Origin of the sequence: Marinobacter sp. LV10R520-4, from assembly GCF_002563815.1 — a bacterium.
GTDB lineage: Bacteria > Pseudomonadota > Gammaproteobacteria > Pseudomonadales > Oleiphilaceae > Marinobacter.
The window spans coordinates 115344-230686 of the sequence record NZ_PDJM01000001.1; the positions used below are offsets into that span (position 1 = coordinate 115344).

At 53.3% G+C, this 115343-nt stretch carries 96 protein-coding genes, 1 tRNA gene and 3 pseudogenes (2 of these 100 cut by a window edge); 22 read left to right on the forward strand and 78 right to left on the reverse strand.

Annotation, left to right across the window (positions count from 1 at the left end; all coding sequences use genetic code 11):
• From ATG98_RS00560 to ATG98_RS00795, 46 genes and pseudogenes are all read right to left on the reverse strand, one after another.
• Positions 1 to 596, reverse strand: partial view of a sugar transferase gene (locus ATG98_RS00560; RefSeq protein WP_098421892.1) — the 5' portion only. Its footprint begins 13 nt before the window's first position; the window shows 596 of its 609 coding nt (coding positions 1-596); it begins with the start codon at positions 594 to 596; the stop codon falls past the left edge of the window.
• A gap of 151 nt (positions 597 to 747) precedes the next feature.
• Complete coding sequence (locus tag ATG98_RS00565) at positions 748 to 978, reverse strand: hypothetical protein (RefSeq protein WP_098421893.1); 231 nt, start codon at positions 976 to 978, stop codon at positions 748 to 750.
• Positions 979 to 1189: 211 nt separating this feature from the next.
• Positions 1190 to 2326: a glycosyltransferase gene (locus tag ATG98_RS00570; protein WP_228705980.1), complete on the reverse strand. Its 1137-nt coding sequence runs from the start codon at positions 2324 to 2326 to the stop codon at positions 1190 to 1192.
• A 44-nt stretch (positions 2327 to 2370) separates the two neighbouring features.
• Positions 2371 to 3507: a non-hydrolyzing UDP-N-acetylglucosamine 2-epimerase gene (gene wecB, locus ATG98_RS00575; RefSeq protein WP_098421895.1), complete on the reverse strand. Its 1137-nt coding sequence runs from the start codon at positions 3505 to 3507 to the stop codon at positions 2371 to 2373.
• A 54-nt stretch (positions 3508 to 3561) separates the two neighbouring features.
• Positions 3562 to 4689, reverse strand: coding sequence for a UDP-2-acetamido-2,6-beta-L-arabino-hexul-4-ose reductase (wbjC, locus tag ATG98_RS00580; protein ID WP_098421896.1), 1128 nt, complete (start codon positions 4687 to 4689; stop codon positions 3562 to 3564).
• 5 nt (positions 4690 to 4694) lie between these two features.
• Positions 4695 to 5726: a polysaccharide biosynthesis protein gene (locus ATG98_RS00585; protein WP_098421897.1), complete on the reverse strand. Its 1032-nt coding sequence runs from the start codon at positions 5724 to 5726 to the stop codon at positions 4695 to 4697.
• A gap of 8 nt (positions 5727 to 5734) precedes the next feature.
• Positions 5735 to 6892 carry a glycosyltransferase family 4 protein gene (locus ATG98_RS00590; protein ID WP_218925822.1) on the reverse strand — a complete coding sequence of 386 codons (1158 nt, stop codon included), beginning with the start codon at positions 6890 to 6892 and terminating at the stop codon, positions 5735 to 5737.
• A gap of 416 nt (positions 6893 to 7308) precedes the next feature.
• The gene (locus ATG98_RS00595; RefSeq protein ID WP_098424340.1) at positions 7309 to 8301 is read right to left on the reverse strand and encodes an IS30 family transposase; all 993 of its coding nucleotides are present in this window, start codon (positions 8299 to 8301) and stop codon (positions 7309 to 7311) included.
• A gap of 322 nt (positions 8302 to 8623) precedes the next feature.
• Positions 8624 to 9643: a glycosyltransferase family 4 protein gene (locus ATG98_RS00600; protein ID WP_098421899.1), complete on the reverse strand. Its 1020-nt coding sequence runs from the start codon at positions 9641 to 9643 to the stop codon at positions 8624 to 8626.
• 13 nt (positions 9644 to 9656) lie between these two features.
• Complete coding sequence (locus ATG98_RS00605; RefSeq protein WP_098421900.1) at positions 9657 to 11156, reverse strand: O-antigen polymerase; 1500 nt, start codon at positions 11154 to 11156, stop codon at positions 9657 to 9659.
• A gap of 1 nt (position 11157) precedes the next feature.
• Positions 11158 to 12150 carry a glycosyltransferase family A protein gene (locus ATG98_RS00610; protein WP_098421901.1) on the reverse strand — a complete coding sequence of 331 codons (993 nt, stop codon included), beginning with the start codon at positions 12148 to 12150 and terminating at the stop codon, positions 11158 to 11160.
• Positions 12151 to 12244: 94 nt separating this feature from the next.
• Complete coding sequence (locus tag ATG98_RS00615) at positions 12245 to 13084, reverse strand: FkbM family methyltransferase (RefSeq protein ID WP_143751420.1); 840 nt, start codon at positions 13082 to 13084, stop codon at positions 12245 to 12247.
• Between the two features lie 603 nt (positions 13085 to 13687).
• Complete coding sequence (locus ATG98_RS00625) at positions 13688 to 15010, reverse strand: oligosaccharide flippase family protein (RefSeq protein WP_179887999.1); 1323 nt, start codon at positions 15008 to 15010, stop codon at positions 13688 to 13690.
• A complete protein-coding gene (locus ATG98_RS00630) occupies positions 15007 to 15966 on the reverse strand; it encodes a glycosyltransferase family 2 protein (protein ID WP_098421904.1) in 960 nt (319 codons plus the stop codon). The genes ATG98_RS00625 and ATG98_RS00630 overlap by 4 nt, the downstream gene beginning before the upstream one ends.
• Positions 15948 to 16967, reverse strand: a complete 1020-nt coding sequence (locus tag ATG98_RS00635) for a GDP-mannose 4,6-dehydratase (protein ID WP_098421905.1) — start codon at positions 16965 to 16967, stop codon at positions 15948 to 15950. Before ATG98_RS00635 ends, ATG98_RS00630 begins: the two co-directional genes overlap by 19 nt.
• Positions 16964 to 17839: an NAD-dependent epimerase/dehydratase family protein gene (locus tag ATG98_RS00640; RefSeq protein WP_098421906.1), complete on the reverse strand. Its 876-nt coding sequence runs from the start codon at positions 17837 to 17839 to the stop codon at positions 16964 to 16966. The genes ATG98_RS00635 and ATG98_RS00640 overlap by 4 nt, the downstream gene beginning before the upstream one ends.
• Positions 17839 to 19152 carry a lipopolysaccharide biosynthesis protein RfbH gene (gene rfbH, locus ATG98_RS00645; RefSeq protein ID WP_098421907.1) on the reverse strand — a complete coding sequence of 438 codons (1314 nt, stop codon included), beginning with the start codon at positions 19150 to 19152 and terminating at the stop codon, positions 17839 to 17841. The genes ATG98_RS00640 and rfbH overlap by 1 nt, the downstream gene beginning before the upstream one ends.
• Positions 19153 to 19191: 39 nt before the next feature.
• Complete coding sequence (gene rfbG / locus ATG98_RS00650) at positions 19192 to 20259, reverse strand: CDP-glucose 4,6-dehydratase (RefSeq protein WP_098421908.1); 1068 nt, start codon at positions 20257 to 20259, stop codon at positions 19192 to 19194.
• A 4-nt stretch (positions 20260 to 20263) separates the two neighbouring features.
• Positions 20264 to 21037 (reverse strand): glucose-1-phosphate cytidylyltransferase, encoded by a 774-nt coding sequence (gene rfbF / locus ATG98_RS00655; RefSeq protein ID WP_098421909.1) that lies wholly within the window; start codon positions 21035 to 21037, stop codon positions 20264 to 20266.
• 18 nt (positions 21038 to 21055) lie between these two features.
• Positions 21056 to 22045, reverse strand: coding sequence for an FAD-binding oxidoreductase (locus ATG98_RS00660; protein WP_098421910.1), 990 nt, complete (start codon positions 22043 to 22045; stop codon positions 21056 to 21058).
• Positions 22046 to 22642: 597 nt separating this feature from the next.
• Positions 22643 to 24070 carry an ImmA/IrrE family metallo-endopeptidase gene (locus ATG98_RS00665; RefSeq protein ID WP_098421911.1) on the reverse strand — a complete coding sequence of 476 codons (1428 nt, stop codon included), beginning with the start codon at positions 24068 to 24070 and terminating at the stop codon, positions 22643 to 22645.
• A gap of 385 nt (positions 24071 to 24455) precedes the next feature.
• On the reverse strand, positions 24456 to 25448 hold the full coding sequence (locus tag ATG98_RS00675; protein WP_228705981.1) for a Wzz/FepE/Etk N-terminal domain-containing protein: 993 nt from the start codon (positions 25446 to 25448) through the stop codon (positions 24456 to 24458).
• The gene (locus tag ATG98_RS00680) at positions 25448 to 27976 is read right to left on the reverse strand and encodes an SLBB domain-containing protein (RefSeq protein WP_098421913.1); all 2529 of its coding nucleotides are present in this window, start codon (positions 27974 to 27976) and stop codon (positions 25448 to 25450) included. The genes ATG98_RS00675 and ATG98_RS00680 overlap by 1 nt, the downstream gene beginning before the upstream one ends.
• 21 nt (positions 27977 to 27997) lie before the next feature.
• Positions 27998 to 29491, reverse strand: coding sequence for a capsule assembly Wzi family protein (locus tag ATG98_RS00685; RefSeq protein WP_098421914.1), 1494 nt, complete (start codon positions 29489 to 29491; stop codon positions 27998 to 28000).
• 327 nt (positions 29492 to 29818) lie between these two features.
• A pseudogene (locus ATG98_RS00690) lies at positions 29819 to 29896 on the reverse strand (MerR family transcriptional regulator); the annotation flags it as partial.
• Positions 29897 to 30161: 265 nt separating this feature from the next.
• Complete coding sequence (locus ATG98_RS22095) at positions 30162 to 30395, reverse strand: hypothetical protein (RefSeq protein ID WP_228705983.1); 234 nt, start codon at positions 30393 to 30395, stop codon at positions 30162 to 30164.
• A 302-nt stretch (positions 30396 to 30697) separates the two neighbouring features.
• A complete protein-coding gene (locus ATG98_RS00700; RefSeq protein WP_098421915.1) occupies positions 30698 to 31195 on the reverse strand; it encodes a hypothetical protein in 498 nt (165 codons plus the stop codon).
• On the reverse strand, positions 31195 to 32301 hold the full coding sequence (locus tag ATG98_RS00705) for an AAA family ATPase (RefSeq protein ID WP_179888001.1): 1107 nt from the start codon (positions 32299 to 32301) through the stop codon (positions 31195 to 31197). The genes ATG98_RS00700 and ATG98_RS00705 overlap by 1 nt, the downstream gene beginning before the upstream one ends.
• Positions 32302 to 32558: 257 nt before the next feature.
• Positions 32559 to 32909: a MerR family transcriptional regulator gene (locus ATG98_RS00710; protein WP_098419049.1), complete on the reverse strand. Its 351-nt coding sequence runs from the start codon at positions 32907 to 32909 to the stop codon at positions 32559 to 32561.
• A gap of 144 nt (positions 32910 to 33053) precedes the next feature.
• Entirely contained in the window at positions 33054 to 33356 is a 303-nt protein-coding gene (ihfA, locus tag ATG98_RS00715; protein ID WP_098419050.1) for an integration host factor subunit alpha, read from the reverse strand.
• A gap of 3 nt (positions 33357 to 33359) precedes the next feature.
• Positions 33360 to 35744 carry a phenylalanine--tRNA ligase subunit beta gene (gene pheT, locus ATG98_RS00720; RefSeq protein ID WP_098419051.1) on the reverse strand — a complete coding sequence of 795 codons (2385 nt, stop codon included), beginning with the start codon at positions 35742 to 35744 and terminating at the stop codon, positions 33360 to 33362.
• Positions 35745 to 35845: 101 nt separating this feature from the next.
• Positions 35846 to 36844, reverse strand: coding sequence for a phenylalanine--tRNA ligase subunit alpha (pheS, locus tag ATG98_RS00725; RefSeq protein WP_098421916.1), 999 nt, complete (start codon positions 36842 to 36844; stop codon positions 35846 to 35848).
• A gap of 198 nt (positions 36845 to 37042) precedes the next feature.
• Complete coding sequence (gene rplT, locus ATG98_RS00730; RefSeq protein ID WP_007351562.1) at positions 37043 to 37396, reverse strand: 50S ribosomal protein L20; 354 nt, start codon at positions 37394 to 37396, stop codon at positions 37043 to 37045.
• Between the two features lie 46 nt (positions 37397 to 37442).
• Positions 37443 to 37634, reverse strand: coding sequence for a 50S ribosomal protein L35 (gene rpmI / locus ATG98_RS00735; protein ID WP_098421917.1), 192 nt, complete (start codon positions 37632 to 37634; stop codon positions 37443 to 37445).
• Positions 37635 to 37731: 97 nt separating this feature from the next.
• On the reverse strand, positions 37732 to 38271 hold the full coding sequence (infC, locus tag ATG98_RS00740; protein ID WP_081622897.1) for a translation initiation factor IF-3: 540 nt from the start codon (positions 38269 to 38271) through the stop codon (positions 37732 to 37734).
• A 2-nt stretch (positions 38272 to 38273) separates the two neighbouring features.
• Positions 38274 to 40199: a threonine--tRNA ligase gene (gene thrS, locus ATG98_RS00745; RefSeq protein WP_098419054.1), complete on the reverse strand. Its 1926-nt coding sequence runs from the start codon at positions 40197 to 40199 to the stop codon at positions 38274 to 38276.
• 399 nt (positions 40200 to 40598) lie between these two features.
• On the reverse strand, positions 40599 to 41582 hold the full coding sequence (locus ATG98_RS00750) for a TAXI family TRAP transporter solute-binding subunit (RefSeq protein ID WP_098419055.1): 984 nt from the start codon (positions 41580 to 41582) through the stop codon (positions 40599 to 40601).
• A 124-nt stretch (positions 41583 to 41706) separates the two neighbouring features.
• Complete coding sequence (locus ATG98_RS00755; protein ID WP_228705984.1) at positions 41707 to 43032, reverse strand: RNA-guided endonuclease InsQ/TnpB family protein; 1326 nt, start codon at positions 43030 to 43032, stop codon at positions 41707 to 41709.
• A 307-nt stretch (positions 43033 to 43339) separates the two neighbouring features.
• A complete protein-coding gene (locus ATG98_RS00760; RefSeq protein WP_098419056.1) occupies positions 43340 to 45739 on the reverse strand; it encodes an efflux RND transporter permease subunit in 2400 nt (799 codons plus the stop codon).
• Entirely contained in the window at positions 45736 to 46944 is a 1209-nt protein-coding gene (locus ATG98_RS00765) for a WD40/YVTN/BNR-like repeat-containing protein (RefSeq protein ID WP_098421918.1), read from the reverse strand. The genes ATG98_RS00760 and ATG98_RS00765 overlap by 4 nt, the downstream gene beginning before the upstream one ends.
• 375 nt (positions 46945 to 47319) lie before the next feature.
• Positions 47320 to 49971, reverse strand: a complete 2652-nt coding sequence (gene pepN / locus ATG98_RS00770) for an aminopeptidase N (RefSeq protein ID WP_098419058.1) — start codon at positions 49969 to 49971, stop codon at positions 47320 to 47322.
• Positions 49964 to 50845: a DUF2797 domain-containing protein gene (locus ATG98_RS00775; protein WP_098421919.1), complete on the reverse strand. Its 882-nt coding sequence runs from the start codon at positions 50843 to 50845 to the stop codon at positions 49964 to 49966. Before ATG98_RS00775 ends, pepN begins: the two co-directional genes overlap by 8 nt.
• The gene (locus ATG98_RS00780; protein ID WP_098419060.1) at positions 50842 to 51177 is read right to left on the reverse strand and encodes a YeaC family protein; all 336 of its coding nucleotides are present in this window, start codon (positions 51175 to 51177) and stop codon (positions 50842 to 50844) included. Before ATG98_RS00780 ends, ATG98_RS00775 begins: the two co-directional genes overlap by 4 nt.
• 212 nt (positions 51178 to 51389) lie before the next feature.
• A complete protein-coding gene (locus ATG98_RS00785; protein ID WP_098419061.1) occupies positions 51390 to 52067 on the reverse strand; it encodes a rhomboid family intramembrane serine protease in 678 nt (225 codons plus the stop codon).
• The gene (locus ATG98_RS00790; RefSeq protein WP_098419062.1) at positions 52067 to 53089 is read right to left on the reverse strand and encodes a metallophosphoesterase; all 1023 of its coding nucleotides are present in this window, start codon (positions 53087 to 53089) and stop codon (positions 52067 to 52069) included. Before ATG98_RS00790 ends, ATG98_RS00785 begins: the two co-directional genes overlap by 1 nt.
• Positions 53090 to 53091: 2 nt before the next feature.
• A complete protein-coding gene (locus tag ATG98_RS00795) occupies positions 53092 to 53976 on the reverse strand; it encodes an NAD(+) kinase (protein WP_098419063.1) in 885 nt (294 codons plus the stop codon).
• A gap of 314 nt (positions 53977 to 54290) precedes the next feature.
• On the opposite strand from ATG98_RS00795, the gene ATG98_RS00800 reads away from it, so the two are divergent.
• Genes ATG98_RS00800 through ATG98_RS00810 form a run of 3 tightly spaced genes read left to right on the forward strand, consistent with a single transcriptional unit; the run spans position 54291 to position 55506 of the window.
• Entirely contained in the window at positions 54291 to 54842 is a 552-nt protein-coding gene (locus tag ATG98_RS00800) for a hypothetical protein (RefSeq protein WP_098419064.1), read from the forward strand.
• A gap of 2 nt (positions 54843 to 54844) precedes the next feature.
• Positions 54845 to 55105: a hypothetical protein gene (locus ATG98_RS00805; protein ID WP_098419065.1), complete on the forward strand. Its 261-nt coding sequence runs from the start codon at positions 54845 to 54847 to the stop codon at positions 55103 to 55105.
• 5 nt (positions 55106 to 55110) lie between these two features.
• On the forward strand, positions 55111 to 55506 hold the full coding sequence (locus ATG98_RS00810) for a protein-export chaperone SecB (protein ID WP_098419066.1): 396 nt from the start codon (positions 55111 to 55113) through the stop codon (positions 55504 to 55506).
• A gap of 134 nt (positions 55507 to 55640) precedes the next feature.
• Here ATG98_RS00810 and ATG98_RS00815 read toward each other — a convergent pair whose 3' ends face one another.
• Positions 55641 to 57725 carry an NADPH-dependent 2,4-dienoyl-CoA reductase gene (locus ATG98_RS00815; protein ID WP_098421920.1) on the reverse strand — a complete coding sequence of 695 codons (2085 nt, stop codon included), beginning with the start codon at positions 57723 to 57725 and terminating at the stop codon, positions 55641 to 55643.
• A 161-nt stretch (positions 57726 to 57886) separates the two neighbouring features.
• Between ATG98_RS00815 and ATG98_RS00820 the strand changes: the two genes are divergently transcribed.
• Positions 57887 to 58972 (forward strand): AraC family transcriptional regulator, encoded by a 1086-nt coding sequence (locus ATG98_RS00820; protein WP_098421921.1) that lies wholly within the window; start codon positions 57887 to 57889, stop codon positions 58970 to 58972.
• A gap of 86 nt (positions 58973 to 59058) precedes the next feature.
• On the opposite strand, the gene ATG98_RS00825 is transcribed toward ATG98_RS00820, so the two are convergent.
• The 4 genes from ATG98_RS00825 to ATG98_RS00840 all read right to left on the reverse strand — a co-directional run bounded on the left by ATG98_RS00825 (position 59059) and on the right by ATG98_RS00840 (position 62201).
• Positions 59059 to 59718: a transposase gene (locus ATG98_RS00825; protein WP_098421922.1), complete on the reverse strand. Its 660-nt coding sequence runs from the start codon at positions 59716 to 59718 to the stop codon at positions 59059 to 59061.
• A 284-nt stretch (positions 59719 to 60002) separates the two neighbouring features.
• A complete protein-coding gene (locus ATG98_RS00830; protein ID WP_098421923.1) occupies positions 60003 to 60749 on the reverse strand; it encodes an amino acid ABC transporter ATP-binding protein in 747 nt (248 codons plus the stop codon).
• The gene (locus tag ATG98_RS00835; protein ID WP_098419071.1) at positions 60746 to 61420 is read right to left on the reverse strand and encodes an amino acid ABC transporter permease; all 675 of its coding nucleotides are present in this window, start codon (positions 61418 to 61420) and stop codon (positions 60746 to 60748) included. The genes ATG98_RS00830 and ATG98_RS00835 overlap by 4 nt, the downstream gene beginning before the upstream one ends.
• Before the next feature lie 25 nt (positions 61421 to 61445).
• Positions 61446 to 62201, reverse strand: a complete 756-nt coding sequence (locus tag ATG98_RS00840; RefSeq protein WP_098421924.1) for an amino acid ABC transporter substrate-binding protein — start codon at positions 62199 to 62201, stop codon at positions 61446 to 61448.
• A 186-nt stretch (positions 62202 to 62387) separates the two neighbouring features.
• On the opposite strand from ATG98_RS00840, the gene ATG98_RS00845 reads away from it, so the two are divergent.
• A complete protein-coding gene (locus tag ATG98_RS00845) occupies positions 62388 to 63416 on the forward strand; it encodes a M23 family metallopeptidase (RefSeq protein ID WP_098419073.1) in 1029 nt (342 codons plus the stop codon).
• A 258-nt stretch (positions 63417 to 63674) separates the two neighbouring features.
• Here ATG98_RS00845 and ATG98_RS00850 read toward each other — a convergent pair whose 3' ends face one another.
• From ATG98_RS00850 to ATG98_RS00925, 16 genes and pseudogenes are all read right to left on the reverse strand, one after another.
• Positions 63675 to 64241 carry a PIN domain-containing protein gene (locus ATG98_RS00850; RefSeq protein WP_098419074.1) on the reverse strand — a complete coding sequence of 189 codons (567 nt, stop codon included), beginning with the start codon at positions 64239 to 64241 and terminating at the stop codon, positions 63675 to 63677.
• A gap of 6 nt (positions 64242 to 64247) precedes the next feature.
• Positions 64248 to 64700 carry a helix-turn-helix domain-containing protein gene (locus tag ATG98_RS00855; protein WP_098419075.1) on the reverse strand — a complete coding sequence of 151 codons (453 nt, stop codon included), beginning with the start codon at positions 64698 to 64700 and terminating at the stop codon, positions 64248 to 64250.
• 140 nt (positions 64701 to 64840) lie between these two features.
• Positions 64841 to 65143, reverse strand: coding sequence for a helix-turn-helix domain-containing protein (locus ATG98_RS00860; protein ID WP_098419076.1), 303 nt, complete (start codon positions 65141 to 65143; stop codon positions 64841 to 64843).
• A 1-nt stretch (position 65144) separates the two neighbouring features.
• Positions 65145 to 65497 (reverse strand): annotated as a pseudogene (locus ATG98_RS00865) (type II toxin-antitoxin system RelE/ParE family toxin).
• A gap of 197 nt (positions 65498 to 65694) precedes the next feature.
• Positions 65695 to 66717 carry a hypothetical protein gene (locus ATG98_RS00870; RefSeq protein ID WP_098421925.1) on the reverse strand — a complete coding sequence of 341 codons (1023 nt, stop codon included), beginning with the start codon at positions 66715 to 66717 and terminating at the stop codon, positions 65695 to 65697.
• Positions 66714 to 68198 (reverse strand): hypothetical protein, encoded by a 1485-nt coding sequence (locus tag ATG98_RS21770; RefSeq protein ID WP_098421926.1) that lies wholly within the window; start codon positions 68196 to 68198, stop codon positions 66714 to 66716. The genes ATG98_RS00870 and ATG98_RS21770 overlap by 4 nt, the downstream gene beginning before the upstream one ends.
• Entirely contained in the window at positions 68116 to 70191 is a 2076-nt protein-coding gene (locus ATG98_RS00880; RefSeq protein WP_098421927.1) for a hypothetical protein, read from the reverse strand. Before ATG98_RS00880 ends, ATG98_RS21770 begins: the two co-directional genes overlap by 83 nt.
• A gap of 38 nt (positions 70192 to 70229) precedes the next feature.
• A complete protein-coding gene (locus ATG98_RS00885) occupies positions 70230 to 70757 on the reverse strand; it encodes a DUF4123 domain-containing protein (RefSeq protein WP_098424343.1) in 528 nt (175 codons plus the stop codon).
• A gap of 18 nt (positions 70758 to 70775) precedes the next feature.
• A pseudogene (locus ATG98_RS00890) lies at positions 70776 to 73020 on the reverse strand (type VI secretion system Vgr family protein).
• 194 nt (positions 73021 to 73214) lie between these two features.
• Positions 73215 to 73291, reverse strand: a tRNA-Asp gene (locus ATG98_RS00895).
• Positions 73292 to 73439: 148 nt separating this feature from the next.
• On the reverse strand, positions 73440 to 74999 hold the full coding sequence (locus ATG98_RS00900; RefSeq protein WP_098421928.1) for a response regulator: 1560 nt from the start codon (positions 74997 to 74999) through the stop codon (positions 73440 to 73442).
• Between the two features lie 45 nt (positions 75000 to 75044).
• Positions 75045 to 75671, reverse strand: a complete 627-nt coding sequence (fixJ, locus tag ATG98_RS00905; RefSeq protein ID WP_098419082.1) for a response regulator FixJ — start codon at positions 75669 to 75671, stop codon at positions 75045 to 75047.
• A 36-nt stretch (positions 75672 to 75707) separates the two neighbouring features.
• Complete coding sequence (locus ATG98_RS00910; RefSeq protein WP_098419083.1) at positions 75708 to 78116, reverse strand: Lon protease family protein; 2409 nt, start codon at positions 78114 to 78116, stop codon at positions 75708 to 75710.
• A gap of 116 nt (positions 78117 to 78232) precedes the next feature.
• Positions 78233 to 78763 carry a flavodoxin family protein gene (locus ATG98_RS00915; protein WP_098419084.1) on the reverse strand — a complete coding sequence of 177 codons (531 nt, stop codon included), beginning with the start codon at positions 78761 to 78763 and terminating at the stop codon, positions 78233 to 78235.
• A gap of 66 nt (positions 78764 to 78829) precedes the next feature.
• A complete protein-coding gene (recA, locus tag ATG98_RS00920) occupies positions 78830 to 79957 on the reverse strand; it encodes a recombinase RecA (protein ID WP_098421929.1) in 1128 nt (375 codons plus the stop codon).
• A gap of 200 nt (positions 79958 to 80157) precedes the next feature.
• On the reverse strand, positions 80158 to 80661 hold the full coding sequence (locus ATG98_RS00925) for a CinA family protein (RefSeq protein ID WP_098421930.1): 504 nt from the start codon (positions 80659 to 80661) through the stop codon (positions 80158 to 80160).
• A 91-nt stretch (positions 80662 to 80752) separates the two neighbouring features.
• Between ATG98_RS00925 and mutS the strand changes: the two genes are divergently transcribed.
• A complete protein-coding gene (gene mutS, locus ATG98_RS00930; RefSeq protein ID WP_098419087.1) occupies positions 80753 to 83380 on the forward strand; it encodes a DNA mismatch repair protein MutS in 2628 nt (875 codons plus the stop codon).
• A gap of 162 nt (positions 83381 to 83542) precedes the next feature.
• Positions 83543 to 83866, forward strand: coding sequence for a ferredoxin FdxA (gene fdxA, locus ATG98_RS00935; RefSeq protein WP_098419088.1), 324 nt, complete (start codon positions 83543 to 83545; stop codon positions 83864 to 83866).
• Positions 83867 to 84062: 196 nt separating this feature from the next.
• On the opposite strand, the gene ATG98_RS00940 is transcribed toward fdxA, so the two are convergent.
• Entirely contained in the window at positions 84063 to 85490 is a 1428-nt protein-coding gene (locus ATG98_RS00940; protein WP_228705985.1) for a solute carrier family 23 protein, read from the reverse strand.
• 113 nt (positions 85491 to 85603) lie between these two features.
• On the reverse strand, positions 85604 to 87232 hold the full coding sequence (locus tag ATG98_RS00945) for an acyl-CoA synthetase (protein ID WP_098419089.1): 1629 nt from the start codon (positions 87230 to 87232) through the stop codon (positions 85604 to 85606).
• Positions 87233 to 87413: 181 nt separating this feature from the next.
• On the opposite strand from ATG98_RS00945, the gene ATG98_RS00950 reads away from it, so the two are divergent.
• Both ATG98_RS00950 and ATG98_RS00955 read left to right on the forward strand, forming a co-directional pair.
• On the forward strand, positions 87414 to 88943 hold the full coding sequence (locus tag ATG98_RS00950) for a sensor histidine kinase (RefSeq protein WP_098421931.1): 1530 nt from the start codon (positions 87414 to 87416) through the stop codon (positions 88941 to 88943).
• Positions 88940 to 89593 carry a response regulator transcription factor gene (locus tag ATG98_RS00955; protein WP_098421932.1) on the forward strand — a complete coding sequence of 218 codons (654 nt, stop codon included), beginning with the start codon at positions 88940 to 88942 and terminating at the stop codon, positions 89591 to 89593. Before ATG98_RS00950 ends, ATG98_RS00955 begins: the two co-directional genes overlap by 4 nt.
• Positions 89594 to 89608: 15 nt before the next feature.
• Here the strand turns inward: ATG98_RS00955 and ATG98_RS00960 are convergent, their stop codons facing one another.
• Positions 89609 to 90229 carry an aminotransferase class I/II-fold pyridoxal phosphate-dependent enzyme gene (locus ATG98_RS00960; protein ID WP_228705986.1) on the reverse strand — a complete coding sequence of 207 codons (621 nt, stop codon included), beginning with the start codon at positions 90227 to 90229 and terminating at the stop codon, positions 89609 to 89611.
• The gene (locus ATG98_RS22100) at positions 90226 to 90444 is read right to left on the reverse strand and encodes a GntR family transcriptional regulator (protein WP_228705987.1); all 219 of its coding nucleotides are present in this window, start codon (positions 90442 to 90444) and stop codon (positions 90226 to 90228) included. The genes ATG98_RS00960 and ATG98_RS22100 overlap by 4 nt, the downstream gene beginning before the upstream one ends.
• 227 nt (positions 90445 to 90671) lie before the next feature.
• Between ATG98_RS22100 and ATG98_RS00965 the strand changes: the two genes are divergently transcribed.
• The 3 genes from ATG98_RS00965 to ATG98_RS00975 are packed head-to-tail and all read left to right on the forward strand — an operon-like array spanning position 90672 to position 93034.
• On the forward strand, positions 90672 to 90950 hold the full coding sequence (locus ATG98_RS00965; protein ID WP_098419093.1) for a hypothetical protein: 279 nt from the start codon (positions 90672 to 90674) through the stop codon (positions 90948 to 90950).
• On the forward strand, positions 90947 to 91756 hold the full coding sequence (locus ATG98_RS00970) for a PhzF family phenazine biosynthesis protein (protein WP_098421933.1): 810 nt from the start codon (positions 90947 to 90949) through the stop codon (positions 91754 to 91756). The genes ATG98_RS00965 and ATG98_RS00970 overlap by 4 nt, the downstream gene beginning before the upstream one ends.
• A 42-nt stretch (positions 91757 to 91798) precedes the next feature.
• The gene (locus tag ATG98_RS00975) at positions 91799 to 93034 is read left to right on the forward strand and encodes an NAD(P)/FAD-dependent oxidoreductase (RefSeq protein ID WP_098421934.1); all 1236 of its coding nucleotides are present in this window, start codon (positions 91799 to 91801) and stop codon (positions 93032 to 93034) included.
• A gap of 55 nt (positions 93035 to 93089) precedes the next feature.
• Here the strand turns inward: ATG98_RS00975 and ATG98_RS00980 are convergent, their stop codons facing one another.
• Together ATG98_RS00980 and ATG98_RS00985 are read right to left on the reverse strand one after the other, a co-directional pair.
• Positions 93090 to 94019 carry a universal stress protein gene (locus ATG98_RS00980; protein ID WP_098421935.1) on the reverse strand — a complete coding sequence of 310 codons (930 nt, stop codon included), beginning with the start codon at positions 94017 to 94019 and terminating at the stop codon, positions 93090 to 93092.
• A 1-nt stretch (position 94020) separates the two neighbouring features.
• The gene (locus tag ATG98_RS00985) at positions 94021 to 95508 is read right to left on the reverse strand and encodes a SulP family inorganic anion transporter (protein WP_098419097.1); all 1488 of its coding nucleotides are present in this window, start codon (positions 95506 to 95508) and stop codon (positions 94021 to 94023) included.
• A 201-nt stretch (positions 95509 to 95709) separates the two neighbouring features.
• Here ATG98_RS00985 and ATG98_RS00990 point away from each other — a divergent pair, with 201 nt between their 5' ends.
• Positions 95710 to 96996, forward strand: coding sequence for an MgtC/SapB family protein (locus ATG98_RS00990; RefSeq protein ID WP_098419098.1), 1287 nt, complete (start codon positions 95710 to 95712; stop codon positions 96994 to 96996).
• Positions 96997 to 97115: 119 nt separating this feature from the next.
• A complete protein-coding gene (gene djlA, locus ATG98_RS00995; RefSeq protein ID WP_098419099.1) occupies positions 97116 to 97895 on the forward strand; it encodes a co-chaperone DjlA in 780 nt (259 codons plus the stop codon).
• Positions 97896 to 97916: 21 nt separating this feature from the next.
• Here the strand turns inward: djlA and ATG98_RS01000 are convergent, their stop codons facing one another.
• Together ATG98_RS01000 and ATG98_RS01005 are read right to left on the reverse strand one after the other, a co-directional pair.
• Positions 97917 to 101021: an efflux RND transporter permease subunit gene (locus tag ATG98_RS01000; protein WP_098421936.1), complete on the reverse strand. Its 3105-nt coding sequence runs from the start codon at positions 101019 to 101021 to the stop codon at positions 97917 to 97919.
• 3 nt (positions 101022 to 101024) lie between these two features.
• Positions 101025 to 102107, reverse strand: a complete 1083-nt coding sequence (locus tag ATG98_RS01005) for an efflux RND transporter periplasmic adaptor subunit (RefSeq protein WP_098419101.1) — start codon at positions 102105 to 102107, stop codon at positions 101025 to 101027.
• Positions 102108 to 102442: 335 nt separating this feature from the next.
• Between ATG98_RS01005 and ilvG the strand changes: the two genes are divergently transcribed.
• Entirely contained in the window at positions 102443 to 104188 is a 1746-nt protein-coding gene (gene ilvG, locus ATG98_RS01010; RefSeq protein ID WP_098421937.1) for an acetolactate synthase 2 catalytic subunit, read from the forward strand.
• Entirely contained in the window at positions 104185 to 104496 is a 312-nt protein-coding gene (locus ATG98_RS01015) for an ACT domain-containing protein (protein ID WP_218925823.1), read from the forward strand. Before ilvG ends, ATG98_RS01015 begins: the two co-directional genes overlap by 4 nt.
• Before the next feature lie 435 nt (positions 104497 to 104931).
• Here ATG98_RS01015 and ATG98_RS01020 read toward each other — a convergent pair whose 3' ends face one another.
• The 3 genes from ATG98_RS01020 to ATG98_RS01030 are packed head-to-tail and all read right to left on the reverse strand — an operon-like array spanning position 104932 to position 108132.
• Entirely contained in the window at positions 104932 to 106128 is a 1197-nt protein-coding gene (locus ATG98_RS01020; RefSeq protein WP_098424344.1) for a thiolase family protein, read from the reverse strand.
• 53 nt (positions 106129 to 106181) lie between these two features.
• Positions 106182 to 107333 (reverse strand): acyl-CoA dehydrogenase family protein, encoded by a 1152-nt coding sequence (locus ATG98_RS01025; RefSeq protein ID WP_098419104.1) that lies wholly within the window; start codon positions 107331 to 107333, stop codon positions 106182 to 106184.
• Between the two features lie 37 nt (positions 107334 to 107370).
• Complete coding sequence (locus ATG98_RS01030) at positions 107371 to 108132, reverse strand: SDR family NAD(P)-dependent oxidoreductase (RefSeq protein ID WP_098419105.1); 762 nt, start codon at positions 108130 to 108132, stop codon at positions 107371 to 107373.
• 91 nt (positions 108133 to 108223) lie between these two features.
• Between ATG98_RS01030 and ATG98_RS01035 the strand changes: the two genes are divergently transcribed.
• From ATG98_RS01035 to ATG98_RS01060, 6 genes are all read left to right on the forward strand, one after another.
• A complete protein-coding gene (locus tag ATG98_RS01035) occupies positions 108224 to 108637 on the forward strand; it encodes a MerR family transcriptional regulator (protein WP_098419106.1) in 414 nt (137 codons plus the stop codon).
• A gap of 24 nt (positions 108638 to 108661) precedes the next feature.
• On the forward strand, positions 108662 to 109828 hold the full coding sequence (locus ATG98_RS01040; protein ID WP_098421939.1) for an isovaleryl-CoA dehydrogenase: 1167 nt from the start codon (positions 108662 to 108664) through the stop codon (positions 109826 to 109828).
• Positions 109829 to 110032: 204 nt separating this feature from the next.
• Positions 110033 to 111640: a carboxyl transferase domain-containing protein gene (locus ATG98_RS01045; protein ID WP_098421940.1), complete on the forward strand. Its 1608-nt coding sequence runs from the start codon at positions 110033 to 110035 to the stop codon at positions 111638 to 111640.
• A gap of 13 nt (positions 111641 to 111653) precedes the next feature.
• On the forward strand, positions 111654 to 112511 hold the full coding sequence (locus ATG98_RS01050) for an enoyl-CoA hydratase-related protein (protein ID WP_218925824.1): 858 nt from the start codon (positions 111654 to 111656) through the stop codon (positions 112509 to 112511).
• Positions 112511 to 114517, forward strand: a complete 2007-nt coding sequence (locus ATG98_RS01055; RefSeq protein ID WP_098421941.1) for an acetyl/propionyl/methylcrotonyl-CoA carboxylase subunit alpha — start codon at positions 112511 to 112513, stop codon at positions 114515 to 114517. Before ATG98_RS01050 ends, ATG98_RS01055 begins: the two co-directional genes overlap by 1 nt.
• Positions 114517 to 115343, forward strand: partial view of a hydroxymethylglutaryl-CoA lyase gene (locus tag ATG98_RS01060; protein ID WP_098421942.1) — the 5' portion only. The gene runs 85 nt beyond the window's last position; only the first 827 of its 912 coding nucleotides appear in the window; its start codon is at positions 114517 to 114519; the stop codon falls past the right edge of the window. Before ATG98_RS01055 ends, ATG98_RS01060 begins: the two co-directional genes overlap by 1 nt.

Here is a 115343-nt window from a genome sequence, read left to right on the forward strand (position 1 = left end):
TGTTCTTTACTTCCAGTAAACTTCGACATAGTCGCCTCACCTTCCCCACTGATTCCATCCCGAATCAACACCTTTTTTACTGTCAGGAACAGAATCTTCACATCCAGCCATAGCGAACGGTTATCCACATACCATACATCGAGCTCGAACTTGTTCTCCCAAGAAATCGCATTGCGCCCATTTACCTGAGCCCAACCAGTTATCCCTGGACGAACATCATGACGCCGATACTGTTCTTTCGAATACAGCGGTAGGTATTCCATCAACAGCGGGCGAGGACCAACCAAACTCATCTCGCCTTTCAGCACGTTCCAAAGCCCAGGCAACTCGTCCAGGCTGGTTGAACGCAGGAGATGGCCAAACTCTGTCATCCTCTCTGAATCCGGCAGTGAATTACCCTGGGCATCCACCGCATCCAGCATGGTGCGAAATTTCACCATCTGAAAGGGCTTCCCGTCTTTACCGGGGCGAGTTTGGCAGAAGAATAGGGGTGAACCAAGTTTGCGTTTTACCCGCCAAGCTACGATCAGGATGACCGGGGCGAGAATTGCCAAGCCGAAAGCGGCAGCGAAAGTATCAAACAGTCTTTTTAACATCAATTTCCAACATCGGTAACAGTCAAAGAGGGAAACGAGGGGTTTGGAAAACTTACATCGTTAAACCGTTTCAATCAGATTTAGCCTTGACATCCTCATCTTGCTGAGAACGTAAATGAAGATAAGACTTAATACATAAAGCAAAAAAACGTTAGATAACGAACCCAACGTCGTATTGCGAGCGCCGCTGAGCGTCTGTGTAACATAGGAGCGAGACTTCCCCCAAGCGCCTGGCGAACTCCAGCTTGGTGACAGACAACTGCTCCATCTGGACTCGCAAATCCTCAGTTACGTTATAAATAAGATCTTCCCCTGCATAGGTGCGGGCTTCAGCCCGGCTGAATTCCTGCCCGGCGCCGTAAAAAAGGTCTTTAGCGCTCATCTACATTCACCTCAATTCGGTTTTTACTTTTTCCTCAAGCGGTGCCGTCTTCCGTTTTGCCTTGACGCTTCGACAGGAAGAGCTGGCTGATAGCCGGAGTATAAATTTTCGATAACGGTTAGCACATTCAAGTTTTTATAGGTCTGCGCGCCATAACGCTAAATAGTGGTGACTTCATAGCTTTAGGGGATAGCCCGTTCAGCGTGAGCCCTCAAACCTGGGTTTGACTGTCATTTAGAACAAAATCCATCAACTTTGACGCAAAGTATGGAATCTGCAATTGCTCTCTAACGGTGTCGTTGACGGCAAAGTTCTTGTCTTCTCTCTCTTCGAGAGAACAGAAACACGCAACCAAGGCTTCAAGCTCTGGTGGACAAACGGCACCAACGTTGAGCCTGTTTACCCAGGTTGCAACACTAGTCTCGGTACCACACACCGCCAGCACGCCAGCACCAGATAACACGTAGCCTGAAGACTTACTCGGAAACGCGTACCTGGTAACCTCATCCTCAATCGGAAGCAACGCCCACCGATGATCACTCACTAATTCTGCGGCTGCCGTAGCAGAGATCACACCTCGGTAATCCACCTGCCGATAAGCGTCAGCCAGTGCCTTCACATCCGCCTGAAAAACGCCGCCACCAGCGAAGGTAAATTGCAACTTACCACCTCTGTGGATATATTCGCTTATTGCCGATATCACTAACGGGATTCTCTGCATCCGGCCCGCGTTACCGCAAAATACGATATCTTTTGAGCGCTGCTCCAGAGGTTTCGAAGCGACTGCAAACGAGGGATTATCCAGCAAATAAATCGGGCTTTTAGTCTCGCTTCGCTCTTGAGCAAATATTTTCATATCTTCCGAAAGAGTGACGACAGCTTTTGCATGTCGCAGGGTGTAATTATCAATCGATTTCAATAATCCAAAGACCCAACGATTCAACGGCATCGATATATTTGCCGCCTCAGGATGAATATCCTGCAGATGATAGACATAGTTGGCATTGAATAGTCGGCAATATAAGGCAACGACAAAAGGAACCACAACAGGGGGGTTAGTGGACACGTAGACGTTGGCTGGCTTTGCACGTACCAAGCTGTAAAAAGTCCACAACATGAACCATAGCGCTTCCAGCATACGCTTCGGGATACCGCTGGCAGACGTAGTGTAGGTTTTACAGGCGCGAATCATAACGCCTTCGCCTCTTCCCTGCTCGGTAAGCAATTCTGCCAAGCCGTCTTGCACCTGTGTAATGACACAAACGGTATTGCTCTTTGCCGCTTTTTCAGCAAACTGAAGTAGCCCTTCACCTATTACTTGGCCCTCAGGCCAAAAACTGCGATTCACTATCGCAAGATCCGTTTTTTTTGACCGCCCCGACTGGTGCATCCTCAATAGCTCTTCCAAACCGTCTGTACTACGTAATCACGGTAGCTATGAATAATCCGTACTACTTTGTCCGCCACATTCGGCATGCTGTAATCCGCAACCAGCCTCAGGGTTCGTTCATTCCCTCGCCCTTGGGTTTCCAGAATCGCTAATCCCTGCAGCACCCGCTCTCGGCTCAGGCCCACCATCATCGCGGCGGCTTCCTCCATACCTTCGGGGCGCTCGTGGGCCTCACGAATGTTTAGCGCGGGAAAGTTCAGAATGGATGCTTCTTCATTAATAGTTCCGCTATCCGACAACACGGCCTTCGCACAAAGCTGCAACTTGTTGTAATCCTTAAAGCCAAGCGGTTTGAGCAGGCGTACATTATCGTGAAACTGCACCTTCATCGCATCTATGCGTTTTTGGGTTCTGGGATGAGTAGAAACAATCACCGGAAAACCATACTGCTCCGCTATGGCATTTAACGTATCAACCAGGGCTAGAAAGTTCCTGTCTGAATCCACGTTCTCCTCACGATGCGCGCTCACAACAAAAAATTGCTCTTCCGTAAGGCCCAGGCGTTCTAAAACATCCGATGCTTCAATGCCGTCTCGGTAATGATTGAGCACCTCAAACATCGGGCTGCCGGTTTTGATCACCCGATCCGGTGGAATTCCCTCACGCAGCAAATAATCCCGTGCAATGGTGCTGTACGTCATATTGATGTCCGACGTGTGGTCAACAATGCGGCGATTGGTTTCCTCTGGTACCCGTTGATCAAAGCATCGATTACCCGCTTCCATGTGAAAAATCGGCACTTTCCGACGCTTGGCCGGTATGACAGACAGACAGCTGTTGGTGTCACCCAGCACCAGCAAGGCTTCCGGTTTGACAACTTCCAAAACCTCATCCACCGACGAAATCAGATTACCGATCGTATTCGCCGCGCTTTTGCTGCCATCGGCGCTGTTCAGAAAATAGTCCGGCTTACGGATATTAAGGTCATCAAAAAAGACCTGGTTCAGTTCATAATCGTAGTTCTGGCCGGTGTGTACCAGAATGTGCTCACAGAACTCATCCAGCCGGGCCAACACACGCGAAAGACGGATGATCTCGGGACGAGTGCCCACAACCGTCATTACCTTCAGTTTTTTCATGGCAAATCGCACTCAATTATTTGTTAATCAGAACGAATGGGAAGCAGTGAACTATTAAAGAGGACAGGCAAAGGTATCAGGCTTTTCCCGATCAAAGATTTCGTTCGCCCAAAGCATAACCACCATTTCCGTGTCACCAATATTGGTAATATCGTGGGTCCAGCCTGGTACAGTCTCTACAATTTCGGCCTTTTCACCATCGGTCACCAGCTCGTATTCCTCGCCTGTCTGAATCTGACGAAATTTAAAGCGAGCCTGGCCGCTGATCACCAGAAATTTTTCCGTTTTGGAATGGTGGTAATGGCCGCCACGGGTAATGCCAGGATGGGCGGTAAAATACGAAAACTGGCCGCAGTCTGGCGTTTTGAGCATTTCAACAAACACACCACGGTGGTCGCCGTGCCGAGGAACCGTGTACGAAAACTCCGACGGTGGTAAAAAACTAACGTAGGTGGAATGCAAAGCCCTGACCAGACCCTGCCCCACTCGACCGATAACCAACGATTCCCGACTTGCCTTGAATCCGCGAATCGTTTCAGCCAAGTCACCCACCGTAGTGGTGTATTGGGGCTGAACCTGCTCAAAGCCATTTAAGTCCGGGTTAGGCTGCGCACCATCTAACAACTGCAGGATTCGCTCTACCACGTCATCTACATAAACCAGCGTTATCTCAGCGTCTGCGTTATTAACCTGAATAGGCTTGTCGCGCGCAACGTTGTGACAAAATGTTGCCACCGCAGAGTTATAATTCGGGCGGGACCACTTTCCAAACACGTTAGGCAGACGAAAAATAAAGAGTGGAAAACCGGATTCACTGGCAGCTTTCTGGGCTGCGACTTCACCGTTGCGCTTGCTGGCGCCATAATCGTTATCAAAAGCGGCTTGAGTGGATGAAGTAATAAACAGCGGTCTCCTTTTGCCTTCGTCACGAGCCATTACAGCCAAAATGTCACAAATTTCGGCGGTTAAATCGACATTACCCTCCTGAAACTCCTCCACATTCTGAGGCCGATTCACGCCCGCCAAGTGAACGACATGTGTTGCGTTCGCCAAAGACTCTCGCAGTTCGTCTTTGGCGGATTCACGAGTTATCAACAAAACATCAACATCATTGCGCTCGGCCAGATGTTGTCGTAAATTTTTACCGATAAAACCGTCTGCGCCTGTAATAACTACTTGCATTGCTATTAATCCTGTGGCTGTGAGTCTTTGCCTTCTACGCTTGACTGAATGAAGTCCAACTTCATCAGCAACTTTTGCATGCCTGCTTTATCCAACCGTTCTGTATTGTGTGAGTTGTAATCAACGGCATCAGAAATCTTCTGCTCACCCTGCTCAACGTACTTGCCGTAGTTTAAGTCGCGAAGATCCGGCGGAACCCGGTAGTAACCCTCAAGATTTTCAGCCGCGACCATTTCCTCCCGACTCAGCAAAGCTTCGAAGAGCTTTTCACCGTGACGGGTGCCAATAATACGAACCTCGTGCTCTGGCACCCCCATCAATTCCGTCAGCGCATGAGCTAGCGTTTCGATGGTTGCAGCAGGTGCCTTCTGAACGAAAATATCACCAGGGGATGCGTACTCAAACGCATAAAGAACTAGGTCCACCGCGTCGTCCAGTGTCATCATGAAACGGGTCATGTCCGGATCGGTAATGGTTATTGGCTGCCCAGCTTTGATTTGATCAACAAAAAGAGGAATCACCGATCCACGTGACGCCATTACGTTGCCGTAACGAGTGGCACAAATAACCGTTTCGTTACTCGAGCGAGACTTGGCAACGACGACCTTCTCCATCATTGCCTTAGAGATACCCATAGCGTTGATGGGATAAACGGCTTTGTCTGTACTTAGACACACCACGCGCTTCACACCGCACGATATGGCGGCTTCAAGAACATTCTCTGTACCCAGCACGTTCGTCTTTACTGCTTCCATCGGATGAAATTCGCAGGATGGCACCTGCTTGAGCGCTGCCGCATGATAAATAAAATCAACACCACGCACCGCGCTCAGTACAGACTGATAGTCACGTACATCGCCGATATAGAATTTGAGTTTGGGGTTGTTGTAGCGCTTACGCATGTCATCTTGTTTCTTCTCATCACGGCTGAAGATGCGAATCTCTTCGATGTCCGTGTCCAAGAAGCGTTTGAGGACGGCGTTACCGAAAGAACCGGTGCCACCAGTGATTAGTAGAATTTTCTGCTTAAAAGGCATGAATTTCCTTAGTGCTTTTTCTCGTAGGCGTAACGGAACATGGCGATATTCGCCTCTATGGCATTCTGCTGCGAAAATTTGTGCTTCGCCCAGGCTAATACGTTTTCACGCATCTTCAGGTGTTCTTCAGGTGGCATAGTGGCCAGCTCATCAAGAGCTGACGCAAAGGCTTTTCGATTAGCTAGTGGCAAATCCCACCCAAGCCCCTTCTCTTGGAGGTCACGCCAGGGGGTAGTGTCTGCGATCAGAAGCGGTAACCCGGCACAAAGAGCTTCTGCAATTACGTGACCGTAGTTTTCGCCTTTGGTGGGCATGTAAAACACATCATACCGGGTGATGGTGTTTATCACTTCTTGTGGTAGCAGGGCTCCTTTGTAATTCACTTGAATGTGAGAAGGGAGTGCTCCAATTTTCTCCTGGCAAGCCGCCCAGTATTGTTTATCTTCTCTGGGCCCATAGATATCATAGACAACTGGCTCCAGAACCTTGGCTAGCATTTCGATAGCGCCAAGAAGATTTTTCTTTGGTGAAATTCTGGAAACAAATACTGCTTTTAGGATGTGTTCGTCTTTTGGCGAAATAACGCAGGCAAAATCTTGAGAACCAATATTTTCTGCAATCCAAATATCCACACCATCACCCAAGGTGCGACGAATATCATCGGCTTCGAACTCTGATGATGCTTGAAACAGGATTCTCTTGTGTAAACGCAGCAGTTTATAAAGCCGTATAAAAGTGTTCTTTTTGCCTGCCTTTAGGCTCAACGCGCCCTCGGAGAATTCGCCCCTTGGGCCCAGAACAACCTTCTGGTCCAAAAACCTTGCAAGAAGCAAAGGGAAGAATGAGAAGCGGACGGAAAAAAAACTGTTGAGGTAAACTACGTCGTAGTTTCTGTCAGCCAGTATCTTCAGAATCTGGAACAAGCCTTTTATACCGGTTTGAGAGTAGAATACCGACGTGCCTCCAACTTGATTCCACTGGCCCGGTTGAACGCTGGTGTACGGTTCAGTGTCTCCGAGGTCACGGTCCTTAGTGATCAGCGAGTACTTCACTTTTTTGCCTGTGTTGGCAAGCAGGTTCGCAATTGTTTTTATTGGGCCGCCGCCTTTGTAGCCTGGCAAATAATGGCCTGTGAATGCCAACACGCCAACACTCTTATTACTCAAGTTAATGAACCTCATTTGATTTTAGTTTTACGGCCAAAAATTTGTGACTTGGGTTTTGGCACAGCATTGGCTTATCAATACACACCATGAAATCTATGTTAACTCATAGAGAAAGTGTATGGATTGAGACCAACAAAAATGCTCAGCGAACATCCGCAAAGCAGCGATTAAAAGTACCCCCTCTGTCAGCCTAGTTGTCCAGTTGGCGATTTCGCCTAAATTCATATCAAATTGAGTGGTATGGGAGCAGTCATACTGATTCCTTATAAAGTTGGCAAGGAATCAGTGTGTGCAATCGGTGAGCTGGAATGTAGGTGCTGGTTTATTGGCGCTTACGGTAGTAATAGATTCCTTTGGCCGGCCCCCCTCTGTCAGGATAAATGTCGCCCTCGCTGATACGCTCTATCCTCCTGGATTCAAGTATTAAGTGCAGCACCGCTCGTATCCAAGCCTCCTGAGTGTTCGCCCCAGAATACTTCTGCCGGTGTGCGATAACCCAGCCGTTTTCGTGGTCGGTTATTCAGTTTGTTCACCGCTTGCCTGGTTGCCTTTCTGGACACCTTGGCGAAGTCGGTGCCTTTCGGAAAGTATTGCCTTAATAGGCCATTCGTATTCTCGTTGGAGCCACGCTGACTGGACCGGTAAGGGTCACAGAAATACGACGTCAGCGACAACGCTTTGCTAAATGTTTGGTGGTCCGAAAATTCAGAACCGTTGTCCAGTGTCATCGTCTGTACGGCCCCTCTGATCGGCCTTAGCTCACGGATGATGACGTCTGTCACTAAGTCGGCTTTCAGCTTCGGCACACAGCCTGCGAGCAGGTAACCGGACCGTCTTTCAACCAGAGTGACCGCGCCTGAATTCTTATGCCCGTGAAGGATTGTATCTCCTTCCCAGTGGCCTATATGCAGGCGATCATCAACGGCTTTAGGGCGGCACTCAATGCCTACGCGATTCGGGATCTTGCCTAACCCCGCTCGCTTGGCAAGATGGCGCTGATAGCGTCTCTGGTAAGGCAAGCGACAATACCTCCAGAGGTCGCCACCGGCTATTTTGTCCCGGTAAATCAGATTGTAAATCCACTGATGGCTGACTTGGATACTGCCAACTCGCCTCATAAAACCGGCTATCTGATCAGGACTCCATTCACTCTGAATTTGCTTGGCCACCCACTCTATCAATGAGGGCGCTCGTTTATGAGATTTGCGAGCTCCTTTGCGCCGATGTATGGACAAACGACTGGCTTCCATCGGCTCGTATTCAGTCAGGCTTCGATTACGACGTAGCTCCCGACTGATGGTCGAGCTGTGGCAGTGGATCTCCCGGGCTATTTTCCGCTGGCTCCAGCCTACTCTCAAGAAGGCCGAAATCTGGTATCGTTGTGCCTGGGTCAGTTGTCGGTATCCCATGATTCTCTTCACTTTGGTCGGTAAAGCGAATGAGGGTACCGGCAACGGCCCTCCTACCTCTACCTGTTAATCCAAAGTGCTGCACTTATTCTATGAAACCAGGCTGACAGAGGGGGGCCAGTGCGCCCGAATTCCACTAAAGTGGCGGGAAACGGGCAAAAAACGAACAAATTAAGGGGGTAATTACGCCTGAATCTAGGTTGAATAGCTTTTTTTCGAGCTGAAAAGCGATTCAGTGGAGAACCGGGCGTTAATCAGACATTCCCTAAAATGGCACACATGTTTTAAATATATCTCTAAATCGATTATTCTTCATAATTAATTAAGAAACAGGTGTCGAACCTTTTTTTATTTCCCCATCTACTACTTTTTTATATAGATTCGCATAGTCTTCGGCAATTCCACGTCCTCTGAAACGCTCTACGTTTTTGTACCCCTGATGGATTAATTTATAACGATATTCGGTATCAGTAATAACCTTAACTATACCTTTCCGTATATCATTAACAGAATAAGGGTCAACTATACATGCGGCTTGACCGGCTATCTCGGGCATCGAATAAATATTGCTTGTCACAACAGGCCGGCCTGTAGCGTTGGCTTCAATTATTGGTAAGCCAAACCCCTCATAAGTTGAAACGAAAATCACGAGATCACAATGTATAAATTCATCCACTACTTCACGGTCATTAATGGAGACAACATTTGAGTACTCAACCTCATTTAACTCCAAAGAATCTATCTGGTCGTTACTTAGTTCGCCGATGATCCTCAAATGACAACAAATACCTTTTAGTGCATTTGCGACGTTGATAACATTTTTATTACACCCCGTGCCAACCTGCAAGATAATGGGTTTAACCGAATTAAAATCTCTCAGAACAGGTAAGAAGTCTTCAGATACGCAATCATAGACTACGAAAACTTTATTTGCATCAACTTGCAAGTATTTCAAGAGCTCCTTTTTCGTAGATTCAGAAATAACCGTAATCGCGGCAACCCTCTTCTCAGGGATCACGAACCAAACAAAAAAGAAAACCGCTTTACGAATACCTTTCAAACGGGCCAAAGATGCACAATCATGTATAGTAAGAATAGTCTTTTTCTTTCGGAGAAATAAAGAAATGTAATGTATATCTCCTGTTATGTGATTAACATCTCCTTGAAAAAATATAGCCTCCAAAACATTATAAGTGCGTCTTAAGAATCCACGACTTATAAACTTTGACTCGTGCTTTAGACAAAATATTTCACTTGGCATCGATTCCCGGACTTGGCCGAAAAGTCGCTCCAAACTAAAGTTGGAACCTTGAGGCTTACGGTGAAAATGGGTTACCTTCATTTTAAGATCCAATCTAATTAGTTTGTTTTATCTGCTTACTCGATGACGAAACTTGGCTAAGAAAAATAGACACTAAACTACAAAACAAAAGCATTACAAGAACCTTAAGTGGAAAAACCAATGCACCGCTCAAGGACATAATAAAACCAAATGAAAGAAATGGGTAAAACGAAAAATACCAAAGCATATAAATGGAGGAACGAAAAGACAGCTTAAAAATCATAAAAGAAAGAATGCCATAAAAGAAAGAATAAAAAACAACACCCAGATAGCCAGAGGCAGTATAACTTTCGGCAAGTTGAGGCAAGGTAAGATAAGGATCAGCTCCAGATGTATGCAAACTAGCTTTAAACAGAGGGTACTGAAGTTCGGACGCGGTGATAATATCCAAACCAAGTTCTTTGCTAAAGGGGAGTAAATTTGCCGTATAAACTAAGATGGGTGGAACAGGGTAAGTGTAACCTTGCTCATATATTCTATGAGCTGAATCAATTAAATAAAGTTGATTGAAAGTAGCAAAAAAATTATCTACTATCCACGCAAAAAATTCAGAATTAAAAAAAATAGTAGCATTGCCGAAAACATTCCTTACTACTGATACATAATTTAAATTTCCATGGCCAGAAGTAGCGTTTATGAAGTTATTAAGAGCCGTGCCAAAAGAGAATACGACTACCGAAAAAACGATGACACTTAGAAAAAAAAATTTATTATTTGAAATCTTAAAATTATAAGAATAAGCGATTGTGATTACGATAATAAAATAATACAACAAGTAACGCCTATCGCCTGCAATTAGCGAAGAAGAAACCTCTAAAAACAAAATAGCTAACAATAGCACTCGATACTTCCCGTCTCTAAAAACACGGATTGAAAAGTAGGCAATAAAAACCGGACCTAAATATACTAATGGTCGGAAAATAGATAATACTAAGTTACCACCAAAGCCTTCTTTTCCGCTAAACCCTACCACTGAACCTATCATTCCGACACTTAGCATATATAGCTTTAAAATAGCTAAGAAAGCACCAACCGAAAAAAATAAGTACGGGGAAAACGATAAAGCATTCCTTTGCTTAACAGAATAATCTCTAGCGGCAAGGCTTTTTTTATTAAGAAAAGAAAGACAGGAATAACCAATATAGAAAGCAAGATAACCGATTATACAAATGACTACTGGAATTTCAGTAGACTCAGGCAGATAGTCAAAAATTCTATTCGAACCATCTTCATGACGAACCATCATATATAGCGTGCTATAATAATAGTTTAGCAAAAAGAAAGCACTATAAATAAGCAAAGGATCTCTAGTCACTCCAGACCAAATTCTCCTAAGATAAAATAAAACGAGAAATACAATTAGGAAAAATAGTAGCCCAAATAAGAAGTGCGATTGGAAGCTTGCATTTTTGGAAACGAGTATTGCAGTCTGGATTAAAAGCGTCGAGGCAACTCCGACTAAAACAAATAATTTCGACTTTCTTAACTTAAAAAATGACGAAGATTCAGGCATATCAGCCTCGAATTAACCTAACTGGTTTAAATATTAATTTTAACATAGGATCTGGAAGCTTGAGTATAATCCTCCAGAATGCCACCTCCAATTTTACATTTCCTCTCTTTTCTTGATGCATGCAAGCGCTATAAAGGACACTTCTAGAAAACGTTCCGTCGCCGCACGCAGCCGAGACTCTTACACATGAAATAAGACGATCCAACAAGCTTTCAAGCGCTTCTTTTTTCGTTTCCGACTCTGGCTCACGAATAATTAGGCTGTACATTGTAGTCGAGGCAATAGCGTTCGATCTCACAGCATTTAAGGTGCCCCACTTCTGTTTACTTATCCGATTGTCAGCACTTTGTCGATAAAATGCATGGTATTTATCTATTTTTATAGCTTTATTTGCAATACTGGCAACTCTCCCTATATACTCCCAATCCTGCAGGCAAGTTAATTCTTCATTCCAATCGCCCACCAAATATAATAGATTTCTTCTAAAAATCGGCATTGCGGTCCACACATAATTCAATGCAACCTGTGAAGCGTTTGGCCCGGTTTCTAGAGGCGCATAAACATCTTTGCAAGGAACGGCTTTTTGGCGGTCCATGTCGAAATCCGCCCGCAATGAATAAACAAAATCAGCGGACTCATCTTTTTTTAGCTCGTAAATTCCATCTTTTAATTTGTCCTTTGATATAGCGTCATCCGAATCCAGAAATTGAATATATTCGCCGCTCGACATATTCATGCCATAATTTCTTGCTGCTGGCGCGCCTCTATTCAGCTGTTTAAATAAGAAACACATAAAGTCGCTCTCAGCATGCAAGTCAATCCAGCTTTTTACCGTAAAATAGGTATTATCAGAAGACCCATCATCAACAACTATTACCTCAATGGGCCTATACGTTTGTTGAAGCACACTATCAAGAGAATAAATGACGAGATCTTCTCGATTGTGAACAGGTATAATCACGCTTACTAGGTTTTTTTGGTATCGACTTATCATAATGTTTTCGATTTTTGGTCAGTTATTAGGTGGCCTGAAACTAATAATTTTAAAAATATTTCTTTGCTGTTTACAGCAATAGGCTAAGCAGTGCTTAAAAGATACTGGGCATTTTATGGGAATTTGGAAGAGCAACAATCATGGAATAGAATTTTTTCTTGAAGCTTGTTTTCGATACTAATCTTAATTTGAAACCAAACGCACTACGAAGGATAAAACTGAGTATCTTTAAATAAAATTGCTCACCGAAATAAAAGTTTTTTTCAATTGTAGCAAAGTTGTAATCAAGAGACTTTAAGTATGAAATCGTTGGTGATGACCCGTTATCAATCTCGCTTTCACTTTGTTCAAAAATAATAATAGGCTTGTTTTTCAAAATTAAATTCTCCGCACCTTTCAATGCGTAAATCTCATGCTTTTCGACATCAACTTTTATTAGCGAAATCTTTTCTTCTAACAACTCAGGAATAGAGTCGGCGCTCTTAACCTTTACATCACTTATCCCGCTCTTCCCCCGCTCATCGTCTTCACTTATTATGCGAGAGCTGCCTATATTGGAGGCATTAACCAAGAATGCTAGCAAGCCATCTTTATCACTTAAACCATAGTTAAGTGGAACATTGTTCTTTTCTTCCGAAGCAAATTTACTGTTAAATTTTAGAATTTCAAAAGTGATTGGATTTGGCTCAAACGCGAAAACCTTTTTAAAAGAACGAGAAAACAGCAAACTATGGTTGCCGATTTTTGCTCCGATATCAAGCGATAGTTCTCTTCGTGATTCTGGAAGCATTCGTTCAGTCAATTGCTCGATAAGTTGAAGTGGTTCATTTTCATATCGGCCCTCTAGATTCACAGTCAGGCCAATGTGGTCAAATGAAAATATAGCAATCTGAGGAAAATCTTTAATATGTCTTCGCGATAATGAGTGGTTCAATCTGTTAAGAACTATAAAAAAAACTTTAACGGATAAATCTTTTTGTTTCCTTCAAGTAGAACCTTCGTCATTTCTTTCTCCACGCTCTCGATAAATAAGTGAAAAACCCTCTGATCTAGCAGTGTCTTACCATAAAAGGAGCCTACCACCACCTCAGTTATATGGAGCAGGCAACGTTCAACTGATGCAAGAACCAGGCGAAAACCCACGAAGATTGCCAAGAAGCTTCGGCGAGCGCGCCCAGCACACTTTGCCATGAGTTGCGACGATATACGGTTGAAACTCATTTATATGACGTCAGCGAGGCCGCCGATTCGTAAAGTTCGAACCGGCGCTTAGCCCGACTATACTTATTTGAAGGTTCCAAGCTGTAAAGCGTCACCGATCGGAACCCGTCGATATAGTTGGTGCGTCACGCCTGAATCCCCAAAAACCAACGCCGCAATCCACTCATTGATCCCACAGCCACTGGCAGTTAGTCATCGAGGAAACTACCGAAGTGTGCTCGCGGGAATACATGCCTGAAGGAACGACATGGCCGTGCGCAGCCAGCGCGATTTGATGCAATTACCTTCCAGCTTAATAACCGCACTTAGAAACCAGCTATCCCCTTACCCAAAACGACCATCCAACCATTCCAGCGACCACACTTGCAGCCGGGAGCATTTTTAAAAAATGCCAGCGTAACGGAGATTGGAACACTTTGCGGTACAAATAGTAGTACGCTTGCAGAAAATTGATGTGAAACGCTGCAACCAGACACCAGCAAAGCAGTTCAATATCACGTTGCACAACGCCCACCACGATCGCGGTTACCATAATCACTGCTGACAGGGAACCACTTAAGAACAGTAAGTCTGCTCTGTTCATGGCCTGAAAGAAACTACCGCTTGTAGACAGAACAACCTGTACAGGTACTGCAATCGCAAGGATTCTTATAATAGGGATAACTTCTTCCCATTGGCTACCAAGTGCTAGAAGTACTATCCAATCAGCCGCTATATACAATAATAACCCGACGGCTGCACCTATGAGTGACAGCTTGAAAGTAAAATCACGATGAATCGCTTCAACTTTTATCGGGTCACCGGCATGTTTACGAATGACCGGCTGAATCGCAGGAGTCATGGCAAACGTTAGTAACATCAGAGGGTAACGCATAAGCTGGTAGGCTTTATCATACATACCCAGCATACCTGCCCCCATGTATTTACCAACCAAGATGTTATCCAAATTACGTGAAAAGTAATTAATGAAATTGAATCCAAACTGGTAGCCGGAAAAACCTAGTAGTGGCTTTATTGCTGAGAATTTACGTCCAAGCTGGGGACGGCCGAACTCGGTTCGGCCGGAAAAAAACCAAGTCATCAAAAACAGAGTTGCCGCACTGGCAGCGCCTTTCGCAGCCAGTGCATGCAGAGGGTCGATTACTTGTGCCAATGCAACTGTCGTGCCTGTACTGACCAGCTCTGCTGCCAAACCAGCGTTCGCAAAAAGAAAAAATGCTTGTTCACGCAATAATAATGCAGTGGGAACGACGCTGGCTGCGAAAAATAACAGACTGACAGCAATATAAGGCACGACTTCATCGACACGAGGTATGCTGTAGAAGATCAGAAATGCAGGTGCCAATGCTGCGAACAGCGCCCCTAAAACAAGCCCTATGGTTAGAGTTAATCCGAATAGACCATTACGATCCTCAGAAGCTAATCTGTTCAGGTTAATAATAGCCGGCCCAAGACCCGCTTCTGCCATCAGCTGGAAGAAGGTGAAAAATACCATGATGGCCGCTACTGTGCCAAAGGCTTCAGGTGTAAATAGGCGCGCTAATATCATCATTGACAGCAGATTAACCGCATACACTGAATAGCGACCAAGCATGCTTTTCAAAATAGCTTTGTACAGCGAACCAGCTAGCAAGCTCAATTACTAAAACCACACTTTCTCGTTATAAATTTCTTCAGCAATGCAAAATACTGACTTGGGTATAGCCAAAAAAGTGAGATTTTTACTCTTGAGTCAACTTCTTTAGATGCTAATAAGTGTATAAACGCTTTAAAAGCATTGAAAGGATTTTTTCCAATTCTGAGCCTCCAAGATTGGATCTTTACGAAAGACAAACTAGCTCTAACTTTTTTGTCCCTGTCTTGAGGGAAAGCAATTTTATAATTTCTAAATATATCAATTAGAAGACCCGATGCGTCATAATTCCAGTCTTTACTATTTCCTTGGCTCACCAATACTTGATATTTGGGCGCATAAAATGAAACGCCGGTCGTTATGCAGTGTGTTACAAAGAATATAAAAGGATATATATTTCTATATTTTTCGTTTTTCAAATATTCTTTATATAAAGATTCGCTTCTTAATACTAAGCCACTTAACTGATGCCCAAAGTTTGATAATTCACAAACTGTCTCAAACCCAGGATTATACTTTTTAACTTCAAATTCTGCGTACCTTGAACGTACTATTGTACCATCAGGATAAAGCCCAGAAAATCCAGGTATTACACAAAATGCGTTCTCGGTACTTATGACTTCCACTACAAAGGCGAGGTACCCGTCTGGTATATAGTCATCATCACCCAGATACATGACATAATCTGACTCAGACTTTCCGAGCAAATAAATTGCATTAGGCTCAAGTCCGACATTTATTTCCTGCCTATAAAGCTGAATATCAACGTCAATTTTATTTTTTAGCTCATTCAATACAATCCAAGTATCATCATCTGAACAGTTATCTGAAACGAGTATTTTGAATCTACCAATAAGATTATTTTGTACTATTTGATTATTAAGAAGCAGTATATTTTTTTTCAGAAATCCAGATCTATTGTAAGTAGGAATTAGTATATCAATCACTGTCCACGCACCCATTTTATCATTTCTTTAATGCCTTTACTCTTGGCAACATTAGGCTCCCAGTCAAGGCTTTTTCTTGCTTTACCAATATCTGCCACAAAAACCCGCTGATCGGACTCCCTTGGAGGCAACTGTTGATATTTCATTTCTATATCCAGCTCACGCTCCAGAAAGGAGAATAACTCTAATAAAGACGAAGAATTCTCTATTCCACCACCAATATTAAAAGCCTGCCCTTTGATACTCTCAATACTTTCAGAAGCCTTAACATATAATGCTACACAATCGCTGGCATAAAGAAGGTCACGGACCTGTTTTCCGTTACCCGATATTGTAAATGGTTCTTTAGCAACACCCTCTCTTATTTCGATCGCTTTTTGCGTAAACCAACCAAGCCACCCTTGATCGAAGGTAGCAAACTGGCGGCCACCGAACATAGATGAATGACGGAACACGACTGTTTTAAGGCCATATATTCGTGCAAAGTCCAGCATATACTGGTCAGCACTGCCTTTGGAAGTTCCATAGGGCGAATGAAAGTCGAGATTAACGTTTTCATCAAAGCCATCTGGCTTGTCAATACATTCATAGCGTGTTTCAGTTTCCCGATACCTGAACTGCTCCAAGTCTCCGTAGACCTTATTTGTTGATGAGTAAACGATGGTACTTTCTGGCGAATAGAGCCTTACTGCATTCAGCAGGTTAAAACTACCACCCACATTAACCTCAAAGTCCAGTCTTGGCTCGGCTATTGAGGTTGTCATTGCAACCTGCCCAGCCAGATGATAAATCACATCAGGTTTGTGAATGCGAATGGTACGTTCGACATCGTTCGTGTTACGAATATCACCATGAATAAATTCAAAGTCACCTTGGCTTTTTAGCCACTCAAGGTTCTGGTAGCTACCAAAACGATAAAGACTGTCAAATATAACTAGCCCATGACCTTTTTTCAGCAACTCACTAGCAATGTTAGAACCTAAAAAACCGCATCCGCCCGTAATCAAGTACTTCATGAAATCACCTTGAATAACTTTGCCAAACCTTCACTTTGAAGTGTTTCTGAATCCCAGCCTAATTTTTTTAGCGCCGAATTATCGACCTCGACAGCCATCATCTCACCTTCCCGCATGGGTATATCACCAAACCCAAGTTGCGTTACGGTGTGCGGATTTAGCTTTTTATAAGTCTCATATAAAGTGCCTACAAACTCACGAACACTGGTGAGCCTACCCGTACCAACGTCAAATTCACTATATTCTGGTAACTGTTTGGCTTTCTGTACTGCCAATAAATATGCAGAAACTACATCATCAATGTAGATAAAATCCCTCAACTGACTTCCTTTAGTCAACGGGATTCGCTCGGCGCCTTCTTTTAGTTGATGCACCAACCACGGCACGAACTTTGTTTTATCATCTTTAGGACCGTACATATGTTCCAGCTTAAGATTCACTATCTTAATTTCGTTACTGCGGTTCCTAAGCCATTCGACAAATTGTTTCTTTGAAAGTGAATATGTATTGAGATACTTGGGTAGTAAGGTGTCAGTGTTAAAGAAGGTGTCAGTGTTGTAGGCGGTGGCTAAGTCCAGTACTTGCAAGCCGAACAACAAATTTGTTTCAACGACTTTATGTGGTGCCTGGCCTTGACGTCCATAACTGCAAGCGGTGTGAATGACTGCATCGAATTTCTTAAACTTGAACGCTTCCTCCACCGCCACCTGATCAACATCAAATGCATTAACTTTAGCCAGCAAGTGATCTATTCGCCAAGTATCAGAAGTTGAGCGTTTTAGAATGGTCACTTTGTAGCCCTGCTTCAGCAGGGCCTCTAACAAGTGACTACCCAGAAAGCCGGTTGCACCTGTCAGCAGTATGTGTTGCATTAAAAGTTCAGCCCAAAAAACTCTTCCAGTTTTTCACCCACGAAATCGAAGTGCTCTTGGCCCAATGCAGGCTGAACGCCTAGCCAGAAAGTCTGATTCATTGTGCGGTCAGTATTAGTCAAGTCGCCAACAACTCGATATTCTACATTCTGGAAATAAGGCTGGCGCGTAAGGTTGCCTGCAAACAACAGACGAGTGCCGATCTTGTGCTGATCCAGAAATTTAAGCAGGTCGACCCGTTTAATGCCACTGCTTTCCTTTAGGGTGACCGGAAAGCCGAACCAGGACGGCTCACTGTTCGGCGTAGGTTCTGCGACTTCAAGAAAATCGTTGAGGCTGGCCAGCCGTTCTTTGAGTAATACGAAGTTGCGCTTTCGGGTGGCAATAAATTCCGGTGCACGTTCCAGCTGAGCCAGTCCACAAGCTGCCTGCATATCCGTTATTTTTAGGTTATAACCCAAATGGGCATACACATATTTGTGGTCGTAGCCGTGCGGCAGAGAGCCAAACTGTTGACCGAAACGATTGCCACAGGTGTTGTCACAGCCGGGCGCGCAATAGCAATCGCGGCCCCAATCACGAAAAGACTCCGCTATCACCTTGAGCTGGGGGTTGTTGGTAAACACGGCCCCGCCTTCGCCCATGGTGATGTGGTGAGCGGGGTAAAAGCTCAAAGTGGCGATATCGCCCCAGGTACCAACCATCTGGCCATTAAAGGTAGCGCCTAACGCATCGCAACAGTCTTCCACTAGCCACAAGTTATGTTTCTCGCAAATAGCTTTGACTTTAGCCAGGTTGAAGGGGTTGCCCATTGTATGGGCCAGCATGATGGCTTTTGTTTTCGGGGTAATAGCCGCTTCGATCAAGTCGGCATCAATGTTGTGGGTTTTCATATTCACATCAACAAAGACTGGTACGGCACCAAACTGGACAATTGGGTTCACCGTAGTGGGGAAGCCGGCAGCCACCCCAATAACTTCATCGCCCTTTCTGATGGCGCGCTCACCTAACTTTGGCGACGTCAAGGTGCTGAACGCCACCAGGTTAGCAGAAGAACCCGAGTTCACCGTGAGCAAGTGATTTACACCAATAAATTCAGCCAATTTCTTCTCAAACTCTGCATTGAACCGGCCTGTGGTCAACCACCCGTCGAGTGAGGCTTCAACCATCATTTGCAGTTCACGTGCGCCGATTACTTTCCCGGAAGGCGGAATAACGCTTTCTCCAGGAACAAAATCCTTCGGTGCTAATTCGGTGCTGGCATATAGCTCAACGAGTTTGCTGATTTCCTGACGAATTTCTTGGGGATTCATAAGGTTGCCTGTCCTGGTATCTGTTTGTAGATCTTTAAGTTAGTAAGGCTGATATTTTGCTATCTGATCAAGAGTCATCTGGTGGATATCATCACTGCGGAGCAAGCATAGGTGCCATTCGACGATGCTATCAAGCGTCTCAGCCAGTGACCAACGCGGATGCCATTTTAGCCTGGCGGCTGCCTTGCTGATGTCCAGCTTCAACAGCTGGGCCTCATGTGGCTGAGGGTTGGTATCTAGCTGCCAGCTGGCACCTTTTCCCCAGCGGTCTACTAAACGGTTGAGTATCCACTCCACCGGTTTCACATCTTCATCACGGGGGCCAAAGTTCCAACCTTCGGCGTAGGCGTCACCCTCGCTAAAGAGCTTTTCAGCTAACACGAGATAGCCACTGATTGGCTCCAATACATGCTGCCAGGGGCGGGTTGCCAGTGGATTGCGAATAATGACGGGCTGCTGCTTTTCGAACGCCCGAAGGATATCAGGAATCAGTCTATCATCGGCCCAATCACCACCCCCGATTACATTACCAGCCCGAGCCGAGGCCAGCGCAGCGGTATCAGGCGTATTAAAAAATGAAGTGCGATAGCCAGCCGTTACTAGTTCAGAACAGCCTTTGCTATTGCTGTAGGGATCATACCCGCCCATGGGTTCGCTTTCACGATACCCCCATACCCACTCTCGGTTTTCATAACACTTGTCTGTGGTCACGTTAACGATGGCTTTCAGGTGACTACATTGGCGAGCCGCCTCCAATACGTGAACGGTACCCATTACATTGGTGGCATAAGTTTCGACCGGTTCGCGGTAGGATAAACGGACCAATGGTTGCGCTGCCATGTGGATCAGAATATCTGGGTTGAATGCCGTCATGCTGGCGGTTACGGCCATTAGATCACGGATATCCCCAATTTCGGACTCCATACCCTTCGCAACCCGAATCTGTTCAAAGAGCGCAGGGATAGTAGGCGGTTCAAGAGCGAAGCCCTTGACCACGGCCCCCATGCTTTGAAGCCAGAGTGAAAGCCAACTGCCTTTAAAACCAGTGTGACCGGTCAGGAAAACTTTCTTACCACGCCAGAAGGCGGGATTAACGGCTGCGGTCATCAGATTATTCCCAGTTTTTCCAAGGAGCCTTGCCGCTTTCCCAGAGTTCTTCCAGCAGGTTTTTGTCGCGCAAGGTGTCCATTGGCTGCCAAAAACCCTCATGTTGATAGGCCATCAGGTCACCGTCTTCCGCCAGGCTCATCAGCGGCGCTTGCTCCCAGACACTGCTGTCGTCCTTCAGGTAATCCAGCACTTTGGGGGTTAGTACAAAAAAGCCGCCGTTGATCATGGCGCCATCACCCTTCGGCTTTTCCTTAAAGTTCATGACTTGCTTATTCTGGATGTCGAGCGCACCGAAGCGCCCTGGCGGGTAGGTTGCTGTCAGCGTTGCTGATTTACCATGCGACCTATGGAAGCGAATGGTTTCGGCAATATCTATGTCGCCAACGCCATCACCGTAGGTAAAGCAGAAGGCCTCTTCATCCTTTACGTGCTCCGCCACGCGAAGCAAGCGGCCACCCGTCATGGAATTCTCGCCGGTGTCCACCAGGGTTACGTTCCAAGGTTCCGCACGCTTATTATGTACCTCCATGCCATTGTCGCGCATGTTGAAGGTAACGTCCGACATGTGGAGAAAGTAATTGGCGAAGTATTCTTTAATCACATAGCCTTTGTAGCCACAGCAAATAACGAAGTCATTGATGCCGTGGGAGGAATACATCTTCATTATGTGCCACAAAATAGGCATGCCGCCGATCTCGACCATCGGCTTGGGGCGGCTCGATGTTTCTTCACTTAGGCGTGTGCCCAGACCGCCTGCCAATATAACTGCCTTCATCCTTCCTCCAGAATTGAATTAGTTTGAGCTTACGAATGCATCAGAGTGGAATTGATTCTCAGCAAGCCCGGCTGCCGTGAATTGTGCATGGGCATCATGGATCATCGTTTCTGAGCCGCAAGCGTAAACCACCGCGTTCTCCAGATTTAAACCATCGGCTAACACCACTTGTTGAACGTAACCGCTTTTTCCATCCCAGTCCGAAGAGCGAGACAGAACCGGTGTGTAATTGAGTTCCAGCTCAGGAAAATCTGGCAGCCAATAGAGATCCTGTCTTGTACGACCGCCCCAATACACGTGTATCTGACTGTAGGTATTAAGCTCGGGCTTTGCAGATAACTGCTCAAGAATGGCTTTTACTGGCGCAATTCCTGTCCCTGTTGCCAAAAGGATGAGTATTGATGCCTTGGTTTTGCGTAAACAGAAGGTACCCAGAGGGCCTTCCATGCGTAATAAATCGTTGTTCTTAGCTTCGTTAAACCAATAATGGCTCATTTGACCATTTTTAACTTTGCGAATCTGCAGCGTTATTTGGCCATCCTCCCGGGGGGCGTTGGCAATCGAGTAACTGCGGCGCAATCCATCGTTACCAATCATGTCGACGTACTGGCCAGACAAATATGCCAGGTTACTCTTGGGTGGTGTACGCAGAACCACCTCAACGACATCATCCGCAAGCTGCTGAATATTGTTTATTCTGCAGGGCAACGTTTTTACCTGGATTTGGCCCAGCTCGCCTAGGTCTTGAATGTCGAGCTGTAAATCGGTTGATGTGCTTCGGCAACACGTAAGAATAAAGCCCTTTGATTTCTCTTCCTCGGTGAGAGATTCCTCGGGCTTCATCGCCTCTGTCGTGCCTTGCGTAACTTTGGCCTTACAAACCCCACAGCGACCAGTACGGCAGCTGTGCTCCAGGGCAATGTTCTGACTGCGGGCAGCTTCCAGTATTGTTTGGCTCGACTCTGCTTCGAAACTGGTTTTGTTTGCGAGTGTTACCGTCTTAGACATCGTTTATCCTGATATTTTTGCCTTTTTAATTTGCTGTTCAATCCACGAGGGTAAATCTGATTGAGACATAGGGGTTCTGGTGCTTAGTTCATACGGATATTTTTGCTATACAAATCACGTGAAAGCACCGAAATTCACTCACGGGTGGCACAGGCTTGGTGGCGACAGAACTTACAAAGTCGACTGCATCGCTTACTAATCGTATCGTTTCGATGCCTGACGAAATTGGATCACAGTGAAGCGCGTTCGCTCGCTACTTACTTGATCTCTGAGTTTGGAAAATGACTTTCCAACGCTGGAAACGGCTTTTGGGTCGCAATCGGTGAGGATCCCTGGAAAGTATGTTTCCGACGTTGGAAAGTGACCAGATTCTGTTTCCAGAGCTGGAAACACGTCTTACCCGATAGTACCTGCGATTGCTTGGAAATAGCCTTTCCAACGATGGAAATCTAAAATTTTAACCATCTGATTATTAACGACTTTCCAAAACCGATAAGGGCACCTTATAACCTATCTATCTTTTATCCGAAAAGACACCGGAAAAAATAGATAAGCCTGCGGTTACTCAGGGATTCTGTCGACAATAAAGCCTTGACGCTACGCGTCGGCAAACACTTTTCGTTGTGCCCTGCCCTGCAGCCAGTTACGTTCATCGTCCGTTAAAGTGGCGTAGGCATCGGAGTTGATTATCTGCCAGCACACCAACTCGGTACTGACTTCGTACGCTGAAGACAGCGTTGTAACGGCAACGTTCACGGAGGCTGCCATTCGCACTTCTTTTGCGGCCACGTTTCTGGGTAGCAGAAGTTCCGCTGCAAAAGCGCGAGCACGCTTTTCCAAGCGCTCGGGGCTATTGCCGTTTAGTACCTCTGCAACCGGCAGAGCACCATCGCGATCCAGTAGCAGATGACAAATTTCATGGGCGAGGGTTGTATTTTCACCATGCACGTGAGCTGACGTGCTTTGTTGCGCCTTATTTACGAATATCGCGGGGCCATGGCGCGGCCCCCAACACGCAAACGCATCAAGTATGGAATCCGGCATATCAAAGTCATCAACCGGGATCTTCCATTGTTCAAGAAAGACTGACGGCTTTACACCTTCCGAATCAGACTTCCCTAATTTGCGGCGTAACCAAATGGCGACCCGGTAACCCTGATCATAGGGCTTGCCGATGTCCTTAAAGTCTTCAAGAAGACTACGAGAAAGTGAATCTAGCTCTGGTGTTGCTATTTTCGCTGCATCGCGAATCAACTCAAAGACCTGTAATTGCTGATCGGCTAGAAGTACGCCACTGGTCATGCGTGCTGCGGCCATCAGCTCGCCGTCCGCCAGCGGAGACTCTGGATCGTACTCCCAATACTCAGGGTCGTTCTCAGGGTTTAGCTGCGCCAAACTTGCCGTGTTTAACCCGGTTAACAGCGGCACCGCTTGCGCGATTAAGCATGTCTCTCGATCGCACCACTGCTCAGCAGCCAACTTGCCCCTACTCACATCTTTTGTGTTTGCAACTTCCGCCAAATAGTTTCCAATGTCTTCAAGGTCACTTACTGCCCGCTGTAGGTTTAAGCGCACATGGCTACTGTGTTCGGCGCTAAAAACTTCCATCAAGGCGCCTTGGCGCATTAAATACGTAGCAGGGAAAAAAATTCCTTTAAACGCACAGGCCAGATCGTGCCGATCTAGAAAGCGAAAAGCCTGCTCTTCTTCATCTTCCATTCGTTCCTCGGCCATGTTTTCCCAGCGTTTCTCCAAATCTCTCATCAACGTGGAAATACCCATCGCCGACACCTGAAATGGGAAGTTTTGCTCCAGCAACAGATAGGCCCAATTTTTCGCAAGCCATTCCAGCAGATCGACCCATGTCCAGCTAATAGGACAGCCGTCTTTTTCTGCCATAACCAACAGGCCGCCAACAAGAAATCTGCCTTCACCCCAAACGAGGCCAGCTTTTTCCTGCCGATCAATGAGCGTCAGCTCTAGCAAGAAGCCTTCGCTAGAGCCTAACCGTACTGTTTTAGCCATTGCTCGAACTCTTTAGAGTGTCCGGATTTTTCTGCCATTTTTTTGAGTTTCCTTACTATCCTGCTCGATAGTGGTCTACGCCCTCTCAAATTACCCCGCCAAGGGTAGCCATGCCATGAGACACCCGGCATTGTGGGCACAGCCTCATAAATCACACCCTGATGTACAGAGTAGATTTTTGACGGTAACTGGTCTTCTAACCCACTGTAGTATGGCACACCTTGGTTGAGAATTTCAGTAGCCAACGTCTCTGTGATACTACTCGGGCACTTGCCTACTGATCCATTATCACTGGGTTCGAAACCTGCGTAATCATTATTCCAACGATGCTTGTATCGCCCTTCACCACGTTCATATAGCCAATCTGTGTTTTGCTTAACATCCGTCATTGTTCTTTCACTGACGATCCATGCGTTGCCGGTTCTGTCTGAACGGCTCCATTTCGCACAAAAGCCATTATGAACACGACAAATACTCCGAGCATGCCGCCCAGCATGGTGGCTATCACCGCAATCAATGCCCTTTTAGGCCCACTTTTTTCCTGAGGCACCACCGCAGGGTCTACGGTTTTAAATATGTATTCCGATTGGGCATTAGCCAACATTACCGTGCGGGTTTCGCTTTCTATCAGCTGGTAGAAAACCTGCTGCATGCCGGCGATGTTGGTTTCCCTGAGTTTTTGTTCCAGGAAAGCAATGCGGGCTTCAGCTTCTTGCACGTCTTGCGCGCGCATGTGTTCGTTAATGTCGTGTACCAGTTTTTCAGCCCACGCTTTGGCCACTGGAGGGGCCTGGCTTTTAATATTCAGGGTGACCATACCAATATCTTCATTGGTGGACAGGCTCAGGTGGCTTTCTTTGAACTGTTTCACCATGTCCCAGTCTGTTGGCTCCAGGCTTTCGCCTTTGTCATCGGTGAGCCATTCACCGGCCTCGGGGTTGTAGACTTCCCGATTAATCACCCACTGTTCATTTTCCATATCCCAGCCTTTAGTGGCCATAAGGGGGATGATGAGGTTGTGACGGTGAATGAAGTCGGTCAGAAACGCGCGGGATTGCAGAACTGCCTTGGCTATAACCGTCTGGTTCGAGCCGCCACCGCCGAGACTGATGCCGGCCAAGCTAGCCATGCCACCGAGCTGGCCGCTGATGCCAGCACCGCCTTCGTCCTGAGCCGGCGCCAAGAGCACGCTGGACTGGTAGATATTGGGTTGACTAAGTGCGTAAAACACGCCAGCGGCAGCGAAAACGAAGGTAACGAAGATAATGATCCACTTGCCGCGCCAGAGTGTGGCGAAGAGTTCGCGGAGGTCTATTTCATCGTCTGGGTAATAGGGTTGCTCCATTACCTGCTGTTTGGGCGCTTCCTGGTTAATCATTACAGATTCCCCACTGCCGCAGCACCCAGTGCCATCTGGTATACAATCTGACTTACGTTGGTCCAAAGTTCCAGCTGGTTCAGGCGGTCCACATCAATCGGCATGATGACGGTGTCACCGGGCTGTAATTGCTGGCTGCGGTTACCAAACCAGGCACTTTTTTCTGGCAGCATGACCGAGCCGTCGGCTTTGACAACGTAGACGCGGTTTTCATCAGCTTGGCGGGTGGGGCCGCCGGAGCGATCCAGGTAATCATCCACCGTCAGCCCTGCTGTGTGCAGGTGGCTGGTTGGGAATTGCACTTCGCCGAATACGCTGACGGCCTGGGGAATGATGGGTACGGTCAGGGTGTCGCCGTCTTGTAGGCGAATAGACTGGTAGTCGCTGTTGTTCAATACGGCTTGTAGGTCGATAACCATGCGGCCAACAGGGCGGCTGCTTTGTACATCGTCAAGAAGGCCTTTTACTTGGTCTACGCGCTGGGCGTTCTGGCCACCGAAGTTGTCGCCTTCCAGTTGCACCCCCAGCAAGTCTCCTTGCAGGCGTTTCTCCGCTTCAAGCAGCCGCTGCGCTTCCAGTACTCGCAGTTTTTCACGAGTGAACACGACTCCGCGGGGAAAAGCGTTGCTGGTAAGACCGCCGGCGCGCTGGAGCACATCAACCAAGGTTTCGCCGTCGCTGAAGGTGTATTCGCCCGGATACACCACTTCGCCTTGCACGGTGATTGTGCGGGTGGCGCCAAATAGCGGGATGGATTTGACCATCAAACGGTCACGGCTTTGAAGAGTCACATCAACTTGGTCATTAAGCGCATTGGCTAGATCGATGTTTTGCAGGCGGGTTTGCTCTACGCCATTGCCATCGAGGTTACGGCGTGCCAGCTCCGCTTCCAACATTAGCGCAGAGTCGTTTAAACCACCTGCCATTACGATGGCGTCCTTCACTTTGCCCGTGGCAGGTAACGGGTATTCACCGGGGTAGCGCACCGGGCCACTGATGGTCATGGTTTGCTGGGGGGCCTGCGGGGTCGCCTGGGTTTTCAGGCGCTTTACGACGGGTTCGAACAGTGCATTACGGCTGAAGCTCTGAGCATTCGCTGAGCTGTTTTGCCCGACATCGGCTTTGCCATTATCGGCAAACACAAGCACCTGATCCTTTTCCTGCAGAACTAAGTCAGCATCGCTGCCAGGGCGGTTTACCGCATCTTTCAGTTCCAGGCTGAGCACCGAAATCTGCCGGGTCTCTGGGTTTGTTCTTACAATCGCGGCGAAGTTGGTATCCGCCATTGGCAGCAAATCCACATCTAGCTTACGGATTACCGAACTCACACGCATACCCGGTACCCAGGCAAACTTGCCGGCGCGTGTGGCGGCGCCGGTGATTTCAACGTACTGGCCGGTTACGTCAGCAATGGATGCAATGGTCACCCGGTCACCGGCTTTTACGCGGGCTTGTTTGCCTGCGGCATTGGTCAGGTCGGCTTCGGCGATTATCCGTAAGAATTCCTGGTTGGTGCGTTCTATACGGGTTATTTGTGGGTAGGCCTGGGCGGTCATGCCGCCGGCGAGGTTCACCAGTTCTTGCAAGCTGGTGGCGCCGTCAATTTCATACAGCGCCGGGCGGTAGACTTCGCCGTCTATACCCACGCGCGGGCCCACGGCCGGGATGAAAATGGCGTCGCCGGCTTGCAGGCGGGCATCGCCGCTGGTGTCGCCTTTCAGCAGCAGGTCATACAGGTCCAGGGTGTGGACCACTTTGCCATTGCGTTTTAGCTGAATGTTGCGCAGGGAGCCGGTGTGGCGAATGCCGCCGGACACGTACAGGGCGTTGGTAATGGTCGACAGCGAGCTGACGCTGTAGGAACCCGGCGTGCGGGTTTCACCCAGCACAAACACGCGCATGCTGCGCAGCTCGCCCAGCGATACGGCGGCTTTTACGCCGATGTACTGTTCAGACACAAGCTTGGTAATTTCGTCACGAGCCTGCTGAAAGCTCAGCCCGGCCACGTTAACGGGGCCGCGTTTGGGCATATCGATGGTGCCATCGCGGGAAACGGTGAGCGAAAACTGCTGGTTTTCGTTACCCCACAGTTGAATTCTGATTTGGTCACCAGGCCCTAATGTGTAATTCATGGGTACGGGTACTTCGGTAACCGGGGCAAAGGTGCTGGGCTTGCCTTCAAACAGTTCATAACCAAACGGTTGCAGGCCGTTGTTCTTTTTGGCGAACGCCTGCTCTTCTTCGGTTAGTTTGTTGTCGTTTTCGCTTTGGTTTTCAGCACTGCCATTTTCTAGCGGCTCAACCACGGATGTCGGTTGGCGAGCGGCTGAGCCATTCGAGCTCGAGCTCGAGCTGCCCTGAAGCTGATCAAGATTCACCCCATACTGCCGCGCCAGCGCTTCTTGCTGGGCTTGTGGCAAGGATTTGAATTGCTGGATTTGCGCGGGCGATATGGATTGCGCAGAAACACACAGTGGCATCATTAACGATGCTAAAGATAAAGAGAGCAGGAGGCGTTTTAAGTTCACAACGGGTATCCGGTAAAGGTTTTAGAAACGGTAGCGCCAGCTTGCGCCGATAGACCACTGGCCGCTTTCGTTATCGGCGGGGTTAACCAATTCGAGCTTTTTGTCGGCAAACTGGGCACTTAGGTCCAGCCAGCCATTGAGCAATTCGGTGCCATAGCCGACTTTTGCGATGACTTGCTTGGCGTTTTCAGCGGGGACCATTAGTTTGATGTCTTTCTCAACGTCGAGCGGGTCTCGGCTTTCTCCATCTTTGTTGAATTCAACAAAGCTCAGGCTGGCTGACAGGTTGCGGCCGTCGTCGAAGAAGTGAAAACCGCCGAGGGTAACGGCTTCGGCGTCGCCACTGAAGCTGGCGCCCATGGTGCGGCCGTAGTAACGGTAGCCGCTTTTATAGCGAGAGTGGTCGTAGGTGATGTTGGGCATGGCGTCGCCCAGGAAGTCGTCGGCCAGGGTGTTGGCGTATTCCACAAACCATTGCTGGTCGCCGTTGAATAGTTGGCTGGTCCAATCACTGCCTAACAGCCAGGATTTGCGCGCGGGAAAGGCGCCGGCTTCGTCTTCGCCCATCATCTGGGCGTACAGGCCCATGGACTGGTTGCCAATGGCAAAGCCGTAGCGGGCGTCTATGCCGGCAAGCTGGTTGCCGGGGTCGTCTTCTTCAAGCTGGCCGTTGTCTCTGCCGATCAGCGCGTTCCAGATGGTAGAAGCGCCTTCCGGGCGCCCTTCCCCGCCCAACATGATGGCACGAGAAAAACCAATGTCCAGGCCGTCTAACGGGCGCAGGTTCAGGCGCATGCCGATCAGCTTGGCTTCGGGTATCTCGCGTTCTTTTTCATACTGGCCGGCTAACAGGGTGAGCTGCCAGGGGCCAATCCAGCTGAGCCAGGAGGTTTCAGGCGCGGAGGGGTCTCTACGGTTCAGCCACAATGACGGCATGGGGCGTGCGTTGTTGGAGAAGATCAGGCTGGATTGCCAGCCCGGGCCCCACCAACGGTCAATAGCGCCTGCACCGAATACCCAGTTGCTGGCGGTGGCGGCCAGGTAGGAGCCGTCAAAGCGGAGGTTTTCGTCGTCATCCGGGTTTAGGGCGTAAGTAGGGCTCAGGCCCAGCGCGAATCGCTCCCCTTGCCATTGCACGTTCAAGTTGGCCGAGCCTTGCGCCAGGGGGCCCCGTTCAAAGCCTTGCACCATGGCGACTTCATTGGTGGCAGAAAGCTGAAATTGGGACCGAATTCCGGTAGAGGCCTGCTGTTCCTGTTCAAATTCGAGGTAAGCGCGGGCCATGCCGGTTGCCTGGGAGCCTTTACTGGCAGAGTCTGCCAGGGCGCTGTCTACTGACGCCCACATGATGGGCCAGCTGGTTACCGGGCGATTGAATTGCCCTTGGTCGGCCAGTTTTTGTATTGCGAAACGGGCTCGGGCGTCGCCGGGCTCTATCCAGGGCGCCGCCGCTGCAGAAATCGTGTTCAGGCACGCTACCGCCCCACATACCAAAGCTAAGTGTTTTAGGGTCATGGACATCTTGTTTTTTAAGTGCAGGGGTAAAGCAAGGAGAAAGAAGCCCGGCTATTCCTGTCAGATTTTGGCGCAGTGCGCCGATTTGATGAGCATGATACGCGTCAGAAATTTTTAGACAACCGACAAAAGGTATTAGTAAGCTAGGAATTGAAAGGAATTTTGTAACCTGTTGTAACAGGTTACATTTGCATCTGTGTGTTAATCGCAGGCATGTAGGTAACTAAATCATATTCTCATAAAAAAACCGACTCTGGCGGTCGGCTTTTTTGTGTATCAATCGCACTTATATTTAGGCTTTGTTCATTGCCGCCAGTACGTCTTCCAGTTCCCCACTTCGCCGATTGTGAAATAGCGTTTGCCGGGGATGACGGGCAGCTCGTTGTTGTTGCTGGGTTCTAGCATATTTATTGCTCAGCTCCAATCTAGCTATAAGCAGGGACAGACTTGAAGTCTGTCCCTAATCTCCAAGCGGAGACGCAAGCGGGGACAGACTTGAAGCCTGTCCCCTATCTCCAAGCTCCAGGCGAGGACGGACTTGAAGTCTGTCCCCGTTCTAGTAAGCGCCAATAAATCAGCACCGGACAGGATAGTTGACGCCGAACAACAAGGGCGGCCACCAGGGCTGCCCTTTTTTGTACGTAAAGCAGGGAGATTATAAAAGCGGAGATCAGTGCTTATCTTCAATACGCAATTGGGTAATCTCGTCTAACGCCAAGCCCGTCGCTGCAGCTATTTGCTCGTCATTGAGCACACCGAACGACATCAGGTGACGAACCGTTTCGCGCTTTTCTTTCAGAGCACGCAGCTCGGCTTCCTGACGCCCTTTTTCGATACCCAATTGCTCGCCTTCCTGGCGCCCTTTTTCAATACCCAAACGCTCAATCGTGTTGACATAAGGCATGTGTTTTTCCTCCTGTATGACGTAAACCGCCTGTGCAAATTCGGGGGCCAGATTTTTTGGTAACTGGATCATCCAATCAATAATGTTAAACAGTCGTAAAATCTGTTCTCGACTATAGCCCCGTTCATACAGCAGTCGTATCAGGGCCACGACAAACCAGATGAAAGCGCGGCACTAGCGTGTTGGCTAGGCGGTGACATAACGCCGAATTATGCGCAGTAGGAGGGAACATAGAAGAAAAGAAAAAGAAGGGAGTGCCTGTCCATGTGACGTCAGATTTCCCACGCTCAGTTAATAAGCGTTCACGCAAACAGCCAAACAAACATTCCAGCGGCTTGCATTCTTTTTATTTCATTCGAATTACAGTGCAAATGCGGGTTTCTCCATGCGTCCGTCTGTTCATCAGGGCAATGTCGCAATAGATCTTTCCCAACAGCTTCATTATTACTTTGATTCATCGACGCCTTAAGGTCTTCACTTTCTTTGTCATCTACGCCGAGCAGAAACACCCGATCTTTGCAATCTTGCTCTTTCAACAGTTCATCAAATTTACTTCTACGTTTTGCGAACACATTGTCAAAATCCATAAGTAATAGGGCATGCATTTCAGGCCTCGCATTGAGCAACCTCAGGTTGCTCTCCAGCTCAGCAAACACCTTGCCCCATCCTCCGCACGGCGGCCTGGAGTCGATCACAGTATCATTAACGTTGGGTAATGTTTTAATTCCGTTGACGATGCCTCGATAAGGCTGATCTTCTAGGTAGATAACCAAATGATTCTTATAGAGATTGACTGCCATTAGTCGAGTTCTCCGTTCTCGTAGGCATCTATAAAAGTGGCGCTCAGGTATTGTTTTCCCGCTACAGGCTCCAGCCTGGAAGGGGCCAGATGAGACTGCCTGGTTACAAGATAAGTATTGTGCTCGGAGTATTCGTTGATGGTTCTGGGGTTATGGCTAGACATAACCATCTGCGATTCTACCAGGCTATTTTCAAACGCTTTTCGGCAAGCGACAATGAAGTGGCTTAACTCTGGTAAAGAGACATAATTATCTGGTTCATCCCACAGGCAAAGTACAGATTCTTCATTGGTAATGGCGGCCAAAACCGTTGCAGTTAGAAAGTATATTTTTTCGCCATCAGAAAGCTGATCAAAATTTAGCTCTAAACTGTTTGCGACTTCATCGCGGAATTTAAAAACCAGCTCTTTTTCGTTTTTGCCGGTACTCTCAAATTTGAAGCTTGCAAAGTCCGGCATACGCAATGCCATGAAATCTACAATTTTCATGTACAGTGCAGGATAAACCGCAAGTTGATGGCGCACCCAGTCGAGAGTATTGGCAGCTCTGCGCTCCAGGTAGGGAGTTTCTTGTTTGCTGGCTTTGTTAAAGCAACTAGGCACTGGCGCTAATACGACAATTTTCGCGAGCCACTCTCGAAAGCGAGCAATGGGTGCGTCATCATTGCGTGTTGAAATTAATGGTAGGCCAACGTGGTGCCAATCCAAGGTGAACTCGGCGTTTTTGCCCAGCTGTACTTTACCACCTTCCCGAAAAACATTTGTTTTACCGTTTACTTTCAGCGATTCCTTTTTTATCCGCGGTTGGCTAAAGTTTTCAGGGAGCTCTATCTCTAAAACGTACTCATAAATTTGTTTTGCAATAGTCGCGTTTATTTCCAAATGAATGGCTTTATGAGTTTCACCAAAGGCGAAATCGCTTTCAGTGATTAGATCTTTCAGCTGTGTAACGCCCCGCCCAATTTTTTGAAATACTTCTACGGCATCAAAAAAACTGGATTTGCCGGCACCGTTTCTACCCAAGATTAAGGCAGAGTGCTGATCTTTGAGATTGAATTCAAAGTTCTGAAGGCATCGATATTGATGAATATAGAGTTTGTTCAGCATGAGCTGCCTTCCATAACCGATGTGAATTGTTTGGGCAAGTAACCAAACGCTGTTGCTATTGAGGGGGACACCTGCGGTGTCCGCGCTATTCATCCCCGGCCTAAAGGCCGAGGTTTTCCGCGCATTCCGATAAAATGAGAGCAACAATTTTACGCTGATAGCGCAATGTTACAAGCCATAGCGCTTGGCGGAGGGTCTGATTGACGGGGAATATTGCAGAAATTTGTAATCTATTGTGAAGTAGCTGACTTCATCAACTACATAACAGCCAACACCTCTTCCAGCTCTCGAATCATTTGCCGTATTAACTGTTTGTACTGGGAGATATCGTCTTTCGCTTCTACACTGGACAGCTGCTGTTTAGCGCCGCCGATGGTGTAGCCCTGGTCGTACAATAGGCTGCGAATCTGGCGGATGGTGATGACGTCGGCGCGCTGGTAGTAGCGGCGGTTACCGCGACGCTTGACCGGGGACAGGTGGGGGAATTCCTGTTCCCAGTAGCGCAGTACGTGGGCTTTTACGGCGCACAGTTCTGCTACTTCGCCGATGGTGAAATAGCGTTTGCCTGGGATGACGGGCAGTTCGTTGTTGTTGCTGGGTTCTAGCATGGTTGTTGCTCGGTTTTGACCTGGCTGTACCAGGGACAGACCTTAGGTCTGTCCCTAATCTCTCCCCAAAGCGGGGACGGACTTGAAGTCCGTCCCCAATTTCTTGCCCAAGCAGGGACAGACCTTAGGTCTGTCCCTTAATCTCTATTGCTGGGTTTCGACGTAGGCTTCTACTTTTGCTTTGAGTTTCTGGCCGGGGCGGAAGGTGACGACGCGGCGGGCGCAGATGGGGATTTCTTCGCCGGTTTTCGGGTTGCGGCCGGGGCGCTCTTTTTTGTCGCGCAGGTCGAAGTTGCCGAATCCTGACAATTTCACTTGCTCGTTGTGGCTGAGTGCGCCGCGAACTTCGTCGAAAAAGGCCTCTACCATTTCCTTGGCTTCACGTTTGTTCAGGCCAAGTTCGTCGTATAAGCGCTCGGCCATTTCCGCTTTTGTCAAAGCCGTCATCCGTTAACTCCTTAGTGTTGCCCCCAGTTCAGCTTTCAGGGCTTCTATTACGCCGTTGAACAGCCCGTGCACTTCGTCTTCGGTCAGTGTGCGCTGCGGGTGCTGCCAGAACAAGCTGAGTGCCAAGCTACGATTACCTTCGCTTTCACCTTTACCGAGGCTTTCGCCCTGGTATACATCGAACGCACGCAGTGCGTTTAGGTGCTCGCCGGCGTGGTGTGTTGCCACACGCTCGACGTCCGCAAATTTCACTTCGCTTCCGATAATAATAGCCAAATCTCGACGAACTTCTGGAAATTTTGAAACATCTTTGAAATTAGGCACATAACCGGTAACGATTGGGTTCAAGAATAGCTCAAAGACTATAACTGTGCCATTAAGTTCCAGATTTTTCTGTACCTGTGGATGCAGAGTGCCTAACCAGCCTACTGGCTGTCCGTCGCGCAGTAATTCGGCGGTCTGGCCCGGGTGCAGCGCGGGGTGCTTTCCGGTGCGGAACTCTACGGTAACGCCCAACAGGCGAAACAGACTTTCCAACTCCCCTTTTACATCAAAGAAGTCGGCGTTTCTGCGACCGTTTACCCAGTTTTCAGGATTGTGATTGCCGGTAACGACGCCTGCCAGCATGGGCTGCTGCAGAATGCGTTCGCCATCTTTCACAAACCGCAGGCCACTTTCAAACAGGCGAATGCGTGGTTGTTGTCGGTTCTGGTTGTGGGCCACGGTTTTCAGCAGACCGCTCCAGAGGGTGGTGCGCATGACTGACAGTTCTGCGGAGATCGGATTGGCCAGAGCAATACCTTCGTTCTGCGGATCTAACTGTTCCTGCACTTTCGGGTCGACGAAGCTATAGGTGATGGCTTCCTGATAACCGTTGGCAACAAAATAGTTGCGGATGGCGCTCAGCGGGCGGGTGTCTTCGGCTTTGGGGCGCAGGCCCAAGGAACCTGTGGGTTCGGTGACCGGCAGGTTGTTGTAGCCGTAGATGCGCCCTACTTCTTCGATCAGGTCTTCTTCGATGGTGATATCCGGGCGGAAGCTGGGCGCACTGACTTTCCAGCCGCTTCCCGATTTTTCTTCTATCGCCAGGCCCAGGCGGGTGAGAATTTCTTCCACTTTGCCGTTTGCGATGGCCAGGCCCAACACGTCGGCCAGGCGTTTTTCGCGCAATACGATGGAGACTGGCTTGGGCAGATGTTCGCTGCTGGTGACGTCGACAATTTCGCCGGGTTCGCCGCCAACAATGCTGACCAGCAGTTCGGTGGCCCGCTCCATGGCGTCACGGGCCAGGTTGTAGTCTACGCCGCGCTCGAAGCGGTGACTGGCATCTGTGTGCAAGCCGTAGTGGCGGGCTTTTCCGGCTAAGGTGATGGGGTCGAAATAGGCGGATTCCAGCACCAGATCACGAGTTTTTGGACTAACACCGGAGTGTTCGCCGCCCATTACGCCGGCAATGGCGATGGGTTTGCTGTGATCGGCTATTACCAGGGTTTGTTCCGTGAGTGTGACTTCCTGGCCGTCGAGCAGCACCAGCTTTTCTTCGGGCTTGGCCATGCGCACCACTATGCCACCGTCGATTTCGGCGCGGTCAAAGGCGTGCATGGGTTGGCCCAGTTCCAGCAGGATGTAGTTTGTTACGTCTACCGCAGCGTCTATAGAGCGAACGCCAGAGCGACGCAGCTTTTCTTGCATCCATAGCGGGCTTTTCGCAGAAAGATCGACGTTGCGCAGTATGCGACCCAGGTAGCGCGGGCAGCCGGCGGGGGCTTCTACGCGCACATCAGGCACGTCGCTGTGGGTGGCGGCTACCTTGTAAATTGCAGGCGCGTTCAGCGGCAAACTGTTGAGCACGCCCACTTCCCGGGCCAAGCCTTTGATAGAGAGGCAGTCAGCGCGGTTTGGGGTTAAATCTACATCGATCGCAATGTCGTTCAGCTGCAGGTAATCCGCAAAAGACGTGCCCACGGGGGCGTCAGCGGGTAACTCCAGAATCCCATCGTGGTCTTCAGACAGGCCCAGCTCGGCCCCGGAACACAGCATGCCGACAGAGGGTTGGCCACGGAGTTTGGCTTTTTTGATTTTGAAATCGCCGGGCAATACGGCGCCCAGTTCGGCAAAAGGTACTTTGATGCCGGCGCGCACGTTGGGGGCGCCGCAGACCACTTGCACCTGGGTGCTGCCGTTGCTGACCTGGCACACTCGCAGTTTGTCAGCATCCGGATGGGCTTCTACGCTGAGCACTTCGCCGACGACTATGCCGGTAAATTTGCCGGCGACGGGCTCGAAGCCGTCGACTTCCAGGCCGGCCATGGTGATTTGGTCCATCAGCTGCTGGGAGTCCAGAGCCGGGTTAACCCATTCGCGCAGCCACTGTTCACTGAATTTCATGGAGCTTTCCTTAAGTTATAGCGGGCCTTAATTTGTTACAGACCTTAATCTGTTGCGGTGTCGCCTGTTGACTGAAATGCCGTGCCGTTTTAAAGAGGTATTTAACGGAACTGGCGCAGAAAGCGCAGATCGTTCTCGAAGAACATGCGCAGGTCGTTGACGCCGTAGCGCAGCATGGCCAGGCGTTCTACGCCCATGCCAAAGGCAAAACCACGGTATTCTTCGGCGTCTATGCCGCAGTGCTCGAACACTTTGGGGTGTACCATGCCGCAGCCCATGACTTCCAGCCACTTGATAGTGCCATCGGCTTCGCGGCCCCATTCGATGTCTACTTCCGCCGAAGGTTCGGTAAACGGGAAGTAAGACGGGCGGAAACGTACTTTCAGATCGCGCTCGAAGAACACCCGCAAAAACTCTTCCACGGTGCTTTTCAGGTCGGCGAAGCTGACATTTTTCTCAATTAACAGCCCTTCCACCTGGTGAAACATGGGGGTGTGGGTCATGTCAGAATCACAGCGGTAGACGCGGCCAGGACAGATCATGCGAAACGGCGGCTTGCCAGCTTCCATGGTGCGAATCTGGACCGGTGAGGTGTGGGTGCGCAGCAGTGTGCCGGGATCAAAATAGAAAGTGTCGTGCATGGCACGGGCCGGATGGTGGCCGGGAATGTTGAGGGCTTCGAAGTTGTGGTAGTCGTCTTCGATTTCCGGGCCTTGTTCCACGCTGTAGCCGGCACTGGCAAAAAAGTCTTCAATGCGCTGCAGGGTACGGGTAACCGGGTGTAGGCCACCCAGTTCCTGGCCGCGGCCTGGCAGGGTGACGTCAATGGACTCGCTGGCCAGTTTGGCTTCAATGGCAATGCGTTCAAGATCGCTGCGGCGGGCGTTGATGGCCTGCTCTACCTGGCCTTTGGCGTCGTTGATTTTCTGGCCGGCAGCGGGACGTTCATCGCTAGAGAGTTTGCCCAGTGTTTTGGCCTGCTGGGTAATTACGCCTTTTTTGCCCAGGTATTCCACACGAATGTGATCAAGCGCCTGCAGGTTGTCGGCGCTTTCTACCGCCGCTAACCCGTCCTGAACCAGCTGCTTCAGGTTTTCCATTGACCCTGCTCCAAACCAGAAATGAAGATTTCACCTTTTAAAATAATAAACAGGTGAAATCTATAAAATATGAAGTTTATAAACAAACGAAATCCGCAAACAAAAATAGGGGAAGAGCGTGCCCTTCCCCTATTAAACGCTGCCTGGTTGTTATGCCTGGCAGCGGATCGATTCGTGATCGATGATAGAGCTAAGCGATCACAAGGATGCTTTGGCTTTCTCAACAACCGCAGCAAAGGTTTGCTGCTCGTTCATCGCCAGGTCGGCCAGAACTTTACGGTCGATTTCCACGTTGGCCTTTTTCAGGCCAGCGATCAAGCGGCTGTAAGACAAGCCATTGGCACGGGCACCGGCGTTAATACGCGCAATCCACAGTGCGCGGAAGGCGCGCTTGCGGTTACGACGGTCGCGGTACGCATACTGACCTGCTTTAATAACCGCTTGCTTGGCAACGCGGTACACACGACTACGGGCACCGTAGTAACCTTTAGCCTGCTTTAGAATCTTCTTGTGACGACGGCGTGCAACCACACCACGTTTAACACGAGCCATACTATAATCCTTCTACCTTAAAAACCGTTTTGGGGTGCGCTGTGCTCTAAACTCCGAGCATGCGCTTTACGGAAGACACATCAGCCTTGGAGATAAGCTTGGTTCCACGCAGCTGACGCTTACGCTTCGGGCTTTTCTTGGTCAGGATGTGACTGGTGAAGGACGACTTGTGCTTGAAGCCGGTGGCGGTTTTCTTAAACCGCTTGGCCGCTCCACTTTTCGTTTTCATTTTCGACATTTTTTAAAACTCCGCATTCTGTTTTTTTGATGCATCGTATGCAAACCTGAAACACAAATCCCCCGCCTTTGGCAGGGGATGAGCAACAACAGCAGGCCTACTTCTTTTTGCGGGGGGCGATAATCATGGTCATCTGGCGGCCTTCCATTTTCGGACGCATCTCGACAGTTGCCATTTCTTCCATGTCCACTTCTATGCGTTCCATGAGTTTCATACCAATTTCTTGGTGTGCCATCTCACGGCCACGGAAGCGAACAGTGATTTTGCCGCGGTCCCCGGCTTCAAGGAAACGTATCAGGTTGCGTAGTTTTACCTGATAATCCCCTTCTTCAGTTCCTGGACGGAACTTAAGCTCTTTGACTTGCGTCTGTTTCTGTTTTTTCTTGGCAACGGCCTTCGCTTTTTTCTCGTCGAAGATCTTCTTGCCATAGTCCATTATTTTACAGACGATCGGATCGGAATCTGTCACTTGCACCAGATCCAGGGTCGCCTCCTCTGCCATCCTGAGGGCTTCTGCGATTGAAACCACACCCACTTGCTCGCCTTCGGCGTCAATCAGACGGACTTCAGTTGCATCAATGTTCTCATTGATTGGCGCCTTTGGTGTACGCGCACCCCGATTCGCTCTCTGTTTAATAATTAATTCTCCAACTTGGTTCTGCTCTTGCGCTCAACATCTTCTTGCAGAAGCTGTTCGAACGCTTCGAGCGATAATGTTCCCAAATCTTCACCTTTGCGGGTTCGCACCGCAACGGCGTTGTTCTCGACTTCTTTGTCGCCGACAACCACAAGAAAGGGAACCTTGTTAATTGTGTGCTCGCGGATTTTAAAGCCGATCTTCTCGTTTCTCAAGTCAGCATTAACCCTAAAGCCCAAAGAATCCCACTTTTTCGCAAGATTCTCGCAATATTCCCGCTGATTATCGGTGATATTGAGGATGGCGACCTGTGTTGGGGCCAGCCAGCTGGGGAATGCGCCTTCGTATTCTTCAATCAGAATACCGATGAAACGCTCAAACGACCCAAGTACCGCACGGTGCAGCATAACCGGTGTTTTGCGTTCGGAGGTATCCGACACATATTGTGCGCCCAAACGGCCCGGCATGCTGAAGTCTACCTGAATGGTGCCGCATTGCCATACCCGACCGATACAGTCTTTCAGGGAAAACTCGATTTTCGGGCCATAAAACGCGCCTTCGCCCGGCAACAGTTCCCATTTCACGCCTTCGCGGTTCAGGGCCTGTTCCAGTGCGGCTTCGGATTTGTCCCAGACTTCGTCAGAACCTACGCGCTTTTCGGGGCGGGTAGATAACTTGTACAGAATCTCGGTGAAGCCGAAGTCTTTGTAGACTTCGTGCAGCAGGTCGATGAACTTCGACACTTCGTTCTGGATGTCGCTTTCTTCACAGAAGATGTGAGCGTCGTCTTGGGTAAAGCCGCGCACGCGCATCAGTCCGTGCAAGGCACCGGACGCTTCGTTGCGGTGGCAGGAGCCGAACTCCGCTAGGCGCAGGGGCAGATCTTTGTGGCTTTTCAGGCCCTGATTGAATACCTGGATATGGCACGGGCAGTTCATGGGCTTGATGGCAAAGTCGTGTTTTTCCGACTCGGTGGTGAACATGCCTTCTTTGAATTTGTCCCAGTGGCCGGACTTTTCCCACAGCGAGCGGGACACGATCTGAGGCGTTTTGATTTCCTGGTAACCGTGGCGGCGCAGGATATCGCGCATGTACTGTTCCATTTTCTGGTAAATGGTCCAGCCGTCCGGATGCCAGAACACCATGCCCGGGGCTTCTTCTTGCATGTGGAACAGGTTCAGCTTTTTGCCGACTTTGCGGTGGTCGCGCTTTTCGGCTTCTTCGATGCGATGCACGTAGGCTTTCAGGTCTTTCTTGTTGGCCCAGGCGGTGCCGTAGACGCGCTGCAGCTGTTCGTTGTTGGTGTCGCCACGCCAGAAGGCACCGGATACCTTGGTCAGCTTGAATGCTTTCATTTTGCCGGTGCTGGGCACGTGGGGGCCGCGGCACAGGTCGATGAAATCACCCTGGCGGTAAAATGACAGGTCTTCTGCGCCGGGAATGTCTTCAATTATGCGAACTTTGTACTCTTCACCCATGCTGCTGAACAGCGCTACCGCTTCGCTGCGGGACATCACCGAGCGGAAAACCGGCAGGTCTTGCTTGGCCAGTTCGGCCATGCGCTTTTCAATACGGGCCAGGTCTTCGTTGGTGAAGGGGCGATCGTATTTGAAATCGTAGTAAAAACCGTCGTCTATCACCGGGCCGATGGTGACCTGGGCTTCCGGGAACAGCTCTTTGACCGCCATGGCCAGCAGGTGGGCGGTGGAGTGGCGGATAACGTCCAGGCCTTCGTCGTCGCGCTCGGTGATAATGGCGAGTTGGACGTCGTGTTCAATCAGGTGACTGGTGTCGACCAGGGTGCCGTCGACTTTACCGGCCAAGGCGGCTTTGGCCAGGCCGGCGCCTATGTCGGCTGCTACGTCGTGCACGGTGACGGCTTCGGCGAAACTGCGGTGACTGCCATCGGGCAGGGTTACTACGGGCATGGTGTGCTCCTAGGGGTTCTCAGCGGTGATCTATACCAGAGATCACTTGTTTGGCGAGGGCATAAAGCGGGGAAACTTAGGGCGGGGACGGATTTGAAATCCGTCCCCTATGTTCCAAATCCGTTCCCGCTTTATGCCCTCTTTTTTGGCAGCCGCGATACGACCGCGGTGCCGAGAAGTTGGGGAGTTTAACAGAAAGTGTAAAGCGGGGACGGATTTTAAATCCGTCCCCTCGGGGGGTATAGGAGCCGGGACAGATTTGAAATCTGTCCCGAGGGATAAGTGACAAAGCGGGGACAGACTTGAAGTCTGTCCCCTGGTGTAGAGCGGGGACGGATTTTAAATTCGTCCCCTCGGGGGGTATGGATCGGGGACGGATTTTAAATCCGTCCCCTTTTGCTATTTCATCAGGCCGGCTTCTTTGTAGTATTTGACGGCACCCGGGTGCAGGGGGGCGCTTAGGGCGTCTGACACCATTTCTTCTTTGTTCAGGTTGTGAAAGGCCGGGTGCAGGCGTTTGAAGCTGTCGAAATTTTCGAACACGGCGCGTACTACCCGGTACACCACGTCTTCTGGTACGTCGGTGGACGATACGAAGGTGGCTCCGACGCCGAAGGTGGTTATGTCTTCATCGCTACCGCGGTACATGCCGCCGGGGATGATGGCTTTGCGGTAGTAGGGATAGTTGTTGATCAGTTTTTTGCTGGCGTTGTTATCAACGGTGACCAGAACGCTGTTGCAGGAGGTGGTGGCTTCTTTTATAGCGCCTGATGGGTGGCCCACGGTGTAGAAGAAGGCGTCGATGTCGCCACTACACAGGGCCTGGGACTGCTCGGCCGCTTTTAGTTCGGCGGCCAGAGCGAATTTTTCCATTTTCCAGCCCATTTCTTTCATCAGCGTTTCGGCGGTGGCACGCTGCCCAGACTCTGGGTCGCCAACCGCAACTCGCTTGCCTTGCAGATCTTCAAAGGTGGTGATTCCCGAGCTTTTACTGGCCACAACAGTGAACGGCTCCGGATGCATGGAGAAAACGGCGCGCAGTTTTTTGTTGGGGCCGTCGCCTTCAAACTGGCTGCTGCCGTTGTAGGCGTGGAACTGCCAGTCTGATTGAACTACGGCCAGGTCCAGCTCACCTCGGGCCATGGCGTTCAGGTTGTAGACAGAACCGCCGGTGATTTCAACCGCACAGCGAATACCGTGGTCTTTACGGTCCATGTTGACCAGGCGGCAGATAGCTCCACCGGCCGGATAGTACACGCCGGTAACGCCGCCGGTGCCGATGGTAATGAACTGCTGTTCCTGAGCAGACACCATGGCAGAGGCTGCGCCGAGGCTCAGTGCCGCGGTAACTGCCAAGACAGAGGCTTTCAGTTTCACCGTCATCTTAGTTGTCCTTTTTACTGTCATGACCCTTAGAGTCCCGCGAACGGGAAAATCCAGCTTTTAGATGGCTAGTGAACTACCAACACTAAATCGAAGATTTTGAGTTGGCATCTGGGTAAACCTACTACGCGGCCATGGGCTGCGCAGCATTTTCCCTTCTAATAACGACGGAGTTGTGTGGCATAAGATCCATCATTATGGGGTTGGACACGAACCCCTTACAGGCTAGCCCTAAGGCCTCACCCGTTGCTTTTCTAAGGATATTAAGAGCGCCGTTGATGTCGGCGTTTATGATCCCGTGTTTGCTTTGATACAACCCTCGGCGGATTCGCTTTCCGCTGAACAGTGGTACGACGTTTTCAGGATTGTTGCCGTAAACCGGCATGAAATCATTATTCAAGGCGGAGGCTTTGGAGGTGTACGACTCTTCCTGAATAACGGTGGTGATGCCCATCTCATGGCACTTATATTGGATTTGAGACATCAGAGTGGCATGCGGAATACCGACAAACTTCTGGTTGTTCACGCGGCCAACGTTGACCTCTTGCTTCCAGTGTTTGTTATAACCGATGACCAGTGTGCCGATATTGTTTTCCAGGCAATAAGAGGCAACCTTGCTGGACGCTCTGTGCAACAGGTCTTTTATCCGGCGATTGCGTTTGTTGGTCACGGCGCGAATGTGGGCGTATTTGCCTTGAGAGCGAAGTCTGGCCACACGCTTGTTGTACCAGGCATTGATCGATTTCAGCGCTTTACCGTTGATCAGAACAGGGCGAACGCCCGGCTGATCGGTTGCGAGTGCGATAAGGTTGTTGATGCCTAGATCGATCCCGGCCTTGCGGGATGTGTCGAGAAGACGGCAAAAGTTGCCCGCCTCCACAATTTTTGATTCGTTGTAGATGATTTCGATAATGAAGCAGTTGCCCCTGGGTACAATTCTGACTTCAAGCGCAACGGTGTCGCCGACAGACGCGTTCCATCTTTGTGAAAACCGAAACTGCGTTTTGACCGGTGGCAATACGCCGTTGGCAAAGTACAACGTGCCGTCAACAAACTTGAAGCCGTTTCGTCCAATGTGCACGGTGGCCGCTTTGCGGGCGTAACGTGGTTTTTGAGGCCGAGCTTTGAAGGCTGAAGGTGTTTTCTTGAAAGCCGATAAGGCGGCGAAAAACGCCTTCCATTCCTGGCCGACAATCTGCGTGCTCCGCTGGGCGATGGCTGACGGAAGCTTAGTGTACAGTTCCGGGTTGTTTCTCTTCAGCCATTTGTCAGCGTCGCGATGCGACAGCATCTGATCTTTGCCGTCAGGATGGTGCTGCATCACATAGGACGTGGCGTTTTTTATTCTGCGAGTAATCTGAGTGCAAACGCTGGCCCCGCGAAACGCCTCATGATTCTTTCGAATGAGGATTTGCTGGGTGCGAATGTGGGTTGATTTCTCGTTGTCCATGTTAATAATATTACGACCTGACCAAATTGGTGTCAATCATTTATACAGTCGTATTTCCCGATGAAAAGAAGCTACAATTCGCGTGCATATAGAAAGCCAAGACCGTCCCAAATAATCGCTATCCATCCAACACTAAATCAGAGATTTTGAATTGGAATTCCGCTCATTTCGTTAAAACATAGAGCCAAGTAAAACACAGACCCGGCAGCCGGATAAATGAATCTGGCCACTTTAGCCAGAAGGGACAACGGGTGCTTGAGTAAAAAGGAAAACCGCCCCGGGGTTAATGCCGGGGCGGTTTACACGGCTAGCTTTTAGCGTTTGCCAGGCGGGCTTTTTCACGCATTTGTTCCGGCTTCAGCAGGAAGTGCGCCAGCGCCGGCAGCAGCCAGATGGAGCCAATCATGTTCCAGATGAACATGAAGAACAGCAGCAGGCCCATGTCGGCCTGGAATTTGATGGGTGAGAAAATCCAGGTAACCACACCCAAGCCCAGGGTAATACCGGTGAATATAACAGCCTTACCGGTGGAGCGCAGGGTTTCGAAGTAGGCTTCCTGCAAGGATTTACCTTCCAGCAGGAATTTCTCCAGCTTGCTGTAAATGTAGATGCCGTAGTCCACACCTATGCCCACACCCAGCGCTATGACCGGCAAGGTGGCGACTTTGACGCCGATGCCGCTCATGGCCATGATGGCTTCCGCCAGCACAGAGGTCAGCCCCAGCGGGACCACGATGCATAGCACCGCCCGCCAGGAACGGAAGGTGGCAAAACACAGCAGGCTGACAACGCCATAGACGAACACCAGCATCCAGTCTTTGGCTTTGGCGATGACGTCGTTGGTGGCCGCTTCTACCCCGGCGTTACCTGCCGCCAGCAGGAAGGTATGGTCTTCGTTGCTGTTGTTGGCAGCGAAAACTTCCACCGCACTCACCACGGTTTGCAGGGTTTCGGCTTTGTGATCTTCCAGGAACACCAACGTGGGCGTTAGGCTGCAATCGGTGTTGATCAGCCCGGATGGCGCATCGCGAATCGAGGCGTTGATGATGGTCTGGTTGCGGGAAATGGCGTACCAGTTCCAGTTACCTTCGTTCAGCGCCTTGGTAACGATTTTCGACACGTCCGCCAGCGAGGCGGTGGATTGCACGCCCGGGGTGTTTTGCAGCTCCCACTGCAAGGTGTCCATGGCTCGCAGCACGCTGTACTGGGTGCACTGCTCGACCGGGGTTTTCACCATCACCACCAGCACGTCAGCACTGGTGGAATAGTTGTCGATAATGAAAGCGTTGTCTGTATTGTAGCGGGAATCGGCGCGCAATTCCGGAGCGCCTTGGTCTAGGTCGCCTACTTTCAGGTCCTGCTTGAGGTAGACACCCACACCCAGGCCCAGCAGCGCGACCAACACGGATATAGGCGCAACTTTAGGGCTGGCGAACACTGACAGGCGGTGCCATTTGCGGTCTGTTTCTTCACCCTGTTTTTGCACGTGGCGAATACCACTGGCGGTAATGCCGATGTATGACATCAGAAGCGGATGCAGAACCAGGTTGGTGATGATCACGATAGCCACGCCCAAGCCTGCGGCTATGGCCAGGTCTTTGATGACGTCGATATCGATAAACAGCAGCGTTAAGAAGCCAAAGGCGTCGGAAATCAGCGCCAGCATGCCGGGAATGTAAAGACCCCGAAACGCCAGGCGAGCGGCGTTGAGCGGATCAAAACCGCGGGCGGCTTCTACTGCCATGGCGTTCACCAGCTGCACCCCATGGCTTATGCCAATGGCAAACACCAGAAACGGCACCAGCACGGAATACGGGTCTAGCCCGTAACCCAGTATTTTTAGCGCCCCTAACTGCCAGAATACCGCCACAATGGACGTCAGCACCGGCACCAAAGTGCCTGCGATACAGCGGGAGTACCAGAACAGCAACAGTGTTGTCAGAGCAATGGTGATGCCGGCAAACCAGGCAATCGCACCAATGCCTTCAATCAGGTCACCGACTTTTTTGGCGAAGCCGACGATGTGAATACTGACGTTCGGATTCTGCGCCTGGTACTTTTCCCGAATCTTCTCTTCCAGCTGGCGGGAAAAAGCAGCGTAGTCCAGGGGTTCACCGGTTTGCGGGTCGTTTTCGTAGAGCGGTGCGTAGACGATGGTCGAGCGGAAGTTATCGGATATCAGGCGCCCCACTTCGCTTGAGCGCAATACGTTCTGGCGAAGTTTCTCGAGGCTTTCAGCGGAACTGCCGTCGTAGTTGTCCGGGATGATGGTGCCGCCCTGGAAGCCCTGTTCGGTAACTTCTACCCAGCGCACGTTGGGGGTCCATAGGGATTTCAGGCCGCTGCGATCAACACCGCTGAGATAGAACACTTCGTCGGTGATCTGGCGCAGGGTTTCCATGTACTCTTCGGTGAAGATATCGCTGCCGTCTTTTGTGGCCACGGCAATGCGCACGAAGTTACCCAGGTTCTCTAGATCGTCCCGGTGCTCCATCATGTTCACGATGTACGGGTGTTCCAGCGGAATCATCCGCTCGAAGCTGGCATCGGGCTTGATTTTCACCGCGTTGTAGCCCAGAAATGCGGTCAGCACCGCGAACAGAAGCAGTATGGTGACGCGGTTGTTGAAAATCAGCCGTTCCAGAAAGGGCTCGGCTTTGGGTGTGGTGAGGTAGTGATCACCCCTGGCATGCTTTGGATTTGTCATTCAACCGCCCCTTGTTCTTCCCCTTGTTCTTCCCCTTGTTCGACCAGGCCCGCGTCGCCTTCCATCAAAACGACGCCGCCCTCACCCACCAGCAACAGTTTTTGCGGGCCACTTACTACAACACCCATCAAGCCTAGGCGATCGGCTCGCAGGGTTTCCTTGAACTCTTCATTGGCGCCATCGCGAATGACCAAGGTGCCATTGTTGCCCACCAACACCAGGTGTTCGCCGGCACTAGCGCCATCATTCAAGGTGGTGCTGGAGCCGGTTTGTAAGCGTTCCCAACTTTGGCCGTTATCGGTTGTGTGCATCACTGTGCCACGCAGGCCGAATGCAAGCGCTTCGCCGCTGTTATCGGTACCGGTCACGCCAAACAGCGAGCCTTCGTAACCGCTGTCGCGGCGATCCCAGGTGATGCCGTTGTCTTCAGACACGTGGATTTGGCCGGCTTCGCCGACAATCACCAGCGCGCCACCACCGATTTTGGTGATGGCATTGAGGTGGTAGTTGTCGCCGTTGTCCAGTTTTCGGGCCCAGTCCTGCCATTGATTACCGCCATCAACGGTGTGGAAAATCATACCGTAGGCGCCAATCACAAAGCCGTAGTCTGCATCTTCAAACCACACGTCCAGAAACGGGTTCACAGGCCCTACCGACAGATCTGCCTGCATGTTTTCAAGGCCAAACATCAGGTCGTCCAGTGCCCATTCCAGATCGCCGACGTCTTCTTCGGCTGCGGTTTCAAGGCGCTGTTCCATCGCCTCGATTTCCTGCTGTACACCGGCAATGGCCAGATTGGCAGCCTGAATACCGGTCATCTGTAGGGTCCAGTTAGAGCCTCCATCGCTGCTGTGTAATACAGCACCGCTGTGGCCCACGGCCCAGCCATGGCTGGCCGAGCCAAAATCAACCCCGGTGAGGGTGACCGACACCGGCACGCTGGCCTGGGCCCAGTTGGCGCCGCCGTCATCGGAATAGATGATGTGGCCGCGTTCGCCAACGGCCACCAGGCGATCATCGTCACCTGCGCGGGTGACGTCGTTCAGCAAACTGGTTGTGGCCAGTTCGGTGCTGCGAGCAGGGGCTTCCAGTAAGTCGGCGACGGCGAATGCCGTTGAGGGTGTTAAAATGCAGAGCGCAGCCAAACTGATGGCAGCAGCAAATCCCGGGCAGGCGCCGGTTGGACGCCTGTTGCGTGTGGCCATTCGATTTCCTATTGCTGGTGTTGTTGTATTTGATGCGCGCAAAGCGCTGCAATAGGTTGAGTGTAGTGTATTTCTGGCAGGTTGCTATCGCCCGAAAGTGCGATATTTATCTTAGTGCGGGGACGGATTTGTAGAGCGGGGACGGATTTGAAATCCGTCCCCTGGGTGGCGGACTCGGGGACAGTGGCAGTGGGGACAGATTTGAAATCTGTCCCCATCCGTAGAGCGGGGACGAAAAGCGGGGACAGATTTGAAATCTGTCCCCTGGGTGGTGGACTCGGGGACAGGGGCAGTGGGGACAGATTTGAAATCTGTCCCCTTCCGTAGAGCGGGGACGAAAAGCGGGGACGGATTTGAAATCCGTCCCCGCTTGGGCTAGTCCGCCAGGCTTTTGTGTACTACTTCGTACAGGTCGCGGGACAGGTTTTCTTTGTCGCGAATTTGCATTAGCGCTGTTTGCATTTGCTGGCTGTACTCGGGGGCGAATTTGCGCCAGCGGGTCAGCGGGCCTACGAGCCGCGCGGCAATTTGCGGGTTGCTGTCGTCTAGTTTGCAGACCTGGTCGGCCAGGAACTGATAGCCGGAGCCGTCCGGATTGTGGAAGTTAACCAGGTTCTGGCCGGCGAAGGCGCCGATCACCGCGCGGATTTTGTTGGGGTTTTTCCAATCAAAGGCCGGGTGTTCCAGCAACGCGTGAATGTGTGACAGCTGCCCGGTGCGACGGCTGGCCGCCTGTACCGAGAACCACTGTTCCACCACTTGGGGGTCGTGCTGAAAGGTCTGGTAAAAATCGTTCAGGGTGGCCGCACGATCGTCGTCGTAACCGGAGTTCACAAACGCCTTCAGTGCACCCATGCGGTCGGTCATGTTGTCGGCGTCGCGATACTGGCTTAAGCCCAGGGAGCGGCCTTCTTCATCGTTGATCAGCAGCAGCCAGGCCAGAGCGGTATTGCGCAGACTGCGGCGGGCAACGGCGTCAGGGCCAAGCTGGTAAGGGCCGCTGTCGATGTTGCGGCGGTAGCAGGCTACCAGCTCATCGCGCAGGGCAATCGCCAGATGCTTCGCCACCCGGCGGCGGGCCCGGTGAATGGCAGGCACGTCGGCGCCATCGGTCAGTTCGGCCAGATAAGCCACCGTGGGCAACACCAGCATTTTAGCCACCAGCGCCTGATCCAGATCGGAATCGCTGATCAGGTGGCGGAAAGCGCCGACCAGGCGAGTATCTACGATGACGTCTTTTGGCGCGCCAATCATCTGCTGGATAACGTCTATGGCCAGGCGCTGGCCCGCGTCCCAACGGTTGAAGCCGTCTGAGTCGTAGTTCATCAGGAACAGCAGTTGTTCGCGGGTCCATAGATAGCTCACCCGCACCGGTGCTGAAAAGTGCCGCAGCAGGGATGGCACCGGGCGTTCGCTGAGGCCGTGAAATTCAAAGCTGTGGCTGGCTTCGGTGAGTTCCAGCACGCGCTCTTGAGGTGCGTCGCCGCTGGCCAATTCCTCGGCACTTAACGCCAGCGCCAAAGCCTCACCGCGGCTGCCCAACAGGCCCAAAGCAAAGGGAATGTGCTGAGGTTGTTTGTCGGTTTGGCCCGGGGTGTCTGGCAGGGTTTGTTCGATGTGCAGGCGATAAACGCCGGCGCTTTCGTCGTATTGGTCACGGATCGCCATCTGCGGCGTACCGGCTTGCTGGTACCACAAGCGGAACTGGCCAAGATCACGGCCTGAAGCGTCTTCCATGGCTTTGACGAAGTCGTCCGTGGTGACGGCCTGGCCGTCGTGGCGTTCAAAGTACAGGTCACTGCCTTTGCGGAACAGATCCGGCCCCAACAGGGTGTGAATCATACGCACCACTTCGGCGCCCTTTACATAAATGGTCAGGGTGTAGAAGTTGGTGATTTCCATGTAAGACGCCGGGCGCACCGAGTGGGCCATGGGGCCTGCGTCTTCGGCAAACTGGGCGGTACGCAGCACCGTGGCATCTTCAATACGCTTGACCGTGGCCGAACCCATGTCCCCGGAGAACTGGGTATCGCGGAACACGGTGAAACCTTCTTTCAAGCTGAGCTGGAACCAGTCGCGGCAGGTAACCCGGTTGCCGGACCAGTTGTGGAAGTATTCGTGGGCGACAATGGATTCAATGCGCTCGAACGCCATATCCGTCGCTGTTTCCTGGCTGGCCAGCACGCACGAGGAGTTGAAGATGTTCAAGCCCTTGTTTTCCATGGCGCCCATGTTGAAATCATCGACTGCGACGATCATGAATATGTCGAGGTCGTATTCGCGGCCGTAGGTTTTTTCGTCCCACGCCATGGCGCGTTTCAGGGAGTCCAGCGCGTAGTCGCATTTTTCAGAGTTGCGGGGCTCTACGTACATGCGCAGGTCTACTTTGCGGCCGCTCATGGTGGTGAAGCTGTCCTGCTTTTCCAACAGATCACCGGCGACCAAGGCAAACAAATAGGCCGGTTTCGGGAACGGATCTTCCCAGGTCACGAAGTGGCGGCCATCGCTCAGGTCGCCCTGTTCGACGGGGTTGCCGTTCGATAAAAGCACCGGATAGGCGGTTTTGTCCGCTTCAATACGGGTGCTGAAGCGGGCCATCACGTCTGGGCGGTCTGGGAAATAGGTGATGCAGCGGAAACCTTCGGCTTCGCACTGGGTGCAGAACATGGCAGACGATTTGTACAGGCCTTCCAGGCGGGTGTTGTTTTGGGGCTCTATCCAGGTGACCACTTGCAGAGTGAAGTGCTCAGGCACCTGGTTAACGGTCAACAACTCGTTGCTGACGCTGTAGTTACTCTGAGTCACGGCTTCGCCGTTCAATACCAGGCTTTCCAGCTTCAGGCTGTCGCCGTGCAGTTGCAAAGGCGCATCGAGCTCTTGGGACTGAGGGTTACGGCGAAAAGCCAGGGTGCTGTGCACCCGTGCGCCGTCTTCGAACAGTTCAAATCGCAGGTCGGCGGTATCCACCAGATAGGCGGGCACCTTGTAATCGCTCAGATAAATGGTTTGCGGCTGATTGCTAGGCATTGCTGTCTCCCGTGTTTGCCGGTGCGCAGAATCGAACTTGATAACCGGTGTATTTGCGAATGTTGATCACGCCCGTGTCCAGAATCAGGTACTGGCCTTTTACGCCTTGTAGTACGCCAGACACGCGGGGTGTTTTGTCCAGGTTGTGCGATGTTACTTTCTGTGGCCAGACCTCCACCGGGTAGCTGAAATCACGAGACGGTTCCTGCACCGCGCGGATGCTGTCTGCGCCATGTTCTGCGCGCAGGGCGTCCAGTTCTTCGGCCACCAGGGCCAGCAGTTTGTCGCGTTCTTCGGCCAGGTTCAGCTCGGTGGTTTCGCCTTTTAACATGGTACGCCAATTGGTGCGATCTGCCACGTGGGCTTTGCAGGCCACTTCCACAAAACCGGACAACTGGCGGGTGGCTACCCGTAGCATGGGAATGGCGTCTACTGCACCCTGGTCAATCCAGCGGGTAGGCACTTGGGTGCCGCGGGTAATGCCGACTTTTAAACCCGACGAGTTGGCCAGGTAAACCACGTGCTCGACCATGCAGTTGGCCTGCCCCCATTCGGGTTCGCGGCAGGTGCCCAGGTGAAAGTGGCACTTTTCCGGGCTCATGATGCAGCTGTCGCAGGCCGCCAGCTTGCGCATGCAGGGAAAGCAGAAACCCTGGCTGAAGCTTTTTTTGGTGACGCGGTCGCAGTTGATGCAGCGAATCACCCCGTCAAACTCAATGCTGATGGGCTGGCCGATCAGTTCGTTCAGTGCGACATGATCATCGCCCAGGCGCAGTTGGTACTGCACTGGAGAGCCGACTGGATTGCCCGCACTGGCGGGCATTTTGCGCAGGCGGCCGCTGACGTCCACCGGGTTTACGGATGTTTGAGTCAAACTTTTACCTCGGTGTACTGATCGGAGCCGTCGCTGTCGTCGCTGCTGCCACTCGCAGCGTCTGTTTTAGCAGCGTTTTTCGCGGCTTTTTTCTGCATGCGCACAGTGGGATCGCAGTCGGTGCCGGCTTTTGCACCGCGGTCTATGTAACCGGTGCGCTCTTCTTCCGGCATATTGTGGGTGTTTTCGTAGTGAATCACCGCTTCCAGGCTGATGGAGCGCTGCTCTGGGCTGACTTTGCGGCCATCGGGCCATTTACCCATTTCAATAGACTGGCGCAGGCTGCGGTAGACGTTTGGGTCTAGCCGTTTAATCAATTCTTCGTAAGTCATGACACAGACCTCCTAAAACACGCTTTAAAAAAAGACTATCAATAACCGTTGACAGGTGCGAACGATAATGATTATTATTACTTCACCAAATGGCATTAAGCAACACGGTCGTTCATTTGGCGTCTCTCTCATCAGAGCTATGTCGCTCTCTTAATACCCCACCTTTTGGTGGGGTTTTTTTATGCTTTTCGCCCGCCCGGCGGTGGCGCTTTTTATCGTCGGCGAGCCGGCGGGGGTAACAGGACAGCCACTAGCAACCCCGCCACAAAACCACCTAGATGGGCTTCGTTGGCCATGTTGCCCATGCCCAGCATGTTGGGCAGCGGGGTAAAGCCCAGGACCATCCACGCCAGGGCGAAGGTGATCAGCGCCGGCGGGAACTGGAATCTGGGCAGCCGCCGCTGGCTTAGCCAGCAATAACCCAGAATGGCATAAACCACGCCCGACAGGCCGCCAAACAACGGGCCGGTAACCAGGTACTGCAGGCCATTGGACAGCAGGCTGGCCACCAACGCCAACACCAGCAGCCGGGTGCGGCCGTCAATAAACTCGATCTGACTGCCCAGGAACCATAACATCACCGAATTAAAGATGATGTGGGTCCAGCTGAAGTGCAGAAAATCTGGCGTAATCAGGCGCCATATCTGTCCCTTCGACAGGGTATCCAGCAACGCATTCAGGCGGTCAGCCAAGCTGAACCATTCGTACTGGCGAGGGTCGACTACCATCAAGCCGGCAGCCAGTTCGTTGCTGCTCATAGAGGTTAGCCACACCGTAACCACCGCAATCACGATGAGACTGATCACCACCGGTGCATGGCCGGGTGACGGTTGCCAACGGCCATTGACGAGGGGTGAACGGCGGCCGGGTTTTATCTGTTGATCGTCCATTAGCGTGCCAAACTGTCTTCGTTGGTGGGGTAATTGCGTTGGTCCAAGTCGCTCGGCCATTGCACATCTACCCATACGAATTTATCCGGCGACAAGACTCTTTCGCCGTCCATACGATAGGCCGCCAGCTTGCCGTATTTCACCGCGCTGAAGTCAACGCAGGCCACATTGGACTTTAGTTGTGACGGTTTACCGTCCATCCAGTAATGGCCCACAAACACCGGAGGCGCATCCAGCGGATAGCTCAATAGCTGGCGATGTTCATCCGGCGTTAGCACATGCAGTGCCACGTCTGCGGGCAAGGGGTCGGGCTGGAATACCACGTCGGCGTAGGTGTGTGGGTCGTCTGCCCAGAACTTAGTGCGGAAAAACTTGCGTACAAATCCGTCACTGCCGGTAATCGCGACACCTTCCGGCAAGCGCAAATCGGTGCCGCGCAGCAGGGTGTCCATCACTTCGCCGGGGAAAGAATCGAGCACCGACGAGGCGTGTAGAAAGTCTTCGGTAATACAGCCGTCAGGATGTTCCTGGCGGAAGCGGCTAATCAGGCCATCGTCCCAGCAGGCGTGCACGGCGCGGAAGTGTTCGTCGTCTATAAACAGCGGGATGGTGTAAAACCACGCCAGGAAGTCTTTCCACTCGCCGGGGTGGGCGTTGAACTGCTGAAGAGTTTCTTTGATCAGGCGGTCGTGGCGGGGTATGTGCTCACGCAGGTAGGTATTGCCGCTGCCCGGGCGGGCACGGGTGCAGTAGCCCAGGGCGTTGTACTCGTGGTTGCCCATCACAATGCGGGCGGAGCCACGCTCGACCATGTCGCGCACCAGGTGCAGCGCTTCGCGGATGCGTGGGCCACGGTCGATAATGTCGCCAATAAAAATGACCTGGCGGCGCTTGTGCTCATACACGCCTTTCACCTTGGCGTAGCCCATCCGTTGCAACAGGCTTTCCAAAGTGAGCGAACAGCCGTGAATATCGCCAATAATGTCGTAGCCGCGGCAGGGATTGCTGGACGGTGTGGCCATGTTCAACTCGCTGTTGTGTTGCTGGCCCAGCCAAGTTTATCCCGGCAGGTGGCGTAAAAGTTGTGATCGGTTGGGTGAATCAAACGGATTTTGAACGGCTTTTTACTAATACGAATGATATCGCCCGGCGCGCAGGCAATGTTCATCTGGCCGTCAAAACTGACCTGCGGATAGGCTTCGTTTGTTTCGCCAATCACCAGTTTTATTTCGCTGCGACCGTCCACCACGATGGGGCGGCTGCTGAGGGTGTGCGGGAACATAGGCACCAGCACAATAGCATCCAGCTTGGGATGCATAATGGGGCCACCGGCGGACAAAGAATAAGCAGTGGAGCCGGTAGGCGTGGCGACAATCAGGCCATCGGACCGCTGGGCGTACACGAAGTGGCCGTCGATAAACAGGTCAAAGCCGATCATGCGGGTGGATTTGCCCGGGTGCAGCACCACATCGTTCAGCGCCGTGCCAAAGCCCAGGGGTTTACCGTTGCGCTCTACGTGGCCGTCCAATAAAAAGCGGTGCTCAACAATGTATTCGCCCTTAAGCACTTTGCTCAGGCGCTCTTCCAGATCGCTGGGGGAGATATCGGTCAGAAAACCGAGGCGGCCGCGATTAACGCCCAACAGGGGTATTTTGGACTTCGCCAGTTCACGGGCAGCACCCAGCAAGCTACCGTCGCCGCCGACAACAATCACCAGATCGCAAATTTCACCCAGCAGCCTTTTACTGGCGACCTGCTGGCCGTGGCCGGGAAGTATGCTGGCGGTGTCTTCTTCCAGAATGACTTGGTAATTATTGGCGACCAGATATTGTTTGAGCTGGCGCAGGGTTTCAACCACCTTAACGCTGCCCATGCGGCCAATAACACCAATGTTGCGGAATTGCTCCATGGAATTTCCTGTTGTTCTGCCGGGCTGCCATTCTAAAGCTGGCAGCTCGGTAGTACCAGCTTGGTGGCCGCCAATGGTCGGTAGATTTTGGTGCAAAGGCAGCCATGGAGCATGGCTATCACTTTAGCTGCCGCGGAGTGGGCTTCTCCGTTACACTCAGCTAACCAATCGCTCAAGTACGTTCCCGGCCTATGAGGCCGTCCAAAGGATGACCCTATTAAGGCTCCACCTAGCTAGACATTAGGGATGGCTTTGACTCGAACTTTAAGATAGCGTAACTTTGCGATCCACGTAAATCATGCACGAATTATGCTATGTTACAAGAGCTTGTAGGCTATCACGGTACTAACACGGAGGCTGTCGACTTTATTCTCACGGAGAACTTCAGGGTTAGTGCCGGAGAAGATGAATGGCTAGGTCACGGTGTTTACCTCTTTACAAAGGGTGTGAGCTGTCCAATCCAGAATGCGGTAGAGTGGGCGAAAAACCAAGCCTACAGCCGCGAAGGTAATAGGTACGATAGCTACACAGTATTGGAAGCGACAGCACGTTGCTCTAGACTATTGGATCTCAGGTATTTTGAGGGACTCAGTGCGTTTGATACTGTTCGTGAGAAAATTTTAGAAAAACACGATAAGCATTTTGCGCGAAATCGGCGAATAAAAAATGATAATCGTGTTATGTGGAATTTAGTAGCTCAGATGATGAATTTAGAGGTCATCATCCATAGCGTTTATATAAAGAATCGAATTCAGCGTATCAAAAGAATCGATTCCAATGTGCAAAATACGACAGTTATGTGCGTGAAAGATCCGAATTCAATAGATGTAGAGACCATCAAGGTTTTTTCCAGTGGAGCGGTATAATCATGAAATTAGACGAATTAGTGACCCAAGCTCTTTCTAAGATAGATAGCATGTCGGTTGACGAATTTGAGGGTGAATGCCACAAGGCTGGTTACGTACCGATTCGTAAACCGCAATTTTCTATGCATGCGGCCATGGTTGTGAACGCAGAGTCTGCCGTGGGAATAATTACCTACCGTCACAATGTTGTTCTAAACGGCAAAGGCGATCAGTCTTATGGCTCTGATTCCTCAGAAGAGAGTTCATTCCCGATAGCGGCTTAAAACTAATGAAAATTCAGTTAGTTAATAACAGAGTTAGGCGGCTTAGCCTAAGTGAAGATGAAGTAGCTAAAAAAGACGACTTTTCTTTCAGCCTTTCGAATGGGTTTACAGAAGAAGAGTCAACATCTTTTTTTGTTTTGTTTGATTTGGCGATTACATCCGAGCAAGGTTATAAATTAGAAATTTCATATGAAGCCAGTTTTAGCACTGATGCGCCTATAAGTTCTGATTTTAAAGAATCTGCATTCCCAATAGTGAATGCACCGGCTATTGCGTACCCTTATCTCCGCAGTTTCATAAGCTTAGTTACGCTGAATTCAGGCTATGAGCCTCTAATATTGCCAACGATCAACTTCCAGGCGATGGCGAATAAAGGGATCGACAATACTACTGATTTGTAAACAGGCATGACTCTTTCCCCGTTTCTCTAACCAGCCGGTCAATCGGGCACCAAAAGCGTACCTCTTTTGGCGCCCTCCGCTGGTCCTCCGGCGCAAGGCGCCCGCTAGAAACCCATTATACTAATGCCCGGCTTTTATAACTCGGCCGCCAGGAAGCAGCCCTGGTTGATGGCGCGTTTGGCGTCTAGCTCCGCTGCCACGTCGGCACCACCAATCAGATGCGTTGAAACCTTGGCAGCTTCCAGTTCTGCCTGAAGCTCGCGCATTGGGTCCTGGCCTGCGCAGATGATGATGGTGTCCACCGGCAAGAGTTTGTCTTCGCCCTGCTCCGCCCGCTTGGCGGTCACGGTGATGTGCAGGCCTTGGTCGTCAATCTTGCGATAAGTGACGCCCGGAATCATCTGTACTTCACGGTGCCTTAGTGATGTACGGTGAATCCAGCCCGTTGTCTTACCCAGGTTCTTACCGATTTTCGAGGTTTTGCGCTGTAGCAGGTACACCTGACGCGCCGGCTCTGGCAGCTGGGGTTCTATGCCTTTAACACCGCCACGATGCTGAGCGCTGAAGTCTACACCCCACTCTTTCATGAATTCGTCAGTATCCAGGGCGGCGGAAGCACCCTGATGGGTAATGAACTCGGACACGTCAAAACCGATACCACCGGCGCCGATGACTGCAACCCGCTTGCCTACGGGCTTGCGACTTTTCAGGGCGTCCAGGTAGCTGATAACGCTGGGGTGTTCGATGCCGTCGATGTCTGGCATGCGCGGCTGAACGCCGGTGGCCAGAATGACTTCGTCATAACCGCTGGCAATCAGCTCTTTGGCGCTAACGCGGGCGTTCAGACGCACGTCAACATTGTGCTTTTTCAACATAACGCCGTAATAACGCAAGGTTTCGTAAAACTCTTCCTTGCCGGGGATCAGTTTGGCAACGTTAAACTGACCGCCAATTTCTTCGCCCGCGTCATACAGGGTGACCTTGTGGCCGCGTTCGGCCGCAACCGATGCGGCTGCCATGCCCGCAGGGCCCGCGCCCACCACCGCAATGTTTTTCGGATTGGCGGTTTTCACGTAATTCAGTTCGGTTTCGTGACAGGCCCTTGGGTTGACCAGGCAACTGGTGAGTTTATTGCTGAATGTGTGATCCAGACAGGCCTGATTGCAACCGATGCAGGTGTTGATTTCATGGGAGCGATCTTCAGCGGCTTTCTGCACCAACTCAGCATCCGCAAGAAAAGGCCGCGCCATGGACACCATATCGGCGTCGCCTTCGGCCAGAATTTTCTCTGCCACTTCCGGCATGTTGATGCGATTGGTGGTAATCAGCGGAATGCTGACTTCGCTTTTTAACCGCGCGGTGACCTTGGAAAAGGCGCCGCGGGGAACGGAAGTGGCGATGGTGGGTATGCGGGCTTCGTGCCAGCCAATGCCGGTGTTGATAAGAGTAGCGCCGGCTTTTTCGATTTCTTTGGCCAGCTGCACCACTTCTTCCCAGGTGCTGCCGTCTTCGATCAAATCCAGCATCGACAGGCGATAAATCAGAATGAAGTTGGGCCCGACCCGCTCACGCACACGGCGCACAATTTCAATCGGCAGGCGAATGCGGTTTTCGTAGCTACCGCCCCACTGGTCCGTGCGCTGGTTGGTGTGGGCCACAATAAACTGATTGATAAAGTAGCCTTCAGAACCCATGATTTCGACGCCGTCGTAGCCGGCCTTCTGGGCCAACTTCGCGCACACGGCGTAGTCTTCAATCTGCTTTTCAATACCGGCTTCGTCCAGCTCTTTGGGAGTGAACGGATTAATAGGCGCCTGAATGGCAGACGGCCCCACCAACGCCGGTGAGTAGGCGTAGCGGCCGGCGTGCAGGATCTGCATGCAGATTTTGCCATCGGCCTGGTGCACGGCATCGGTGATGACTTGGTGTTGTTTGACTTCGTCATCGGTGGTCATTTTTGCGGCGTGCTGAAATACGCCACCTTCTTCATTAGGTGCAATACCGCCGGTGACAATCAGGGCTACGCCGCCGCGGGCGCGCTCAGAGTAAAACGCGGCCAGGCGCTCAAAACCGTTTTTGGCTTCTTCCAGGCCGGTGTGCATAGAGCCCATCAACGCGCGGTTGCGCAGCTTGGTAAAACCCAGGTCCAGCGGTTCCAGTAGGTGGGGGTATTTGCTTAGGCCTGGCGTGGCGGCTGCGTTGGCATTAGTCGCGGTCATGTCTCTTCCTCATCATCATTGAGATTATGTTTTTTGTATAAGCTACCCTTGTGCTCGCGGTTCAACAATATCCTGGGGGGACAATTTGCTATCCTTAGGTTAGGCTTTAAGAAACCCGCTGAATGGCTTTCTAAAAGCCCGCTGAATGGCTCTCTGAAAAAATGCCAACAACAAAGACGACCAAACTCAAACCGGCTTACGCTCTGGGTGACATAAGCGTGCTCTATGCTGCGGTGCTGTTGCGCGCCGCCGCTGCAGAAGGTGCAGACGCCGCGGCGCTGGCGCAACGGTTTCGGCTAGACGCACAAACCCTGGAGTCTGCAGAGGCACGCATCAGCATTCCTCATTACATGCGCCTGGGCCATGCCGCCATCACCGAAACTGGCAACCGCGCTCTGGGTTTGCGTATGGGGGCGCTGTCACGGCCGGTGGATGCGGGCTTGGCAGGGTTGGCTGGCGAGTGCGCCGCCAGCGCTGGCGCCGGCCTGAGCACGCTGATTCGCTATGCCCTGCTCACCAGCCAAAACAGCCGCGGTTTGCCCGAGGTACAGAGCGCAACTCGCAAAGCGGTGTTTTATTCCATCCGCCCTTATAACGACTACAACTGCTTTGTGGTGGATTCGGTTCTGGCGGCCTGGACCCAGTTTTTGCGAACGCTGACCGGCGATTATGGGGTGCTGGAAAAAGTGCAGATTGAGTACCCGTCGCAAGGAATGGACGAGCTGTATGAAAGCTGGTTCCGCTGCCCGGTGCAGTTTGGCGCTCCTGAAAACAGCCTGATGGTAAAAGCCGACACCTGGCAGCAAACGACCCGCCAGGCCCAACCGGCCATGCACGGCGCGATGGTTCGGCAATGTGAGCAGCAATTACAGCAAGTGCAACGGGGCTGGAAGCTGCAAGAGCAGGTGCAGCATTGCCTGACCCCCCTATTCCGGGGCGAAACCCCGGCCCTGGGCACCGTCGCCGCAAAACTGGGCCTGACGCCCTGGACCTTGCAAAGGCAACTGGCCGCGGAAGGCATAAAGTATAAAGATTTAGTCGACAACACCCGCCAGCAACTGGCTCTGGACTACCTGCGCGAAACCCGCCTGTCGCTGGCGGAAGTGTCCTGGCTGCTGGGTTTTGCCAATCCGGCGGCTTTTCATAAGGCTTACAGGCGCTGGTTTGCGGTTAGTCCTGGGGAGCATCGGAAGCGGCTGATTGATCGGGTGCAGGCAAGTCGAGGGCCAGACCGGGGACGGATTTGAAATCCGTCCCCTAAGATTAAGGCCAGAACGGGGACAGATTTCAAATCTGTCCCCTTGCGAGGTTTGGGACAAGTCGGGGACGGATTTCAAATCCGTCCCCTGGCGATACGCCGCTTTATTTCATTCGCAAATTTTGCGCTACCCGTTAACTCATTGCTGTTGATAGCCGATCTGATGAGTTCATCGGTTTTGGATACTGCGCTGTCTTCGACGAAACGCTTGTAGGCTTCAGCGCGAAGGTGTCTGTCAGCGGCAAGTTCGCAAAACGTCGCGGGTTCATCTAGCCAGTGGCAACGCCTTAATCCTATGCGGGCGGCATAGCTTGACCACTCATACAATTCCGCACTCTTGACCATCTCAGCTTTGACGGGGTTAAGCTCTACATAACGGCAGCAGGCCAGGAGATATGCGTCGGTATCGATAGGGCTGATTTTATAACGCCCGTCCCACAGGGTGCCACTGCGGCCCTCGGTGGTGTTAGCGAAGCGAGTTTGACGACCTGCCAGGCGTTTCATCAACAGGGGAATAGCTGTTGTGTTGTCGTTTGCCTGGACAATCAGGTGAACATGATTGGTCATCAAGCAGTAGCTGTAGACTTCTATTTCGTAGGTTTGCTTCCACTCTTCGAGATTCGCCAGGTAGTAATTGAAGTCTCGCGGCCGAACGAACACTGGCTGGCGGTTGTGGCCGCGCTGGACGATGTGATGGGGAAAACCGGGGGCAATTAATCTGGCTTGTCTGGGCATTAGCTGCTCCTTGCTGTTGAAACACAGAATCCGTTCTGTGTTTGTTATGTTAGGGGATTGTAAGTCGGGGACGGATTTGAAATCTGTCCCCATGTGTGGGGTTAGGTCGGGGACGGATTTTAAATCTGTCCCCATGTGTGGGTTTAGGTCGGGGACGGATTTTAAATCCGTCCCCATGTGTGGGTTTAGGTCGGGGACGGATTTTAAATCCGTCCCCAAGTGTGGGGTTAGGTCGGGGACGGATTTTAAATCCGTCCCCTTGGAAATCCGTCCCCCGTGCGTTATCAGACTGGATTGGTCGCCAGAATCTTTTTCAGAAAGTCCTGTGTGCGGGGGTCTTGCGGGTTGGAGAAGATCTCGCTGGGTGGGCCTTGCTCCACAATCTTACCGCCATCGATAAAAATCACTCGGTCAGCGACATCGCGGGCAAAGGACATTTCGTGGGTGACCACCATCATGGTCTGGCGTTCCGATGCCAGTTGTTTCATTAGCCCCAACACTTCTTCCACCCATTCTGGATCGAGCGAGGAGGTAGGTTCATCAAACAGGATGACTTCGGCTCCCGTGGCCATGGCGCGGCCGATACCCACCCGTTGCTGCTGGCCACCGGACATTGACGCAGGATAGGCATCTGCTTTGTCTGCAAGGCCGATACGTTCAAGAATCTCCCGGGCGCGCTGGTAAGCTTTTTCTTTTGGCCACTTGTCGACCACCACCAACCGTTCGGCAATGTTTTCCAATGCGGTTTTGTTAGCGAACAAGGCGTAATTCTGGAACACAAAAGCAGTTCGGCGACGCAGTGAGAGAATCTGTGCCCGGCTTGCCCGGTTCACATCCACCGTAAGGTCGCCGATGGTAATTTTGCCCGCCGTGGGGCGTTCCAGAAAATTTAGACAGCGTAGCAGCGTGGATTTACCGGTTCCCGAGGGACCAATAATAACAATGATTTCGCCCTTCTCGATGGTCAGATCAATACCGTCGAGCACCACAGTCTTGCCAAAGTGTTTGCTCAGAGCTTTAAGTTCAATCATCGGCTATAGGCCTTATTCAGGCGAATTTCCAGATACTTTTGCAATTGTGAAAGTATCTCGACCACGATCCAGTACATCACAGCGGCGACGATGAACGCCTCAAAATACAGAAAACTGCCGGCGGCTTCTTTCTGGGTGGCCCCCATCAGTTCGGTGACCCCGAGGGTAAACGCCAGGGAAGTAGCCTTGATCATATCGATGAAGTAGTTCATCAGTGTGGGCAGGGCAATCCGGGTGGCCTGGGGCAGAATAATGCGGCGCATCAGCTGGCTATTGGTCATGCCAATCGAGACCGCGGCCTCGGTCTGGCTGCGATCTACGCCAATGATGGCGGCGCGGATCGATTCCGCCATATACGCTGAAAAGTGCAGGGTCAGGCCCATAATGGTCGCGGTGACGCCGTCTATCACGGTTAACACGCTGAACAATTGTGGCAGCCCGTAATAGAACAAGAACAACTGGACCAGCAGTGGCGTACCCCGGAAAAACGAGATGAACACGATGGTCAGCTGATTGAGTACCGGGATGCCCAGCACTCGCACCACTGCGAACACGCAGGCAAGAATCAATGCCATTACCATGGCCACCCCCGCCAGTTGCAGGGTAAGGGGCAGATAGCCAAGCAGAACAGGCACCAGCCCGAGCATGTACTCTACGTTCAGAATGCCCATAGGGTGTCAGGCCTTGTGGTGCCTATCATGGCTGGGTGATGTCAGTGCCGAACCATTTTTCGGAAATGGACGCCAGAGTGCCGTTTTCCCGCAGCGTTTTCAGGGCCTGATTGACCTCGTCTCGCAGAGCTCGCCCTGTTTCTGTGTCTTGGAACGGATAGGCGTTGGTGATTTGTGAGAAGGGCTTACCAGCCAGTGCCAACGGCAGGGGTTTGTCTTTGATGATCTGACTGGCGCTGACCCGATCCATCACAAAGGCATCCACGCGGCCCAGGGCGGTATCGCGCTGAATATTGCTCTCGTAGGTTTTGATGTTGATCTGGTCGGCGTAAGGCAGTTCACGCAACAGTGTTTCGAAATTAGAGCCGAGGTTCACCGCGACCGTTTTGCCTTTGAGATCCTCGACATCCTGAACCTCGGTATTACCTTCTTTAACGACTACTTGAGCGCCGTCGTAAACGTAGGGTTCACTAAAAACATACGCCTGCTGCCGTTCTTCGGTGATGGTGATCTGATTGGCGACGGTGTCGATTCGCCCGGTTCCCAGCATGCCAAACAGCCCCGAGAAATTCGCAGTCTGGAAGGTGATCTCGCGCCCCATCTCCTTACCCAGGGCGTTCATGATATCTACCTCAAAGCCTTTGAGTTCGTCTTGTTCCACGAAGGTAAACGGGAAATATTGCCCGGACATGCCTACTCTCATTGGGTCTTCCTGAGCGAACAATTGCGGGCTGAACATGAGCGATAAAGCCATGAGTGAGTTAACTAGCCAAAATTTCATAACGTCTCCTGAGTTTTTTGCCCGTGCGTCAATTATGGGCCGGACCGTAAGTGAGCCATCGCCCAACATACAAGAAATGGGCAGCAAAATCTTTGTGGGAATTATGGATGCTGCTCAACCACACCAATTCCATTGTAGACTTTGTCATGATGAATGACCTAAGACGACAACGCGGTGAGGATTGGTATGGGTGACACTATTAGCAATCCCCTGATGAAGCCATGGAAGCGAGGCATGCGGCCATGGCTACTCTTTATTCTGCTAATTGCGCTGGTTGCTCTTCTTATTGTTCGTGATGACCTGCGACAAGACGCAGCTGAAAGCGGCGAAACCGCAGTCCGTTACCTCGCCTTCGAGAAGCTAGGCTGGTCACCGAGAGAGGTCTTTGTCTGGCGTTTGCGCCTGGCGGGACTGCTGGACAGCCCGCTGGGGCAGGAATGGACCGGGGCCGTTGAGCGGGCGAGTGACAAGCCTGTGCGAGTTGGCGATCAGTACCGCACCTCTGAATTCTTTGCGGATGACCAGATTGAGGCGCACGTTTATCAAGTCACGCTTGAGCGGGGAGAATTGCTGATCTGGCAACTTAGCCGTCAGGATATGTCCGAGAGTCGGTTGTACGCCAGCGTGGAACGGCACGACAGCGACGGCCAGGGCTGGCCAAACGTCGCGTACCTGGAGGCAGATGGCGCAACCAAGAGCCACGTTGTGTCTTCATCGGGCGACTACCGCATCGTTCTTCAGCCGGAGTTGTTCGCCGGGGTGGCGTATTCGCTGGCCCTCGCTCATGGCGGCTCCTTGCCGTTTCCTGTAGTGGCCGCATCCCAGCGCGATATAGGCAGCCGCTTTGGCGCACCTCGCGATGGCGGTGCCCGGGAGCATCATGGCGTGGACATATTTGCCAAAAGAGGAACGCCGATTAAAGCGGTCACGGATGGCCATGTTAGGACCGGCACAGGAGGCATTGGCGGCAATCACGTGTGGCTATCGGGTGGTTTGCTGGGACTGGGCGGTGCCCGCTACTACTACTACGCCCATCTGGATTCATTCGAAATTGAATCCGGCGACAGGGTTAAAAAAGGCGAGATACTGGGATACGTGGGCAACACCGGTAACGCCAGAACGACGCCACCGCATCTGCACTTTGGAATATACTCAGGCGGCCCGATTGATCCGGCGCCTTTTCTGAAACCGGAACCGGTGTTGCCTGATCGATGATGGCTGATTGGCAGGTTTGTTTTAACAGCGGCAATTACAGTTCCACCGCATCATTCACGCCTTCATCGTCGTCGTATTCTTCCGACCGGATTTCAAGCAGTTCTTCCTGGTAGTCATTCATTTCTACGCTCCGTCTCTGTTTTTTTACAGCATGGGGCGTGATTGTTACCGGCTGATGACGGAAAACTGGAGTAAGCAGCGTGTGATTAGCTTGGTAGCCTAATCGTTAATACAGCTCGAAATGGTGCAGCTCCAGGGTCACAGAAAGTCGATATATTCTTTGAGTCTTGAAACTGTTTGGGGCAGCTGCTGCTTTTGCAACGTTTTCAGCAGGGTATCAACATCTACGTCAGGATTTCTCAGGGCCATTCGCTGATTGTGAATAGCTTTACAGCAAACCGTTGGGGCCATGTCGATCTGATAAAGGATAAAATCGTCGGGATGAATGGCGTCAATGCCATAAGGATTTAATAACGCCTTCGGAAAGTCTTTCAGATTAAAAGTTACGATTGCGTTGGCACTGCAGCGTATGGCTGCCGCCAACACATGTCTGTCATTAGGATCAGGTAGTTCAAGACTGTCGATAAGCGATTCATAACCATAAACTTTTGCGTCGCGAACGTGACGATCCATTAGGTCCCTTGTACGCTCTAAAGATTCACGGGAGTGTTTTTGAGCTCGCAGCAACGCATTGATCCACTCATTATGAATATGATCGCTCCAATGCGCTTTAAACAAATCAGTCAGTGCAAGGCGCATAAGCGTATCTCGTAAAGGTGCTGGATACAGCACGCACGCATCATACACAACCGTGAACTTACTCATAAGCCACTAATACCCCATGCCTTCTTTTTGCGAAAGTTGCGCCAACTCGTCTAACGCCAAAGATCGCTGGTTATCTGTTTTTTCTTTGAAGGCTAAAACGTCTTGCAGTTTTACGCGCCGATGAGCACCTACTTTACCGAAGGGAATCTCACCGTCCTCAAGCAGCCGGACAAGAAACGGACGACTTACATTCAGCAGGTTGGCTGCGTCTTGCGTGCTGATCTCCTGGTGATACGGAATCAAGCTTATGGCGTTGCCCTGAGATATTTCCGAAAGCACGTCCAGCAGGATTTGCAGCACATGCCCGGGCAACACTAATTCATCAGATTCCCCGTTGCTGCCGCGAAGAGAGAGATTTACTCGATCCACATCGGCGTATTTGGATAAAGTACGACTAGAGAGTTTTGCTTGCTCTACTTCTACCGGTGTAGGTAAGTGAACAATTTTTTGCGCAGACATCGAATGCCTCCTAATACTAGATAGTTAAAGCGCAGTGGCGCCTTGATCCAAGTATACACAGTGCAAACGAAATAAACGAAACGCCGCGATTTCCCGCTTGACCTCGATCGCCGGGAAGAAGCCTTTGGTCAGGTCTGACGTCAGAGCGGAATAGCGTGACGGGTTCCGTCTGGCAGCTCAATGTCTAAGCTAACTTTGGCGCCAGCGCCTTCCACATATCGCTTAACCGAAGACAGTTTCAAATCTTTTCCAAGCTTCTCCATGCTGGCGATTGTAGGCTGAGTGACGCCCATGGCTTCTGCCATATCATTTTGCGTTTTTTGCAGTAACACGCGAACTTCAGCCAGGTGGATTTTCAGTAGAATGCCTTCCGCCTTAGCTTGTGCTCGCTTTACGACGTCCGGCTTTTCGCTCGCCAAAAGCGTGTCCAGAGAATGTGCCATATCATTTACCTCGTTGGAGCTCGTCCAGATGCGCTGAAAATTCGCGGTCGGCCACGGAAACCATGTCTTCATAAAAACGCTTTTCTTTACCAATCTTTTCTCCGGCGCAAAGAATGATACCTGCCCGAGTTGGATCAAACGCAAAGAATGCTCGAATTGGATTCCCCTTGCTCTGAACTCTTAGTTCTTTCATGTTGCTGTGTGCAGACCCGTATACACTGTCGGCATAAGGCCTTGATAGCATCGGCCCTTTCGCTTGCAGAACTAATTTTCTGCCAAGACGTTTTCCCGATCGGTATCATCAAGACTCATGTACCACTCATCGAATTTTTTTGTTGTTTTAATCTGCCACATAAAACACCTGAATTATAGATCGCAGACTATATAGATTGCAATCGATATCAAGGCATGACTCGCTGCTATTTTCTTGGACGACCAAGTGTATATAGTTAGTCATTAGCTACTCCTTGCTGCGGGCGCACAGAATCCATTCTGTGCAGGGCGGTTCTAGTTTGGCGAAAATAGATCTGTTCCGGCTTGTACGTTCAGGACTAGCGCCATAAGTGATTGGCCAGATCGGTCCGGTTTTCGCGCTTGATGGCTTCGTAGTCTTCTTCGTTCATAGTGCGCCAGTATAAGGGGTCTCGTCCTTTCTTCTCGTCTTGGGCGCGGGTGGTGAGGTCCAACTGACGACGGGCTTCGAACAGGGGAATATCCGGCAGCGACTTGGTCACGTCCATGTACTGGCGAATCAGGTCCCAATAGGCCAGCACGTCTTCGCGGTTGGTGGTGGCGGCGAGAAGCTGGTTCATGGGCAGGGCCCATTCCTGAGTCTTGTGGACCAGAACCAGCCGGTACCAGATATTGCCCTGATGATCCGGCAGACTCAGCAGGTAGCCGTCCCATTCATGAAAAGGGGCCTGCCCCCGGATTTCTCCTGACTGGTCTTTCTTTTCCGGGTTTTTGAACAAGGTCACCATGCCGGTGCGGCGGTTAAGCTCCCAGAGAGGGCCTTTGGGTTCCTGGTAGACTAGTTTGGGGTATTTTTTCTCGAGGAAGCGGCCGATACCCCAGCAGAGGAGCATGGGTAGGAAAAAATAAGCCAGGAAAGGGAAGATGCCATCCCAGAAATACTTTTGAAAATTCATGTATTCTGGCAATTGGGTCCAACCGAATACGATGACCAGTAAAAAAATCGGAAATAACCAAGTGAACAATATCCGCCCTCCGTGCTGCATCCACAGCAGAGCCCAGCTTACTTTGGGCAGAGTGGCGTAGCGTATGCTGTCGCCATTGATCCATCCAACCGGGTTAAACGGCTCGCCCCCGGCCTCAGCCTCAGTTTTAAAGCGACCAAGATTCTCTTCGTCCTCCCTGACTTCCTGGGGCCCCCAAGTTTTGAGAAAGTTCGGGGGGTAAACACCGGACAATTTTCCCTTCGGCAGCGACGGCCCCATGGTCCAGCTTTTGCGGAACAATGTGCTCTGTTGGCTGGGCTCCGCAAATTCCGGGGATTTACGGTTGCTACGGTAGGCGGTGGGCGCGTAGTCGAAGTCGTCCTGAACGGCAGTCATGTGCCTTCCTCCGCTTTATGGGTCTGTTCATCCGCCCAAAAAAGCTGATCGGTTTCATTGAAGTCTGGTTTGCCGTGTACCGCCAGATCGAAGGTGACCGGGTCGTGCAGCTCTGGAGCGGGGAACACCAGGTTGCGAGAGCCTTGACCGTAGTCCCAACTGCTGTGCCATTGAGCCCGGACCAGCACCTCGCTGGTTTTTACACCCTCCTGGCCCCGGAAGTTCTTGAATGTCACCCGAGGCGGTAGGGCCAGGTAGTAGACCTTGCCACCAGGCAAGGACTGCTCCAGCACGACCCTTGGCTGTTCCTGCAAGATTTTCCGTTGGGTTTTCGGACCACGCTGCGTGGGCTTGCGGGTGACCTGCACCGGACGCATGGCGACGGTCAGGCTGGCCTCGTTTAGCATGGCGGTCGCATTGTTTTCCACTCTTACCACCGTGTTGATTTTTGCAAACTCGCTGTCCTGGCGAGGGTCTATGGTGTACCCCTGACCTGCCAGTTTGGCTGACATGTTGTGGGCCGTCTCGATGGTAATACGAGGACTGGCTAACAAGTCCACCAGCCGGTAGTACGTTTCTTGCGGGTTGTTGGCCAGGTGAAGATAGGCATCATCCTGTTCTGGCCCGAACGGTCCACGCTTTAGCCAGTCTACCAAGGGCGGGTCGTCCAGCACTATTGCAAGTAACCCGGCCCCGATAGCCAGGGTGGCACCGGTCACCACCCAGCCCCAGGGACCCAGACCCAGCAGTATGGGAGCTATGCCCGCTTCGGTCATTTTCGCCATCATCAGGCCGCCCATTAGCATCATGCCGCCTCCGACGGCTGAGGCCCCGTAAGCTGCAGCGGCATCCATATCGCCGGTATCCCACTCGTGGGCCATGTCCAGTAATGACACCGACATGGTGAGCCCGGCTGTGACGATGCCCCCGAGCATGCGTTTTGTTACTATTTCTGGAATTGCGCGGGCCAAAGAAGGTAGCGCTCTTTGAAAGACTGGATTGGTGGTTTGGAAGGCTTTCTCACTTAGTTTAGGCGACACCTTGCCCCATATTTTGAGATCCATACTTAGTCGTTCTGCAGCGATAGTTCCCGCGAAGATCAGATCAGCAACGGCGCTAATGCTACCTCCAACTGCTCTTGCACCACCTTTCTGCACCAAGGTAATTTTAAACAGACTGAGTTCACTCCAAATATTATGCCCCTCAATTACCAACACCAAATAGGGCACTCGTATTCGACTAAAAAGTTCATCCCACCGTTTCAGCCTGCGCATATCCCGCTGAGCTCGAACCACCTCGGAGGTCTCGGGAGCGGCGTATACATGCATCCGCCGGGCTTCGGCGGTGTCGGCCAGATCGGGGATAGCGGATTTTCGGGTACTGGCCAGGGGGTTGCCGTCAGCATTCAGGTATTCTCCGTAGAAGCGCCGGTGGCCATTGGCTTTGTGGGTGTATTCCCGGTCTGTTTCTGTTAACCCCATGTCCAGGCCGGACGCCGGGTCGCGCAGCCCGAGGATAATCCAGCCCTGTGGGACGGCATTGCGGGCGACCATCTGGACACTTCCCAACAGAGCGGGGTCGCGCGCCTTGGCCATCCGTAGCAGGGGGCCGTAAAGTCGGCTCTCGAGCCTGTAAGTCTGGGACTGCAGCAGTGAGGGTCTGTACTTCGTCCGGTTGCGGTAGCTGGTCGGGTAACTGCTCCAAGTCGGCAGGTCGGCAGCGACCATCGCCACACTCTGCCCGGTTCCCGCTCTCGGTGGCTGCGCTGCCCACTTCATCTGACTGCTCCGGCGGGAACAGCATGGCGTGCAAGGGCTGATCACTGCCGTCTCCAACAATTTTCAGGACCAGATCGTTGGCGTCCCGCACTTGGGCTTCGCTGGTGGGGGCCGAACGCGCGAGGTGATCGCAACTGTTGGGGTCTAAGGCCAGGACATGGAACAGATCCCGCGTGAGGGCAAAACCCTCGAGATAGTCGGCACCGGAAAGGCTGAACAGGTCTGCCATGGCGACCTGATTATCGGTTTGCCGGACCAGGTCCACCAATTGTTTCTGGGCTCCGGCCAGCTCCTCCCTCGCAAGCTGGCGTTGGGCTGTCAGAAGGTGGGCGTGCAGAGGGCTGAAGCGGCTGGTGTCAATCTCTTCCAGGTACCGGTGCAGGGGATTGGCCTGGCCCCCCAGTCGCTCGGGCCCCATCAGCCGGTAGACTACCTGAGCACTGTCGCTATGGGGCTTCTGCCCTATCGCTTCCAGCAGGCTGGTTAAAAACCGCTGGGCTTCCAGTGCTTCGATCAGGCAATGCCGCAGGCGGAACAGGCGGTCTTTCAGGATAATGCCGCCATAACCCTTCTCCCGCGGGGCGGAAAGAATGTCCTCAGTGGATTCCAGTGTTTGCCAGAGGGAATTTTCTTCAGCACCGGATGTTTCATCCATGAAGGCCGCTGCTCGCGCTGCGGGCGCTCGCCTTAGGGGAGCGTCCCGGTAACGCGCGGCTTCCCATGCGTCCTCTCCAGATTCCTTGTCCGCGGCGAAAGCCTGAGCTTCTTTACGTGCCTGTCCGTAAAGGTTTTTTGCATATTGGCCGCGTAAATCATAAACGCTGCTCCAGGGTTTCGGCAGATGCTGCTCCAGATAGGGTTCCCGAAAACTCATTTCAGGAAGTTGTAACAGGGAAATCAGGTGACCCGGCGTCTGCCGATCGCTCAGTTGCGAGGCGACCTCCGGCGCTGGCTCCGGCCCCTTTAACCCTTGACACCTTTCGGCCCGAGCCGAATCAGAAGTCTCTAGATAAGCAACACGCCGCGAGGACCACTGTACTTCAGAGAACGCCATCTGGAATTCACAAAGATGAGATCGATTCATTTCGCTGACCGGCATCCAGATGGCCTGTTGAGGCTTTCCTATGGCTGGTCGCCGATTTTCTGTCAGACAAGATTCGTCGCTGTTTCGGTAATCCGTCAGACGAATATCCAGAAACTCCATTGTTCTCGAATCGGAGTAGCGAACTTCCAGCTCCCGCCAGAGACGCCCCTTTCTGAATACGTAAATAAAGCCCGGGCGCACAGGTACCAAATGTTCGTTCGGGTGACCGGGCTCAGGCTCGGGATCGTGAATGAGTGTCAGGGGAACCAGCGGCAGGATACGATTCCACTGTTTTTCCATTTGCCTTTCGGTGGCGGAAACCGCGTCAAACAGCGGCACCCGCACAGGAGCGCCCTCCTCTGCATCAATATCCAACCAAATATTCCTTGCAGGCTGGGCCTTCCATGGCCAGACATGCAGCAAGCTGTTGCCGGGCTCATCCAGTGAAACCTGGTTCTCCAGCCACTCCTGCTGTTCGTTGTTACGCTGGTCAAAGATCCGGAACGAATGCCCCTCTGCGGAACTTTTCCCAATCACCTCGATGATCAACGATTCGCCTTCGCAGGCCGGGCCACAGCTTCCTGCTGTCTGGGTAGACGTGGTTTCAGACATCCCTGTGATTCCTTTCCCTTAAAACAATAAATTCATGGTCAGGCGCTGGCGTCATTCAGTGCCAGCCACTGTTGCTCGTTCAGTGTCGGCATCGGTGACATGGCAATCGGCTCCGGGTTTTCATCTATTACCCAGCGCTGCTGACCGGGCTTGCCGTGCCAGTACAAAGCACGCTCAATTATATTGGCCTTCGGCTTTGATTTTACCGCCAAGCGGTGCCAGATTTTTGGGTCGTAGAGCCGCAAAAGCCCTTTCCGGTTGCCGTCGAAACACACGGTCAGCCGGGCTCTTAACCAACTGGCTACAGCATCCAGGCCCTGTGTAGACTCTAAAAATAACCCGCTCAATCTTTCTTCTTCAAGGCCCATCAATGCCCAGCGATATTCTTCGCTGTTCTGTGCCGTTTCCAACAGAACCGGGCTTTCATCCAGGTAGGTTTGCCACTCGCTGTCCGCAAACAGATAAACCCATCGAGGATTATCGGAAATATTGTAGAGCGCCTGAAGCAACGTCTTTTTCTGCCGGGATTCCAGAACCAGATAGCGCGCATCGGTTGAGCTAATCATGGTGTACGACCTCTCCATTTATAGCTGCTGCGCTCGACCACACGGGCAATTGCTCAAGGGGCAAGAGCCGTCTGGCCGTTCCTGACACTGCTCCACCACCGCAGACCTGTTCATTCTTGCCTGCTTCAATCGATGGGCAACTATTGGTTTTGGTTTGGCATTCGGCCGCTGGCCAACATCCGCCAACTGCACAGGTGCCACCGCCCCACCGTTCTTCTCCACCAACCCCGGCATCTCCGGCAACTGAACCTTTTGTCCACTCCCCCCACCCGCCGCGCCACCGGCGTTCATTTTGATCGCAGCACCGCCCATAGACACGCCACTGGGGTCGATCTTCACAAAGCTGCCGCCGGCTTTGAGGTGCAGTGTGCCGGTTACGCTAAAGCTGTGGTCTTTGCCTGTGCGCTCGCGCTTTTCTCCGCCTATGGTTTCGTGTTTGTTGGCTTTGACGTGGCTTATCCGGGTTTTCTCTATGGTCAGGTGGCTGTCAGAGTTGATGACTTCGGTGCGGTTGTTTTCGGTGAGCAGGTCCAGATTTTTCTGAGCGTGAATATAAACCTGCTGTTTATCGGCTTCGTCTTCAAAGCGTAATTCGTTGCTGCCCTCGCCCTTGTGGGTGCGAGTTTTCAGGAAGGTGCAGGTTTTGTGTTGCGGCAGGGCGTAAGGCGGCATGCTGGTGGCGTTGTAAGTGCAGCCGGTGATGATGGGCTGATCCGGGTCGCCATCCAGGAAGGAGACGATGACTTCGTTTCCGATTCTGGGCAGGGCCATAAAGCCGTATTGACCACCAGCCCAACCTTGACTGACCCGGAGCCAGGCGCTGCTGTGTTGGTTATTCGCGCTGCTTTCGGCGTTGCCGGATAGCGGCCGCCGGTCCCAGGGGAAGCGGACTTTTACCCGGCCGTGTTGGTCGCAGTGGATTTCTTCGCCCTCTGGGCCTGTGACTATGGCCACTTGTGGCCCGTTTATCACCGGTCGGGGGCGGGAGCGAGATTGGGGACGGATTTGAAATCCGTCCCCATCGGGCAGATCGGAGACAGGTCGGGGACGGATTTGAAATCCGTCCCCTTGAGATAGATCAGGGACAGCAACATCGGGGACAGATTTCAAATCTGTCCCCTTGGCGGAGTACATCTCGGGTCCAAGGTGGGGACGGATTTGAAATCCGTCCCCTTGGGGTAAATCGGGGCGCCAGGTTTTATTGGCTGGCATGGCGCTGAACGCGTTATGATAGGTGGTGGGTTCGGCGCCGGCTTCCTGTTCCAATGCCTGAGGCTGTTTGCCGGTATGGGTGACGCTGGTTAGCAGCCAGTCGCGGTTCATGCTCTCGTGATTGTGACTGTTGAACTTAACTTTCGCACCGCAGGTGAAATCTGGCCGGTTGCTGGCGCCAGTGGGTGCTGGCGTCATTTCGCAGTGCATCCAGACGTACCCGGGTAAAGCGCTGGCCGCTTGCGTCGGCTTTGAATCGGCCGGGGTAGTCGAAGTGTTGGTAATCCTGGCGTTGGTTTTCGAGGGCCGCATGGTGTTCGTGCATCATGGCGTAAGCTGGGTTTTTGAAGGTGTAGTCCTTCATCACCACGGCCGAGGCCTTTACCCGCTCTTCAGAGCGCAAGCGAAAGACGGCGGGTTGCCGGCTACTGCCGCCCGCTTTGGCGTTGTATTCCGCGGCGTCCAATCTTGGGGCGTTACCGTGATGGTCTGCAAAAATAACCCTTGGCTGCTGGCTGGCGTCGATGCTGCCGTGACAGTAGCGGTAATGCCAACCTTCTTCCGCCGCCAGGCGTTGGATAAAGGCCAGATCGCTCTCCCGGTGCTGAACGCAGTATTCCCGAACGTCGCCACGGCACTTCAGTTGAAACGCTACAGCGGATATTCCGCGTTCTTGCAGAAGCGTGCTGACGATAAACTCTGTGGTCTGGCCCTGAAAAATACGACTGTTGTACATCAGCTCAAGGCGCCAAAGGGGCGACTGCAGCACGATTTCATAGCGGGTGCGGTGATGGCCGCTGTCACAAATGACAAACTCGCTGACCACACCGGTAAAGCGCCGCAGTGGCTCGCTGTGCTGCCAAATCACCAGGTCAACCGATTGTTCCAGAACATTGCTGGCATCGATATCAGAATCGGTGCTGGCCAATTGCAGACGACCGCAGAACAGCTGTGAGAGGCTTTCTGTTAGCTCGAAACCGACTACGGAGAATACGTCTGACGGAAAGTCACCGACTTGTGCGGTGAACTGCAGTCCATTTGCTTTGGGCATATCTTCAATCCTTGAAGGTATGTGTTTGGGTGATGTTAGTCTATTTTGGGTGCGCGGCGCTGTCGAGCGTGTCGCAAATCATGCGGTAGGGGACAGACTTCAAGTCTGTCCCCGGAGATGAGGGGACGGATTTGAAATCCGTCCCCTGGGAACGAAAAAACCCCAGATTGTTTCCAATCTGGGGTTTTTAAATTTGGCGGAGCGGACGGGACTCGAACCCGCGACCCCCGGCGTGACAGGCCGGTATTCTAACCAACTGAACTACCGCTCCAAGCTGAAACCGCGTGTGCGATCTTTTCAGATTGCTCGGTGACAACGAGGGCGAATTGTATAGATACCCCACTTTATGTCAACGGTTTTTATGAATATTTTTTATTTTACGGCATTCAGATTTCTGGCATGGCTGCCACAGAGCCCGCTCAATCAGACTCAGGCTGGGCAACGACCGCCACGGGCAGCGTGAAGTAAAAACGGGTGCCGCCGTCTACAGGGCGTTCAAAACCAATTTCACCGCCCTGGGCGTGGATCAACGATTGGCAGGTGGTCAGGCCGATGCCCATGCCGTCGCTTTTGGTGGTGTAGAAGGGCAGGAACAGCTTTTCCTCGGCGTCGTCTTGCAGACCAATGCCGTGATCGCGCACCTCGATGCGCACGAAGCCCTGTGCGGTGAGTGTTGCGCTCACCTCCACCGGTACCGCCGAATCAACACTGCGGGTAGCCTCCAGGCCGTTGCGGATCAAGTTAAGGGCTACCTGCTGGACCTGAATCGGATCTGCCAGCACGTCGGGCAGGTTTGGGGCCAGAGTCAGCTCTATTCCGCCTTCGTTATTGCGCATGTCGACTTCCGCGAACTGGCGGGTATCTTCAAGCAAAGCGGCGATAGCGACAATTTCTTTGCCGGTGGCGGGCTTTTTCATAAACCGGCGGATACGGCGGATGATTTCACTGGCCCGATGCGACTGGGCTTCTACTTTGTCCATGGTTTGCTGCAGCAAAACTAAATCCGGCTCTGCTTTGCCCACCAGGCGTTTGGCCACGCGGGCGTAATTGGTAATAGCGGTCAGCGGCTGGTTCACTTCGTGGGCAAAACCTGCGGCCATTTCGCCCATGGTGGTCATGCGCGAGGTATGGGCCAGCTGGTCGCGCTGCTCTTGCACCGTGGCGCGAGCTTCTTCCAGCGCCTGTTCATTGGCCAGTTCTTCGGTAATATCGCGAAACACCACAACGGCGCCGTGCAACTCGTCGGCATCCTGTTTGGGCGATGAACGATATTTTGCCCGAAACGCCGACCGGTCTACGCGCAACATCTGAATATCGCGCTGTGCTTCTGCAATACCATGACGACAGGTGGCCTGAACCGGCAGGGGTTCCTTGTCATCAGCTGCGGGGGCAAAGTGCAGGTCAAAAAAACATTGGCCAACCAGCTCTTCAACCGGCGCATTCATAATCTGGCCGGCAGCAGGGTTGGCAAATTCAATGGTGCCGTTTTCGTCGAGGCCGTAAATGCCCTCGCTGATGGCGTTAAGAATACGGGACTGATCACTTTGTAATTCACGGTTGCGCGCCTGAAGTTCGCGCTCAAGGCGAATAACTCGGGCGTGGGTTTTTACCCTCGCGATCACTTCCTGTGACTGAAACGGCTTGGAAATGTAGTCGGCGCCACCCAGCGAAAACCCTCTTACCTTAGCGCTCAGGTCGTCAAGCGCTGACAAGAAAACCACCGCGCAATCGGCGGTGGCCGGGTCAGCTTTCAAACGCCGGCAGACTTCATAGCCGTCCATTTCCGGCATCATGATGTCCAGCAGAATCACTTCTGGCTGATGACAGCTGGCCAGTTCCAGCGCTTTTTCGCCTCCGTTGGCGATCAGCAGCCGATAGCCTTTGTCTTTCAGAGTCTCATAAAGCACTTTCAGGTTCTGGGGATTGTCATCCACTAGCAGAACCGTTACCTCACGGTTGTCGATGACGGAATCAGTCATATGCAAGAAGCCGGTTACCAAAGTAACCGTATGATGCCGCTCGGATCATCGTGGGTCGATAAGGTTCTTTACTGACAACACCATACGGACCAGATGTGCCAGTGAATGGGTGCCCATCTTGTGCATCACCCGGGAACGGTGAATCTCTACGGTGCGCTGGCTAATTTCCAGCTCTATGGCAATCACCTTGTTGGCCTGACCGGCAATCATACGGTCCATAATTTCGTGTTCGCGGGGAGTCAGGCTTTTTACACGGCGCACAATTTCCTGCTTCTCACCCAGGGTTTTGCGCTGCTGGCGGTCTTGCACCAGGGCAGCTTCGATCTTTTCCAGCAGAGCTTCTTCGCGGTAGGGCTTCTGGATGAAGTCTATGGCGCCTTCTTTCATGGCGTCTACCGCCATGGGAACGTCGCCGTGGCCGGTGACAAAGATAATCGGCAGAATCGAGTGTTTGTCGTTAAGCTTTTTCTGCAGCTCCATGCCATCCATACCCGGCATGCGGATATCCAGCACGATGCAGCCCGCCATGGCGTCAGAATAGCTTTTCAGAAACGCGGTAGCGCTGTCGTAGGTTTTTACCGGTTTGTCGTCTGACTGCAGCAGCAACTCCAGTGAGTCGCGCACCGCTTCGTCGTCTTCAACCACGTATACCGTTTGCTGGATGTCCGTCATGGCGCTGTAATCTCCTGTCCGTTTTTATAGTGCTGGTCAGTGAATGGACGGATCTTTGTTGTCATCCCGACTATGTTCCTGACGCTCGTGTTCACGCATTTTTTCTAACCGCTGCTGAATAATGCCAAAAACGGTGCCTTTAGGGTACCTGCCTTTGCTATCGGGCGTGCCCGCTGGCGTACCCATCAGCATGGCTACGGCTTCTTCCACGTGGCTGACAGCGTATACATGGAAGTCGCCGGCTTTCACAGCGGCAACCACTTCGCTGTCTAGCATCAGGTTTTGTACGTTGCTAGCCGGCATAATGACGCCCTGGTTGCCGCTGAGGCCACCCTTAAGCTGACAGGTGGTGAAAAAGCCTTCTATTTTTTCGTTCACCCCGCCAATCGGCTGCACTTCGCCAAACTGGTTAATAGAGCCAGTAATGGCCAGATCCTGCCTGACCGGCAGCTGCGCGATAGACGACACCAGGGCGCACAGCTCTGCTAAAGAGGCACTGTCGCCGTCTACTTCGCCATAATTTTGCTCGAATGTAAGGCTGGCCGACAGGTGCATTGGGTCGTCTACGGCAAACCGCGACGCCAGCCAGGACGTCAGAATCATCACGCCTTTCGAGTGAATGCTGCCGCCCAATTTTACGTCCCGTTCAATATCAATCACGTCGCCATCACCATAATAGCTGCTGGCGGTGATGCGGTTCGACAAACCAAATTCGAAACCACCGGTAGAAAGCACTGAAAGCGCGTTAACCTGGCCAACGCAGGTGCCGCCTGTGGTCACCAAGGTGGTGCCATCGCGGATGGAATCGTAAAAATGGTCGCGAATTCGGCTGTTGCGGTAACGGGCGCTCACCAGAGCACGCTCTACGTGCACATCCTGAATCTGTTTGGCCGCGGCTTGGCGCGCCCAGTAGTCTGACTCGCGCAGCAAATTTGCGATGTCGGCGGCGTGCAACGACAGGCGGTTCTGATGTTCAGCCATGCGGGCACTTTGCTCAATCACTCGCGCCACAGCTTTATGGGTGCAGTGCAGCAGTTTTTTCTCGACCACCAGGCTGGCAATAAACTTGGCGTAGGCCAACTGGCTGTCGTCGTTGCGATACATCTCGTTTTCGAAATCTGCGGTCACGCGGAACAGTTCTGAAAACTCGGGATCGTATTCCTGCAGCAGCATCCAGGTTTCACGGTCACCAAACAGTACGATTTTCACGTCCAGTGGTACCGGTTCGGGCTCAATGGAGATGGTGCCCGACAGGGTCAGCTCGCGCTCCAGGGAGTTAATCTGAATACAGTGGGACTGCAACGCACGCTTTAGGGCGTCCCAGGCGAACGGCTGCTCCAGCACTTTTGTGGCGTCCATCAACAGATAGCCGCCATTGGCGCGGTGCAGGCTGCCTGGGCGAATCAACGAAAAGTCAGTAAACACCGTACCTTTATAAGTAACGTTTTCAACGTAACCGAACAGATTGTGATACGTGGGATTGTCTTCCACTTCCACCGGGATCTCTTTGGTTTTCTGATGTACCAGCAGGTTCACCAGATAGCGCCGCGGCATTTTCTTGTCCAGTGACGCGTAGGCAATGGTGGCCTGCTCGTCATCGTCATCTAGAAAAATCTCCAGATTCTCGGACAGATCTTTACGCACTGCTTCAATAAATCCGGCCACCTCTGGCAGGTCTTTGTAACGTTCTTTCAACTCGTCAATCTGGTGACCGGTAACGCCCTCCAGAGTTTCCTGGTTCAGCGATTGTTGTTTATCCGCGTATTCCTGTTCCCAGTCGGCTAGTTTGCGCAGGGCGCGGCGCAGACGTTTTTCCAGATTATTGACAATCTCTTCGAACTTTTCGCGTTGAGCGTCCGTCAGGGCCTTAAAAGACTCTGCGGTATGAGCTTCATCACCACTCATAGCCACCAGCCGATAACCGCCCGGGGTGCTTATGGTCAAGCTGACCTTTTGACGTTTGGCCTGCTTCGCGACTTTTTCCAGCTCGCCATCCTGAAGTGCGGTGTAATCGCTTTTCAGCTTTTCAGCACGTTCCAAAAAGCCATCACTATCGAAGGTTTGCGGGATCACCTTTACCAACCGGCTCATCAGCTTTTCCATATCGCGCTTCAGCTGTGTGCCCTGCCCGGCCGGCAGCTTTAGCAGCTTTGGCACCCGCGGCTCTTCAAAGTCGGCCACGTAGCACCAATCGTGGGACTGCTGATCGGTATCTTTATGGTGCTCCAGGTACCGCAGCATCATGGTGCGCTTACCCAGGCCATTAATACCGACCGCATACACGTTGTAACCACCGTGGGGCATGGCCAGCGCAAAGCGCACCGCTTCCTGGGCGCGGTTCTGACCCACAATTTCAGCCAGGGGTTCTAACTGACGGGTGCTTTTAAATGGCAAATCTTTCAGAACACAGGCTTTGTAGAGCTGATGCGGAGGCAATGACTTCAAGGTTTAATCCTGTAACAGTCGGAATACAAAGATGACTTACTGCACACGGCGGCAAGTCCAATTGAATAATCGGACCATTGTACATTTTTTAGAGGCGAGGGGCTGTTGCAAGCCGTTTAGATCAGACCGTTATCGAGACTGGCCGCAACGTACAAGCCCAACTCTTCGCACTGCTGTTCAAACTCATCGGCGTAATTGCCACGGCACAGCAGAGGCTCTTGCACCAGTTTCCAGCGCAGGCCGGTGGTGATGCTGTCAATCGCACGGCGGGTGCCAGTGCCGTCATGGCCGGCACGAATATAAAAGGTAAAAGGCAGGCCCTGGGTTTTTTCCAGGCACGGATAATAACAGCGATCGAAAAAATCTTTCAATGCGCCGCTCATGTAACCGAGATTTTCGGTGGTGCCGAGAATAATCGCGTTGCAAGCCAGAACATCGTCGGGGCCGGCATCCAGTGGAGCAAGAACCTTTACCTCAACATTTTCAATATCGCTATGGCTAGCGCCAGCAGCAACTGCGTTGCGTAATTTGAGGGTATTTGGCGATGGAGCGTGGGCAACAATCAATAGTTTTTTGGCGCTGGGTTTTCCGACTTCTGACTGTTCAGAGTCTGAACCTTTAGAGTCTGACTTTTTAGAGTCTGGCATAGCCGGCCTCACTTTTAGTGCTTGTCAGCGCGCTGCAATCAACAGCGCGCTGACAAACTAACGGTCTTACAGTAGTTCGTCGCTGGATTCTGCAGGCGCCACTGCTGCATCCTTTCCTGCATCCTTTCCTGCATTTTTCCCTGCATTTTTCCCTGCACCTTTTTCCGCGTCTTTCCCTGCATCTTTTGCCGCGTCTTTTTTCTCCGGCTTGGGCATCAGTTTGTCGCGCACCTTAGCTTCAATTTCTTTCGCCATTTCCAGGTTTTCTTCCAGGAATTTGCAGGCGTTGGCTTTGCCTTGGCCAATTTTGTCACCGTTGTAGGCGTACCAGGCGCCAGCCTTATCTACAAAGCCTTCCTTTACACCCATGTCCACCACTTCGGCCATGCGGTAAATGCCCTTGCCGTACAAAATTTGGAATTCGGCCTGGCGGAACGGCGGTGCCACTTTGTTTTTAACCACTTTCACCCGGGTTTCGTTACCGGTGACTTCGTCGCCGTCTTTCACTGCGCCAATGCGGCGGATATCCAGACGCACAGAGGCATAGAATTTCAACGCGTTGCCGCCGGTAGTGGTTTCGGGGCTGCCAAACATCACGCCTATTTTCATGCGGATCTGGTTGATGAAAATCAGCAGGACGTTGGCATTCTTGACGTTGCCATTCAGTTTGCGCAGAGCCTGTGACATCAGGCGGGCCTGAAGACCAACATGAGAGTCACCCATTTCGCCTTCAATTTCAGCTTTTGGCGTCAATGCGGCAACGGAGTCCACGACGATGACATCCACCGCGTTGGAGCGCACCAGCATGTCGCAGATTTCTAACGCCTGCTCACCGGTGTCGGGCTGGGAAACAAGCAGCTCATCAACGTTTACGCCCAGCTTTTCAGCATATTGAGGATCAAGGGCGTGCTCAGCATCAACAAAAGCACACGTTTTGCCCTGCTTCTGGGCTTCCGCAATAACCTGCAACGTCAGCGTAGTTTTACCAGAGCTTTCAGGGCCGTAGATTTCACAAACCCGGCCGTAAGGTAGGCCACCAATGCCAAGAGCAACGTCCAGACCAAGAGAGCCGGTAGAAACGGACGGGATTGCCTCACGGGGGTGGTCGCCCATCTTCATGATGGCGCCTTTACCAAACTGGCGTTCAATCTGGGTTAGAGCGGCGGATAAAGCTTTCTTGCGGTTGTCTTCCATAGGTACGAACCTTCTTCAAAATGGTACGTTAGAATAATATGCTGAATAGTGGGCTGATAGGGTGCGCCGGTAATATGATGCGCTAATCTAAACTTGGGAACTGGCTGCCCCGGAAAATAACTGTATATTTAACCAGCATTAAACCACATTAGACAAAGCAGACCAACCCTTGTGTGGGGGATTTTTTTAGCCATTGTGGGTTAGATATCACTCAACAAGAACCGGCGCACACTTTCAATCGCAAAGATCACAGCCTGGCGCCGCACCTGGTCGCGATCGCCGTCAAAATGCTTCAAACCGGTGCTGATATTTTCGGCGTTGCCCCAGGCGAACCACACCGTACCTACCGGCTTGGCCTCGCTGCCACCGCCCGGCCCGGCAACGCCACTGATTGAAACGGCGACGCTTGCACCCGACACTCGCAGCGCTCCGGAGACCATCTGCCGTACCACCGGCTCGCTCACCGCGCCGTATTCCGCCAGGGTCTGTTCATTAACACCCAGCAAAGCGTGTTTAGCATGGTTGCTGTAGGTAACCAGCCCACCCGTGACGTAGGCCGAGGAGCCAGCCTGGTCGGTCATGGCCTTAGCCACCCAGCCGCCGGTGCAGCTTTCTGCAGTCACCAGCATGGCGCTGGCGCGGGTTAATACGCTACCCAGTTCTGCCGCCTGCTGGCGGATGTATTCATCAGTGATATCAGGCATGGTGACCTCATTTATAATCCACGTTTCATCCTGCGGTGTAATTTTCTACAATCCACCGCCAGTTCCCCAAAACAGCCATCGCGGATGTCCCATGTCAGCAGCGCACACCGAAAGCCCTAAAATTACCCCAATGATGCAGCAATACCTGAAAATAAAGGGCCAGCATCCCAACGAGCTGGTGTTCTACCGCATGGGGGATTTTTACGAGCTGTTTTATGACGACGCCAAAAAAGCCTCGGAGCTGATGGATATTACCCTGACCGCCCGTGGCCAATCAGGGGGCAATCCAATTCCCATGGCGGGCATTCCGTACCACGCGTCTGAGGGTTACATTGCCCGCCTGGTGCGCGCAGGTCAATCCATTGCGATTTGCGAGCAGATTGGTGATCCGGCCACCAGCAAAGGCCCGGTTGATCGCCAGGTGGTGCGCATTGTTACTCCCGGCACGCTTAGCGACGACGCCTACCTGGAAGACCGCCGTGACAACCTGCTGGTGGCGATTTATCACCATAAGCAGCACTTCGGTTTTTCTTCTTTGGATATTTCCAGCGGCCGCTTCGCGGTTTCAGAGCTTAATAGCACCGAAGCCTTGCAAGGCGAGCTGCAACGGCTGCGCCCGGCGGAAATATTGATCAGCGAAGACTTTCCTTTTACCGATTTGCTGGAAGGTTTTACCGGCATTCGTCGCCAGGGGCCCTGGCTGTTCGAACCTGATACCGCGCGACGGGTAATTACTCAGCAATTGCAGGTGCGCGACCTGACCGGTTTTGGCTGTGAAGATATGCACTTGGCCGTGTGCGCCGCCGGCTGCCTGCTGCAATACGCGCGGGAAACCCAGCGCACCGCCCTGCCCCACATTCGCAAACTCAGCCGCGAGCGACGCGAAGACGCGGTCATTCTGGACGCGGCCAGCCGCCGCAACCTGGAAATTGACACCAACCTGATGGGCGGCACCCAGTACACCCTGGCCTGGGTGATGGACCGCACCGCCACTGCCATGGGCGGGCGCCAGCTGCGGCGCTGGTTGAACCGTCCGCTACGCGATGTGGCGGTGGTACGCCAGCGCCAGCAGGCGGTCAGTGCGCTATTGAAAAATTTTGACTATGAGCCGATTCACGACCAGCTAAAAACCATCGGCGATATAGAACGCATTCTGGCGCGCGTGGCGCTGCGTTCGGCGCGGCCCCGTGACCTGGCACGGCTGCGGGATGCGTTCGCCGTGTTGCCCGATTTGCAAAAATCCATGGCTGCGGTTGATTCCACCCACGTCGGCGAGCTGGCCACCAATATCGGCGAATATCCGCAGTTAGCGGATTTGTTGGGCCGGGCCATCATTGATAACCCGCCGGTGGTGATACGCGAAGGCGGAGTGATTGCAGACGGGTTTGACGCCGAACTGGACGACATGCGCAACATCAGCGAAAACGCCGGCCAATATCTGTTGGACGTGGAAACCCGGGAAAAACAGCGTACCGGCATCAGCACTTTAAAAGTGGGCTACAACCGGGTACACGGCTATTACATTGAAATCAGTCGTTTGCAGTCAGCCCAGGCACCCGCGGATTACATTCGCCGGCAAACCCTGAAAAACGCCGAGCGTTTTATTACCCCGGAACTAAAAGAGTTTGAAGACAAGGCCCTAAGCGCCAAAAGTCGTGCCCTGGCCCGGGAAAAAGCCCTGTGGGATGAGGTTTTGGAGACGGTTGCGGCAGAACTTGCACCGCTGCAAGATGCCGCTCAGGCGCTGGCCGAGCTGGACGTGCTAAGCAACTTCGCCGAGCGCGCCACCAGCCTGCGCCTGTGTGCCCCGCAGTTCAGCGATGAACCCGGCCTGCAGATTGAAGAAGGCCGGCACCCGGTGGTCGAGCAGCTATTAGACGATCCGTTCGTGCCTAACAATTTGCTGATAGACGCCAAACGCCGCATGCTGATGATTACCGGCCCCAACATGGGCGGTAAATCCACTTATATGCGCCAGGTGGCGCTGATTGCTTTGCTGGCTTATACCGGCAGCTTTGTGCCGGCTAACAGCGCGGTGCTTGGGCCGGTCGACCGCATATTCACCCGCATGGGATCGTCTGACGACATAGCCGGCGGGCGCTCCACCTTTATGGTGGAGATGACCGAAACCGCCAACATTCTGCACAACGCCACCGAACATAGCCTGGTGCTGATGGATGAAGTGGGCCGTGGTACCAGCACCTTTGATGGCTTGTCATTGGCCTGGGCCACGGCCGAGCATTTGGCGCGGAACATTCTGTGTTACACGCTGTTTGCCACCCATTATTTTGAACTAACCCAGCTCGCAGATGAACTGGAACATGCCGTTAACGTGCACCTGACCGCCACCGAGCACGATGACAGCATTGTGTTTCTGCACAACGTGCACGAAGGCCCCGCCAGCCAGAGCTACGGCTTGCAGGTGGCCAAACTGGCCGGCGTGCCGGTGGAGGTTATCCGCAATGCCAAAGCCCAACTGGCGAATCTGGAAGGCGCCAATGCAACGCCCGATGCAAAACGCTCAACCACCGGGTTACCGCAAAAAGTGACGCGGCGGGCGACGGCTATTGCGGATTCAACTGCATTTCAGGGGGATATGTTCGCCAAACTGGAACCCAGCGCGCTGGAGCTGGCAGTGGGCGCACTCGACCTGGATGACATGACCCCTCGCCAAGCGTTGGAGCAGCTGTATCAGCTGAAACAGCAACTTGAAAAGTAATGGCAAAAAAGTGCGTATAAATTGACCTGGGTATAACGTTATAGAAGACGGATGCTTGCGACCGGAGTAGTGGCTCCCTACAATATCGCGCATAAAACTATAATCTACGGAGCCCGCGTTTCAAGCTCCTGTGAGACAGACCAGCCAACCAGGAATATGAACATGGCGTTTATCGTTACTGATAACTGCATCAAGTGTAAACACACCGACTGTGTGGAAGTCTGCCCTGTAGATTGCTTCTACGAAGGTCCGAATTTTTTGGTTATTGATCCTGACGAGTGCATCGACTGCGCCCTGTGCGAGCCCGAATGCCCGGTTGAGGCTATTTTCTCGGAAGACGAGCTGCCTGCCGACCAGAAAGTGTTTATCGAACTGAACGCAGATCTGGCCGGAAAATGGCCTAATATCACAGAGAAAAAAGAGGCGTTGCCTGACGCTGCAGAGTGGGACGGCGTGCCCGACAAGCTTCAGTATCTGGAGAAGTAACACTTCTACCTCATCCGAAAGCAGATACGCGCAAGATAGAAACCATCAGTGCGATAGAAAACAGCCGGCTAACCGCCGGCTTTTTTATGCCTGACAATCGCGTTTTTCCAGACACAAAAAAGGGAGGCACCAGGGCCTCCCAAGGACACACATCGTTTTGCCGCCGGGGCCTTGTGACCCCGGTCAGCAGGGTTCTTTAGCTTTGGTTTTTGATACTTTGGTCTTTCATGCTTTGACTTGTCGTTTCCGGCTTGATGATTACGTCATCGGCCCCCGGGGAATCCGGATCCGGAGTGAAGCCCAACAGTTTTGTGCGCTCAATCAGGAAGTAGAGCACCGCACCGGTGGCCAGGCCCCAGCCCGCGCCGTACACCGCAAGTACAACACCCATGGTGCCGGCAATACCGCGTTCGGTGTTGTTCTCCAGCTGTTCCAGGCCCACCATCAAACAGATGTAACCGGTCAGCAGCAAGGTCAGCGAGAGCGCGATGGGCAGCACCGGCTGGAAGAAGCTCACCAGTGGCAGTATGAATATCGCGATAAAGCCGGTAATCCAGAAGGTGCCGCCGCCGCTGTAGATGGAATCCATCGCGTTGCGGCCATACTTGTAGCGCTCGGCCATGGTCGCGGTCACAGCGGTCCAGATCGGGCCGGCCAAACCGGGGTAAGGTGCGAAGAAAGCGTGGCCACCGTTACGGATAGCGGTTACCAGGTGCACCCGGTCGATGCTGTTGTCGATGTCTTCATCGCGACGCAGATGGTCAACACGGTTCATCAGCGATTGGCCCACAATAATGTCGCCAAAGGCAATGATGTAGGCAATGACGGCCGTTGGGATGGCGTATAGGAATACGCTGGGCTCTGGGAAACCAACGCTGAACGGCAGGTAGTTCCACAGCTCACCAAAGGCGGGTGCAGTGATGCCCCACTTTACTTCTGGCACCGCGTATTCACCGGTGGCAAAGCCCACCAGAATCGCCACAATCATGCCCGGCACCATGCCATAGTTGGCAATTTTGCGAGCAAAAGAGTTGGTTTCAACAAAACCCTTAAAGGACACCGAGAACATCAGGTACAGACACACCAGACCGCCAACAATCAGCGAAATAGGTGTGGCTGCCAGACGGCCACCGGCTTCAATTTCGCCCATCAGCGCAGCAATACCGGCACCGATAATAATACCGCCTTTCATGGAGCGCGGAATAAATTCCACCAGCTTGCTGCCCAAGCGGGTAACGCCCAGAATCAGGAAGATAATGAAGACCAAAAACTGCAGAGCAAACATTGCCTGAATGGCTTCCGGGCCGGGCTCGTAATCGCTCAGAAACAGCAGCACTACCGGAATACCCGGTGTGATCCAGCCCGGAACCAGGGGTACGCCCAAAAGCGCCGGCAGCATAAAACCGATACCGCAGATAACCACGTAGGCCAGGGCCACGTCGTAGGGCACGCCCAAGTAAGTTTCAAGCAGTGGAATCATGGCCAGAGTAACCACGAACATAATCAGCGCCTGCGCCATTTCCGCAAATTCCCAGCGGTAATGCACAAACGGCAGGCGAATCTTGAAGGGGCCCGCCGGCCAGTACGGTTGTTCTTCGCCGTTCTTGCGATGGAACATTTGCATCTTGAGTTTTCTCCGAATACCCGGCGAACCGGGTGTTAGTGTTGTTTTTGTGTAAGTTCTTAAGAGAGCTCTTGTGTGAGCTCTTGGATGTGTCCCTGCAAGGCGCTTTCCAGCTACTTGATTTCCTTAGCCTGATCGCGCAGCAAAAATTTCTGGATTTTACCGGTCGAGGTTTTTGGCAAGTCCGAAAACACAACGGTTTTTGGAACCTTGAAGCGAGCCATGTGCTTGCGGCAGAAGTCGATCATTTCTACTTCGGTCACGTTGCCGGCTTCAGGCTTCAGAGTGACGAAAGCGCAGGGTGTTTCGCCCCACTTTTCATCCGGGCGGGCAACAACGGCTGCTTCCTGAACCGCCGGGTGTCGGTAAAGAACGTCTTCAATTTCAATGGTGGAAATGTTCTCGCCGCCGGAAATAATGATGTCTTTCAGGCGATCCTTGATTTCCATGTAACCGTCTTCGTGCCAAACCGCCAGATCGCCGGTGTGGAACCAACCGCCGCGGAACGCTTCTTCGGTGGCTTTCGGGTTCTTCAGGTAACCCTTCATCACGGTGTTACCGCGCAGAAAGATTTCACCAATGGTTTTGCCGTCTTTTGGCGTCGGCTTCATGGTGCCCGGGTCTGCAATCATGGTGCCGCCCAGGGTGTGGTAACGAACGCCCTGGCGGGATTTGATGGCGGCACGCTCTTCCAGCGGAAGATCGTTCCAACGATCTTTCCAGGCACAGACGGTCACCGGGCCGTATACTTCCGTCAAGCCGTAGGTGTGGGTCAACGCGATGCCCATCTCTTCAACCGCGCCAATTACTTGGGCGGGAGGCGGAGCACCGGCAACCATGGCCTTCACAACGTGATCAATACCTGCCTTGGATGCAGGTGGCACGTTCAACAAGGCGTTCAGCACAATAGGGGCGCCGCACATGTGGGTGACGCGGTGCTCACGGATTAGCTGCAGAATTTTTTCCGGATCAACCCGGCGCAGGCACACGTGGGTGCCGGCCATAGCGGTGATGGTCCAGGGAAAACACCAGCCGTTGCAGTGGAACATCGGCAGGGTCCACAGGTACACCGGATGCATGGCCATAGACCATACCGCGGTGTTGCCCAGTGAATTCAGGTAAGCCCCGCGGTGGTGATACACCACACCTTTGGGGTTGCCGGTGGTGCCAGAGGTGTAGTTCAGGGAAATGGCGTCCCATTCATCAGTCGGCATATCCCACTGGTACTCGGGGTCGCCTTCTTGCAAAAAGGCTTCGTAATCCAGATCACTGACTTTAACGCCTTCGCCGTATTCGGGATCGTCTACATCAATGATCAGTGGCTTTTTATCCAGGCGGCTAACGGCGTCCAGAATCACTTCGCCAAATTCGCGATCAACCAGGATCACTTTGGCTTCTGCGTGCTCAATCATGAAGGCAATCACTTCGGCATCCAGCCGAACGTTCAGGGCGTTCATGACGGCGCCGGTCATGGGCACGCCAAAATGACACTCGACCATGGCTGGAATATTGGGCAGCATGACGGCGACGGTATCGCCTTTTTTAATCCCGCGGCCGACCAGCGCCGACGCCAGGCGCAAACTGCGCTCATGGGTCTCGGCCCAGGTGCGGCGAATGGCACCGTGAATAATCGCCGGATAATCGGGATAAACACTGGCGGTGCGAGTAATAAAATCGATAGGCGTCTGAACGGCGTAATTGGCTTCAACGGGCGCAAGGCCCTGATCGTAGATCGAGGTCATTCTGTGTGGTCCTATAGGTAGGCATAACGCTGTTTTGCTTGGTATATTCTGACGAATCACCAAATTAGTTATAATTTACAGCTGAACAAATAGTATTAAATAGAAGTCTTACTATAAATTGCACCAACGTATTATAGTAAAAATACTATAAAATTGACCGAATATCGAAGATTTCCTTGCCATGAACGCAAATTGCTTTGACTTATCAATGGGCTTTGCCGCAACCGATCCGCAACCACTGCTGATTGTTGACCACAAAAGCCGCACGCTGAGTATGAATCCGGCCATGAAAAACCTGGTCGAAGCGGTTGACGATTCGCCCAATGGGGCTGACCATTCCGGCGCGATGGCCGACCCGCGACGTTTTTTGCCCGTGAACGTGGAAGAACTGGTGCGAGCCTGCCTGAATCAACAACGCCCTGTGGACAACGCAGAGGCGCGTTACAAGGGCCAAATTTACCTTTGGGCGCTGGTTCCTGACGTTGCTCAAAATCAGGTATTGTTGAAGGGTCGGGATGCAACCCGGGAGCTGGAACTGCAAGAGCAGGCGGTGCGCTCCAACCGCTTGTACCGGCTGATTACCGAGAACACCACCGACCTGATTTCCCGCCACGCGCCGGATGGCCGTTTTATTGACGCTACGCCGGCGTCTTGGCGGCTGCTGGGCTACTGGCCGGAAGACCTGCGCGGGCGCCTGCTGGAAGACCTGTTTCCCAGTGGCCAGCCACAAAAGCACCTGATAGAAGCCCGCAACCGGCTGAGCGAAGACGGCTACGCCATTGTGACCGCGCAAATTGTGCACCGCGACGGCACCCCACGCTGGTTTGAAATTGCCAGCCGTGCCATTCGCGAAACCTACACAGGCGCGGTGGTGGAAGTGATCAGCGTATCGCGGGACATCAGCGCGCGGGTGGCGTCGGAAAAAAACAACCGCCGCCTGGCGGACGAACTGGCCCACGCCGCACGGCTGGCCACGCTGGGTGAACTGGCCAGCAGTATCGCCCACGAAATGAATCAGCCGCTGGCCTCTATTGTGAATTTTGCCAGCGCCAGCCAGCGCTTTCTGAAAACCGCAGACACCCAGCCGGCCAACCTGACCCGGGTAGGCGACGGCCTGACAAAGGTGATTCACCACGCCAATCGCGCCTCGGAAGTGATTCGCCGGCTGCGGGCTTTTTTGCGCAAAGGCCGCAAACGTTCAGAGCTGCTGGCCCTGAACCGGGTGGCCAGCAACGTTGCCCTTCTATGCCAGTGGGAGGCAGACAAGCACCGGGTATCGGTGGTTTGCCGACTGCCAGAAACCAGCCCTACGCTGACCGCCGACCCGGTGCTGATAGAGCAGGTACTCATCAATCTGGTGCGTAACGCCATCGAAGCCAATGTAGAGGCCCGCGTTGATAACAGCTCTGCATCGACCATCATCATGACCATTAGAGTGAACGACCTGGGCGAAACCCTGGTCGAAGTGGCCGATCAAGGGCCGGGCCTGAACGCCGATGGCATCCGCCAGATGTTTCAGCCGTTTTACACCAGCAAGCCTGATGGCCTGGGGCTAGGGTTGTCCATGAGCCGTTCTATTGTTGAAGGTTTCGGCGGTTTTCTGGATGCTTACCCGGCGCCAACCGGCGGTTTGACGCTGGTTTGTCGGTTTCCACCACCGGCCTGTCAAAAATCTATTATAAGTCCACGGGAGACACCCAATTGCCAATGACTGACCAGCCCACAGCCCAGACCACCTTCGTTTATATAGTCGACGACGACGCCGGCATGCTGGAGTCTACCCAATGGCTTCTGGAATCCGTGGGCCTGGCCGTGGAAGCCTACAGCGACGGTCGCAAATTTCTGGATTCTATGACCCCACAAAGCAACGGCTGCGTTGTGCTTGATGTTCGCATGCCCGGACTAGGCGGCCTGAACGTGCAGGAAGAACTGCAAAAGCGTGGGTTGGCGCTGCCCATTATCTTTGTATCTGGCCACGCCGATGTGCCGATTGTGGTGCGCGCGTTCAAATCTGGCGCCTTTGATTTTATTGAAAAGCCGTTCAACGAACAACTACTGCTAGACAGCGTGCAGCAGGCACTGCAGGAGCGCCAGCAAACCCGCCATCAACAGCAGGGCAGCAGCGAGACCACAGCATTGCTGGACACCCTCACCCGTCGCGAGCGCGATGTGTTCTTACCGTTAGCAAAAGGCTACACCAGCCGTGAAATCGCTGAACAGTTGGGGGTAGGCGTAAAAACCATCGACCTTTATCGGGCGCGGGTGATGAAACGGCTGGGGGCAGACAGGCTGCCAGACGTCACCGGCATCGCCCTTTCTGCGGGTTTGGTGGATGCGCTGGATTTGCGCAACAAACGCTAACTGGCAATATGATCGCTAAATCGACCGCGCCTGTACTTCGTGGGCAAGCGCGCCAAGCCTTACAACAGCCTGGTCGATTCGGTCACTCCATGGGTTGCCACAGTTTATTCGCAGGCAAGATTCAAACTTGTTTGAAATAGAGAACATCAAGCCCGGTGCAACATTGATGTTTTCTGCCCTGGCAAGCTGATAAACCAGTGTGCCGGAAACTCCAGCAGGTAGTTGAACCCAAAGCACAAAGCCGCCTTGGGGCCGGCTTATGGCTGTACCTTCGGGAAATGATCGAGCAACCGCTGTACGCATTCGTTCCGTAGCTTGGCGATAGTTCTGTCGCGCAGAACGCAGATAACGATCATAACCGCCCTGTTCAAGAAAATGCGCAACGGCAAGCATTGAAACCAGCTGTTGTTTGCGCTCATCCGACATTCTGGCGCCCATTGGATTGCTGTGATTACACACCACCACACAAGCTTTGACAGGCCACTGTTCCAGGGCCAACTCCAAACCCTCAAGACTGAGGCCTTCCGCGGTATGAGTGGGGATCTCCAGCGCTCTCAGCCCAACAACTTCTAGCGCTTGAAGAATTCCGGGAAACGACGGTGACTCAACCGCGACGATGTCTCCGGGTTGGGTCACCGCCCTAAGACCAAGAATGATTGCTTCCTGCGCTCGCGGGCCTGAACATAACCGCGGGCCTCAAGCGTCTGGTGCGCTTGCAATATCGTCGAAACGCTGACGCCAAACTGCCGGCTTAGTGCCCTGACGCCGGGCAGCCGATCGCCATCCCGAAAGACCCCATCCTGAACCTGAGCCTGAAGCCTGTCTGCTACCTCGTTATAAAGAGCGCCCATCCTGTTTGCCTCGTTAAACCAAAAAGATTATAGCCTTTAAGCAGACTTTGGCTTTATTTCAACAGACCGGCGGCAAAACGGAACATCACAGATGCCACTGAAAAATTGCAGTACAGAAAACTAAAAATACAATCTGTACCGGTTCAAAACCAGATTATCTGATTCTGTTTTGGAATTTGGTATGGGCGGAAAATGGCAATACCGTAACGAGAAGAAGGAGTTTGATCATGGGTATAACCAACAATCCCGCGTTCAGCGCCAGTCGGAATAACCTTTTTGGTTTCAGGCCGCCATCTGTGAAACTTGCCGCAAAACATCCTGATCAAACCCGTAAGGATTTGGCAGCACTAGGTCTATCTGTTTGCCAGTGCGATTCAAAACACTGGACGGTAACGCATCGCGCTACCCTGCCCGAGCTGCACTTTTACAGTGAGTGGGAATTAACGCAGTTTGCCAACCACAAGGCACACCAATACGCCAATCAACCATCAACGGAGAACACATGAAAAGCTATCCCATTTATCAGGTAGACGCGTTTACCAGCGAAATTTTCAAAGGTAACCCAGCCGCGGTCATGCCCTTAAAGGCATGGCTTCCCGACGGGGTTCTTCAGGCCCTTGCCGCCGAGAACAACCTGTCAGAAACGGCCTTTTTTGTTCCCGAGCCAGAGGCTAGTGAAGCAGACTTCCATATTCGCTGGTTCACGCCAGAAATCGAAGTTCCTCTGTGCGGTCACGCTACACTGGCAAGCGCCTGGGTTATTTTCAACAAACTGGGTTGGACTTCAGACCGGATTCGCCTGCGCTCCAAAAGCGGTCCGCTTGGCTTACACAAGCAATCCGACGGTTGGCTGGTTTTGGATTTCCCAAATCTTGCGGTTACCGAACAATCTACACCCAGCATCATACTTGAAGCTTTGGCGGATGCGCCGACTACGATTTTTTACGTCGCCAAAGACACCAACTACATGCTGGTCTTAGAAAACGAAGCTGCGGTAAAAGCAGCACAACCCGACATGCAGAAAATTAAACAGCTTAAGAGCTTGGGCTTGATAGTCACCGCGCCCGGAACTGATTCGGACTTTGTTAGCCGTTACTTTGTGCCGTGCGCCGGTATTAACGAAGACCCTGTGACCGGCTCTATACACAGTGCGCTGGTGCCGTATTGGGCAGAGAAATTGGGCAAGAAAGTTCTGGAAGCGCGTCAGCTTTCTGCACGTGGTGGTTTGCTGCGCTGCGAATTGAAGGGAGAACGGGTAGCCATTGCCGGCCAAGCGGCGTTTTACATGGAAGGCACCGTATACCTTCAATAGGGCTGGTATACTCTGTGCCCACATTTTTAGCGGCAGACGGTAATGACAACGCTTTCCAGTAACCAAAACGCCAACAATCAGCACGCTAATGACCATCGCGGCAGCCATTACGATGTCATCATCGTCGGCGCCGGCGCGGCGGGGCTGATGTGTGCGGCAACCGCTGGTTATCGAGGGCGTAAGGTACTGGTGCTGGATCATGCTAATAAGGCTGGTAAGAAAATTCTGATGAGCGGCGGCGGGCGCTGTAATTTCACCAATCTAAACAGCACGACCGCTAACTTTTTGTCCGACAATCCCCATTACTGCATTTCAGCGCTGAGACGCTACACCCCCAGGCATTTTCTGGAATTGGTGGAAAGGCACGATGTGGAATATGAAGAAAAGGCTCCGGGCCAGTTATTCTGTCAGCACAGCGCCAAAGACATTCTGAACATGCTACTAACCGAGTGTGAATGGGCCGGCGCTGAAGTACGCCTGAAAACCGGCGTTACGGAAGTGGCCAGAACGCCCAAGGGTTATCGCCTTACCGCGGGTGGCCAGGTATTAACCTGTAAGTCTTTAGTCGTTGCCTGTGGCGGGCTGTCTATCCCCACCCTGGGGGCTTCTGGTTTCGGCTACGATCTGGCCCGCCAATTCGGTTTGGAAGTGCTTCCCACCCGCGCCGGGCTGGTGCCCTTTACTCTGCACCCGGAACTGAAAATGACCCTGGCGCCGCTGGCCGGCATCAGCTGCCCGGTAAGCGCGGAGTGCAATCATGAACAGTTCCAGGAACCGATGCTGGTTACCCACCGCGGTTTAAGTGGCCCAAGCATGCTGCAAATTTCCAGCTTCTGGCAGCCCGGTGACGAACTGCACATCAACCTGCTACCGCAGCAACAGGTTGAGCAGGATTTGCTCAGCCTGCGCAAGCTCAAACCGCAAAGCACGCTCGAACACTATCTAAACGCGCACCTGCCAAAGCGCTTCGCGCAAGCCTTCAACGAGCTGCAGCGCTGGGCCGGTCCGCTTCAAAGCTACCGCAACCCGGATATCGAACACATCAGCCGCACGCTGCAGCAGTGGACTATAAAGCCCGCAGGCACCGAAGGCTATCGCACTGCGGAAGTGACCCTGGGCGGCGTAGATACCCGCCAGCTGTCCTCTAAAACCATGGCGGTTCTGGAACAGCCGGATTTGTACTTTATTGGTGAAGTGGTAGACGTAACCGGCCACTTGGGTGGCCATAACTTTCAGTGGGCCTGGGCATCGGGGGTGGCGGCCGGGCAGGCGGCGTGAGTTTGGGAGCCAGACCGGGGACAGATTTCAAATCTGTCCCCTATTTCGTAATTTCTCAGCGCAGAATAACTAGTGGTTTTTTGGCGGATTTCAACATGTTGGTGGTGGTACTACCGAGCAGGAACCTGCGGATTTTTGAGTGGCCGTAGGCTCCCATCACCAGCAAATCGATGTTGTGCTCGTCCTGGTAGCGGTGCAGAACAGGCTCTACCTCACCGTTGCGAATAGCCAGGGTTATTTCGGCTTCCAGCGGCGCCAGCATGGCCTCGGCTTTGCGTAACTGCACCATGGCCTCTGGGCTTTCTTCGCCCACCATCACCAGGTGCAGCGGCATGCCCTTCAAAACCTGGCTGGCGGCCAAATGCTCTACTCCACGAAACGCGGTAGCACTGCCGTCAAAAGCCAACATGGAGTTTTTTGGCGCGGAAAAGTTGTCTGGCACCAGCAGAATTGGGCGGCTCATGCTGCGAATCACCGTCTCCAGCTGACTGCCGATGTGCAGATCGCGGTCGGAGCTGCTTTCGCCATAAAGGCCCATCACCAGCAAGCGCGTCTGTTCCTGGAGCGCCAGTAGGGATTCGGTGAGGTCGCCGTGGCGCTGACGCTTTTTGATATCACTGATGCCCGCCTGCTTAACGCGCTGCTCGGCGTTTTCCAGCATGTGATTGCCGTGCTCCAACGCGAGTTTAGAGCGTTTGCGGTCCAGTTCGGCCAGTTCGTCCAGCAAGTGCTCCCGGCTACCAAGGCCAATGTTGCCGGCCAGGTCCGGCTCTGACGGGTAGCGCTCTTCGTCCAGCACGTGCAGCAGGGTCAGCGGCGAGTCCATGTATTTGCTCGCCCAGGCAGCGTAGTCACACACCGCCGGCGCAGCGCGTGAGCCGTCAATGCAGGCCACCACCTGCAAGATGTCTTGCGGCGCGTTTTGTGGCGCGCTTTGCTGCGTCTCTTGTGAAGAGTGCTTGGTGTTCGGTGTCGTATTTTGCATATTAATGGCCTATCAGCTGGTCAACGCCTTCCGGCTTGTCGTGCACACCAAAGCGGTCAACGATGGTGGCACTGGCTTCGTTCATGCCAATCACTTCCACCTCTGCTCCGTCGCGCCGGAACTTGATAACAACCTTGTCTAGCGCTCCCACGGCGGTAATGTCCCAGAAGTGGGCGCGACTCACATCTATTACCACCTTATCGACCACTTCGCGGAAGTCAAAGGCGGCTACAAACTTTTCCGACGAACTGAAGAATACTTGCCCGGTAACCGTGTAGGTACGAGTACTATCGGCCTCGTTCAGAGCACTGTCCACGCCCATGTAATGGCCAATTTTGTTGGCGAAGAACAGCGCAGCCAACAGCACACCGGCAAATACGCCCAGTGCCAGGTTGTGAGTGAACACGACAACCACTACCGTCACCAGCATCACAATGTTGGTCGACAGCGGGTGGGTTTTCAGGTTGCGAATAGACTCCCAGGAGAAGGTGCCGATAGCCACCATAATCATCACCGCTACCAACGCGGCCATGGGAATGCGTACCAGAAAGTCGTCCAGCACCAGAATCAACACCATCAGGAAAACACCCGCGAACAGTGTTGACAGGCGGCCACGGCCACCGGATTTTATGTTAATGATCGACTGGCCAATCATAGCGCAGCCGGCCATACCGCCCAGCAAGCCCGAACCGATGTTGGCAATACCCTGCCCCCGGCATTCGCGGTTGCGGTCGCTTTCGGTATCGGTCAGGTCGTCCACGATGGTGGCGGTCATCATCGATTCCAGCAGGCCCACCGCCGCCAGCGGTATGGCGTAGGGCAAAATAATCATCAGGGTTTCAAGATTCAACGGCACATCTGGCCACAGGAAAATCGGCAGTGTATCCGGCAGGTCGCCCATATCACCCACGGTGCGCACGTCGATATCAAACAGGAACGCAACAACCGTCAGCCCCACAATGCAAACCAACGGCGACGGCAGCACCTTGCCCAGCTTAGGTATATAAGGAAACAAATAGATGATGCCCAGGCCCGCCGCCGTCAGCGCGTATACGTGCCAGGTAACGTTGGTCAGTTCCGGCAGCTGGGCCATGAAAATCAGGATGGCCAAGGCGTTGACAAAACCGGTCACCACCGAGCGTGATACAAAGCGCATCAGGCTGCCTAGTTTTAAATAGCCGGCCACCAGCTGAATAAGGCCTGTTAGCAAGGTGGCTGCCATCAGGTATTCCAGGCCGTGTTCTTTTACCAGGGTAACCATGAGCAGCGCCATGGCGCCGGTGGCGGCAGAAATCATGCCCGGCCGGCCGCCAACAAAGGCGATGATCACGGCAATGCAGAATGACGCGTACAGCCCTACTTTCGGGTCTACGCCGGCAATAATGGAAAAGGCAATGGCTTCGGGAATCAGCGCCAGCGCCACCACCACGCCCGCGAGTAAATCGCCGCGCACATTCGACAGCCATTGTTGTTTAAGGGTGTTCACCATATCGGGTTCCGTTTTTACTTTGGAGCTTCTTAAGAGTTACTTAAGGGTACTCAGGTCGGGTCATTGCGACAGCCGCTATCGCCAGCAACCGTCGGTGGTTGTGGTAATGGGTTGTAAGCGTGAAAATAGCTGTAAGAAAGGCAGCAAAGTCTAACAGATTGTGTCGCCTGGCAAAAACCGCCGTGCAGGACAGCTATTACCATGGACAACGTAACCGCCGATTTTTTGGCCAGTAATCAATCCACTATCCGTTTGGCTATTGCTTTGTTGCTGGGCGCCATTGTGGGTCTGGAACGGGGCTGGGAGGCCCGCGAACAGAAATCCGGCGATCGTATTGCGGGTATTCGCACCTTTGCGCTGGTCGGCTTGCTGGGCGGCGTGGCCGCGTTGATTACCCGCGAACTTTCAGCCTGGGCATTCCCGGTATTGCTGATTGCCGTGGTTGCGACAGGCCTCGTTGCCTACAGCAGCCGTTTGCAGTACATACGCAACTTCAGCATTACCGGAATCATCGGCATGGTGCTGACCTTCTGTTTTGGCGCCATTGCGGTGGCCATAGATCCAGTGATTGCCACGGCAGCCGCGGTGGTCACGGCTATTATTCTGGACAATAAGGAAGAGATACACAGCCTGGTACATAAACTTCAGGCCAGCGAGCTGGACGCAGCGCTCAAGCTAATGCTGATTTCCGTGGTCATGCTGCCCTTGTTACCCAATCAAAGCATGGGCCCCGGCGGTGTGCTGAACCCGCGGGAAATCTGGTGGATGGTGGTGATGATTGCCTCCATTTCTTTTGTCGGCTATTTCGCCATGCGTTTGGCCGGCACTCAAAAGGGTATTCTGTTCACCAGTCTGTTCGCCGGCTTGAGCTCGTCTACCGCGCTGACCCTGCACTTTGCGCGGCAGTCTGCAAAGGCGCCGCAATTGGCGCCACAACTGGCGGCCGGCATTCTGATCGCCTGTGGCACCATGTTTCCGCGCATTCTTATTTACTGCTTTGTGATTGCGCCGGCTCTGCTTCCCAGCCTGGTACTCCCGGTTCTGGTGATGACGGCGCTGCTTTACGGCCCGGCTCTGATAATCTGGTATCGGCACAGCCACAACAGCAATATCAGCCAGCCGGTACTGAACCAGAATCCGTTAGACTTAACCTCGGCCCTGGTTTTTGGTGCTCTTCTGACCGGCATTTTGCTGTTGGGTGAGTTCTTGAAAAACTGGCTGGGCGATACCGGCATCTATGTGCTGGCCGCCAGTTCCGGCATCGCAGATGTGGATGCCATTACCCTGTCGCTCACCCGCATGTCCATCGATGGCCTGAACAGCAATACCGCGGTCATAGGCATTGTGATCGCCGCGGCGGTGAACAATATGGTGAAATCCGGCATGGCGCTGGGTATTGGCAGCCGCCAGACCGGATTGCTGGTGACGGTGCCCATGGTGTTGTCGTTGGCCGCCGGTTTACTAACGGCATTGTTACAAGCGCCTTAAACCTGGGCCAGAAACCAGAAATTGTGCGAAAAAAAGTCCCTTATAACGCGCTACTCATGTATTCAGTGGCAAAAACCCGTATATTTCCACGATCTAAATCTTTTACAAAGGATACCTTAATGCTGTTTGCAATCATTCTGGGTGGCCTGATTGGCTCGGCCTTTGGCGGCTTCGCCGGCTTCATCATTGGCGGCGCGATTGGTGCGTTTTTACTGAACCGCATAAAAAGCCGGTTAATTGGAAAACTGCAGAATATTCAAAGCGGTTTTGTTGAATCTGTGTTCGCGGTTATGGGGGCGGTGTGCAAGGCCGACGGCGTGGTTTCACAAAATGAAATCGCCGTGGCGGAAGCCATGTTTACTCGCTTTCGCCTGAACGAAAGCCAGAAGACCAACGCCCGCGCCGCGTTCAACCGCGGCAAGGCACCAGAGTTTGATCTGGACGCCGAACTGCAACGTTTTATGCGCGTCAGCGGCGGCCAGCCGGCTTTGTTGCAAATGTTTCTGCAGGTTCAGGTATCGGCGGTAGCTGCGGATGGCGTAGTGCACCCCGCCGAGCACGACATGCTGGTTAAAATTGCCCGTGGCTTGGGGTTGCCGGAAAGCCAGGTTGACCAGCTGGAAGCTATGCTGCGTGGTGCCCATTACAGCCAGACCGGCGGCGGCCAGCGCTCCAGCGTGCAACAGACTGACGACGCCTATAAAGTGCTGGGCGTGTCGCCCCAAGACAGCGATGACCACATTAAAAAGGTGTATCGCAAGCTGATGAGCGAAAACCATCCAGACAAACTGGCCGGCCGCGGCTTACCGGAGAGCATGCGCGAGATGGCCGAAGAGCGCACCGGTGAAATCACCCATGCTTACGATGTAATCAAAGACGCCCGCAGTGCAAATGGATAGTGCGAATCCCGGGGACGGATTTCAAATCCGTCCCCTAGCTCCCCAAATCCGCCCCCTAACTGCCAGCAACTGTTTCACTTTTTGCCCGCTTTGCTCACCCAATACCAGCAGCGCCGGTGTTAGTAGCAGGGTGAGCACCGTTGCGAAGGCTAGCCCTCCAGCAATGGCGCTGGACATCTGGGTCCACCATTGCGTGGATGGCGCGTTTAAGCCTAGCGACGGGGTGAGTAAATCTACGTTTATGCCCAGCACCATCGGCATCAGGCCCAGCACCGTGGTAATCGCTGTCAGCAACACCGGGCGTAGGCGCAGGCAGCCGGTTTCCAGCGCTGCCGCCGCCGGTTCCATGCCGTCGGCACGCATCTGGTTGTAGGTATCAATCAGAATGATGTTGTTGTTCACCACAATGCCCGCCAAGGCAATGGTGCCCATACCCACCATCACAATGCCAAACGGCTGACTGTTCAGCAGCAGGCCCAGCAGTACGCCGGCGGTGGACAGCACAATGGCCGACAAAATCAAAAAGCTTTGGTACAGCGAGTTGAACTGGGTCACCAGAATCAGCAGCATCAGCCCTATGGCCACCAAAAAAGCGTTAATCAGGAAGCTGGCCGCCTGCTGTTGATCTTCACTTTCACCACCTTCAACCACCGTTATGCCGTCCGGCAACTCAGGCATGTTAGCGCGCAGCTCTCGTAACGCCTCTTCCACTTGGCGGCCGGGTTGCAGATCGGCTTTGATGGTGATGGTACGGCGGCCATCCACCCGCACGATGTTGCCGGTTTTGTCACCGGGTTCCAGAGTTACAAACTGCGACAGCGGCACCTGGCCCCGTGAGGTGTTCAGGGTTTGCCGCTCCAGCTGATCCAGTTCGCGCCAGTTGTTAGGAACGCGCACCACAATGTCCACTTCGTCGCGCACGTCTTCAGGGCGGTAATTGGCCAGCACCAAGCCGTTGGTAACCAGCCGCACGGCGTTGCCGATGCTGGCCACGTCGGTGCCGAAACGGGCCGCTGCTTCGCGATTCACTTTCAGGCGCCATTCAATGCCGTCAAGGCTGCGGTCGTCTTCGGTATCCACATAAGCACCCTGCGTCAGCATTTGCGCACGAATCGCGCTGACCGCGGCTTCCAGATTGTCGGGATTGCTGCTGCTAACCAGTAACTCAATCGGCTTGCCACCGGCCGGGCCATCTTCTTGCTTACGAAACTCCAGTTCCACGCCCGGAATGTCTGCGGTGCGCTGGCGAAAATCTTCCAGAATAATGTCGGCGGCACGCCGGGTGTACCATTCGTTAAACTGAAACTGCAGCACGCCAATAACATCTGGTGCCATCTGCTGGCTGCCGCTGATCATCGAACGGCTGTACAGGGCACGCACTTCGGGCATGCCCTGTAAACGCCCGGCCACGGCCTGCACAATGGCGTCGCGCTCCCAGATGGACAAATCGCCGCGGGCACGCACCTGAACCTGGGCCGACTCCGGTTCTACGCTGGGGAAAAACTCCACGCCGTGATTTAAACGGCCATAAACGGCGTACACCACGCCAATAACCAGAATCACCGCCAGCAGTGTCAGTCCGGGGCGGCGCAATATGGCGGCCAGAGTGTTGCGGTAGACGCCCATCAGGCGGTTGTCTGTGTGCGCCGCCCGCGCCCGTCGCCCACCACCAATGCCACCCAGCACCGGCAAAAAAACCAGCGCCATCGCTAAAGACGCCAGCAGGCAGATAATCACCGTGATCGGCAAAAACTTCATGAATTCGCCGACCATACCGGGCCAGAACAGCAAGGGCAAAAATACTGCCAGGGTGGTCGCAGTGGATGCAATAATGGGCCAGGCCATGCGGCTGGCGGCTTCACCCCAGGCGTTATTAACGTTCAGGCCGTCCGACAGATTCCGGTCGGCCAGCTCCGACACCACAATGGCGCCGTCTACCAGCATGCCGGTCACCAGAATCAGGGAGAACAGCACAATAATGTTCAGGGTCATGCCCATGGACCAGATCACCAGAATCGCCGTCAGGAAGGCGCCCGGAATGGTCAGGCCGACTAAGATGGCGGCGCGCGGGCCCATGGTGGCGATGATCACGATGGTGACCAGCACAATGGCGGTCAGCACGTTGTTCAGCAGGTCGGTCAGCATGTCCTGCACCTCGCCCGACTGGTCCATGATGTAACGGATGTCCAGCTCGTCGGGCAGGCGTTCCTGCGCCGCCAGGATCAATTCACGCACCTGGGCGCTGGTCGCGATAATATTGGCTCCGGAGCGCTTGGATACTTCCAGCACCAGCGCCGGTTCACCGTTAATGCGGGCAAACCCCTGGGGATCTTTGTAACTGCGCTGCAGCAGGGCTACATCGCCAAAAGTGATCACCGTGTCGCCATCTACCTTGACCGGTATCGACATCACATCTTCCACGTTTTCAATCACACCCGGCACTTTCAACGTCATCCGTCCGTTGCCTGTGTCAATGGAGCCAGCCGCCACCAATTGATTGTTACGCGACACCAGTGTGCCTAACTGGTTGAAGTCCAGGCCGTAGCTTTCCAGCACCTGGGGGTCCACCACAATTTCCAGCAGATCTTCGCGATCGCCGGCAATGTCCACTTCCAGCACTTCCGGAATGGCTTCAATGGCGTCTTTCAGGCCACGAGCAATGGTGATCAGTTCACGCTCGGCCAGCGGCCCCGAAAGGCCAATGGACATCACCGGAAACAGCGAAATATTCACTTCATTGACCCGCGGTTCATCAGCTTCCTGAGGCAAATTACTACGGGCGGTGTCGACTTTTTCGCGCACGTCTTGTAGGGCTTTATCAGCGTCGAAACCGGCGTCAAATTCGAGCATGACGGAGGCGTGGCCTTCAGAGGCGTTGCCACGCATCTCCTTAACCCCTTCCAGCGAACGCAATTCCTGCTCCATTGGCCGCACCAGCAAGCGCTCGGCGTCTTCCGGGCTGACGCCTTCGAGGCTCATGGATACATAAATCATCGGAATGGCAATGTCGGGGTTGGATTCCTTGGGAATGACCATGTAGGCGGCGTAACCGCCAACCACCAGAAACAGAAGCAACAGCAGCGTGGTGCGGCTGCGGTCTATGGCTGCAAATATAAGAGAACGCATGGGTTAGCCCCCGCCGTTGCTTGCGGCAACAGCCGTGACTTCTTCACCCTCGCTGACAAAGCCAGCGCCGCGGGTAATCAGGCGCAGGTTGTCCGGCAAGCCACCCACCCAGGCGCCATCGGTTTTCACGCTGAGCAAGCGCACCCGAGAAAACACCACTTTGTTGTCGTCGCCGACGTGCTTTACGCCAGGTTTACCGTTGTTATCCAACGCCAAAAACGCCGGCGACAGGTTATGGGCGCTTACCTCTGGCAAGGCAATGGCCAGGTTGGCGCTGCCGCCGGCGATGCGCCTTTGCTGCGGATTATCCACCTCCACTTCAATCGCAAAGCTGCGGGTGCCGGTGTCGGCGGCGCTGGCTAAAAAACGGACACGCCCGCTTAATTCATCGCCGTCCAGCAAACGCACACTGACCAGCTGACCTTCGGCGACCTGGTGCACCGCTTGTTGCGGTATCTGGGCCGTGGCTTTTAGCCGGTCTACCTGAACCACGTGCATTAACGCCGTGCCTGGCTGTACCAGGTCGCCTACTTCTATGGATTTTTGATTAACCACGCCATCAAAGGGCGCCTGAGCCACCAAATCGGCAATCGCCTGATTGGCCATTTCCAGTTCGGCTTTGGCCGCCGCCAGTTCACTTTCCAGGCCCAGCAAATCCGACTCAGACGCCAGATTACGACTGCGCAAACTCTGGGCAGCGTTCAAATCCGCGTTCAGTTTGCGCACCCGTGCCTGCCAGCGACTGCGTTCGGCGCTGCGGCCGTCGTCGGTGAGGGTGAGTAATGTTTGCCCCTGGGTGACGGTGTCACCCAATTCGGCTTCCAGCGACTTCACCGTTGCGGATACCCGGGCCGACACCGTAACGGATCGCCACGGCAACACCTGCCCCTGTACCAGCAATTCGGGCTGATAATTGCGAGCGTTCAGGGTTGTTACCTGTACCCGGGTTAGTTCGGTGCCCTGCTGCGCCGACAGTTCCGGCGCTTTGGTTTCTGTCTGTTTGATGTCGCCACCAGCCATCCAGATCAGCAACGCCAAAACCAGCAACAAAGACAGGCCGACCGAACTCCACTTAAATTTATTCATACTGCTCTCGTTAAAAACGGATTATTGCGGACACCACCGAAAAAACAGGTTGCCAGGCGCATAAAAAAGAGGTTAGATTCTACACAGTTTCGGCAAATGAATTTTAAAGAGACACGTATTAAATGAACTTTAACGCTGTTGTAGTCCTAGTGAAGCTAGTCCTGGTGGTGATGGTATCCCCCGGGGGCTTTTGCGTGGACACACAGTTGAGGCGAGATTTCTAAACCGACACTGCAAACACCAAAGCCCCCGGCACCGAAAGGTCCCGGGGGCTTTTTTTTGGCCTTTTTGAAAACACGTGTAACGGTAAACCGACAACAACAGGAACTCATACTATGAACGGCGCGCAGCACATACTTCAGGCTTTCCAGCAGCACAGTATTACCACGGTATTTGGCTACCCCGGCGGTTGCATCATGCCGTTGTACGATGCGCTGGTGGATGATGTGAGTGTGGAACATGTGCTGTGCCGCCACGAGCAAGGCTGCGCCCTGGCCGCCGACGGCTACGCTCGCGCAAGCGGCAACTTGGGCGTGTGCATTGCCACTTCCGGCCCGGGCGCTACTAACCTGATTACCGGCGTGGCCAACGCGTTTCAGGATTCGGTGCCGCTGCTGGTGATCACCGGCCAGGTGCCCGCCGGGCTGATTGGTACCGATGCGTTTCAGGAAACCGATGTACTGGGCATGACTCTGGGCATTGTTAAACACAGTTACCTGGTGGATGACGCCGACAGTTTGCCCGGCATTCTTGTTGAAGCGATTGCTTTAGCGCAGAGCGGCCGGCCCGGGCCGGTATGGATCGATATTCCCAAAGATATTCTGCTGACTCAGGTAACCCCGGAAGCAGCTGATCATGAGGAGCGCGAACGTTCTGAAAACACAGAGTCACGAACCGACTCAGCCACACAAAATGCCGCTATTGACAAAGGTATCACCGAGACCCTGCGACTGCTGCGCGAAGCCCGTCAACCATTATTGTACAGCGGCGGTGGCATCACGTTAGCCGGCGCCGAGGACAGCTTCCGCGAGTTTGCCGCCCATTCTGCCCTGCCCGGTGTTGTTACCTTGAAAGGCATTGGTAATCCGGGCCGCCGCAACCCGAACCACTTGGGCATGTTAGGCATGCACGGCTGCCGTGCCGCCAATCGCGCGGTGGACGAATGTGATCTGCTGCTGGTGATCGGCGCCCGCCTGGACGACCGTGCGACCGGCAAACCGGATACATTCGCACCGAACGCAAAGATTGTTCACATCGATGCCGACAGCGCCGAGTTCAACAAGATAAAAGCCGCGGCTGTGACCATCAACGCCAATTTGAATGACGTGTTGCGCGCCCTTACCCGTGAGGTGCAGGCACAGCCGCTGAAGATTGAACCCTGGCAAAAGCAATGCCGCACCGGGCTCACCACCGGTGGCTTTCAGGCGGCGGACAACGAGGAAGCGCTCGCGCCCATTACCGGCCCGGCGTTTGTCCGCCAGCTGTCCCGTATTGCCGGTGACGACACGATTATTTCCTGCGACGTGGGCCAGCACCAGATGTGGGTAGCGCAACATTATCAGTTCAATCACCCGCGCCAGCACCTGACCAGCGGCGGCCTGGGCACCATGGGTTTTGGCCTGCCGGCGGCCATAGGCGCGCAGTTCGCAAAGCCTGGTACAGCGGTTATAAACGTTGCCGGCGACGGCTCGTTCATGATGAACGCTCAGGAGTTGGCCACTATTCGCCGCTACCGCCTGCCGCTGAAAATAATCATTCTGGATAACCAGTGCCTGGGCATGGTGCGCCAGCAGCAGGAGCTGTTTTATGGCAATCGAGAGAGCCACATTAATCTGGACGATAACCCGGATTTTGTGGCCATGGCCCGGGCTTTCGATATTCCAGCGCTGCACATCAACCGCACTGATCAGGTTCGCCGGGGTATTGAGACTATTTTGGTTTACAAGGGCCCGATGCTGTTGCACGTATCGGTTGCTCGTGAAGAGAACGTTTGGCCGACGGTAAAACCCGGCGGGAGCAACCGAGACATGATGGAAAACACCAAACCAGCGAAGAAGAAAACCGAGGAGAATGCAGCATGAGCCAGGCCATACCATCCACCACAACTATACCCGGCACGACTAAATCCGGAATCGCTTCGTCCAACCGGCATGTTTTGCATTGTCGTATGCAGTCAGAGCCCGCTGGCCTTGAGCGTTTGTGCCGCGTGGTGCGGGTTCGGGGTTTTCGGATTGCGAGTATGTCGGTTGAGAGTAGCGGTGGGCATTTTAATATTGCTTTGACTCTGGAGGGTAGCCGGCCGATTTCTATGCTGCAGTCGCAGTTGTTGAAGCTGCATACGGTGGGTGAGGTTGTTCTGGGAGCTCAGCAGGCTCGTTCTGTGGCCTGATGGTTTGGGAGTGGGTTCGCTTGGTAGCCTTTTGATTTGGTGGCGGGTACGCGGAGTGGGAGTGTCTTTTCTTCTGGGAAAAATAACTCGCTGCGCTCAGACATTTTTTTCCCTGCCAGAAAAGACACTCCCACTCCCCTACCGACGGGCAAATTTAGGATACTTAAGGGCTTAACACTTGATGCTTAGAGTTAATTTTACAGCGATGGGTGGCAAGTCACGTTGTAGTCGTCAATATTCATAGTTTTGACGACCACCCGATTGAACTGTCTTTAAAACCCGGGTCCGGAAAGGATCAGACTGCAGCGGGGTGGGGGTATCTTTCTGTCAGGGAAAAGGTGTCTGAGCGCAGCGAGTTCTTTTCCCAGAAGAAAGGTACCCCCGCCTCGCTGCTCTCCCCCCATGTCAAAACACAAGAGGAAGAACCGCCAAAAGTCAGATCAACTCAATAGCCACTGCCGTAGCTTCCCCACCGCCGATGCAAAGTGCAGCCACGCCGCGTTTCAGGCCTTTTTGCTTCAGTGCGTTGATGAGGGTGACCAGGATTCTTGAACCGGATGAGCCGATTGGGTGGCCAAGGGCACAGGCGCCGCCGTACACGTTCACTTTATTGGCATCCAGGCCCAGTTCGTTGATGGCCAACAGGGAGACAACCGCGAAAGCTTCGTTAATTTCGTAGAGGTCTACGTCGTCTTTGGTCCAGCCGGCTTTTTTCAGGACTTTGTCGATGGCGCCGATGGGGGCCAGGGTGAACTCTGCGGGTAGCTGGGCGTGGGTGGCGTGGGCGATGATTTTTGCTTGTGGGTGCAAACCGCGGGCTTTTGCTTCTTTTGCCGATGCCAGTACCAGTGCGGATGCACCGTCGCTGATGGAGCTGGCGTTGGCAGCGGTTACGGTGCCGTCTTTTTTGAACGCGGGTTTCAGCGTGGGGATCTTGTCCGGGCGGGCATTGCCGGGTTGTTCGTCGGTATCTACCACGGTGTTGCCACCGCGACCGGGGACGCTGACCGCGCAGATTTCGGGCGCAAACCAGCCGTTGTCGATGGCGGCGTTGGCACGGTTGAGGGATTCGATGGCAAAGTTGTCCATTTGCTCGCGGGTGATTTTGTACTCATCGGCGCTTTTTTGTGCAAACACGCCCATCAGACTGCCTTCGTAGGCGTCTTCCAGGCCGTCCAGGAACATGCTGTCCATCACCTGGCCATGGCCCATGCGCATTCCGCCGCGGGCTTTGGGCAGAATGTACGGTGCCTGGCTCATGTTTTCCATGCCGCCGGCAATCATGATGTTGTTGGTGCCGGCCTTGATTTGGTCGTGGGCGATCATTATCGCCTGCATGCCCGATCCGCACATTTTGTTGACGGTGGTACAGCCGGAGCTGTCCGGTATGCCTGCACCGCGGGAGGCCTGGCGCGCGGGTGCCTGGCCCAAGCCGGCCGGTAATACGCAGCCCATGATGACTTCGTCAATGTCAGCCGGCTTCAGGCCGGAACGCTCTATGGCGGCTTTGATGGCAACCGCGCCCAGTTGTGGCGAAGGTACGCTGCTCAACGAGCCCATCATGCCGCCCATGGGTGTGCGGGCGGCGCCGGCTATGACTACGAAATTATCATTATTAGAGGTGTCAGTCATCATTGTTTGTCCCCGTTTTATTGAAAGGTCTGGTTGTTATTGGCAATCGTTAATCAGCCGCGCCCGAAAATTGAGCGTGCAATAATTTCCTTCATAATTTCCGACGTGCCGCCGTAAATGCGCTGCACGCGAGCATCCGCGAAAGCTCGTGAAATCGGGTATTCACTGGTATAGCCGTAACCGCCAAATAATTGCAGGCAGCCATCGGTCACCCGACACTGCATTTCAGTCGCGCTGTATTTGGCCATAGACGCCGTGGCGGCATCCAGAGTGCCGGCGACGTATTCATTGATGCACTGGTCCACAAAGGCTTTGTTGATGCGGTATTCGGTTTCCATGCGGGCCATTTCGAAACGGGTGTTCTGCAACTGGGCCAACTTCTGGCCAAACAGCACACGCTCCTGACAGTAGGCAACGGTCAGGTCCAGGGCACCGCGGGCAGCCGCAACGCCCAGCGCACCAATCACCAGGCGCTCGCGGGGCAGTTCCTGCATCAGGTAGGCAAAGCCTTTGCCAGCCTCGCCCAATAACGCCGACGCCGGCACCCGCATATCCGCAAAAAACAGCTCGGAGGTATCACCGGCATGCTGGCCAATCTTGTCCAGATTGCGCCCAACGGCATAACCTTCCAGCGTGGTGTCTACCAAAAACAGGCTGACGCCCTTGGCACCGGCGGAAGGATCGGTTTTTGCCGCCACAATCACCATGTCCGCGTGCTGGCCGTTGGTTATAAACGTTTTAGAGCCGTTCAGAATGTAGTCGTCGCCGTCTTTTACGGCACTGGTGCGCATGGCCTGCAAATCACTGCCGGCGCCGGGTTCGGTCATGGCGATGGCGCCCACGGCTTCACCGGACACCATTTTTGGTAGCCACTGCTGTTTTTGCGCGTCGTTACCCAGGTGGCTCAGATAAGGCGCAACAATGTCGGAGTGCACCATCACATTGGTGGACAGCGCACCAAAACCCAAGCGCGCCAATTCCTCGCCCACCACCACCGAATACTGAAATGGCGCGCCGCAGCCGCCGCAGTCCTCGGGCACGTCTACGCACAGCATGCCGGCGTCGCCTAGAGTGTTCCACAGCTTGCGGGGGGCAATGCCGTCTTTTTCCCACTGTTCGTAGTGGGGTTTGATTTCTTTTTCCAGTGCCTTAATCACCGACTCACGGAACAACGCTAACTCTTCTTGATCGACAGTCGCAGTCATAAAGACTCCTGCTTGTGATGAATTGCTGATAAACAGCTTATCGCGGGGCCATACGCAAAGCGCTATCCAGACGGATGACTTCGCCATTCAGCACCGGGTTACGCACCATCTGGTCTACCATCATGCCAAACTCTTCCGGCTTGCCCAGGCGCTTGGGAAACACCAAGGTTGCCGCCAGGCTGTCTTGCACTTCCTGCGGCATGCCGGAAACCATCGGGGTCATAAACAGCCCAGGGGCAATGGTATTCACCCGAATACCCTCACGCGCCAGCTCACGGGCAGCCTGCAGAGTTAAGGCAACAACGCCGCCCTTGGACGCACTGTAGGCCGCCTGACCAACCTGTCCTTCATAGGCCGCGATAGACGCCGTGTTGATGATAACGCCCCGTTCACCGTCGGCATTGGGTTCACGCTGGGCCATTTCCGCCGCTGCCAGTCGCAGTATGTTAAAGGTTCCGATCAAATTGACTTGCACCACCTTACTGAAATTTTCCAGTGGCAGCACACCCTCGCGCCCCAGAATTTTACCAGCGGTGGCGACGCCTGCGCAGTTTACGGCAACGCCACAAAAACCATGCGCTTCGTTGGCTTTGGCGAAAGCCGCCTCGGCACTTGCGGCGGAACTGACGTCGCACTCAACAAAGATTCCCCCCAACTCTTTTGCAACGGCTTCGCCGCGTTCCTTCTGCAAATCGAAGATCGCTACCTTGCAGCCAGCTGCCGCCAGCGCCCGCGCTGCGCCTTCGCCAAGGCCAGATGCGCCGCCTGTTACAATGGCTGCTACGTTCTGAAATTCCATCGGATACTCCCGTTGCTGTGGATAACAATACAATCAAATGCTTTACGTTTACGTAAACTTTAACTAACCTGACAAAAAAAGGAAACACTCAATGGCTGCAAAGAAAACATACAGCATCAGCGAACTGGCTCAGGAGTTTGACGTAACGACCCGTAGCGTTCGCTTTTACGAAGATCAGGGCTTGCTAAGACCCAGCCGTAAGGGCCAAACCCGCATCTTTAGTTCCAAAGACCGGGTGCGGCTGAAATTAATCCTGCGCGGTAAACGCATGGGACTGTCGCTGGCCGAGACCAAAGAGTTGTTTGACCTGTGGGACGAAACCACCAGTGGTAATGAAAAACAGCTGTTGCTGATGCTGCAAACTATAAAACGCCGCCGTGAGGCGCTCGCTCAGCAGAAAGAAGACATCGCGATCGTTGAGATGGAAATGGAAAACGCCGAGGCCCGCTGTCTCGAAGCATTGAGCGAACTGCAAATAAAAAAGCAGACGGCAACACAGCACTAACGACCCAACAACAAGGTGACCATCATGAAATCGCAATACTCGGAACTGAACTTCGGCCTTGGCGAAACCCTGGACATGCTGCGCGAGCAAATCAACGGTTTCGCCACCCGCGAAATCGCACCCCGTGCGGCAGAGATTGACCAATCCAACGAATTCCCCATGGATTTGTGGAAGAAGTTTGGCGACATGGGCCTGCTCGGCATCACTGTCGACGAAGCCTACGGCGGTTCCGGCATGGGCTACCTGGCCCACGTAATTGCGATGGAAGAAATCAGCCGCGCCTCCGCATCGGTAGGTTTGTCTTACGGCGCCCACTCTAATTTGTGTGTGAACCAGATTCACAGCAACGGCACCGAAGAGCAGAAACAGCAATATCTGCCCAAGCTGCTCAGCGGCGAACACATAGGCGCTTTGGCCATGTCGGAACCCAACGCCGGTTCCGACGTCATCTCCATGAAACTGAGCGCCAAAGACGCCGATGACCACTACGTGCTGAACGGCAATAAAATGTGGATCACCAACGGCCCTGACGCCCACGTTTACGTGATCTACGCCAAAACTGACGTGAAAGCCGGCTCGAAAGGCATCACCGCCTTCATCGTAGAACGCGACGCACCTGGCTTCAGCCGCCACCAGAAACTCGACAAACTGGGCATGCGCGGCTCCAACACCTGCGAACTGGTGTTTCAAGATTGCAAAGTACCTAAGGAAAATATCCTCGGCCAACTCGGTGGCGGTGCCCGCGTGCTGATGAGCGGCCTCGACTACGAACGCCTGGTACTCGCAGGTGGCCCGCTGGGCATTATGCAAGCCGCCATGGACGTGGCGGTGCCCTACATCCGCGAACGCAAACAGTTCGGCCAGGCCATTGGCGAATTCGAACTGGTACAAGGCAAAGTGGCTGACATGTACACCTACATGAACACCGCCAAATCCTATGTCTACATGGTCGCCCAGTCTGCCGACCGCGGTGAAACCACCCGTAAAGACGCCGCCGGTGCAATCCTCTACTCCGCCGAAATGGCCACAAAACTGGCCTTGGACGCAATCCAGCTGCTGGGCGGCAACGGCTACGTCAACGACTACCCCACCGGCCGCCTGCTGCGCGACGCCAAGCTGTACGAAATCGGTGCCGGCACCTCGGAAATCCGCCGCATGTTGATTGGACGAGAGCTGTTTTTGAACAAGTGAAACATCGGGGACAGATTTAAAATCTGTCCCCTTTCAAACGCGCAACCAATCTACAACGAGGGTCTGGGGTGTTTGGCGTTCCGGGAATTTCTGTGGCCAAGGATGGCCACAGCGAAGCGCACATGGATGTGCTCGCAGCGTTTCCCGGAACGCCAAACACCCCAGATCCGATGCACCGAAACCCGATGCACGGAAACCAAGGCTATGACGATACTCCAAAGCAAAATCAACTCCAGATCTGAAGAATTTCAGGCCAAACACCAATCCATGGCCGACGCCGTAGCCGACCTGCGAGACAAAGTGGCTACCATCCAACAAGGCGGCGGCCCCAGCTACCAGGAACGCCACATCGCCCGTGGCAAACTGCTGCCCCGGGAACGCATTAACCGCTTGCTGGACGACGGCTCGCCGTTCCTCGAAATCGGCCAGTTCGCCGCCTATGACGTCTATGAAGACAACATACCCGCCGCTGGCCTGATCGCCGGTGTCGGCCGCGTTAGCGGCACCGAATGCATGATCATCGCGAACGACGCCACCGTAAAAGGCGGCACCTACTACCCGCTAACCGTCAAAAAACACCTTCGGGCCCAGGAAATCGCCCTCGCCAACCGCCTGCCCTGCATCTACCTGGTAGACTCCGGCGGCGCCTATCTGCCGCGCCAGGATGAAGTGTTCCCCGATCGTGATCACTTCGGGCGCATCTTCTACAACCAGGCCCGCATGTCCGCCGAAGACATCCCCCAGATTGCTGTGGTGATGGGCCTGTGCACCGCCGGCGGCGCCTACGTACCGGCCATGGCCGACGAATCCATCATCGTGCGCAACCAGGGAACCATCTTCCTGGCCGGCCCGCCGCTGGTCAAAGCCGCCACTGGTGAAGTGGTCAGCGCCGAAGATCTGGGCGGTGCCGACGTACACTGCAAAGTGTCCGGTGTGGCCGACCATTACGCCGAAAACGACGCCCACGCCCTGGACATTGCGCGCCGCTGCGTGTCTAACCTGAACCGCCGTAAACCCGCAGACGTGCAAATCCGCAAACCCAAAGCGCCCCTGTTCGACGCCAACGAAATTTACGGCATTGTCGGCACCGACCTGCGCAAACAGTTTGACGTGCGCGACGTTATCGCCCGCGTTGTCGACGGCTCAGAATTCGACGAATTCAAACGCTATTACGGTCAGACTCTGGTCACCGGCTTTGCCCATGTGCACGGCTATCCCGTAGGCATTATTGCCAACAACGGTATACTGTTCAGCGAATCCGCCCAAAAAGGCGCGCACTTCATAGAGCTTTGCTGCCAGCGCAATATTCCGCTGCTGTTCCTGCAAAATGTGACCGGTTTTATGGTGGGCCAGAAGCACGAAGCCGAGGGCATTGCCAAACACGGTGCCAAAATGGTGATGGCCGTAGCCTGCGCCAACGTGCCAAAAATTACCGTACTGATCGGCGGCAGCTTCGGCGCCGGAAACTACGGCATGTGCGGCCGCGCCTACAGCCCGGATTTTCTATGGATGTGGCCCAACGCCCGCATCTCGGTAATGGGTGGCGAGCAGGCTGCCGGTGTACTGGCACAGGTTCGCCGCGACGGCATGGAACGCAATGGCGAAACCTGGAGCGGCGAAGACGAAGCCGCCTTCAAACAACCCATTATTGACACCTACGAACACCAGGGCCACCCCTACTTCGCCAGTGCCCGCCTGTGGGACGACGGCGTAATCGACCCAGCCCAAACCCGCGAAGTAGTGGCTCTTAGCCTGTCGGCCACACTTAACCGCCCCGCCCAGCCAACACGCTTCGGCGTGTTCCGCATGTAACGGGGGAATGACCATGACCGAACCAAATTCTGTTCCAACTTCTGTTCCAAATCGGGCCCCTGACTCTGCCCAAAATCTGGCCGTTGTGATCAACACCCGCAGCCCCGGCGTGACCGAGGTGGTGCTGAACCGCCCCGAAAAACGCAACGCCTTTGACGACGTGATCATCGGCCAGCTGATTGCCGCGTTCGAACAGATCGGGCAAGACAGCAGCACTAACGTGGTGGTACTGCGCTCCGAAGGCAAACACTTTTCCGCCGGAGCCGATCTGGGCTGGATGCGGCGCATGGCCGACAACAGCCAACAGGAAAACCTGAACGATTCACGTCAGCTCGCGCGCCTGATGTCGGTGCTGAACAGCCTGCCACAGCCAGTGATTGGGCTGGTTCAGGGTGCCGCTTTTGGCGGTGCCGTGGGCCTGGCAGCCTGCTGCGATATCGTGATTGCGACCGAACAAAGCAAGTTCTGCTTAAGCGAAGTGAAGCTGGGGCTGATTCCAGCCGTGATCAGCCCTTACGTGGTGCGTGCCATTGGCGAACGCCAGGCACGGCGCTATTTCCTGTCGGCGGAAGTGTTCGATGCCGATCAGGCCTGCGAGTTCGGGCTGGTCCACATAGTGGCTACTGACAACGACGACCTGCAAACCCGCTGCGACCAAATGCTGCAGCAGCTTGCCGGCAATGGCCCGCAAGCCATGGGCGCCGCCAAAGCGCTCATTTTTGCCGTTAGCCAACAGCCACTGAGTGCAGATGTGATTGAAGACACGGCCCGGCGCATTGCCGATATCCGCGTGGGACAAGAAGGCCAGGAAGGCCTTGCCGCTTTCCTTGAAAAACGTGCCGCCAGCTGGGTTCCGGAGGACCAACACTGATGTTTACAAAAATACTGATTGCCAACCGCGGCGAAATCGCCTGCCGGATCATAGAAACCGCACACGCCATGGGCATCCGCTGCGTGGCTGTCTATTCCGATGCCGACGCCAACGCCCGCCACGTGGCCATGGCCGACGAGGCCTTTCGTATTGGCCCCGCTGCCAGCTCTGAAAGCTATTTACGCGGTGATATCATTATTGAGGTCGCGCTGAAAAGCGGCGCCCAGGCCATTCACCCCGGTTACGGATTTCTGTCCGAAAACACCGGCTTTGCGGAGTCCTGCGAGGCTAATAATCTGGTGTTTATTGGTCCGCCCTCCTCGGCCATCGCCGCCATGGGTTCCAAATCTGCCGCCAAGGAGATTATGGGCAAAGCCGGCGTGCCGTTGGTGCCCGGCTACCACGGTGCCGACCAGGCACTGGCAACCCTGCGCGCCGAAGCCGAAAAGTGCGGTTTTCCGCTGCTACTGAAAGCCGTCGCCGGCGGCGGTGGCAAAGGCATGCGAGTGGTAGAGCATATGGGCGAGTTTAATGAAGCCCTGGCCGCCGCCCAGCGTGAGTCCAAAAACGCGTTCGGCAACCCGGATATGCTGATCGAGCGCTACTTGACCCAGCCCCGCCACGTGGAAATTCAGGTGTTTTGCGACCAGCACGGCAACGGCGTGTACCTGGCCGAGCGCGACTGCTCGGTACAGAGGCGCCACCAAAAAGTGCTGGAAGAAGCCCCCGCACCCGGCCTGAGTGATGAAACCCGCAGAGCCATGGGCGAAGCCGCCGTCACCGCCGCCAAAGCCATACACTACGTTGGCGCCGGCACCGTCGAATTCCTCTACGACGTTGACGGTTCTTTCTTTTTTATGGAAATGAACACCCGGCTGCAAGTAGAGCACCCGGTCACCGAAATGGTCACCGGCCAGGATCTGGTGGAATGGCAATTAAAAGTGGCCTGGGGCGATGAGTTGCCGCTGGCGCAGAAAGACGTAAAAACCCGCGGCCACGCCTTGGAAGCGCGAATTTACGCCGAAGACCCGGATCAGGATTTCCTGCCCGCCACCGGCACCCTGCGCTATTTGACCACGCCCGATGAAAACGCACACGTGCGGGTAGACACCGGCGTGACCGAAGGCGACGAGATCAGCATTCATTACGACCCGATGATTGCCAAACTGATTGTGTGGGATGAAACCCGGGAACAGGCCATCAACCGCATGGTGCAGGCGCTTGAGAGTTACCGCATTGCCGGGGTGAAAACCAACATCCGCTTTTTGCACGCTCTGGCCGACGCCCAGCCCTTCCGCGAGGCCAAGCTGACCACCGGGTTCATCGACGATCATCACGATTTGCTGTTCCCGAAATCACGTTTAGATACTCAAAAAGCCCTGGTACTGGCCGCAGGCTTCGTACTGGAGCAGCGTAAAGCCGGTGAAGTGAACGCTCAGGATCCCTGGTCGCCGTTCGGCCGCCAGAACAGCTGGCGCATGAACTCGGAATACGCCCAGCCATTGCAGTTCAAAGTGGGCGACGACATCCACGAACTCAAGGTGCTGGAGCAGGATGACGGCTATCAGGTAACCGTAAACGGCAGCCTTTACAACCTGACTGCCCGGCTTGACGATGATCACCTGCAAGCGGTTGTTAACGGCCACCGCCTGAGCGTGCACGGCAACCTGCATAACGATCAACTGGTATTGTTCCATCAGGGCCAGACCTTCCCGTGTGTGGTCTATCGTGAAACCTACGGCTTTGAAGAAATGGCCAGCGAAGGCAGCCTGGCCGCACCCATGAACGGCGCAGTAGTGGCGATTCAGGCCAAAGTAGGCGATAAAGTAGTCAGCGGCCAAACTCTGGTGATTATGGAAGCCATGAAAATGGAGCACGCCATTAAAGCGCCAGCCGATGGCGTAGTCACCGACATTTTTTACGCCGAAGGTGACCAGGTGGCGGAAGGCGCAGAATTGATCGCAGTGCAAGTAGAGACGGAAAGCGAGCAACAGGAGGCAGGCTAATGGCCTTTCCCAAGCGTGTAAGACTGGTAGAAATGAGCCCCCGCGATGGCTTGCAGAACGAGCCCGGCCCGGTAATTCCCACCTCCGTCAAAGCTCGGCTGATCAAACGCTTAGTGGACTGCGGGCTTACCCATGTGGAAGCCGCAAGCTTTGTATCACCACGCTGGGTACCGCAAATGGCTGACGCCAGCGACGTGATGGCACTGATCGAGCGCAAGCCCGGTGTGTGCTATGCAGCGCTGACGCCCAACCTGCGTGGCTTTGAAGGCGCTCTGGCCGCGGGTGCCAGCGAAGTAGCCGTGTTTGGCGCGGCCTCAGAATCGTTCAGCCAGAAAAACATCAACTGCTCCATCGCCGAAAGCCTTGAGCGCTTTGCTCCGGTGATGGAAGCCGCAAAGCACAACGGCATTCCAGTGCGTGGTTACGTGTCCACCGTGCTGGGCTGCCCTTACGAAGGCGAGATCGCCCCGGCCAAAGTGGCCGAAGTGGCCAAAGCCCTGTTTGACATGGGCTGCCATGAAATTTCACTCGGCGACACCATTGGCACCGGCACCCCGGCCAAGGCCAAGCGTATGCTCGAAGCCGTTGTTCGCCATGTGCCGGTAGAGCACCTGGCGGCACACTTTCACGACACCTACGGCCAAGCCCTGGCCAATTTGTACGCGGTACTGGAAGAAGGCGTGGCGGTGATAGATGCCTCCGTGGCCGGCCTAGGTGGCTGCCCCTACGCCAAGGGTGCATCTGGCAATGTGGCCACCGAAGACGTGCTGTACATGCTGGACGGGTTGGGCATTGAAACCGGCGTTGATTTGCGCCAGCTGGTGGC

Coding starts and splice junctions, on each gene's coding strand:
- wecB (WP_098421895.1), bottom strand. CDS start 3,507: ATGAAAAAACTGAAGGTAATGACGGTTGTGGGCACTCGTCCCGAGATC.
- ATG98_RS00975 (WP_098421934.1), top strand. CDS start 91,799: ATGACAACGCTTTCCAGTAACCAAAACGCCAACAATCAGCACGCTAAT.
- ATG98_RS00850 (WP_098419074.1), bottom strand. CDS start 64,241: ATGAGTAAGTTCACGGTTGTGTATGATGCGTGCGTGCTGTATCCAGCA.
- ATG98_RS00600 (WP_098421899.1), bottom strand. CDS start 9,643: ATGAAGGTAACCCATTTTCACCGTAAGCCTCAAGGTTCCAACTTTAGT.
- ATG98_RS01040 (WP_098421939.1), top strand. CDS start 108,662: ATGAAATCGCAATACTCGGAACTGAACTTCGGCCTTGGCGAAACCCTG.
- rfbF (WP_098421909.1), bottom strand. CDS start 21,037: ATGAAGGCAGTTATATTGGCAGGCGGTCTGGGCACACGCCTAAGTGAA.
- ATG98_RS00585 (WP_098421897.1), bottom strand. CDS start 5,726: ATGCCTTTTAAGCAGAAAATTCTACTAATCACTGGTGGCACCGGTTCT.
- rpmI (WP_098421917.1), bottom strand. CDS start 37,634: ATGTCGAAAATGAAAACGAAAAGTGGAGCGGCCAAGCGGTTTAAGAAA.
- ATG98_RS00755 (WP_228705984.1), bottom strand. CDS start 43,032: ATGGACAACGAGAAATCAACCCACATTCGCACCCAGCAAATCCTCATT.
- thrS (WP_098419054.1), bottom strand. CDS start 40,199: ATGCCCGTAGTAACCCTGCCCGATGGCAGTCACCGCAGTTTCGCCGAA.
- ATG98_RS01035 (WP_098419106.1), top strand. CDS start 108,224: ATGGCTGCAAAGAAAACATACAGCATCAGCGAACTGGCTCAGGAGTTT.
- ilvG (WP_098421937.1), top strand. CDS start 102,443: ATGAACGGCGCGCAGCACATACTTCAGGCTTTCCAGCAGCACAGTATT.
- rplT (WP_007351562.1), bottom strand. CDS start 37,396: ATGGCTCGTGTTAAACGTGGTGTGGTTGCACGCCGTCGTCACAAGAAG.
- ATG98_RS00805 (WP_098419065.1), top strand. CDS start 54,845: ATGAAATTAGACGAATTAGTGACCCAAGCTCTTTCTAAGATAGATAGC.
- ATG98_RS21770 (WP_098421926.1), bottom strand. CDS start 68,198: ATGGGGTTAACAGAAACAGACCGGGAATACACCCACAAAGCCAATGGC.
- ATG98_RS00700 (WP_098421915.1), bottom strand. CDS start 31,195: ATGGCAGTCAATCTCTATAAGAATCATTTGGTTATCTACCTAGAAGAT.
- ATG98_RS00950 (WP_098421931.1), top strand. CDS start 87,414: ATGAACGCAAATTGCTTTGACTTATCAATGGGCTTTGCCGCAACCGAT.
- ATG98_RS00870 (WP_098421925.1), bottom strand. CDS start 66,717: ATGACTGCCGTTCAGGACGACTTCGACTACGCGCCCACCGCCTACCGT.
- ATG98_RS00800 (WP_098419064.1), top strand. CDS start 54,291: ATGTTACAAGAGCTTGTAGGCTATCACGGTACTAACACGGAGGCTGTC.
- ATG98_RS00925 (WP_098421930.1), bottom strand. CDS start 80,661: ATGCCTGATATCACTGATGAATACATCCGCCAGCAGGCGGCAGAACTG.
- ATG98_RS00710 (WP_098419049.1), bottom strand. CDS start 32,909: ATGCTAGAACCCAGCAACAACAACGAACTGCCCGTCATCCCAGGCAAA.
- djlA (WP_098419099.1), top strand. CDS start 97,116: ATGCTGTTTGCAATCATTCTGGGTGGCCTGATTGGCTCGGCCTTTGGC.
- wbjC (WP_098421896.1), bottom strand. CDS start 4,689: ATGCAAGTAGTTATTACAGGCGCAGACGGTTTTATCGGTAAAAATTTA.
- ATG98_RS01025 (WP_098419104.1), bottom strand. CDS start 107,333: ATGACTGCGACTGTCGATCAAGAAGAGTTAGCGTTGTTCCGTGAGTCG.
- ATG98_RS00990 (WP_098419098.1), top strand. CDS start 95,710: ATGGACAACGTAACCGCCGATTTTTTGGCCAGTAATCAATCCACTATC.
- ATG98_RS01045 (WP_098421940.1), top strand. CDS start 110,033: ATGACGATACTCCAAAGCAAAATCAACTCCAGATCTGAAGAATTTCAG.
- rfbG (WP_098421908.1), bottom strand. CDS start 20,259: ATGACCGCAGCCGTTAATCCCGCCTTCTGGCGTGGTAAGAAAGTTTTC.
- ATG98_RS00945 (WP_098419089.1), bottom strand. CDS start 87,232: ATGACCTCGATCTACGATCAGGGCCTTGCGCCCGTTGAAGCCAATTAC.
- ATG98_RS00815 (WP_098421920.1), bottom strand. CDS start 57,725: ATGACCGCGACTAATGCCAACGCAGCCGCCACGCCAGGCCTAAGCAAA.
- ATG98_RS00605 (WP_098421900.1), bottom strand. CDS start 11,156: ATGCCTGAATCTTCGTCATTTTTTAAGTTAAGAAAGTCGAAATTATTT.
- fdxA (WP_098419088.1), top strand. CDS start 83,543: ATGGCGTTTATCGTTACTGATAACTGCATCAAGTGTAAACACACCGAC.
- ATG98_RS00610 (WP_098421901.1), bottom strand. CDS start 12,150: ATGATAAGTCGATACCAAAAAAACCTAGTAAGCGTGATTATACCTGTT.
- ATG98_RS00845 (WP_098419073.1), top strand. CDS start 62,388: ATGGGTGACACTATTAGCAATCCCCTGATGAAGCCATGGAAGCGAGGC.
- mutS (WP_098419087.1), top strand. CDS start 80,753: ATGTCAGCAGCGCACACCGAAAGCCCTAAAATTACCCCAATGATGCAG.
- ATG98_RS00900 (WP_098421928.1), bottom strand. CDS start 74,999: ATGACTGATTCCGTCATCGACAACCGTGAGGTAACGGTTCTGCTAGTG.
- ATG98_RS00640 (WP_098421906.1), bottom strand. CDS start 17,839: ATGCAACACATACTGCTGACAGGTGCAACCGGCTTTCTGGGTAGTCAC.
- rfbH (WP_098421907.1), bottom strand. CDS start 19,152: ATGAATCCCCAAGAAATTCGTCAGGAAATCAGCAAACTCGTTGAGCTA.
- ATG98_RS00635 (WP_098421905.1), bottom strand. CDS start 16,967: ATGAAGTACTTGATTACGGGCGGATGCGGTTTTTTAGGTTCTAACATT.
- ATG98_RS00885 (WP_098424343.1), bottom strand. CDS start 70,757: ATGATTAGCTCAACCGATGCGCGCTATCTGGTTCTGGAATCCCGGCAG.
- ATG98_RS00860 (WP_098419076.1), bottom strand. CDS start 65,143: ATGGCACATTCTCTGGACACGCTTTTGGCGAGCGAAAAGCCGGACGTC.
- pheT (WP_098419051.1), bottom strand. CDS start 35,744: ATGAAATTCAGTGAACAGTGGCTGCGCGAATGGGTTAACCCGGCTCTG.
- ATG98_RS00565 (WP_098421893.1), bottom strand. CDS start 978: ATGAGCGCTAAAGACCTTTTTTACGGCGCCGGGCAGGAATTCAGCCGG.
- ATG98_RS00810 (WP_098419066.1), top strand. CDS start 55,111: ATGAAAATTCAGTTAGTTAATAACAGAGTTAGGCGGCTTAGCCTAAGT.
- ATG98_RS00825 (WP_098421922.1), bottom strand. CDS start 59,718: ATGCCCAGACAAGCCAGATTAATTGCCCCCGGTTTTCCCCATCACATC.
- ATG98_RS00705 (WP_179888001.1), bottom strand. CDS start 32,301: ATGCTGAACAAACTCTATATTCATCAATATCGATGCCTTCAGAACTTT.
- ATG98_RS00940 (WP_228705985.1), bottom strand. CDS start 85,490: ATGCAAATGTTCCATCGCAAGAACGGCGAAGAACAACCGTACTGGCCG.
- recA (WP_098421929.1), bottom strand. CDS start 79,957: ATGGAAGACAACCGCAAGAAAGCTTTATCCGCCGCTCTAACCCAGATT.
- ihfA (WP_098419050.1), bottom strand. CDS start 33,356: ATGACGGCTTTGACAAAAGCGGAAATGGCCGAGCGCTTATACGACGAA.
- pepN (WP_098419058.1), bottom strand. CDS start 49,971: ATGCCTAGCAATCAGCCGCAAACCATTTATCTGAGCGATTACAAGGTG.
- ATG98_RS01030 (WP_098419105.1), bottom strand. CDS start 108,132: ATGGAATTTCAGAACGTAGCAGCCATTGTAACAGGCGGCGCATCTGGC.
- fixJ (WP_098419082.1), bottom strand. CDS start 75,671: ATGACGGACATCCAGCAAACGGTATACGTGGTTGAAGACGACGAAGCG.
- ATG98_RS00795 (WP_098419063.1), bottom strand. CDS start 53,976: ATGGAGCAATTCCGCAACATTGGTGTTATTGGCCGCATGGGCAGCGTT.
- ATG98_RS00820 (WP_098421921.1), top strand. CDS start 57,887: ATGCCAACAACAAAGACGACCAAACTCAAACCGGCTTACGCTCTGGGT.
- ATG98_RS00830 (WP_098421923.1), bottom strand. CDS start 60,749: ATGATTGAACTTAAAGCTCTGAGCAAACACTTTGGCAAGACTGTGGTG.
- pheS (WP_098421916.1), bottom strand. CDS start 36,844: ATGGAAAACCTGAAGCAGCTGGTTCAGGACGGGTTAGCGGCGGTAGAA.
- ATG98_RS00955 (WP_098421932.1), top strand. CDS start 88,940: ATGACTGACCAGCCCACAGCCCAGACCACCTTCGTTTATATAGTCGAC.
- ATG98_RS00970 (WP_098421933.1), top strand. CDS start 90,947: ATGAAAAGCTATCCCATTTATCAGGTAGACGCGTTTACCAGCGAAATT.
- ATG98_RS00630 (WP_098421904.1), bottom strand. CDS start 15,966: ATGGGTGCGTGGACAGTGATTGATATACTAATTCCTACTTACAATAGA.
- ATG98_RS01055 (WP_098421941.1), top strand. CDS start 112,511: ATGTTTACAAAAATACTGATTGCCAACCGCGGCGAAATCGCCTGCCGG.
- ATG98_RS00980 (WP_098421935.1), bottom strand. CDS start 94,019: ATGCAAAATACGACACCGAACACCAAGCACTCTTCACAAGAGACGCAG.
- ATG98_RS01020 (WP_098424344.1), bottom strand. CDS start 106,128: ATGACTGACACCTCTAATAATGATAATTTCGTAGTCATAGCCGGCGCC.
- ATG98_RS01005 (WP_098419101.1), bottom strand. CDS start 102,107: ATGAATAAATTTAAGTGGAGTTCGGTCGGCCTGTCTTTGTTGCTGGTT.
- ATG98_RS00750 (WP_098419055.1), bottom strand. CDS start 41,582: ATGACGGTGAAACTGAAAGCCTCTGTCTTGGCAGTTACCGCGGCACTG.
- ATG98_RS00780 (WP_098419060.1), bottom strand. CDS start 51,177: ATGACTTACGAAGAATTGATTAAACGGCTAGACCCAAACGTCTACCGC.
- ATG98_RS22095 (WP_228705983.1), bottom strand. CDS start 30,395: ATGCCTTATGTCAACACGATTGAGCGTTTGGGTATTGAAAAAGGGCGC.
- ATG98_RS22100 (WP_228705987.1), bottom strand. CDS start 90,444: ATGGGCGCTCTTTATAACGAGGTAGCAGACAGGCTTCAGGCTCAGGTT.
- ATG98_RS00790 (WP_098419062.1), bottom strand. CDS start 53,089: ATGGCCACACCGTCCAGCAATCCCTGCCGCGGCTACGACATTATTGGC.
- ATG98_RS01000 (WP_098421936.1), bottom strand. CDS start 101,021: ATGCGTTCTCTTATATTTGCAGCCATAGACCGCAGCCGCACCACGCTG.
- ATG98_RS00675 (WP_228705981.1), bottom strand. CDS start 25,448: ATGATTAACCAGGAAGCGCCCAAACAGCAGGTAATGGAGCAACCCTAT.
- ATG98_RS00855 (WP_098419075.1), bottom strand. CDS start 64,700: ATGTCTGCGCAAAAAATTGTTCACTTACCTACACCGGTAGAAGTAGAG.
- ATG98_RS00840 (WP_098421924.1), bottom strand. CDS start 62,201: ATGAAATTTTGGCTAGTTAACTCACTCATGGCTTTATCGCTCATGTTC.
- ATG98_RS01015 (WP_218925823.1), top strand. CDS start 104,185: ATGAGCCAGGCCATACCATCCACCACAACTATACCCGGCACGACTAAA.
- ATG98_RS00985 (WP_098419097.1), bottom strand. CDS start 95,508: ATGGTGAACACCCTTAAACAACAATGGCTGTCGAATGTGCGCGGCGAT.
- ATG98_RS00660 (WP_098421910.1), bottom strand. CDS start 22,045: ATGTCTAAGACGGTAACACTCGCAAACAAAACCAGTTTCGAAGCAGAG.
- ATG98_RS00760 (WP_098419056.1), bottom strand. CDS start 45,739: ATGACAAATCCAAAGCATGCCAGGGGTGATCACTACCTCACCACACCC.
- ATG98_RS00595 (WP_098424340.1), bottom strand. CDS start 8,301: ATGGGATACCGACAACTGACCCAGGCACAACGATACCAGATTTCGGCC.
- ATG98_RS00880 (WP_098421927.1), bottom strand. CDS start 70,191: ATGTCTGAAACCACGTCTACCCAGACAGCAGGAAGCTGTGGCCCGGCC.
- ATG98_RS00785 (WP_098419061.1), bottom strand. CDS start 52,067: ATGGACGATCAACAGATAAAACCCGGCCGCCGTTCACCCCTCGTCAAT.
- ATG98_RS00685 (WP_098421914.1), bottom strand. CDS start 29,491: ATGACCCTAAAACACTTAGCTTTGGTATGTGGGGCGGTAGCGTGCCTG.
- ATG98_RS00965 (WP_098419093.1), top strand. CDS start 90,672: ATGGGTATAACCAACAATCCCGCGTTCAGCGCCAGTCGGAATAACCTT.
- ATG98_RS00665 (WP_098421911.1), bottom strand. CDS start 24,070: ATGGCTAAAACAGTACGGTTAGGCTCTAGCGAAGGCTTCTTGCTAGAG.
- ATG98_RS00835 (WP_098419071.1), bottom strand. CDS start 61,420: ATGGGCATTCTGAACGTAGAGTACATGCTCGGGCTGGTGCCTGTTCTG.
- ATG98_RS00915 (WP_098419084.1), bottom strand. CDS start 78,763: ATGCCAGACTCTAAAAAGTCAGACTCTAAAGGTTCAGACTCTGAACAG.
- ATG98_RS00765 (WP_098421918.1), bottom strand. CDS start 46,944: ATGGCCACACGCAACAGGCGTCCAACCGGCGCCTGCCCGGGATTTGCT.
- ATG98_RS01050 (WP_218925824.1), top strand. CDS start 111,654: ATGACCGAACCAAATTCTGTTCCAACTTCTGTTCCAAATCGGGCCCCT.